This window comes from Psychrobacter sp. K31L (assembly GCF_017942195.1).
In the GTDB taxonomy this organism is placed as follows: domain Bacteria; phylum Pseudomonadota; class Gammaproteobacteria; order Pseudomonadales; family Moraxellaceae; genus Psychrobacter; species Psychrobacter glaciei.
The window spans coordinates 346,028-461,370 of sequence record NZ_JAGKSC010000001.1; the positions used below are offsets into that span (position 1 = coordinate 346,028).

A 115,343-nucleotide genomic window follows, 5' to 3' on the forward strand; every position below is an offset into this window, starting at 1 on the left:
GATATGCTCAATGATCCCCGCTCTGTCGTTTGGGACGAAGCCGAAAACCGCTTACATGCCCAAAAAGCATTGATGGAATTTTTGCTAAAAGATAAGATCAAAATCTAAGAAATATAGCGATAAGCTATTTATCAACGAGCAAAAAACAAAAAGGCAAATCACATCTACAGTGATTTGCCTTTTTGTTTTTTGCTCTCAATTCGGTACATTATGATCAAGAAATTTTAACGAGTAAGTGTGATTACCCCATCACTACCCGCTTTTAGTAAAATATCCGCTTGATTGGCGGCAAAGATACCATTACAAACCACACCAACGATATTGTTCAGCTCTTTCTCAAGCGCTATTGGATTGCTCACATCTAAGTCATACGTATCTAAAATGACATTGCCATAATCGGTGACAAAATCATCACGGTAAACAGGATCGCCGCCCAGACGAGCTAGCTGCCGCGCCACATACGAGCGTGCTTGTGGTAATACTTCGATCGGTACTGGGAACGCGCGGCCTAGTATTTCGACACTCTTACTCTCATCGACCATACATATAAATTTATTAGATGCCGCCGCGACGATTTTTTCACGCGTGAGTGCCCCGCCGCCACCTTTGATCAATTGCAAGTGCTCATTGACTTCATCAGCACCATCAATATAAACATCTAGCGTACCAGCAAAGTTCAAATCGACTATTTCAATGCCAAGTGCACGAAGCTTATCTTCAGTCACTTGTGAGCTGGCAACCGCGCCAGCAAGCTTTAACTGCGGCAATAGCTCAATCAAACAGTTGACCGTACTACCTGTGCCTACCCCAAGTATCATACCGTCTTCGATATAGCTTAGCGCTGCTTTGGCGGCGGCTTGCTTCTGTGCTTGCTGATCACTCATCATAAATCCTTGGTAAAATAAACGTATCGTTTTAAAAAAGTAAATGGCAAAAGAGGTAAAATGCGCGGCTATTATAACCGATGACTTTAATGGATGTCAGCGTATAGCCGGTTCTGATAGCAAGATATCACGTCAATCTTTTACAATCGAGATAAATGTGGCAACCAAAATACCAAGGCTAGCAGCGTGGCTAATAATACTGGCGGTGTAATAATTAGCCCGATTTTCATATACTGCCCCCAGCTTATTTTATAATCTTTTTCTGCCAATACATGCAGCCACAATAAGGTTGCCAGACTTCCAATAGGCGTAAATTTTGGACCCAAGTCATTGCCAATCACATTGGCATAAATCATCAGCTCACGAGTAGCGGCAGGTACTTGCGCGCTATCAATCGCTAATGCGCCTACGAGAGTAGATGGCATATTGTTCATGACTGAAGCCACAATAGCGGAAAGAAACCCAGTCCCTAATGTTGCTATGAGATTGCCTTGCTTCCCTAACCAAGTTAAAACATGAGCACCGTAAGCGGTTAACCCTGCATTACCCAAACCATAAACGACCAAATACATACCGATTGAAAACAACACGATTTGCCAAGGCGCTTTACGTACAATGTCAGACACAGAAATGACAGCACCTTGACCACCTTGCCACCAGCGACCTGCGATAGCCATTAGCAGTAGCGCGGCGACTCCGGTGACGAGTGAAATAGGCAATCCCAAGGACTCCGTTGCAAAATAAGCAACCAGTAATAATGCCAATAGCGGAAAAGCCGCTCTAAAAACTAACGGATCTTCGATAGCAGACATTGGCGCGCTAAGATTGGCAATGGCATAGTGTTTTGGGATTTGACGTGCATATACCACCCATAGCACTGCTAATGTCGCGATGACAGAGACGATGTTTACCGGCACCATGACCGCCGCATAACATCCAAAGCCAATATCAAAATAATTGGCGCTGACGATATTGACCAAATTAGACGTAATTAAAGGCAGGCTGGCGGTGTCAGCAATGAAGCCAGTCGCGATGATAAAAGCCAAAGCGGATGGCGGTGAGAACTTAAGCCGTAGCAAGATAGCAATGACAATCGGTGTCAGGAGTAGTGCTGCACCATCATTGGCAAAGAAGGCTGAAATAAACGCGCCCAATATCACAATCATGGGAAACAACAAGCGCCCTTGCCCCTTACCAAGTCTGGCCACATGTAGAGCCGCCCAACCAAAAAATCCTGCTTTATCTAAGATAAGCGAGATAATAATAAGCGCCACAAAGGTAAAAGTCGCATCCCAAACGATGTCCCATACCACACCGACATCGGATAACTGCACCACACCGAAAGCCAAGGCGACCAATGCACCGCCCATTGCGCTCCAACCAATGCCCAATCCTTTAGGCTGCCATATCACCAAAACCAAAGTCACGATAAAAATAATGAGTGCGAGCATGGAGCAACCTTATTTACAGCGTATTAATTGTATAGTCAGTGAAAAGCAATATCGATACATCATGCACTACTGACATCAATTTTTTGTAGCCTCTGTCTGCGCAGGCACAGCAAGCGAGAAAAATTGATATCAGCAGTGCCGTAGCGTTTTTAGGGTGTTTTGACTATATAAGAGATTAGATCGATTTTTGATTGACACGTTGCGACACTGCTTCAGCGTTTTCAACCCGTTCTGAATAGCGATCAGTCAGATAGGCTGAACGCCCACGAGTGAGCCAAGTGAACTTCACCAACTCTTCGCAGACATCCACAAGACGCAGATATAAGGGCGACTTATCCATACGATTATCGTCGTTAAATTCCAAAAAGGCCTTAGGGATAGACGATTGATTCGGGATAGTAATCATCCGCATCCAACGCCCAAGAATACGCAACTGATTGACCGTATTAAAGCTTTGGCTGCCACCGCTGACTTGCATCACGGCTAAGGTCTTACCTTGGGTCGGACGTACGCCACCCAGTGACAATGGAATCCAATCGATTTGCGCTTTCATAATACTAGTAATGCTGCCATGACGCTCTGGACTGACCCACAGCATGCCTTCTGACCACTGCGCCAGCTCGCGTAATTCTTGTACTTTAGAATGATTGCTATCAGCATCATCAGGCAACGGCAAACCCGATGGATTAAAAATCCGCACCTCGCAGCCATACCAACGCAGTAAACGGCTAGCCTCTTCAGCCGCCAGTCTAGAAAAAGAGCGCTCACGTAACGAACCATATAGCACCAGTATCTTGGGTGGATGTCGTGGGTCGTTTGGTGCAATCAAAGACTCAATATCAATAGGTTGTATATTGAGTGAATCAATATTGGGCAAGTCACTTAGATTAGACAAGTCATCTACGTCAGGTTGCCCTGTATTAACCTTAACCATGATGTAGAGCCTCTCCATCTTCTTTAGTAAAGCTACTGACTGGATTTTCTAGTAATTCAAACACTCGCTCGGATGGTCGGCATAGCGCTGCGCCCTTATTCGTGAGCACGATAGGACGGTTGATTAAAATAGGATGCGCAATCATGGCATCGATAATCTGATCATCAGATAGCTCAGGATTATCTAATCCCAACTCATCATTAATGGCTTCCTTACTTCGTAATAACTCTCTTGGGGAGATGTTCATCTTTGCCAACAGCTCTACTAAGTATTCACGGGCTGGTGGAGTTTTTAGGTATTCCACGACTTCTGGATGCTCACCAGATGCCTTCATGATGGCTAACGTATTACGAGAAGTACCGCATTTTGGATTGTGAAAAATTAAGGATGTCATAGCAATTTCACCTATTTTATCGATGTAATTTATTAAATGGGTTTGGCTTAGTATTAGGGCCTATCTTTATTGTCAGATATATCACTTTCACATCCGTTTAAACTGCTCATAAGTGATGCGCATAATTCTGGATGTCCTGCACAACAATCTTGCAATAAGAACTGCACAACAGCCTCCATATGCGACAATGAGGCGCGATAGATTATCTGCCGGCTGTGCCGTTGAGAGACCACCCACCCCGCTCGTGCCAGCACCGATAGATGCGCTGACATGGTGTTATGTGGCACTGACAATTGACGGGCTATTTCACCCGCAGGCAGACCTTCAGGCTCTTGACTAACAAGCAACCTAAAAGCCTTAAGACGAGTATCTTGAGAGAGCGCAGCAAAGCTTGCGATAGCATTAGTTATTTCCATATGTCCAATAATATAGACATATGGAAATAATTCAATGCTTTTTAATAAAATATTTATAGACAACCAACCTCATCTTTCATCAAAATTTTAAATCATGCAAAAACTGCAATTGTGTCTTGCAAGATAGTTAAAATCAGCATAGGCTAATCTATTTCGTTTTTATATTCACTTTTTTAGGAATCATTATGCTGTCACACTGGGTACGAGCCATCTTGCAAGCCACCGTTTATGACGTTGCTATTCAAACGCCACTAGAAGCGGCACCCAAGCTGACCCAACGTTTTGCTAATGATATTCGTTTTAAACGCGAAGATTTACAACCGGTCAAATCCTTTAAATTGCGCGGTGCTTATAACCGCATCAGCCAATTGAGCGATGAGCAAAAAGCACGCGGCGTCATTTGTGCTTCAGCGGGCAACCATGCACAAGGGGTTGCCTACTCTGCGCGCAAATTATCGCTTAACAACATCATTGTCATGCCGACCACCACACCCGATATCAAAGTAGATGCGGTGAGAGCACTTGGCGGGAATGTCGACTTACATGGTGATAGCTTTGACCAAGCCAACCGCTATGCGATTGATCGTGCTGAGCGTGAGGGCCTAACCTTTATTCCACCTTACGATGATGAGCTGGTCATCGCCGGACAAGGCACCATTGGACTTGAGCTGACCCAACAGTGGCGTAATATGGATTATGTCTTCGTCGCGGTTGGCGGTGGTGGTCTCATCTCAGGTGTCGCCGCATTCTTAGGAGAAGTGGCGCCGCATGTCAAAGTCATCGCCGTAGAAGCGGAACAATCAGCCTGCTTAAAAGCCGCACTCGAAGCGAATGAACGCGTGAAACTTGAGCAAGTAGGACTCTTCGTCGATGGTGTGGCCGTTGCCCAAATTGGCGAGTTGCCTTTTGAGGTAGTACGTACTCAAAAAAGCGATAACTCAGGTCCTGTGGTCGAATCTGAGGTCGTTACTTGTAGTAATGATGAAGTCTGTGCTGCTATCAAAGACATTTTTGAAGAAAACCGTAGCATCGTTGAACCCGCCGGTGCACTGTCTGTTGCTGGCATGAAAAAATACATTGAAGCTCATAATCTACAAGGTAAAAACTGCGTCGGTATTATTTGCGGCGCCAATATGAATTTTGATCGCCTGCGTTATATCGCTGAGCGTACTGAAATTGGTGAGAAAAAAGAAGCCATTTTTGCCGTAACGATTCCTGAGCAAACTGGGGCGTTCTTAAACTTCTGCCGTAGCCTACACGGACGTAATATCACTGAATTTAACTACCGTGCCGATAGCAAAAAATCCCCAGACTCGATGGAACCTGCGGCGATATTCGTCGGCATCGCCCTAAAAGAAGGGGATAAAGAACGCAAAACCATCAGCAATCAGTTGGCAGACGATGGTTATACCGCGCATGACCTAACCGATGATGATATCGCCAAATCACATATCCGTCATTTGATTGGTGGTCACGCACATGTCGAAAATGAGCAACTGTTAAAGATTGCCTTTCCTGAACGTCCCGGGGCGTTGCTTACTTTCTTAGAAAAGCTGGGCGATGATTTTAATATTACCTTGTTCCATTACCGCAATCATGGTGCTGCTGAAGGTCGTGTGTTGGTTGGTCTACAAGCCTCTGAAAGTAATTCACGTTTATTACAAGACGCCCTACTTGATATCGGCTATGACTGTACGACTATTACCGACAATATCGGCTATCAACTGTTTTTGAAATAAACAGAATAGCGATGAACCATCCTCTAGCATGGCCGTTTTTTAATGGATTAAAAAATGGCCATTACTGCATTCGTAGAGGTTGTTCGTTTGTAGAAATCATTAACTTGTAGTGATTGTAATGTAGTGGTTATAAAGTAATGTAGCGGTTATAAACAGGTACTGAGCGATGATTAAGAAAATATTAATAACCGTTATATTGCTCGTTTTAGCACTTGTGGGTTATAAGTTGCTTCAACCTAAAGACGCCATGAACACTCCTACCACTGAAGTTATGGCTGACCGTTCTGCTAATGGTGCTTTCACATCTACTGACTTCGATGATATACCACCAACCTATGTCGATTTAGAGGCAACTTCATCATCAGTTTCAGTGGTAAATCCAGTATTAGCGTCACAAACAACTGTGGCAAGCTTTTCGTGTGACGGTAGAAAACATTGCTCCCAGATGACATCCTGTGCAGAAGCGACTTACTTCTCCAACCACTGCCCCAACACAAAAATGGATGGCAACCATGATGGTATACCCTGTGAGAAACAATGGTGTAAATGATTTTATATAAAGCATAAATTGAGCGACTGCTATGCATGTTCCATCAATGGCTAAGTCGAAGCTTCCATGCTCAGCACTATTGGCGATGAAAATCTACTTTTACATATTTTAATAGCTTTCTGCTCTTTCAATTGGCAAAAAAAGCACCATTATTATCTTACTTTATTGATATCTATGAGGTTTTGATGAGTAAACACAATAAAAACCACAATCAACCCAGCCATAGCCAGCCTGATGCTGTGCGTATGCGTCTTGATAAATGGTTATGGTCAGCGCGTTTTTATCGCACCCGTACCCTTGCCAAAGAAGCCATCGAGAGCGGACGGGTACATTATGCAGGTAGTCGTGTAAAGACCAGCAAAGAGATTGCCGTTGGAGATGAATTGAGTATTCGCCAAGGCTCAGCCACTGCCATGACTGAAAAAACTGTCATTGTCGAATCGCTAACAGCGCAACGTGGTAATGCAACTGCCGCGCAAGTATTGTATTCAGAGACTGAAGAGAGCGAAGAGCGCCGTGCTTATTATGCTGAGCAGCGCAAACTTGCCAACCTTGCCCGCCCTGATAACAAACCCAATAAGAAAGAGCGCCGCGACATACAACGCTTTAAGAACAAGCAAGACTGACAGCTATAGTCAAATCTACCATAAAAGTGTGACAGCGTTAACCTTGCTTGAAGTATGACTTATACCTCTGCATTCGGTTGCCTTATACCACTTTCAAATTGAACCGACTATACTAACGTTAATAAATAATTCTATCTCTAAAAGCTGAGCTGCTTTTAGAGATAATCACTTGCGTGACCCTATTGTTTAGCTTCTACCCTTGCCATTCAAGGTATTAAGCGTTACGCTGATTACTTATTTATCTACTAGATAGCATGCTCATAAACCGCATCATCAATGCCGGTTTTTTATGGCATGTTTTTTTTGTTGTAAGAAAAGGTCATATTATGCTGATGAAAACTTGTACCCCATCGTCCGTATTATTGGTTTGTTTAGGGAATATTTGCCGGTCACCAACTGCTGAGGAAGTTTTTCGTCAGCAAGCGGCGATTGCAGGCTTATCGATCAAGGTAGATTCAGCAGGCACTGGCGACTGGCATATTGGTCATGCGCCAGATGAGCGTGCACAGCGCCATGCAAAAGCATACGGTTACAAAATCAACAAACTGGTTGCCCGCCAAGTAAGTGCTGATGACTTTCGTAATTTTGAGTTAATACTGGCAATGGACACGCAAAATTTAGCCGACCTACAAGCCATTAAAGACAGTCTATCGGATACAGATGACAATTTAGCAAAGTTGGCGTTATTCAGTGAAGAAGACCCTACTTATGGCGGCGATGACGTGCCAGACCCTTATAAAGGCGATAGCGATGCCTTTGAAGAGGTGATTGAACGGATTGAGTCAAGCGCACAGGCTTGGATCGAAAGTTGGAAGGCTTGCTAGCGATACCGTCCATATTTATGCTACTTTTATAGACTGTATCCTTTATAATAAACACCGCATCATTTTTTGTTTATTTGCCCGATAGGCTATGTTATGACCTCAGCTGTGTATCTTGAATCCCGCGACCAACATCCTGTATCAACTGAGTTACCGATTGACTTATTCAGTGCTCAGGCGGTCGATTTGTCGCATGATAATACTATGGCGTTGGCCTGTGTCGCTGACGCTGTCGTGACCTTAACAGATGAGGCGCAGCTAGACAGTTTTATGACAAGCTATGCCCATTATTCTGAGCATAAGCCATCGTTGTTCGTCTTATCTGGCGGTAGCAACGTGTTATTGCCAGCAGAGTTAAATGCGGTGGTATTGCAGCCACAGATGCGTGGTATTTATCTGACTACTCAAACTGACGATTATGTTGATATTGAAGTGATGGCGGGTGAGAACTGGCATGATTTAGTGGTTCATACTGTTGAGCAAGGCTGGTATGGATTAGAAAATCTGGCACTGATACCTGGTCTAACGGGTGCTGCACCAGTACAAAACATCGGCGCTTACGGTGTCCAACTAGAGGACTGTTTACAATACGTCCGAGCTTATCATTTGCCAACTCAAACGTGGCATCGTCTATCGCTGACAGACTGCCAGTTTGGCTATCGCGATAGTATTTTTAAGCGCACGCCTAATACATGGTTGATCAGCCGCGTTGGCTTTAGATTGCATACCGATACCAGCAGAATCCTAGCTAATTATGGCGATGTGTACACAGTGGCGCAGCGCTATGCTGAACAGCAACATCGTGAGCAACCCACTCCCGCCGACGTCATGCAAGCCATCATCGATATTCGTCAGCAAAAACTCCCTGATCCTAAGCAGCTGCCTAATTGTGGCAGTTTTTTTCAGAATCCTATTATTCCTCAAGCACAGTTTACTGCCCTACAACAGACTTATCCTGCTATCGTTGGCTACCCTATGCCCGAGGCAATGGTAAAGGTTGCCGCCGGTTGGTTGATTGAACAGGCTGGTTTAAAAGGTGGCGGTATCGCCCCTATTGTCACCCATCAGCAGCAAGCACTGGTACTGACCAATCACACCCCTTATCAAGCAACCCAAGATGATGTCGCGACAGCTCAGCGCTATATTGCTGCTACCGTATATGAAAAATTTGCCATTCAGTTATCGCGTGAGCCTGTTTGGATAAATGCAGACGGCTCCATTGGGTATGATGAGCATGTGGTCTAAGCGGCTATTATCTAAGCGATTATGGCGATACTATTTGCGATCAGCCGAACGTATGGTGAAGCTGTTTCGCATCATTAACGTCACCTTTTTGCTCGGCTCAACCTCTGTCATTTTAGTGCTCATCAGCTTATTCACCCCGCTATTTTCGCAAGCGGTCGTTTATGTATTTATGCTTTTGCCATTACCCAGCATGCCATCGGTCGCAAAGAGTTCTCCACCTACCGCTTATGTGGTGCTGGGTGGTGGTCTAACCAATGATCACAATAACCAAATTATCCTCAATAACTACAGTCTCAATCGTGCTCGTACCGCTGCCACTGCTTATCATGATTTACCCTTGCCTATTGTTCTCAGTGGTGCCGAAGCACCTTGGCTCGGTCAATGGCTCATCGAGCATGGCATCGATGGTCTGATAAGCGAAAACGCCAGTATGAATACGTGCGAAAATGCCCGCTTTACGGCTAAGCGCATTCCGCTACACCATGTTTATCTCATTACTGATGGCTACCATATGGCACGTGCCCGCAGACAATTTGCTCTAAATGGTATCAATAGCACGCCAATCGAGGCACCATTACCCGTCAGGCGTGATTGGATGAAACCAGCACAAAACCTGAGTCACTCACGGCGTGCCGTTTACGAAATCGCGGCCTACTTGCGAGATGTGATACGTCCGCAGATAGACTGTCGCCATGCGAATGACGTGACGTCCGAACAGCTATTGACACCCAGAGGTAATGCCGCAAAAACGCCTGCGCAATAACGTCAATAATTGGTTCATGCCATGGTTGGTTTCCGTGACTTATATTTTCCAATGATTCGCTACATCACCTTTGCCTCTACAAGTCATCCATTACGCTGATGACAAGTGTATTATAATGTCAGAAAATGCTATTCAAGAGGTTTGCCATGCTCAGTATATTTTTGTTAATTCCACTAAGTTTAATGCTGTTTGTGGTCGCCATCTGGGCAGTGCGTTATGCGGTCAAATCAAACCAATTTGAAGACTTAGACAATGCTTCACAACGCATTATATTAGATGATCGTCAAGAACGTCGACAAACCATGCAAGCTCACGAGCCGTCAGCACCAAGTACGCAAATTGACAGTCCCATCCCAGTGGATGATGCTGTCAATGACCAATCAGCTCATACTGATATCACGGCGATTGCGCCTGCTGATATTGATAGCACACCCAAAACATAGCTTTAAAAACATTTTACCTTTGCACGCCTTGCTGTTCATTTTTTTCTCAGTGACCAACTATAAAAGTAGGCTCACCTTTCGCCATTTTTAGGAGAAGTACCCCATGACCACAGCTTTACTCGTTGCGGCATTACTAATGGGATTTTTTGGTTCACCGCATTGTTTAGGTATGTGCGGCGGTTTGGTGACGGCTTTTGGTCTGTCTATGAAAGACGTTAGCCCCGCCAAACGCCGTGCTCTTGTAGCCACTTATCATTTAGGGCGTCTTAGCAGCTACGCGTTATTAGGTTTAGTCGCAGGTCTGATTGGTACGACAGTATTAGAGCCATTGATGCGAGGCAATAATATGCCGCGTATCTTATTAGGTCTTGTGCTGGTTTTTGTTGGTGTGACCATGCTTGGCGCGCCATTTTTGACCAAACTTGAGCGCTATGGTATGCGTTTTTGGCAGTATCTCAGTCCACTGCGTCAAAAAGTGTTTCCTTTAAACACCTTTCCACGAGCATTAGCCGCTGGTCTGTTGTGGGGATTTTTGCCTTGCGGTTTGGTTTACGGCGCTCTACTGATTGCAGTGGTTGCCCATGACCCATTAAGCGGTGCAGCATTGATGTTCATCTTTGGTCTGGGCACAGTACCAATGCTGGTTGCGACACACGAAACCGTTGGCTGGCTACGCGACAAAATTGGACGCTTTCGTCTACGCCAGATGAATGGCGCACTGATGGTAGTGTCAGGTATGGCCGTCATTGTCGTGCCCTTAGTCATGGCAAATATGCATGGTGGGCATGATATGTCCAATATGCATGGCGATCATATGCAGATGAATGATTCACAAATGATGAACATGCCCATGGATGGATCGATGAATCATGGCAGCCATTCTGCGACGACGACTGATGCAGATACCAATGCCTATCATGATATGAGTCAAATGAATCATGACATGACACCCCCTATGGATGACACCATGAATCATAGCATGCACGATATGGACAGTATGACCAGCGAAGCAGACATGCAAAATCATCATGAAGCGATGATGGAGTCTGCTGAATAAAGAATCAAAAGTCATAATCAAAAAAAAGCCCTTAACATCAATTATGACGTTAAGGGCTTTTTTATTCATACAAAGCTATAGTCGATACTAAATAAAATAGATACACGACATTATAAAATGCGTGACTGGTACAAATTTTTCTTGCTTGCTGTGTCTACGCAGACAGAGGCTACAAAAAATTTATATCAGTCACGCTGTCTCTTTTTTATATTGAACTGACTATATCAAGATAAAACCTAAGTTAGGTCAATTACTCCTGCCATTGCTCAAGCGTAAACTTGGTATCTAAGTGCTTCTCTAATGCAGGCAAGTTAAAAGCATCATCTTCGCTAACGAAGCTAATACTGATACCAGTCTGTCCAGCACGACCCGTACGACCAATGCGGTGTACGTAGTCATCTGGCTGATCAGGTAAGGTATAATTGACCACGTGGCTAATATCATCCACATGAATACCACGCCCTGCGACATCGGTGGCGACCAAGATAGAAGCATGACCATCTTTAAAACGCTGCAAGTATTTTTCGCGTTTTTGCTGAATGACATCGCCTGACAACATCACGATTTTGTGTCCTTGACGCAACTTGTGATAGAGGCGCTTCACTTGGTCTTTGCGATTGGCAAAGACAATGACTTTATCGACAGCGGCATCACTGATAATACGCTGCAAAGCTTCTAATTTTTGATCTTCTGTTAATAGATAAAAGTGTTGATCGACCAATTCACTGGTTTTATGCTCAGGCTCAATTTCGACAAATTGCGGCTCATGTAACCAACGATACGCCAAGTTCATCACATCTTGGTTGAAAGTGGCAGAGAATAATAAACTTTGGCGATCGGTGTTAGAAGGCATCCGACCGACCAAGCGCTTGATATCTGGAATAAAACCCATATCCAGCATGCGATCTGCTTCATCTAGTACCAGCACTTCTACTCGATCCAAATAGACCATACCTTTATTGGCCAGATCAATCAGGCGACCAGGTGTCGCCACCAAAATATCAACATATTGACGGTCAAGCTCGTGCTGCTGGGTTTCATAATTTGTGCCACCCATAATACAAACACTGTGTAGCGAAGTATATTTGGTCAGAGCGATACAATCGTCAAATATCTGCTGTGCAAGCTCACGGGTCGGTGCCATGATCACTGCACGTGGCTCACCTAGATAGCGCTCTTCATCATTGGTAAAAGGACGCTTGAGTAATGCTTCCATAATAGTTAATAAAAACGTTGCCGTCTTACCAGTACCAGTTTGTGCCTGTCCGATAGCATCTTGATTTGCCAAGGTGTGCGGTAATATCTGCGCTTGAATAGGGGTCAGTTCAGTAAAACCTAAATCACTTACCGCGCGTAAGGTCGGTGCAGAGAGTGGTAAATCAGTAAACGTTGTGAAGTTACTCAAAAAATCATCCTTTTGTATGAATTGCTTGTATTTTTCAATCAGTGACAAGCTTATGCTAAGCCTTAGCCTCGCTGTATATCGCTACCAATAACAATAAAAATCATGCATTGGTAAGCATAAAAAAAGCCAAACCCGATGCCTACCCTCACCCATAATGATGAATTAAAATCAACATAGGTAAGATAAGACGGGCTTGACTCAGTAGTATATCAGTAGTTTATCCAGACATTGCAACTAAACTGCGCTAATGACTGTCTCGACTACTCTTCTGTTTTTCTGACTTCTTCAGCTTGAAGGCCTTTATCACCTTCGACAACGCTGAATTCAACTTTTTCGCCATCTTTTAGAGAGCGATAACCATCACCTTGGATCGCACGAAAATGGACAAAAATATCTTCTCCGCTATCACGTTGAATGAAACCAAAGCCTTTTGAGTCATTAAACCACTTTACGATACCTTGCTCACGAGCTGACATAATTTACTTCCTAAAAAAGTCGCTTAGCCCCAAATTCCTTTGCAACATTGCATATAAACGGGGTCTAAGATTGTGAAATCAGAATTAAACCTTACTACGTTAAACACTATCGTCTGAATATATACTTAGCTGAACCCTGTAGATTGCAGTGTTTCGCCATTACCTTTTACTAATACCAAAATAGCTTTTATATTCACTATAACTTACGTTAGACAGCTTATATATAAGCTCGCGTTGATGGGATTAGAGCACTAGTAACAAATTCGTAATATAGATTGCTTAAAAAATATCATAGCACGGGTTTTTAGCAACATAAAGACTTTTAGTATGGTTTTTAAAACTTAGATTGATTTTTCATGTAATTTTTTTATAACCTTACTGGCAAGCTGTTATCATAATGAAATAAGATTGGTTTTAGCGCATCGTTTCTTAATTTTTTAACCCTACTACTGACTAATAACTGATCAATCACCCATACCATCCAATAGCGATAGAGAGCATTATGACGACCTCTTCTCAGTCAGCAGCGACATTAGAACCTGCTGGTCAATCAACAGAAATAGTATTAACCCATAAATTATTATTGGTTAATGGGGTCAATCTCAATTTACTGGGCAAGCGTGAGCCGGATATTTATGGTCATACGACGCTGGCTGATATTGAGCAGCACTTAATTGACCGTGCGGCCAATTATGGTGTTAAGCTGATTTGCATACAATCAAATCACGAAGGTAAGCTCGTTGATGATATTCAGCATCACGGATTGCTGGCAGATAGAGCGGCACAAGTAGACGCCATTATTATCAATCCTGCTGCATTCACTCACACCTCGGTTGCCCTACGCGATGCGTTATTGGCCACACAAAAACCTTTTATCGAGGTGCATCTGTCTAATGTGCACGCCCGTGAAGCCTTTCGGCAGCATTCTTATTTAAGCGATATTGCAACAGGTGTCATTTGTGGCTTAGGACATAGGGGCTATCATATGGCATTGGATTATTGGCTAACTAATATGTATGCGATAAACCTGACCGATTAATGCTTTATAGTGGATATTTATAGTAAAGTTGGTCAAGTATATTGAGCAAGTCATACAGAAAGAAAAAACTCATTCGCGCAAGACAACTTTATCTTTAGCACACGAGTCAAACAGCAATTGCTTACTCAAAATAATAAAATTATGGTTTGATAAATAAACCCCTGCATGGTGATATGAATGGCAAAATCGTCCGGAAAACGCTTTATGAAACTGGCTGGTATGACAGCCAGTATTGCTGGAAAAGCAGCTAAAAACTCATTAAGGCACCTCTCAAGTGACGAAGAAAAACGTCTGCAGGCGCGCTCAGACTTGATGCAAGATGTGGGTATTCAGATAGCCGAAACGCTTGGTGAGATGAAAGGCGCAGTGATGAAAGTGGGACAAATCGCCTCACAATATAAAGACGTGTTTCCCCCTGAAGTGGCGACTGCTTTAGAGAAGTTGCAAAAAGATGCACCGCCCATGCCTTATGCGCAAATACGGGCACAAATCGAACGTGAGCTCAAAGCCCCTGTTGATCAGCTATTTACCATGTTTGAAAAAACACCATTTGCCGCCGCTTCCATTGGACAAGTGCACAAGGCTATTTTACCTTCTGGGCAAAAAGTCGTCGTCAAAGTACAGTACCCCGACGTGGATGAAAACTGTGATAGCGATCTCAAGCAAGTCCGTATGGCACTGAAAATCGCTGGCGTTCTAAACATGAGCAAGCAATTACAAGAGCAACTCTTTAACGAGATTCGCCAAAGCTTGCACGATGAATTGGACTATGTCAAAGAAGCCCACAACCTACAAGTCTTTGGTGCTTTTCATGCTGAGGACGAAGGGCTTATTATCCCTAAAGTCGTCAATAGCCATTCCACTAGGCGAATTTTGACGTTGACGGAAGAGATGGGGGAAACGCTAACCGTCGCCGCAACGTGGAATAATGAGATTAAACAGAAAATCGCTGAGCGTCTATTTCATTTCACTGCCGGCCAACTATTTGGCTTATACCGCATGCACTGTGATCCCCACCCCGGTAACTTTGCGTTTCGTCATGACGGCAGTGTCGTGGCTTACGACTTTGGTGGCATTCGCAGCTATAGCCATAGTGAGGTTCAATTGTTTCGCCGCTTTGCGCAACATGCCGTCAAAGGCGATGTCACCGCACTCGAGCAAGATTTAATCGCTCTAGATATTCGCCGCAAAGATGATAAAAATATACCCGGTGAGTTTTATGAAAAGTGGCTGACTATTGGGATGAAGCCGCTCTCCATTGCACCTTATCAAGAAGGGGCTTTTGATTTTGGCAGCAGCCAAGTTCATCACGAAGCAATCAGCCAAATGCGCACCTCATTAAAATACTTTGGGCAATTTCAACCTTCAGCCACGACGATGATGCTGGATCGCACCGTATCAGGACAATATTGGAACTTGGTCAATTTGGGTGTCGAGATCGATCTGTCACCGCTGGTTGCTCAGTATATAACCAATTAGTTGACCTAATTAGAAAAACGAGTGTGCATTACACGTGCAATGCATGACCGCAGCGATCACAAAAAGTGGCACTGACTGCATGCCCAAATTTTCCGCAATTCGGGCAGGTGATCGGATTGAGTTGTGGGCGCATATTCCGAGCCAGCTCAGAGGTAAAAATACCCGTTGGTACCGCAATGATCGAATAACCCGTAATCATGACCATGCTCGCAATCGCTTGACCTAACGGTGTTTTAGGTGACATGTCACCGTAACCGACCGTGGTCATGGTAACGACCGCCCAATAGATAGAAAGCGGAATACTGGTAAAGCCGTTTTCGGGACCTTCTACCACATAAATAATCGAGCCAAAAATTGTTACCAATAAAACCAGTGATAAGAAAAACACGGTGATTTTTTGCTGACTGGTTCTAAGTGCCGAGGCCAAGAAGCCCGCTTGTTGCATATAGGCTTTAAGCTTGAGTACGCGAAAGATGCGCAAAATACGTAAAATACGTATGACCAATAAGTACTGTACGCCCACGAACAATAGACTTAAATAACTGGGTAAAACGGATAATAAATCTACTATTCCAAAAAAACTAAAGACGTAGCGAAAACGATTGGGTGCTGAAAACCAGCGTAAAGCATACTCAATGGTAAATAAAATGGTAAAAAACCATTCCGCATAAAAAAACAGCGTACCATATTGCAAACGCATATATAACACACTATCCAGCATCACAACACCAACACTGGTCAAAATCGCTATCAATAATACGACATCGAAAAGCTTACCCATACGGGTATCTGTGCCTTCGACAATGATATGAATGCGGTTACGCAAGTGAGTAATAGCTTCGTTATTTGGTTGCTTCATAGAATCAATAGAGTCACAAGATCAATGGTTTTAAAAAACCGAACGATTTAGGCTAGCAGGAACAAGCTAAGATTGGTCAAAATGCGCAAAAGTGGTTTATAATACGCGACAGCTTATGAGTACCAATAGCTATTATCAGGTTTGATAGACAGTTATATAGGTAGCCATAATACAAAGAATAATAGTGTAGCAAAAAAGCACTGCGAACGACATACAAATTGTTAACTTGTAAGTAAGCCAATTACCTTAGAAAAACAGGTCAATCATATAATAAAAATAGCTCGTTAAGTGTCAAAAACCATCATTTATACTCTTTTTATTCACACCATAAATACCACGTAAAAATTTAAGGATGTCATATGGCAGGCCATTCAAAATGGGCAAATATTAAACACCGTAAAGCCCGTCAAGATGCGGTAAAAGGTAAAATATTTACCAAGATTATTCGTGAAATTGTTTCTGCTGCCAAGCAAGGTGACCCCGACCCTGACAAAAACCCACGCTTGCGTGCCGTTATTGAAAAAGCATTATCGGTCAATATGACCCGCGATACGATCAACCGTGCTGTCGATCGCGGTACGGGCGGCGGTGATAACGAAAACATGGAAGAAGTCAGCTACGAAGGCTATGGCATTGGCGGTGTGGCGGTGCTGGTCGAAACCATGACTGACAACCTCAACCGTACCGTCAGCGAAGTACGCCACGCGTTTACCAAACATGAGGGTAATCTTGGCACCTCAGGCTCAGTGGCCTATCTGTTTACTAAACGCGGTGAAATCACTTTTAATGATACAAGCTTAGAAGACGAAGTGATGTTGGTCGCCCTAGATGCTGGTGCGCTTGATATCGAAAATGATGGTGACAGCTTGCTGGTCATCACCGAATGGGAAACTTTCGGTCAAGTCAAAGATGCGCTTAATGCCGCAGGTCTCATCTCTGACAATGCGGAAGTGACCATGTCACCCTCAACCACTGCTGAGATAGACAATGTGGATGATGCCGAAAAAGTTATGAAAATGATTGATATGCTAGAAGACATCGATGACGTACAAGAAGTTTATAGCAATGTGAATTTCTCTGCTGACGTCATGGCACAACTTGAGCAATAGTTTTATCCCTGAACCATTTATGTTCATTGTCCCATCCTAAAATAGACAAAAAAAAGCTGCTCTTATATAGAGCAGCTTTTTTGGTTAGAGCTTCTTTAAAATCAGCGGTTGGGGACGGTCAAACGCTGACCGCGCTGTAGCATGGTGTCGGCTTTTATTTTATTCATATCAGCCAGATCTTGCGTTGATACGCCATATTTACGAGCCAAACCAATCAAGCTATCCCCTGAACCAACCGTATAGCTGACTGTAACTTTAGGCACTTTGATGGTTTGTCCACGTTGTAGCTGAGCATTGGTCGCAAGATCATTGGTCGCCGCCAAATCTTCGACTGAAACGCCAAACTGACGCGCCAGCGCGATTAAACCATCGCCTGATTTCACTTTATAGCTCTCAGTGTCGCCCAGTTTTTTGCCATTACTACTTGCTGTACTAGCCGTAGTACTGGCAGAACTGCTGCTGCTTTGATTGCTGCTGCTAGTAGAAATAGCAGGAGCGCTACCGCTAGCAGGAATGGTAATGGTGCGACCCAATATCAAATTGGAGTTGGTTTTTAAATTATTGGCTGCTGCCAAATCACCCAAACCGATATTGTAACGTTGAGCGACACCCGTTAAGGTATCCCCTGATTTCACTTTATAACTGACCGATTTATCATTCAACTGACGATCAACCAACTCTTTAGACGCTGGGACTTTAATTGTTTGACCGCGTTGTAGACGTGCCTTAGCATCAAAACTGCTATTGACCGCAGCCAACTCTGCCGCACTGACCCCCACACTGTTCGCAATGCCAATCAAGGTATCACCTGATTTTACTTTATAGTTGGTCGTTGATACTGAAGAGCTTGCACGGCTAGTCGAACTACTGGCACTAATGCTGTTACTAGTAGAATTAAAGTCAACGCTGGCCGGTACTTTCAGTGTCTGACCCACATACAATGAATCAGTCGTACCAATGTTATTAAGGCTCGCCAAGGTTTCAGTTGAGATGTTAAATTGGCGTGCTAGAGCAATTAGCCCATCACCTGCTTTTACTTTATAGTTTTTGGTCGCAGTCGACGACTTACTTGGTTTAGTCGATGGCGCAGCAGGTGTACTTGCTGGAGCGGTCACCTTACCTGGTATCAACCACAGCTTTTGACCTCTAAGTAAGTCAGCACGGCTGCTTAGGTTGTTGTAACTTGCTAACTGTGTCACAGACAAACCAAAGCGGTTAGCCGTACCAATTAGGGTGTCGCCACCTTGTACCACATAACTCTCAGGCTGGCTTGCTGCAGTGGCGCTACTGCTGCTTAATGGCTCAATAGTTTTGGCACTATACAAGTATAACGTACTGCCAGACAATAGCTTAGCACTGGCATCTATTTGGTTCCATTCAGCGATATCACGCCAGCTAACATCAGCACGACTGGCGATATTTGATAAAGTATCGCCACGTTTTACGGTATAAGTGGTACGTGTGCCTTGTGGTTTTGGCTTACTGACTGATGTCTTTGGAAAACTCAGCTTTTTCTCTTCACCGCGTGCTTCTAAAATAGACTGCTGTGTCTGTACTGCGGAAAGATTGATATTACCATCCGCATTGATGACGTTGGTCTCAGCAGTATTGCTTCGAATTTGATTGGCAATAAAGTCGCGCTCTTCTTTGCTTAGCGGTGGCTCTTGGACGATAGTGTTGTTTTGGGTGATCTGTGCAGAAGTAGTCGGTAAACTGTTGCTGCTTTTGAGCTCTGCATTGATTTTGTTGGTTTCTGCTGTAGTCAAAGGCGGCTCAGTACGCACAGCATTGTTGCTATAGACAGAGCTGCTCGTCGGCGTGACTGATGGTGAAATATAGCTGGTCGTTTGCTGAGGCACACTGGCACTCGCCGCATAATCCGCAAGCGCACTGCCTGTAGAAGGCAATGACGTTCCGGTATAGGGCTTGCTATTGTAGCTTGGTGTCGTTGGTGCATTAGGATTCGTGTTGCTGGTAGCGATAACATTGCTACTACCGTTGCCTCTTAACGAGCTTAATTTTGCATCAGTATTGAGACTCACATCATTCGGAATGATAATACGCTGCGGGCCTGAGGAATCCACACGGGCTGATGTCAGGGCAGTATTCAGCCTTTCTAGTTCATCATAACTAACGCCTGTCACTTGTGACACTTCGGCTAAGCTAACGCCATAGTTCACTGGCACACTACGGAAATGCTGGCGGTTGGCGATAGCGGGCAGATAAACGCCATATTGCTCAGGTTTGGCCACAATTTCAGCCACTGCCAAAAAGCGCGGTACATAGTTCATGGTCTCAGTCGGTAATCTGAGTGACCAATAGTCAGTTGGTAAACCGCGAGCTGCGTTAGCATCGATTGCTTTTTGCACACGACCAGGGCCAGCATTGTAAGCGGCTAATGCCAGCTCCCAACTACCAAATTGATTATGTAGAGCTGTCAAAAAGTCATAAGCAGCGCGCGTTGATTCGATGACATCACGGCGGCCATCATAACTACTGCTTTGGTTGAGACCATAAATACGACCCGTACTCGGAATGAACTGCCATAGACCTGCGGCAGCAGCACTACTGGTACCACTTGGATCATAGGAGCTCTCAATCACGGGCAGTAACGCAAGCTCAGTGGGAATATTACGACGCTCAGCTTCTCGTACGGTATGGTATAAATAGCGACTGGCACGCGCCGTTAAGCGATTTAGATAGTCCTGTCTGCTGGTAAACCAACCCTTCTGCCCTTCGATACGCTGATTATAAACAGGCTGACCACCATTCATGCGATAGCCCGCACGTAGGCGATTCCATAAGTCCCCGTATTGTTGAATAGCAAGCTTATTGCCTTCAACCATCGTCATGTCAGTCGCTTCTAGCAAATCCGCAAGCTCATCTAAGCTTTCAGCATCCAAAAATGCCGTTGAATAATCAGCATTAGTGCTTGGGTTAGCGACTTGATTGGCAGGACGTTTGGTAACCACAGCTGAGCTGTTGGTCATGCCCTTATTTTTTACCGCTGACGTATTACTACAAGCACTGATAAGTAAAGTCGTTACCGCAAGCGTCAATGGTAAGGCAATAAATGAGCGAGAGTTTGAGAGCACAGTAGACATGGTATTGGAAGTTTCCTAACGACAAGAATTGATAAGGTAATATTGATGGCTAGTATAGTATGCAATGTTAAGCAAACACTAGCCTAATATAAAAGATAATAATCAGCCATTACTCTAGAAGTTACGACGACATGCATAAAAATTGCACGTTCGAACTGGTAGCTAATATAACTTTGAATAATTATCATCTTTTTTATAGCTCAGCGCTGAACATGCACGCTAAGCCATAACTACTGGTTATAAGTACTAACTATAAGTACTGAATTCTTAATTAATAGCCACTTGTGATACAGCGCGTAGCAGAACTGCATTGCCAGTAGACAACGTCAAAGTCACTCGCGAGGTCGTGACAAAAGACACATTGCGACCGTCTTTTACCCAGCTTTCATTGGTCGTAACATTAGCCTTGGCCTGATTACCAGTGATGACAACGTTATCTACAGAAATATCGTAGCGATAATTGGACGTGTCATTCCAACTGTTTTGCAGTAACTTTAAGTAGGCATCTTTATCTAAGCTGGTAGACTTACCTTTTCTTGATAATGAAATCAGCGCATCGTCAGAGACAAGACCGGCGACTTGATTGATGCTTTTATTATTCGCTGATGACTTCATGGCTGCTGCATAGCTTTGTACCAAATCTTCGGTCATGGTCGCGGCTTGCGCAGTGATGCTTACGGTGCTTGCCACAGCAACCACTGCTGTTGCGCCAGCACTTTTTAGCAATAGAGCCAACAGCCCTTTTCCCCATAGTCGTTTCATGATAATCCTTAACGATACCGTTTTCGTTGTTGTCGTTGGCATTAATTGACGTTTAGCATCTGTTTACTATTTAATGATAGATGGCTATAGTCAGTTCAATATAAAAAGATATGACAAATATAACGCCCCACTGGACGCTAACCTTTTATTAACGCGTTTGCTTAAAACTTTTAACAGCATACTTTGTTAGTGATTTTAGCCTATCACTCAATTCTCACAGCCATGTGACACCCTGTGTAATTATTGCGAATATCACTTTACTATGAACGCCTTACACCTTTATTGCCCTACAGCACTTATTGCTCTAAAGCACTGGCCATACATCAACTGCACTGTCATGACTCAGAAGCCCAATGTATGGCGCATCAATGACAACGCTATAACTTACTCTCTGTATTACTGTCTTCATACTGCTCATCATCACTCAACTTCATGCCCAAACGCTCTACGCGTCTGTCCATCATTTGCCGTGCTAACGCCTGCATGTCTTCAACGCGGTCTATCTCATCCACAATTTCAAGACCCAATAACGTTTCAAACACGTCTTCTAAGGTGACCAAGCCTTTTACTTCACCGTACTCACCCACGGTAATAGCGATATGAATACGATTTTTTAGCATAAGCTCCAATAAGTCAAACAACTTCATCTTTGAAAATACAAAGGTGATGTCGCGTTTAAATTGGGTCAACGGCTTATGCATAGCATGATTGACTTTCGCCAACAACATATCTGTTTTTAAGACAAAACCCGTAATGTTGTCCAAGTCGCCATCATAAATCGGCAATCGTGAAAAAGTCAGTTTAGGACGATCAACCAGCAATTCAGCCACGGTTTTGTTTTCTTCAAACGCCAACATCACCGAACGCGGCGTCATGATATCTTCGACTTTAATAGCACCAAATGCGAGTAAATTGCGAATAATTCGAGATTCTAGTGGGTCGATCTGTCCAGACTCTTCACCGATACTAGCAAGCGCAGCAAACTCACGACGGCTAAACACATTGGTCTCTTTACCACGTACCAGTAGCTTAGTCAGACGCTCCGAAAACCAAATGACTGGGTAGAGTGCAACAATTATCGTGCGCACAAAATAAGCAACTAAGCCGCTTAAACGGCGCCAATACATCGTTCCCAAGGTTTTTGGAATAATTTCAGAGAATATCAAAATAGCCAAGGTCATAATTGCCGAAAAGACACCAAACCACGTACTACCAAATACGATGGTGGCCTGTGCACCAGCGCCAATAGAGCCGAGCGTATGAGCGGCGGTATTCAAGGTCAAAATAGCTGCTAGCGACTGATCGATATTGTCAACTTTTAGCTGTTTAAGCATTTGCCCTTTTTTGGGATTGTTTTCTTGAATATCTGCAATGTATGAAGGCGTCATGCTCAGCAAAACAGATTCAGCCAGAGAGCAAATAAACGAGATGCCAATAGCGATCAGCACAAACAATATGAGCAGCAGTACACTGGCAGCAGTCGGTTCTGCTAAGCCCTCAGCCGCCCATACCGCTTGTGGCAACATAAAAGTTGTCAATACAGTTAGCAGAGACAACGACTTGAAGCCCAAGCCTAAGCGAGGGTTATGGCGCATCGTCGGGGGAGGTTCAGCAGAGACGTCTTTACGACAAGCGCGTGGACGACACAAACGAGGTATAAACATAAAAGTGGTGGACAAGTTAGGTAACCTAAACATAAAAGAGAAAAAAGGAATCGAAAAAGATAATTAGCAGACTACATCAGACAGCAAACCATCTATGATAAAAAACTGGATAGTGCTAAATGGTCAAGTAATGCTGCTGTCATACCTTCTATTAGATACAATTATAGCCTAATAGTAGAGCGCACTAAATACAGGCAATCATTGTCTTTTGATAGTAGCACTGATGATGTGAATGCACAATAAGTCGCTATTTGTTTTTAAGCGGATTGTTTTTAAGCGGATTGTTTTAATGTAACTGGGTGCTCAAAATGGATATTTTTAATAGTATTGTCTTGACCATACTGATCATATTGCATAATTCTGATGTTGTTTAGGCATAGTTTGCATGAACTTAACCCTCAGATATTCCAAGTCAGTCTCCACTCCACAACACCCTATTTTATACACCAAAGAGATTGTAGTGATAAATATTGACTGCTAGTATGCCAGTACGTTAAGAAAAACATCCTCAGCCTATGATTAACAGTTACCAAGTCTAGGATTTTTTGTTACTATGCGTTTAATTTATTATTATCTATGACTCACTGAGAGAGATTATGTTGTTATTTATCCAAGCGGCCCATGCTGCCGAAACTGCCGGTGCTGCATCACTATTTGGTCAAATCTTATTACCTGTTGCTTTTTTTGCAATTTTTTACTTCTTAGTGATCCGTCCTCAATCTAAGCGCACTAAAGAACACCGTGCTATGGTCAATGCGTTGACAGTCGGTAGTGAAATCATATTTGCTGGTGGACTAATGGGTCGTATCAAAGCATTAGAAGGCGATTATGCAGTCGTTAGCTTAAACAATAATACAGATATCAAAGTACAGCGTGCTTCTGTTATTTCAGTATTGCCAGCTGGCACTATCGAAAGCGTCTAATTATTGTCAATGGCTTTGATAATAATTAATGAATAGTTGTCATAGCTATAAAAGCAACCGCTATAAAAGTGACCGTATCTGATTTACGGTCACTTTTCGCTTTACCTTTTTACGTTTTATTATCATCGCGGATGATCGCAATGGTGCATCATGACGGCTGCTAAATAAGCACTCAACCATTGCTCTCACTAACTTCCCATCTGCTAACTTGTGGCCTGCGTCGCCAATAGTTTATCAACTTAAAGAAGTGATTATGCAATATCCCGCTTGGAAATACTTACTTATTACCGTCGTGCTAATCATTGCCGGTCTGTATGCTGCTCCTAACCTCTATCCTGATGAACCTGCGGTACAGATTACTAGTGCAGCAGCAGGTACGCAGCTGTCTGATGGTATCTTGACCCAGTCTCAAAGCTTACTCGAAGACGCTGGTTTGAATAATCATGACGGCACCTTTGAAGGCAACAGCGCGCTGGTACGTCTTGATAACCCGGTCGATCAGCTCAAAGCACAGGAAGTACTGCGTCAGAACTTGGGCGAGGACTATGTGGTCGCGCTCAACTTAGCGCAGACAACCCCGCAATGGCTACGTGATATCGGTGCTAGACCGATGAAGCTCGGTCTTGATTTACGTGGTGGTGTGCGTTTTGTGCTAGAAGTTGACATGGATAAGGCTCTCGATCAACGCCTGACCAGTGCCAGCCGTGATGTACGCCGTGACCTGCGGGCTGAACGTATTGCGATCAAAGGCATCAAAACTGAAAACCAAGGCATCGTGCTACATTTCGCCGATACAGACACACGTAATCGTGCACAAAATGTCTTGCAAGGCTCGATGAGCAATACTTTTAGTTTACAGTCTTCTATTGATGACCAAGGCCCTGCCCTGATTTTGGTATACAACGATGCAACGCTAGACGAAATCAATAGCTATGCGGTCAATCAAAACTTAACAACCCTACGCAATCGTATTGCTGAACTTGGAGTCACCGAAGCTTTGGTACAATCACAAGGCGCGAGTCGTATCGTCGTTGAATTACCTGGTGTACAAGATACCGCAGAAGCAAAACGAGTCCTTGGACGCACAGCGAACCTTGAGTTCCGTATGGTGGCTGAGGACAGTGAAAACTACACCGGTGGCATTCCTCCTGCTGGTACCGAAGCATTCCCGTTTGAGACGCTTGATGGTCCACCGGTATTGCTAGAGCGTCAATCTATCGTCACAGGTGATAAAGTCACTAATGCACAGACGGGTATTGATGAGAGCGGCTCACCTGAAGTAAGTATTACGCTGGATAGTGCTGGCGGTAAGCTGATGCAAAACGCCACACGTACTGCTGTTGGCAAGCAAATGGCCGTCCTATTCATTGAAAATAAGCAAAGAATCACTTACGAAGAAGACCCAGCGACTGGCGAAACGGTCGAAGTACGTACGCCTTATGCTGAAACCAAAGTCATCAATCGCGCCAATATCCAAGCCGTACTAGGCTCCTCTTTCCGCATTACTGGTCTTGATAGTAGTGCAGAAGCAGCAGAACTTGCACTACTCCTACGTTCAGGCGCATTAGCCGCACCGATGTACTTTGTAGAAGAACGCACCATTGGTCCTTCACTGGGTCAAGAAAATATCGATAAAGGTCTCTTCTCTACGCAAGTTGGTTACTTGTTAGTCTTTGCGTTCATGATTATTTTCTATCGTCTGTTTGGGGTCATTGCCAACGTGGCGCTAGCGATTAACGTCATTATCATCATTGCTATTATGTCAATTTTAGGCTCATCACTGACCCTGCCCGGTATTGCCGGTATCGTCTTAACCATTGGTATGGCGGTCGATGCCAACGTGCTGATTTTTGAGCGGATACGTGAAGAGCTGGCAAATGGCGTCCGGCCAAAATCTGCCATTGTGGCGGGTTTTGATCGCGCTTTTAGTAGTATCTTCGATGCCAACATCACTACCTTATTGGTCGCCTTTATCTTATTTGCGATTGGTACAGGTCCGATTAAAGGCTTTGCGATCACCTTAGCGATTGGTATTGTCAGCTCGCTATTTACCGCGATTTTGGTAACGCGTGCGCTGGTACAAATTGCTTACGGTAAACGTAAATCTATCAAACGTCTGAGCATCGGTTAGGAGAAACATATGGCGATCGATAAGAATAATCCTCTAGAACAGCAAAATAATCCAGATCGAAATGGCTCAAATGGCGATTCAAACAGTAACAGTACGCGCCGCCGTAACAAACCGCGTCGTGATGGTAAAGGTAGTAATACTAAAACCAACAATCCTACGACGGCGAAATCAGACAAAAGCAAAACACGTCGTGGCGGTCAAAATGCTCAAGAATTGACCACACAGACAAGTACACCTGTCGACCAGACTCAATTAATGAGTGATGCCGCTGAGGACGCTGCTGCACAAGCTGAAGGCGGTATCAAAGCCGTTGGTAATCAACGTATCATTCCCTTTATGAAGATAGAAAAGCCGATGGCTATTTTATCGTTACTCATGGTGATTGGTAGTATTATCGCGATTGCCGTTAATGGTCTAAATCTAGGTTTAGACTTTACCGGTGGTGTTTCAGCAGATGTACGTTATGAGCAGCCTGCTGAGCAAGTAGAAGTGGTCAAAGCCTTGGCTGATAATGGCTTTGATGATGCTGTCGTACAATATCTTGGCACACGTCAAGAGTTACTGGTACGTTTGCCACCTCAGTCTGACAATATTGACGGACTCAATGCCAGTCTTAGTGCCGCGTTAGCATTGCCTAATAACACGGTTGAAATCAGTAATGTGAATATCATTGGTAGCCAAGTAGGTAATGAAGTCTATTTGAACTCTGTTATGTCGCTGGTCTTAGCATTGGTCTGTATGCTTGGTTATGTCGCGCTACGTTTCCAGTTTAAACTGTCTCTGGGGGCCGTGCTGTCCCTTTTCCACGATGCTATCGTGACCATTGGTGTCTTTGCCCTATTTGGCTTTCCGTTTGACTTAACTGTTTTGGCGGCTATCTTAGCCTTGATTGGTTATTCCTTGAACGATACGATTGTTGTCTATGACCGTATTCGTGAAAACTTCCGCCGCGTCCGTGGTATTACACCGCGTCAAACGATTGATTTGTCATTAACAGAAACGTTACGTCGTACCATTATGACTATCTCAACTGTATTACTGGTTGTTTTAGCCATGCTATTCTTGGGCGGTGATGGTCTCTATTGGTTCTCGGTTGCGCTATTCATTGGTTTGCTGGCTGGTACTTATTCGTCAACGTATATCGCAAGCTCGATTCCACTACGTATGGGGCTATCTCGTGATGATTTCGTGGTCAAGGTTAAGCCTGAATTTGAAGAAGAAATCGTTACTTTTAATGACCCAAAAATGTTTGAACAAGACAATATTTAAAGCAACTTAGTTAAGTTAACCTTTAAATAAAAGAGTATTCAAACAAGCTTATAATCCGTTTTTCACTGTACGGAAGTGAGCTGCAAATAAAAGCACCTGACTCATAACTGATTGAGTGTTGGGTGCTTTTATCTTTATATACTGCTACAACCATAGCCATTAAGTATAAACGAGCCACCAATGCCAACTGTCACGCCATTACGCTCCATACCGCCGATTGATACTCGTTATACGCGTATTATCGCCATCGCATTACCGGTATTGTTGGCTAACTTGGCGATGCCGCTACAAAGCGTGATTGATACCGCCATTGTCGGTAATATGAATGACACTGCTAAGCTTGCGGGTATGGGGTTGGCCATACAGTTATTGTCTTTATTACTCGTCAGCTTTAACTTCTTACAGTACGCTTCATCTGGACTATCAGCTCAAGCGTTGGGACAATCAGTCAGCCATTCTGATAGTGCTAAAAACACGACGACAGAACAGTCAAGTCTGCTTGCTTCACCACTGCTGTCTATTTTGCAACGTGCTTTATTGTTAGCATTCATCATCGGCACACTATTACTGCTGGCAAAGCCATGGTTGATTGATTTTGGCTTAAGAGCCTTATCTGCCAACCCTAACAGTGGCCTTGCTGCCAAGACTTATTTGGACGTACGTTTTTGGGGCGTCATCGCTGAGCTAATGAATTTTGCATTTATCGGCTGGTTTGCAGGTCAAGGCAAGACACGTTACATGCTCTACCAACAAGGCTTTATCGCCCTGCTTAATATTATTCTCACTCTATTCTTTGTTTATGGACTGCAAATGGGGTTGGTCGGTGTGGCACTAGGTACTACTATCGCCTTTTGGTCTGGCGTGTTACTGGCCTTATGGTTGAGCCGTCAACATCTGCAGATATCTTGGACGGCGCTGTTTACAGCTGATCCTAAGCATTTTTCGAAAGAAAAAATGCTTAGGCTATTTTCGCTTAATAAAGATATCTTTATCCGCACGTTAATCTTAACGTTAAGCTTTGCTTGGATCACTCGTCTATCTGCGCAAAGTGGTGATGTAATTTTGGCTGCCAACGCTATTTTATTGCAAGTATTGAGCATTTCAGCCTTCGCCCTTGATGGCGTAGCAGTATCCGCTGAGACCTTGAGCGGTCAAGCAGCTGGAAGACGTGACTGGCCACGGTTTCGTATTATCGTCAAACGTACTGGCGTAGTCAGCTATGGGCTTGCCATCATGCTAAGTGCCCTATGGTGGCTTGCCATGCCAACTTATTTGCAGCTTATGACCAATATTGAACCGGTCTTTGCCCTTGCCTATGACTACCATCTTTATGCAGTGCTATTACCGCTGGTCGGCGTTGGTGCTTATTGGTTAGACGGCATATTCTTTGGCTTAACGGCGGGTAATGTCATTCGTAACGCCGCCCTTATATTGGCAGTGGTCTTTTTCCCACTGAGTTGGCTACTCTATCAGCAGTGGGATATGACTGGTATCTGGCTTAGCGTCTGGTGTTTGTTGCTGCTAAGACTTATTATTCTTGGCGGATTTTTATACCGTGCATATCGAACCGGTAGCTATGAAAAATTACAGCCCAATGTTTAGCATTGATTATCTAAAAATTTATTTACCTAAAAAATAGGAATTTCTTAGTCTTATCAAATAAAGACCGACCATCAATTATAAAAATACAGTCAGAAAAATCAGGATGTCATGTGACTACTCATTCAAATGAACTAAATCATCAACAAGCGGCTCACTATGATTGGACAGAAGGCTTTAAGAAGAGCCTGCCAGTCGCGATGGGCTATCTGCCTGCGGGCATCGCCTTTGGTGTGCTGGCGCAAGTTGCTGGCATCCCTGTGTGGGCAACAATTATGCTCAGTATTGTCTTGTATGCGGGCGCGGCGCAATACGCCTGTTTGCCCATGCTAAGTGCCGGTCTACCGATTGGTAATATTGCGACAAATATTGCCGCTATTAACTTGCGTCACGTATTTTATGGCATGCCATTACTACAGTATTTACCGAAACAAAAGCTTGCCAAAACATACTGCTTATTTGCCCTGACTGATGAGACTTTTTCAGTCATGACCAGTTTACCCAATGAGTCGAGACAAGCCCTGATCCTACCTATTAGTTTGTTTAATCAAAGCTGGTGGGTGCTAGCGAGTACGCTTGGTGTGATGATAGGTAGCACGCTCAGTGACTTGATACCACATTTGGATTTTGCCTTAGTATGTCTATTTGTCATTTTGGCTTATGAGCAATTTCAGAGCATCAAGCGCTATTTTCCGATCGGTATTGCCGTAATTGCTTTAGCCGTTGCCTCCTTATTTACTAGCAACTGGCTGTTATTGGTCGCGATTAGCATTTGTATGCTAATGATTTTGGCACGCGGGTTTTGGAGCAAACGCAGCGTAACAGGAGGAAGTCATGACCAGTAGTTATCTAATTTTTGCTACCTTTGCCATGGCTGCTGTCACTTTTATCACTCGCGCCCTTCCCGCCTTGATACCCAAAAATCTGCTGGATACGCCATGGTTACATCGCTTGAATGAAAGCTTGCCGTTATCCGTGATGGTACTGCTTGTTTTGACCAGCCTCTCTTACCAAGATTTATCAGCGCGCACTGGCCTGCAAAGTGCAGAGCTGCATTTACTAATGGCACAAATCGGCGCTTTACTTCTGGTATTATTGGTCTATCATTTGAGCCGTCAATTATTGGTCAGCATGGTTGTCGGCATTGCTGCGATTAATGGTTTGCTTTGGCTATTTACTCAATTGACTTAATCGCTAATAACTACTTATAGTCAGGCCAATATAAAAAAAGACAGCGTGACTGGTATAAATTTTTTGCAGCCTCTGTCTGCGTAGGCACAGCAAGCAAGAAAAATTTGTACCAGTCACGCATCATAATGTCGTGTACCCATTTTATTTAGTATCGACTATGTGTTTTATACAACAATGTGCGCTTTTACTGTCTGCAATGAATTAACGGCACACTGCCAAAAAATTTGCTACTATTTAGTTTTTATTTTTATCATCTAGGTAATAAAATTATGGCCAAGAATGCCCTACAAGCTCAACTTTTAAAAGCGGGATTGGTTGATAGCAAAAAAGCCAAAAAGATAAGTAAGCAATCTGAACATGCCAAGCGCACTGGTGATGTGTCCAATGTGGAAGCTAAAAAAGCGTTGGCAGCAGCCCAAGCGAAAAAGCTAGAGAAGGATCAAAAGCTTAATCAAGAAAAACAGCAGCTGTTAGAAGAGAAAATGCTAAAGGCCAATATCATCCAAATGATTAAGCAGCATCAGATTACCGATACACAAGGTGAGGTCAATTATCAATTCGTTGATCATGCTAAAGTCAAAAAAATCTCTATCACGCAAAAATTATACGATCAAATCGTGGCGGGTCATGTAGTCATTGCACGCTTGGAAGAAAGCTATGCCCTGCTTCCTCGCCCTTTAGCCGATCGTATAGATACAAAATTGGAAGGCTTTATGGTGGTGTCTAACGATACCTCAGACAATGCGTTAGCGGATGACGATCCTTATGCCGCCTATGTAATTCCAGATGATTTAATGTGGTAATCCTACCAATAAAGCGCTATATATATTCCCAAGATCACCTCTTACCATAAATAGCGGTTTTTCAAAGAATATCTCTTATTTTAAGCAATAAAAAAGGCTGGATTCTATCAAGAATCCAGCCTTTTTATATACAGAAATTTAAGTATTTAGAGGCTTAAAGCTCTTCTACACCCATCATATCTACGGGTGTATCAGCCACTATTTGTACGCCTTTTTTGCCAGTCTTAGCGGTATCACTGCGCTGCTCTTGCAGATGCTCAAGATAGGCTTCATTGATTTGCCCAGTAATATAGCAACCATTAAATACCGCACAGTCAAACCCTTCGACTTTGCTGTGTTTGGTGTCTTTTACCGCTTCGATCAAATCGTCTAAGTCTTGGAAAATCAAGCGATCAGCACCAATGATTTTACGCACTTCTTCAACGCTATGCCCTGAAGCAATAAGCTCGCTGCGCACTGGCATATCGATGCCATACACGTTTGGATATTTTACGGGTGGCGCTGCACTGGCAAAGAATACTTTACGTGCACCTGCATCACGCGCCATTTGGATGATTTCATGGCAAGTAGTGCCGCGAACGATTGAATCATCGACCAGTAAAACGTTTTTACCTTTAAACTCTAACGGTACAGCGCTAAGTTTTTGACGTACTGATTTTTTGCGTTGCTGCTGACCTGGCATAATAAAGGTACGACCAATATAACGGTTTTTCATAAACCCTTCACGGTACTTGATATTCATCTTGAGCGCCAGCTCCATCGCTGAAGTACGCGAAGTATCCGGAATAGGAATGACCACATCGATATCGTGATCTTCACCCCATTCTGCAAGAATTTTATCACCAAGCTTCTCACCCATACGCAGACGCGATTTATAGACTGAGATATTGTCCATGATAGAATCTGGACGAGCGAAATAGACGTATTCAAAGATACAAGGTGTATACTCTTGCTGCTCAACGCACTGATACGTATGCAGCTGATGGTCTAAATCAATAAAAATGGCTTCACCAGGTCTAACATCGCGGATGATTGTAAAACCAGAGCCAGTCAATGCAACTGATTCTGAGGCAACCATATATTCTGTGCCGCCATTGGCTGCCAAACGCTCACCAAAGATGAGCGGACGAATACCGTTTGGATCACGGAAAGCAAGCAAGCCATGACCAGTAATCAAGGCAACGACACCATAAGCGCCTTCGCAGCGGCTGTAAACTGCTTTGACCGCTTCAAAAATATCATCAGCCGTTGGATGTGTTTTGCCCAAATTCTGCATTTCATGCGCAAGTACGTTTAACAATACTTCCGAGTCTGAGTCGGTATTCAGATGACGACGGTCTTCTTTGTACAAGGCTTTAGCCAAGCTTTCAGCATTGGTTAAATTACCATTATGTGCCAGCGTAATACCATAGGGTGAGTTGACATAAAACGGCTGAGCTTCTGCACTGCTTGAGCTGCCTGCCGTCGGATAGCGCACATGACCGATACCAAATTTACCAACCAGCTTCATCATGTGGCGATTCATAAAAACGTCACGTACCATGCCGTTTTCTTTACGCAAATAAAGCCGACCATCTTGCAAAGTCACGATACCTGCCGCGTCTTGCCCACGATGCTGTAGCATTGTTAAGCCATCATAAAGAATTTGATTAACTGGCTCATGAGCTGCAACTCCAATGACTCCACACATAGTTATATCCTATTTTGAACCACACATTAGTAAAACAATAACGGCATAATCTTGACAGTGTTCTATAAAAAACAGCTATCTAACCCTTGCCGCTGACCTGATGATGTTGCTTAAGCTTAAAATATTGATGACAACTTCCTTGCTGATGTATAGTCGGCAAAGTCATCAATCATTCATAAATCGGAATTTATGAACCCTAAATGCTATCAAATAACTTTTTATCAAGGATGAATTACAAAGACTCAGTCATGATTTTTGGCATCGCATTGTTTAAAAAATAATGCTTTAAAAACACAAGCTTTAAAATGACAGTCTTTGGAATTTTAATTGGTAATATCAAAATATATGTAAGTTTGGGATGTTAGAAATGCGGGCTTTAGGAACGAATAATAAGTCTAAGGCAAGTTCTAAGCATTAAGACTGGTTGACTTGATCCCAAGCCATACCGAGCACATCTGAGACCAAAGCTTTGCCCATCGGTGCATAAGGTAGTAGTTCAGGCGCGAGCACCGAGGTTTGCCATTGCGGCATTTGTACCAATAGTGGTGCGCTAACACTAAGCACAACCAACACCATCAATACATTTTTGGCTGCCCCAAGGACACCACCTGCCATTTTGTCTACTACGCCCAAACGCAAAGTTTTTAGCACGCCTGAGAATACAAAAGCCACTAGATGCATAATCGCCAATATAACAATCACAACGATTAAAAATGCCATTGCCATTTGTAAGACGGGAGCTTGTACAACGCCTGATAACTGCGGAGCTACTGAGCCTGCCAAGCGCGTGGCAGCAATGAGAGCAATAAACCAGCCTACCAGACCTACTGCCGTCTTAATGAGTCCTACCTGAAAGCCACGCCATAAGCCAATCAAGACCACAATAGCAATCACGATGTCTAGACCACTCATATATAACGCCTCATTTTTAGTGGTTGTCTAACCTTCCATGGCGTCGTAATAGCCACCAATCGCTTGAAGGCAAGACTGTACCAGCCCAGGACCTCGATAAATCAGCCCAGTATAAAGCTGTACCATATCGGCACCTGCTTCAATCTTTTTAACCGCTTTGGCACCGCTATCAATACCACCCACACCGATCAAAGCTACTTTACCATCCAGCTGATCGGAGAATTGTTGTAAAATTTGGGTGCTAATGTGGCTCACTGGACGACCCGATAAGCCACCAGCTTGGTCACCATCTTGCAAGTCTTCGACACCGACGCGGCTCAATGTGGTATTGGTAGCTATCAAACCATCAATCTCAAAATCTAACAACTGCTGTGCAATATAATCCACTTGTAGTGGCTCTAAATCAGGAGCTACTTTCAAAACCAATGGCACATAAAAGCCATACTCTGTTGCCAATTGATTATGACGATTTTTAATCGTATCAAGTAGCTGAGTCAACGCCTCACCACTCTGCAAATCACGTAAGTTTTTGGTATTTGGTGATGAGATATTGACAGTAATATAGGAAGCGTGTGGATAAACCCGCTCTAAGCAATAGACGTAATCATCAGCGGCTTGTTCCACTGGCGTACTGGCATTTTTACCGATATTGATGCCGATATTACCTTTGTATTTGCAGCGTTTGACGTTTTCAATCAGATAATCAACGCCCTGATTATTAAAACCCATACGATTGATAATAGCATCGGCTTGCTTGATTCTAAATAGTCGTGGCTTATCATTGCCAATCTGCGGCTTTGGCGTGACCGTACCCACTTCTATAAAGCCAAAGCCAAGCTCGGCAAGTGCGTCGATATAATCGCCGTTTTTGTCCAACCCTGCGGCAAGACCAACTGGATTGTCGAATTGTAATCCCATACAGTCTGTGGGCTGCATCGACTGACCATATACCAAACCTAAAGCACGCGCTTTATGAGCTTTATCTAATAAAGATAAAGTCATCTCATGGGCGTGTTCAGGATCCATCTTAAATAAAAAAGGGCGAAGTAAGGCATAGGACATAGTAACGACAAACCCTGCTCGAAAAGCAATGATGAATGAGAAAAACGAAAGAGGTTAAGCGCAGCGATTATATCAGCTTAACAGAAATAAGACCAAAGTTTCATACAGCAAATTTCTATTCCAAAAAGTCAATAAGCGCTGCTAAACACCGTATCAAAATGATATGAGATTGCCCATATTATGGCACAGGTCGCCCATCTGTTAAGGCAATCCAACCTCGTATAATACGATAAAGGTGCCAAATAAAGGTAAGGCTCATAATAATAAAACCAACACTGACCAATAAAAATGAACCAATGGCTATATTGCTGCTATCAGCAAGCATGCTGACGCCAAAGCCACCCAAAGCAAACGTGATGATAAGAATGCCTATGATAAACCAGACGATACTGTACCAAAACGTCTTAATTTGCCAATCAAAATGCGTGGCGAGCCATGACCCATCCGCATCGTGGCGCTTAGCATAATTCATGATAATCGGCACAACCCACAATAGACCAGCCGTAAAATAACTGATCACATACAATAGGTAGGTGATGTGATTATAAGTGGTCAAAGAACGGCGTTTACTGTCACTCATGTTGCCGCTTATATTGTCGTTTATCATGTGTCTTGATCCTTAACAGGTCATATTATAATCAGACGTCTTGATTTTCACATTAGTCGGTTGACGCAGATGCTTATCCATTCAAGCTCAGAAAAACATTTTATAGAAATACTTTATAGAAAATGCCTACCACTAAAGTGTGCCACAAAACTTTAATTGTGTCGGATAGGATGTTTTTCAATGAAGTTCAATTCAAAATATGAAGCAGTAACAGTGGGTGAAAGTAATGTTAATAAAACACAGTTTACGCTGTGACTTTTCTTATGCAGAAAATCCTAATCGTATCATCGGTTCAATATAATGTGGATATAAAGAAGTCTGATTTATATAGAATTGACTACGATTTTAAGAAGTGACAGTTGCTTGCACCTCAATGGCTTTGGTGGTCACGTCCTGTTGCATCGAGAGTTGAGTAAATTGCCAACCTTGCTGCTCAAGTTTACCGAGTGCCGCACTCACAACCGCCTGACTGGCATTGGTAAAGCTCAGTTGAATTGCATCGCCAGCCGCGACTACTTGCGCATCTGTAATACCCGAAGTATTTAACAGCGCGCTGACAGTACTGGCAGGTGGCATAGCGGCTGCCCCATCTACAGTATTGACCGTATTACTATCAATATTACCCGCTTGCGCGCGCAGCCAAAAATAATCGGCAACCTGCTCTTGATACTCACTTTTGCTATCGCTTGCAGCTTGATGAACCGTATAACCGCCGTAGCCACCCACAAATAACAGCAGAAAAGCAGACAATATGGCCAATGCTAATTGATCGCGTGGCGACAATGCCTGCCAGCGTGATGATAGGACATTTTGATAACTATTCACCCGCTCTGAAAAAGTGCTTGCTTTAGGCGCGGTGGTGCTACGTTTGGCACGGCGCTGTAATCGTTTCATTCTCTAACCTTTATTGCCAATAGTTTGCGATCAAGTGACTACTATAATACTTATTATCATCAAAAATATATCAGTCATAAGAAGTTGAAATTCTCAGCGAGCTTAAGATGCTGCTACCTTATCTGCACCAACGCTTTCTGGCGTAGTACCAGTACCTTCTTCATTTATACTCACAGTAATTTGCCCACTAAACTGCCCTTGCTCATTGCTATTTACCCGTTCTAACTTGGCCGTTAATCCTTGGGTGAACAGGGTATTGGCAAATTTATCAAGGCTGTCGCGGTCAGGCGCAATCAAGGTAAAACTGAGCGCGGATGGTTGCATAACCAAAGACTGTGCCTTTAAGGAGGATTGCTTAATCAGTGGTGATATGCGTGATAGCACGGCTATATGTGGGGATGCTTGACCATTGGTACCCAGTTTTGGCGCCATTTGCGTGGTCAAATTGGTTCGGGGATTTAGACGTTCATCAGGAAACCAAGACTGATATTGATTAGTAATCGCTGTCTTTGTTGCCATCGTCGCTTGATTATATTGATAAAACTGCACCCCATCTGTCGCTATTTGCAGCACTAGGGCTGACAGCGCTACCATCATTGCCACACGTAGGTAAGGCGATAATTGCGAATCGGTTGATTTGATAAAGAAATTAAGCGCGTGACGTTCATGGCTATCAATCGGCTTTGGCGTACTGGTTAACATAGTCAATAGCAGCTGATGATCTGCGATAAGCGCGGCTGTTTGTGCCGAAAAATCGGTGGTCGTTACTGGGTTTTGCAAATCGATACTAGGATCAGATTTTGTAGCATCAAGGTCTGAAAAATTTGTATTATCAAAAGCTTCAATGCTTGGCACCACAGTCACTTCACTCAACTGCGGAAAGCGCTCAAAAATCAACGGTAAATAGCTGACCGCCATCCCTTGATATAATGATTGGCGTAGCAGCATCGTCTGGTCATCTTGATATAGAGTGATTTGCTGCCCCGCGCCTTCTTCTGGAACTGGTAACAATAAAAAATCAGGCAGTAATGCCGCGATACTCATACCGACAAGTTTGGCACTTTGCTGCCATGCCTCAATATCACCCTGCGCGAGCGCATATAAATACTGGCTATCAGCAAGGCTGGTTTGCCGTATTGCCAATTGCTCAACAGGGGTCAAGGACGTCTCTTCAAATAGATACTGCTTACCGGTATTACCCAATTGCTTCAGCTGAGCACCATTAAGCTCGGTATCCACTTGTAATACGTGGCTTGACGGAAAGTACAAACATACTGTTTTATGGCTATTGGATTTATAGCTGCTATAAATATCATGCAACTGTTGCCAGCCAGCAACTGACTGCCATTGTTGTATGTCTTCATGCCAGACAGCTAGCGGACTGTGCTGCGCTCTTAACCAAACATGTAACACCAAGTGTGTCCTTAATTATCAAAGCCGTAAAATAACAAACTTATACGTTCTGTAAGCGCCAATGACAATCTTTAAAGCATGCAAATGTTTTAAAGACTGTCATGATGGATGATATCACTAGGGCGTGTCCTCATTTTAAAAATGGTCATAAAAATGAGATAAATTGCAGTCAAATGAGGAAAATAGCGCAAATAATATCGAGATATTAATCAGCTATTTGACGATATTTGGCAAAATTTAGCCATTTTTAGCCCATTTAGATACAATCGCTTGAATTGAGGACGCGCCCTAATACCAAATAGTCGATTGAAGAGTGATATCAATACGGTTGCTCAGGTACAAAGCGATCGACCTCAGTTGCCATTCCAGACATGATAAAATCCATCTCAAACACTCGTGCTTCTGCCAAAGAAAACGACTCCGGATAATCACCGGTTAGTAAGCCGGCGAGATTGGCGACGATAGACATATGACACACCACCACGAGACACTGCGCCTCAATCTTTGCTATATCGGTCAACGCACTATGGGCATCGTCAGAAGGCGTAATGTTATCTTGTACTGTCGCTGGTATTGTAGGCGCATGCGCTTGCAGCTCTGCTAACGTTTGCTGCGCCCTATCATAAGGACTCACGATAAAACGATCGGGCTTATAATTGGTCGTGATATATTCTGCAGTTTGCGCGGCTTGCTGCTGCCCAAACTTGGTCAGCTGACGAGCGCTATCTGGACGCGTTTCATCTTCTGCTTGACCGTGACGCACTAGTATAATTTTCATAACTTTCCTTGTCTATAGCGTGCCTTTTTATCAGCTGCCTTTCTATAACCTGCTTTGCCACTGCCTGACCTTACACATTTTCAGCAATACACATTTCTAGCAATCATTTTACTTAGAGTCGCTGTCTTTATCGCTACTCTCGTTTTTAGAGGTACTATTGGCAGCTTTCATTTGCGCAGTAAGGGCAGCATTGCTATGGTCATGAGCCATCACAAACTCGACGTCACTACGAAATCCCGCTTCCATCAAATGAAGCGCCACACCTAGTGCTGCTTTATCTTCATAAATAACTGCATAAAGTGCATGGGTAATCGGCATATAAATACCGTCTTTGGTCGCTTTTTCGTGGACTTGCTGAATAGTATTAACGCCTTCAGCAGTCTGACCCAGCTTTTTGACGGCGGCATCAATACTCATGCCACGACCAAGCATATTACCGATGCGGTAGTTACGGCTTAATTCTGAGCTACAGGTTGCGTATAAGTCACCAACACCTGATAACCCTAAAAACGTCAGTGGATTGGCACCGGCTTCGACACCAAAACGACTCATCTCTGCCAGCGCGCGAGTTAATATCATGGCTTTTGTGTTCTCACCTACTTCGTAGGCAGCAGCCATACCCATCGCAATAGCATAGATGTTTTTGAGCGCCCCGCCCAGCTCAACACCGCGAATATCATCGCTGGCGAACACTCTAAAGAAAGCACTATGCAGTGCTGCTTGTACAGCATGACGTAGTGGTTCAGACTCACTCGCAATCACTGTCGCAGACGGCATATTTTTCATAATTTCTATAGCAAGATTGGGCCCTGACATAACGCCAAAATTCACTTCAGGCAACACCTCCTTGATAATATCACTCATCATGGCAAAAGTGTCTTTTTCCATGCCTTTCGTTAGCGACACAATAGACTGCCCACTGATAAAGGGCGCGATGTTTTTCAGCGTTTCACGAAAGGCCAAGCCTGGTACTGCAATAAAAATAATATCGGTATCTTTGACTGCTGACGCTAAATCATGACTGTACTTCAGACGGTCATCAAGCTTGTGACCGGGCAGGTATTTCTTGTTCATCTGCGTTTTTTGCATCGCCTTGACGGTACGCTTGTTACGAACCCACAGCGTGGTATCACAACCATTACGCGCGGCTAGGTTCGCCATCGCTGTACCAAAACTACCACCGCCCAAAAATGCCAAACGCAGCTTGGTAGGATTACTATGAATCTCTGCCATGTTTTTTGCCACCGCAGACTCTACCGCACTAGGATCTAGCTTCTTACGGCCAATACCAGATTTACTAGCTCGTCCAATGATACCCGACAACAGACTGTTTTGTTTATCAGCTGCTTTATTACTCTCATTGCTACTATTTTCATTGGTATCTTTGTTGGCATTGATATTGCTGTCATTAGCGCTTGTCATATGCATGTATCCGTATTGACTGACTTATTATTAATAATATCTTTAGTGGACAGCTACTGAGACCAGTTATCTTTAATAAGCAACCAATCTTAGCTCGGTAGCACTCAAGTATGTTTATGGCTCAAAGCGGACCAGCGGCTCGATATCAATAGCTTTGCGTGTGGGTTCGTCTTTAGGGCTGGTGCCAGTATAAACAAAAGCCGTGACATAATCATCTGCACTTACGCCGAAATATGCTTTTATAGCAGGTTCGTTACACAGTAAGCCTGTGCGCCATACTGTGCTAAAGCCCTGCGCTTTTAAAGCCAGAATAAGATTTTGAACCGCAGCGCCTGCACTTAACATTTGCTCGAAATGCGGTACTTTTTTGTGTTCTTGCATCTGAGTAACCACGGTAATCACAACTGGTGCACGCAGCGGCATCGTCTGCGTTTTTTGCACTGTTTTCTCAGAGAGCACCTCGCCCTCTTCTGTCGCCTTTGCTTTTACTGCTTCGACAAGGGCACGCCCTAAATCATGACGAGCATCGCCCGCAGTCACGATAAAACGCCATGGACGCAGTTTTTTGTGGTCAGGCGCGGTCGCGGCACACCCAATCGCTTCTTCAATCTGAGCGCGCGTTGGTGCAGGAAGATCTAAGTTACCCACGCTACGTCTTGAATTGATCCAGTGAATGAGCTCGTCGCTAGTAAATGGCGTGCTCTCAGTCGTTAGTGCTTTAATCGATATCTTTTCATTTTTCTTTACTTGATTGTCTTTTGTAGAATTAGTTTCGTCAGACTTATTCATTATTCGCCCTTATTTATTATTGATATTGACTGCTACTGTTTATATCAGCAGATTATCCCGTTATAAATATGATTAGACAATCGTAAAACCGTAAACGAAAAACCAAGCAGCCTTTACCCTCTCACTTTAAATAGTGATCATACCATCAAGCCGCATCTGCATTTTCAACACGGTGCTCCATTTTTAAATAATCTTCTGACTGCATCTCAAGCAAGCGCGAACGCGTCCGTTCAATCTCAAACGCCAGTTTTTCGCCTTGATACAGCTCAAGAATTGATTGCTCTGCTCGAATCAGTAATTTTACGCGGCGATCGTAAAACTCATCGACCAGATAAACAAAACGCCGCGTCGGATCACGCAGATCATCATCCAATGATGGTACTGAATCGACTAAGACCGTGCTAAATTGTTTCGCGAGTTCAATAAAATCAGCAGCCGAACGTGGCTCCATACATAAATGACGGAAGTCGCAAAATAAAACATCTTCAGTGCGAGCATTAATCTTAATTTGACGGCCATTGATAGTAATCGGCTCATTACTGATTTTTTGATTATTAGATAAACTGGCAAAACGGTTGGCCAACCAATGGTGGTTGGCTTTGGTCATGGGCGATTCATACAGCTCTGCTTGCTGCAACACACGCAAACGATAATCGATACCGGAGTCAATATTCATCACGGCGGTATGGTGCTCAACTTCAGCGATCGCGGGCATAAAGCGATCGCGGTGTAAACCGTCTTTATAGAGTCCTGCTGGCTCAATATTTGAGGTAGCGACCAATGTAATACCACGATTGAATAGCATGGTAAAGAGATCGCCCAAAATCATCGCATCAGAGACGTTAGAGACAAAGAACTCATCAAAGCAGATAATGACTGCTTCTTTATAAATGATGTCAGCCACTTTCTCTAGTGGATTACTTTCGCCTTGTATGGCGTTTAGTTCACGATGAACGCGCTGCATAAAATGATGGAAATGAAGGCGCATCTTGCGATCAATCGTCAAAGAATCATAAAACATGTCCATCATCCATGTCTTACCACGTCCAACACCGCCCCACATATACAGACCTTTTGGGGCAGTCGGCTTAGATTTTAAAAAACTAAAAATGCCTTTTTTTTGTTCCACGCGACTGGTGAGCTGGTGATGTAGCTCATCAAGATAGCTCATGGCCTGATATTGCTGCTCATCTCGAGTAAACTCATCGGTACTGACGGCTTGCTCGTAACGTTGCAATGGAGATAAACTCATAATACGACTCATCATTTAAAAAGGTAAATATTAGGGCGTGTTCGATCCTTCGATCATGACACTGACTATTTTTCAGGCGATTCGACATTAGAGATAGCAAGGCAATATTTCTAAGCGCCTATTTTCAACAAGGAAGCGGCATAAAAGAGTGCTGTCCCTACGGATTGATACTACCTCAGGTGGTGAAACTTATGAGGTTACTTGATCTTCAATGCTCATCAAAACTATGCTGTTGCAACAGTTTTTTTAACTCAGATAAGCGACCGTGAAAAAAATGTCCAGCGCCGTCCACGACACTGACTGCTAGACCTAAGCGTTCTGCAAATTTCTGCATATTATCAGGATCAATCACTTCATCAGCATTGCCATATATCTCAAAGGTTCTGTCAGCTGGCAAGCTTAAATCTTCGCTGTCGTTTTTTTCAACAGACGGAGCGATAAGAGCAATTTTAGTAATCTCAAAATCACTTAACCCCCAAACATGAGGGGCTTCGAGCACCTGCTCAGCCGCACGCGCAATCACGTAACCACCGAAAGAAAAGCCGCCAAGCCATAGCTTGCGCGCATTGGTTTGTTCTGCAATCCATTGTAGCACGGTCATTGCATCCACCACCTCACCTTCCGCATAATCATGCTCGCCAGTCGACTGACCGACACCGCGAAAGTTAAAACGGACCACGTGCATACCGTTATCACGCGCAAAGCGGTACATTGTAGTGACGACTTTATTGTTCATCGTGCCATCAAACAGCGGGTTGGGATGACAAAGCAGCGCCACCGTGTCGGTATTCGGATCGTTAGGATTGTCTTGTTGCCATAGCGCGTCAACTTCTAGCACGCCAGCAGGAGCAGGAATTAATGGCATAAAATTACTTAATAATTAAAAATGAATACCTCAATTATCCTAGATATGATTTTTATTTCAAGTGATTTGCTGTGTACGCCTCAGGTTTGTGGCAGGTGCACATGGTTTTATCATAAATAATAGCTTGGAACACTTAGGGCGTGTCATCAATTAGCACATGGATACATTTAGTGGTCTTAAAATCTAAATGATGACACGCACTAGTAAAATTAGGATAATTTTCTTGGCTGCAACAGCAGCATGTAATACAAGCGCAATACCGAACACAATAACTGCCTAGACACCCCAAACTGCAATAGGTTAGATTTAGTCTGTCTTTTAATAAACAAAATACTTGCCCTACTTGTCTTTAGTTTTTATGATTAATTTACAGGAAAGAGGAATAATTTATGAATACTGTTAATAAAACTGCCACCATCACTGCTACTTTGGCGACGGCTCTTATCTTAAGTGCCTGCCAGAGCACGCCTTCCTCACCAGTCATTCAACGTGCCAACTCTATTTACGAGACTACTGGGATAGCGGATAGCAAAGTAAAAGCTCAGCAAAATGCGCTTGATAGTGCCAAAAACACTTGTCGCAGCAAACAAGTGATTATCGTTGATGACAAAGTTGCTTATAATGGTATTTTAGATGAGCGCACGGGTCGTATGGTCGGACAAGCGAGTGCGGTTATTGGTTCTATCTTTGGCACTGGCTCACCCAATTTGTCACGCGATGATGATTATGAGTATAAAATCAACTTCCGATGCCAATAAAAGAACCATTATCAACTGACAAAGTTAAAGCATTCTACTAAACTTTGAAGCTAAATGAATGAGTTGATAAATACTTAAGTAGCCCTAGCTTTGCCTTGTGCTCAATAAAAATAACGGTATTTGGTGTAAAATATAATAGGGTTTGGCCAGTAAATCAGCGATGAAAATAATATATTGAGCGCTGACTTACTGGCTTTACTTTTTGTAGCTGCGCTTTTGGGGTAGACTACCCTACCTAATGTTGTACTCATTCTATTCAGTTTCTTAGTTTTTAGAATCCTTGTTTTTAGAATCCTTATTTTTAGAATCTTTGTTTTCAAAACCCTTGGTCTACTATTATGCGCAAACCCAATCTTTCAAATACCAAACCAGCAAAAGTGTTAGCGCCTGCCAAAGATTTAGCGACGCTAGAAGCCGAACTGGCTGAGCAGGAAGACCATTTGGAAGATACAGTCTTGCGTTTGAGTGACTATTTATCAGCGGTTGAGATGGTCATCAAGCAAACCTTTGACCACCGCGTATGGGTGAAGGCTGAAATTCGTAATCTGTCTAGCAAAGGCGGGCATTATTACTTTGAGTTGGCTGAAAAAGATGAGGAAGGCAAAGTAGTCGCCAGCTGCCGTGGCAACCTTTGGCGCTTTAAAGCTGCACGCGTATTGGCAAAATTTGAGCGGGCGACTGGCATGCCTCTTGAGCGCGATTTGACTGTATTACTCAAAGTCTCCGCAGGTTTCCATGCACAATATGGCTTCTCTATTACCATTGAAGACATTGACCCCAGCTATACCTTGGGGGATTTGGCACGGCAATATGCCGAAATGGTCGATCGCTTGACTGGTGAAGGCTTATTGCAGCTTAATCAACAGTTACCTGCACCCTTTGATATCGAGCACGTCCTAGTGATTGCTCCCGAAAAGGCCGCAGGTTTAGGTGATTTTCAAGCCGATGCGGATCGCTTAGCGAGTACAGGCGCTTGTCAATTTCACTACCATCACGCGACCTTTCAAGGCAATCATGCCCCAAGCGAGATTCGCCAAGCCATCGTCAGTGCTCAGCAACAATTCCAAGATACTTATCAGCATCTGCCTGACTTATTAGTGATTATTCGTGGTGGCGGCGCGGTGGGAGATTTGGCTTACCTCAATGATTACGAGCTTGCCGCACTGGTCGCTGAACAGCCTGTCCCCGTCTGGGTTGGTATTGGTCACGAGCGCGATAAAGTGATCTTAGATGAAGTGGCGCACAGCAGCTTTGACACGCCATCCAAAGTGATCGCGGCGATTAGTAGCCATTTAGCACAACTGGTCACGCAGACTTTACATTATCAAGCGCAAATCAAACAAGCCGCCCAGCGTCAACTCAATATCGCGGAGCAACAAACGGCGCGACAATTGAGCCAAATGCAGTCGCGCACCATCGGTCAATTAACTGCCCTGCAAAAAGACAGCGACTATGCGTGGCATAGTATTCAGCAGAGTGCACAGCGGCAAGTAAAGCAAGCGGCGAGACTGACAACCGAGTTACACACACAGACGCAAACCCTTGCACATCAGCAATTAGCCAGCGCCCATAACTATAGTAGCATCTATCAAAAAACCATTATGCAGAGCGCTCAGCAGCAGCTGATACAGGCACAACGTGATAGCGCCCATCTTCGTGATATCGTACTTTTGCACCGACCGTCTCGCGTGCTCAAGCAAGGCTATACGATGCTGACTGATGATAAAGACAAACAGATACTCACTAGCAGTACACAGCTTTATCCTGAGCAAACCATTCATATCGTCTTAAAAGATGGCAAGGCTAAAGCTCAGATTATTGATGTTAGTAGTGAGAGAAAAGCGACAGAAATCTCAGAGACACCAACTGAACCACACAATAATATCTAACGATTACTTATCTAGGGTCTGTTGAATATTCAAATATTAGGACTGCTGATCGCTAAAATTTCCCCAAACTAGGCGTAAACCGACGATAATGTCGAGACCTTAGCTAGGTTTGCAACAATGTTTGAGGTGATTTTAGCATCAGCCCCAAGTATACAAGCAGGGGCAAGGCTATTTTTTGCCAATACATGGCGAAATTATCTAACCTAGAATGACTAGGCATCAAAAATTTCACTGCGTATTGTCTAAAAAATAGCCATTGCCAGTTCCACATTTGAATGTTCAACAGACCCTACTTACTTTTACTTTAAAAATCAGGAAAACCCATGACGACTCCTACTCGCAAGCGCAAAAAAGCCGCTCCAAAAACCTTTAAAGCGGCTTACGATATTCTAAAAACCAATGCGGCTGAATTGCAGCAACAAGATGAGCCTGATATCGACAATTTGATGACCACGGTGGAAGAATCAATTGCTGCTTACCGCGTTTGCGAGACACGCATCAATGCCGTACAACAAGCATTGGATGCCGCTTTTGCTGAAGAGGTAAAAACTGAGGAATTAGATAATTAAATAGCTAAATGGCATCTACTCAGGTTCATCAACCTCGAAAACTTGGCGCAGATAGGCAAGATACGTATCATTATTAATCATGGTCTTGCCTGGGCTATCAGACAGTTTGGCCACAGGTTGTCCATTGCACTCCACCAATTTTAGTACGATGTTAATCGGCGTGATGCCCATATCATTGGTGAGATTGGTGCCAATGCCAAAGCTGGTTCTGATACGCTCTTTGAAGTATTGATGCAACTCCCACGCCTTTTCAAGCGTCAAACCATCACTAAAGGTTAGAATCTTTGTCTTAGGGTCTATCTTTAGTTTTTGATAATGAGCAATGGCTTTATCACCCCAGATATAAGGATCGCCGCTGTCATGGCGCAGACCGTCGAAAAGCTTGGCAAAATACAGATCAAAATCACGCAGGAATGCGTCCATGCCAACGACATCGGTCAACGCAATACCCAAATCCCCACGATATTCATGCACCCAAGATTCGAGTGCTGCTTTTTGTGAGTCACGCAAGCGTACATCTAATGCCTGAAAAGCTTGCATAAACTCATGCGCCATCGTCCCTATTGGTGTCATCCCAAGCTGCTTTGCCAAATACACGTTAGAGGTGCCGCTAACAATTTTTGGCTCAGCTTTGTGCAGGGTTTCTACCACATGCGCTTGCCAGATTTTGCTAAAGCGTCGACGTGTGCCAAAGTCTGCAACGATGAACGGTGGCTTATCTGTACTTTGTTGCTTTGCATACTGATGCAACAGCGCAACCTTGTCATCCAAGCGCCTTTGCCCCTCTTCTATCACGCTAGGGTTGGATAAGGCATTAAAATACAACTCGTTAACGATTGCCAGCACGAATACTTCAAAGAACATCGCCTGAATCATTGGCCCTTCAATATCGATCAACAAGCGCCCTTTACTGTCTGTACTGACGGTAATAAAACGGCGCTTAAGCTTAAATAACTCTAAATAATCGACAAAATCAGAACGAATAAAGCGCAACCCACGCAGATAATCCAATTCATCTTCTAAGAAGCGCAATTCACACAGCATATCTAATTGCTGCTCTAACGACTCTTTAATATCAGCCAGCGGATAGACCGCCTCACTATTATTACGACAGCGAAACCGATAGACACCGTGGGTCTGCGGGAACTGATGTAACATGGCTTGTAGCATGGTAAATTTGTACAAATCGTTATCCAATAACGAGGTAATAATAGGTGCAGAAGTGACCGTCATGTTACAACCTTAAACGCAAAAGTAAAAAATCCATATTGCTCAATAGCTAAGCGATACTGACTAAAAGATATCTTGGGGCTTCTAATAATAAATGCTCATGAGCCTTTAAAAGACCGTTCAGTATAACGATATTTGTTGTTTTTTGCAGGCGTGACTACCCCTAGCAGCAAAAATCATACGATAATCAAAAACGTCTATAAAAACTGCTGCTTAGATTGGTATAACAAAGACGTTCAGAGTGACCTCAACGTGAATAAATCCATTATTAGGCTTTAGCACGCATAAATTGAGCGACATAGTCATCGGCAGGATTGTCTCTTAATTCGCTAGGCGTGCCTGTTTGTACCAAGCGACCACCATTTAAAATACTAATACGCCGACCCACTTTGACCGCTTCATCGATATCATGAGTAATAAAGACAATGGTCTTATTGAGACGGTCTTGTAGTTCAAGCAGCTGATCCTGTAGTTGGGCGCGGATAAGCGGATCAAGTGCAGAGAACGCTTCATCCATCAGCAAAATCGGGTTATCAGTCGCTAAGGCTCGCGCCAGCCCTACGCGCTGCTGCATACCGCCCGACAGCTCATCAGGGTAGCTGTGCTCTAGATTGGGTAGCCCTACCTCATTAAGCCAATGACGCGCGACTTCATGACGTGCTTCCACGCTCATCTTGCGGACACGTAAGCCATAAGCCACATTTTGCATGACGGTCATATGCGGCATCAAGCCAAAATGCTGGAACACCATGCTGACGGTATTCTGACGATATTGCTGTAACGCCTTATCATCCAATTCTAGAATATTAATAGAGTCGCTTGAGTTGGTATTGTTTATCCCGTCTGTATTAGCGGTTACTGGTGCAGCAGCAGTCGATGAATTTTCTTTTGCTATGCCTTGTGCTTTTGATGACAGGATTTTAGAGTTAATAGTGGTGTCGACCCATATCTTGCCGCTGGTCGGATCAATTAAACGGTTGAGATGGCGGATCAAGGTCGATTTACCTGAGCCTGAGAGTCCCATGATGCAATGCAGCTCCCCCGCTTTTATCGCCAAATTAACATCATAGAGCCCGACTGAATAGCCAGTCTGCTTTTTGACAGCGACACTATCCATACCATCTGCTAGTAGTTTCAACACTGATTGTGCTTGCGACTCATTAGCATTATAAATTTTGCTGATATTCTCTAACTGGATATGATTCATAGCTTTTCTCATTATTATTTAACCGATAGGACGTTTGCCAGCTTCAATGGTCTTTTGCCGCGCGCGTTTTCCTTGACCAAAAGCTTGGCTAATACGGTCAATGATAATCGCCACAATGACAATGGCCGTACCCGCCTGTAGTCCTTGACCGATATTGAGCGTCTGAATAGATTGCAAGACGTCTTCTCCCAGACCCGGCGCACCAATCATAGACGCCAGTACGACCATGGCAAGCGACATCATCACTGCCTGATTGATCCCCGCCATAATACTGGGCAACGCTTGTGGTAACTTGATCCAAATGAGTAGCTGAAAATGGGTACTACCGAACGAGCGTCCTGCTTCGATCATTTCATGATTGACCTGCGTGATGCCCAACGTCGTCAAACGAATAAGCGGTGGCAAAGCATAAATAATCGTGGCAAATAATGCTGGCACTTTACCAATACCGAATAACATGAGCACGGGGATTAAATAGACAAAGCTTGGCATGGTTTGCATCACATCCAATATCGGCGTGACAATTTTTCGCAGCAGACTGCTACCCGACATAGCAATACCAATGGGGATACCGATCACCACCGTCACTAAAACCGAGACGATCAATAACGCTAAGGTATCGATTAAAGCGCCCCACAGTCCAAACGCACCGATTAAAAAAAGTCCTGCCCCGCAAGCAATGGCAAACCATACTTTGCGCACCCCGAACCATGCCAACACGGTCACCAGACCAATAATTAGCCATGCTGGAATTACCGTTAATAGGCGCTCAATAGGCAACAACAAATAGGTCAAAGTGACGCTACTGATACTCCGAAACACATCACCATAATCTCTAACCACAGTCGCTAAGGCTTTATTAAGAGGCGTCTCAAGGGACCATGACGGAAAGCTGGAGGTTAGTGCTAGGAAGGCGTTACTTGAGGTGGCGTCATTCAACGGTGCATTGACACTGGTATTGCCTGTGCCATCGTTCGTTAGATTAATACCTAAATTGGCAGCAAGATTTTCAGCGACTTCTTTGGGTAGCCACGCTTGCCAAACGTTTGGATTGGCACGTAAAAACTCAAGCGCCTGTTCATCACCACTACGCTTGCTTTCACTCATCTCTAAAATCGCACTATTTAGTTGGTCTGGCGTGAACTGAACTTTTTCAAAGGCACTTGCCAATTCAGGATTGTCATTGATAAAAGGTGTCGATGCAGCAATCTTGAGCGGGGAGACAGGAAAACCCGATACACAATCCAAGCTACCATCAGCCAGCAATAAGTCTTGCCAGCACTCATCCTTATGGGCAGGGAACGCTAGCGGTGCAAAATCGTATTTGGCGATGAGCCCCGTTGGCTGCCAATAGTAAAATAGTAGCGGTTTTTTTTGTTCAAATGCGGAGGCAATCTCAGCATCGAGTGCGGCACCCGTACCCGGATGAGCGTTGTTAAAAATCGCGTCCAAGCCAGTATTTTTGAGCAGTTGGGTGTTAAAAATCTCACACGCCCAGCCTGACGGACAGTTCATGAACCGTGACTTGCTAGGATCTTCTGGATCTTTAAACAACTCTGCGTACTTAGGCAAATCCTGATAACGACGCAGTCCCGGATTGTCATCCATGACATATTGCGGCACGTACCAACCTTGGGTGGCACCTCCTTGCAAGGTATCGCCAATGACCGCAACTTTGTTGTCATTGATGGCCTGCTCCATAATCGGTGAGCGCCCAATCCATTGTTCGCCGATGATTTGGATATCGTTTTGCGACAATGCGGTCTCGAGTGCAGGTCCTGCACCAGGTACTTCTTCGATCGTACAGTCGTAACCACTCTCAGCAATATATTTGAGTATCCCAGTCGTAAACTGACCACTCTCCCAAGTAAGCGCGCCAAATTTGATCGGTGATGCGCAAGCGGCTGACGCTGAGACTGAGACTGGCAGTAACAACACGCTCATACACAGTAAACTTAACGCAATCCATTGGCGCATGGGATGTCCTATATATCGTTATTAAAATGAGTTATTTCGATGTCAAAGTCAGGTATCAATATTAAGTTATGAACCACTTGGCTGATAGCAAATGTGGAATCAATGTTTATTTCTCATTAGAAATATAAACTTACCATAGCTACCGTTTAGTAATATTAAGAAATGTAGCGACATATGAGAATGATTATAAATAACTATTGGCTAGGTTCAGATTTTCTTTTATGTATAAAAAATATTATAAAGTCATCAAAAATAAATACTATAATCATCAAAATTTTGTTTTTTGGACAAAAAAACAGCACCTACTTGCGTAGATGCCATTGTTATTAAACGGACAATCTCATAGCATTTACTTCATCATAAACGCCATAGCTTTGTTAAATAAGCCGCCATAAGGTGGTAATAGGAAATTCATGCCGTTGAGCTTATTTTGTACAAAAACAGGTTTCATGTGACTTAAACGCTCAAAACCAGCTTTGCCATGGTACGCGCCAGTGCCTGAATGTCCAACCCCACCGAACGGCAAGTCGTGCTGCACCACATGCAGGATCACTTCATTAATAGCCAAGCCGCCTGATACCGTGTTGTCACGTACTTTTTCTATGTCGCTGTGACGCTCACCAAACACATAAAGCGCTAATGGACGCGGACGAGCATTGACGAAATCGATCGCATCATCGAGCGTATCATAGTGCATCAACGGCAGAATCGGTGCAAACAGCTCGTTTTGCATCACATCACTATCGGGTGCAGGCTCACTGATAATAACTGGTGGCATCAACCGCGTTTCGATATCATAGTCTGCGTCAGTTATCTTATGAATGTTTTCACTAGAGACGCCATCTAAATAACCTTTGATACGCTTAAACTGCTCACCATTGATAATGCGCGAGTAATCTGGGTTTTCGCTGATGTTTGGATAATGATTTTGCATCCACTCTTTTGCTAAGCCAATGAACGCTTCGTGATCTTTGCGCTGGATTAGGACATAGTCAGGGGCAATACAAGTTTGACCGGCATTCAGCGTTTTACCCATCATCACGCGATTGACAGCCGCCTCTAAATTGGCGCCGTCCAATACGATAACGGGTGACTTACCACCAAGCTCCAACGTGACCGGGGTCAAATTAGGCGCAGCAGCAGCCATGACCTTTTTGCCTACTTCAGTAGAGCCGGTATACAATAGATGATCGAAAGGCAGCTTACTAAAAGCGGCAGCGATCTCTACTTCGCCCAGTACAACACAAACCATATCTGGCGAAAAGTAATGAGCGATGAGATCTGCAAACACTTGCGCGAACTGCGGTGCTGACTCACTCATCTTAACCATGATTCGATTGCCTGCTGTGAGCGCATCGATGATTGGCCCGACGGCTAAGAACAATGGATAGTTCCATGGCACCATGATACCAACCACACCTAATGGCTGCGGCTGAATCTCGTTATGAGCTGGCATGTATAATGCTGAAATAGAAGCGCGACGTGTTTTCATCCATTTTTTGCCATGCTTTTTGGCATGGCTGATACCCGTAAAACTGGGAACAAGCTCCGCAAATTGGGTTTCAGACTCACTGCGATAGCCAAAATCTGCGCTGATCGCTTGAGCAAGGTTGTGTTGGTTATCGCTAAGCATCATCTCTAAGTTGTCTAATTGAGTCTCCCGTGTCGCCCAATCATTTATTGGCTGAGCACGGCTCAATGCTTGCAATCTAGAGAACTGCGCTTGCATCTCATCGATAGTAGTCATAATACTAAGCGCTTTATCGGTACTGGTATGCGCCTGATTAGTGGTGTTCTGATTATTGTCTGTCATGTATCTTCCTTGTCATAAGCGTTAGAGTCAGCACGCTATATTTGATTGATAACTCTATATTTATCTTTAAGCGCTAGTGAAAATAGCTGCACACGCGCATATCATTATAAAAACTAACAAGATTCCATTCGTTGCTGTTTAATGTAGCGCATTGAATAAGCAATGAACAGTGTCTTTGATTGACTGCTGGGTTTGTATAAAATACGTGTCGGTCATAAAGACAATAGCTGCACTAAATCATCATTTTAAGGATATATCGCCTTTTATACTCTGTTTAATTAGAGTCTCTTTAATATTTAGGCTTTATAGTAGATATCGATTAAAATTGTAGGTATCTATTAAAATTTGGGCGGCAATCACAAAAACTGCTACACTCAGCATTGTGGCGTGTTGAACTTTCGCCACCAGTCAAAATTCGCCAATACTTTACACCAGACAACAATAAGACAGTCACGCTTATGCAAAATGTCACGCAGCAGACTCACAATACCTCTCCTCACGACACCCTTCTTACAAAATCGCTGTCGGCCGCCGATTATGTCTCTACCCATGATGCTATGCTAGCGCGTACCTTGGAGCGTATCGCACTCAAAAAAGAGCAAGGCTTACGCACGCCTGATGAGCTATGGATTGTCGATCATAATGACGTTTACACGCTTGGGCAAGCAGGTAAAGAAGAACATATCTTGCAACGAACTGACACCCCGATTATAAAGACGGATCGCGGTGGACAGGTGACCTGGCATGGTCATGGACAGCTGGTTGTATACTGGTTATTTGATCTGGACAGTATAGGCTGGAGTGTACGCAATCTTGTATCGCATGCAGAGCAAGCGATCGAGGACATGGTAAATGACTGTCTACAGAACTCATCGTCATCTATCAGTGATAATATCAGCGCCCACGCTCGCCGTGATGCACCCGGTGTTTATTTATATGCTGATACTGATACTGACAATGATGCGCAAGTCCAAAATACTTCTTTGGATGACAAAATCATGCTTGGCAAAATAGCCTCATTGGGTTTTAAGATTAAGCATGGTTTTAGCTATCATGGTATTGCACTCAATATCAATTGTGATTTATCGGCTTTTAACGCCATCAATCCTTGCGGCTACGCTGGCATGCAAATGCTACGCTTGGCTGATTTTTTGACCATACAAAAAGAGCCAGAGGCGCAAACAGCTCAGCACATACATAATTCTTTGAGCTATGAGCAAGTGACCCAAAAGCTTATTGATAATATTGCCAAACGTCATGCTGGACTGATTGAGCTAAGAGCAATTGCACCCAAGTGATTTTCTGAGGCTATTTTGCATAATCTTTTTTTGCATAATATCTTGCCCGCTTAGACTTAAGCATTATGAGAAAATTCAGACCAAACTTGCTATAATTGCATACAGCACAAATCGGGCACAGTAATAATCTTACTGCTTGTCCAGCTCAATCCTTTGACTATCATTGATTATTCAAACACTTAAAACAAAAGAAAATTGGAGCATTTTATGGCAGATTTTAACAAAATTTTGGACGCCGGCGACGTAGATGGCGGCATTATCAACGTAGTAGTAGAAATCCCTGCTGGTAGCAGCCATAAAATTGAGTGGAATCGCGAATTGGCCGTATTTGAGCTTGATCGTATTGATCCACAGATTTTTGCCAAACCTTGTAACTATGGTTTTATCCCACAAACGCTAGACGAAGATGGCGATGAGCTAGATGTGTTGTTGCTTACTGAGCAGCCATTACCAACAGGTATTTTCTTAAAAGCCAAAGTAATCGGCGTCATGAAGTTCGTTGATGATGGCGAAGTGGATGACAAGATCGTTGTCGTACCTGCTGATGACCGTGACACAGGCAATGCTTACAACAGCCTAGCGGATCTACCAAAGCAGCTAATCAACCAATTAGAGTTCCATTTCAGTCACTATAAAGATCTGAAAAAGCCAGGTACAACTGTGGTTGAATCTTGGGGTGATGTTGCAGAAGCCAAAGAAGTCATCAAAGAATCTATCCAACGCTGGAAAGATCTATAAGTTATCGAAGATTGGCAGAAATGCTGATAAAGATAACTATTAAAATACCGCGGTCATTATTATGATTGCGGTATTTTTTTGCTTGAATCTTGCTGATAGAAAATGGTTATAATGAACCACCGTACGACCTATTCACACTCTCATCTTGTAATAAGGACAATCATGTTTAATCCTGATCCTAGCGCAAAACCAGTCAATACAAAGTTGCCGAAAGCGATCATCATGATGATTGAAAAAAACAATTTGGTGATGGCGATCAAAACATTGGCAGCCGATGAAAATATCAGTATGGATGAAGCAAAGAGTAGAATCGATGCTTATGAGACGGCACTAAAGGTAAAACAACAGCAGAAATTAAATACTATTGCCAATAAGCAAGGTATTCCTAATCAGGCGATCAGTTTTGATAGAGAGCAAGCAGAGGAAGAACCAGATCGTTTAATAAAAAACCGTGTGAAAACCACTCAAACAGATCAAGGGTTCAAAAGCCTACAGCGAGGTGTCGACAGCCAGTTGAATGATTTGGGCTATAAAAAACCGCTTTTACCCTATTGGGCAAAGCGGTTGCTAATCATTATCTTCATCATGACAGGATTGTTCTGGATATTATGGCAAGTATTTGGCTAAATAAAAAATATTGGATTGTCATACCTTCCATAGAATTTTGTATTAATGCATGGCAGCTGCTTAACTACTTTTCTTTATAAGCGGCACTTAGAGCAGGCCTTTATAAAGGAAGTAAAACCCTACTACGGTTAATAAAAAGGCAAAACATTTTTTTAGTAATGCTGGTGATAGTATATGCGCAACTTTCGCGCCTACTTTTGCGGTAAAAAAGCTCATAATACTAATGCCTAAAAAGGCATAAATATGGACAAAGCCAATGGTATTGGGCACATCGACTTGCTGCTGCATGCCAAAAATCATAAAGCCTAACGCACCAGCAATGGCAATCGGTAGACCACATGCTGCTGAGGTGCCAACGGCTTTTTGCATGACCACGCCATAACGCGTGAGATAAGGGACGGTTAAGCTGCCACCGCCGATACCAAAAATGGCAGAAGCGATACCGATAACTCCGCCTGCTGCTAATTGCTTAGGCTTAGACGGCAGTTCTAGATCAGCATCATCAGACTGACTAGCGACCTGCTTTTTACCACCGAAAAACATTTTATAGGCGACCCAAAGCAAAAATACGCCAACGATAAGCTGAAGATATAGCCCAGATATTTGCCCTGCTATTCCCGCGCCCAAAAAGCAACCAATCGCTAGACCTGGTGCGAGATTTTTAAAAACAGGCCACATGACGGCGCCCTTTTTATTGTGCGCCATGAGCGAGCTGATAGAGGTGACAATAATAGTTGCCAGTGACGTACCTAACGCCAAATGCATGATATTGTCAGGACTGTAGCCCATTTGGGTAAAGACGATAAATAATAGTGGTACAATGATGGTGCCACCGCCCACGCCAAATAGCCCTGCAGCAAACCCTGCTAGCGCACCAATTATTAAAAAAATGAGTATTTCCACGGGATAGTTACTTCTCGGTTAAAGGATAGTTTTATAGTCGACGCTAAATAAAATGGATACGTTATCTGACAACGTAAAACTGATACAAATTTTTCTAGCTTGCTGTGCCTACGCCGACAGAGGCTACAAAAAATTCATTCCAGTTTTACTGTATTTTCTTTATATTGAGCTGACTTTTATATTGAGCTGACTATAGTTAGATGACCATTAAATAATCAATGTCAGAAAGTCAGCTTAAGCAATTTCTATTTGACCCACTTGATGATAGGCGCGATTAAAATACACCAAACTTTCATCAGTGCCACCTTGTGATACGGCGTGCTTGATGGCAACCACACGGCACATAAAGACACTGTGCGTGCCGACTTCTTGAATATCCTCAATCTCACAATCAAAACTGACCAGCGCATCCTCTAAAACAGGCGCACCTGTCGCTAATTGTGTCCAAGCGCCCTGTTTAAATCGTTCTTCCGAACTTAATTTTGAGGCAAAGGCATTAGATATTGGCTCATGATGTGCGCCTAATACATTGACGCTTAACGTTTTGTTTTCAAGAAAGTGGGCATGTGAGCGAGAGGTCTGATTCATACAGACCAGCAAGGTAGGCGGTGTGTCTGTGACGCTACATACCGCAGATGCCGTAAACCCATGAATACCAGAGCTACCTTTTGTGGTAACCACATTAACGGCAGTCGTCAATAGCGACATGGCATCTCTAAAGTCGGTGGCTTCAATCATATCTTTACTCATCGCTGAACTCCTAAATTTGGCTATGACTTATCTCTAAATGGCATTAAGACTACTTGATGGCCTACCCACAGTATTTCAATCAAACTGAATAAACAAACTTGATTAGACCTATCCCACCTATTGATAAGTGCGAGCCAGTAACTAAGCGCTCAGCTCTTGACGAATGATTGCCGCGCCCTCGCTCAACGCTTTTAACTTGCCGCGTGCTACCTCGCGAGGCAAAGGTGCCATGCCGCAGTTGGTCGAAGGATAGAGCTTGTCTGCATCGACGAATTGTAGAACTTTGCGTAGGGTATCTGCCACTTCTTCAGGGGTTTCAATAGTATTGGTTGCCACATCGATAGCACCGACCATTACTTTTTTACCGCGTATGAGTTCAATCAAATCCATCGGCACGTGCGAGTTTTGGCACTCAAGCGAGACGATATCAATGCTTGACTGCTGCAATTTTGGAAACGCTTGCTCGTATTGACGCCACTCTGAACCCAGTGTCTTTTTCCAATCATTATTGGCCTTAATGCCATAGCCATAGCAAATATGCACCGCTGTTTCGCACTTTAGACCTTCGATAGCGCGCTCTAACGTGGCGATACCCCAGTCGTTGACGTCATCGAAGAAAACATTAAACGCAGGCTCATCAAACTGGATAATATCCACGCCAGCCGCCTCAAGCTCTCTCGCCTCTTGATTCAGAATTTTAGCAAATTCCCAAGCCAATTTTTCACGGCTTTTATAATGACCATCATACAGTGTATCAATCATCGTCATAGGCCCTGGCAGCGCCCATTTGATGGGCTGATCGGTTTGCGCCCGCAAAAATTTAGCGTCGTCTACAAACACTGGCTTTTGACGGCTCACCGCCCCAACGACTGACGGTACACTTGCCTCATAACGATCACGAATCTTAACGGTTTTACGATTCTCAAAATCGACGCCATCTAGATGCTCAATGAAGGTAGTCACAAAATGCTGACGGGTCTGCTCGCCATCACTGACGATATCAATCCCAGCATGCTGCTGTTCTTGCAATGTCAAACGTAAGGCATCTTGTTTGGCTTCAAGCAGTTGCTCGCCTTCTAATGCCCAAGGTGACCAAATTTTCTCAGGTTCAGCGAGCCAAGAAGGTTTTGGTAAGCTACCCGCTGTCGATGTCGGTAATAATAGTTTCATAATTTTTAATCTTCTATAATGTTTACTTTTTTATTTTGGCGTCCAGTGAGGTTATGCTAGGGCGTGTCCTCATTTTAAAAATGAGGATAAAAGTGAGGTAAATGGCAGTCAAACAAGGAAAATAGCGCAGATAATATCGATATATTACCTAGCTAATTGACGATGTTTGGCAAGATTTAACCACTTTTAGCCCATTTAGATCGCTATCGGTTGAATTGAGGACACGCCCTAGGCAGCTTGTTTATCATCAGCGCGTTTTTGCACCGCTTCTCTTTGCACAGTCTCGCTTGCAACATCGTAGCTTGCCGCCCACTCATCAAGGATAGCTTGATACGGTGTAATGAATTCATCTTCCGTAAACTTACCTTGTGTCACTGCCATCTGACTGCGCTCTTCGCGATCATAGACAATTTGCGTCAGTGAGTAATCTTGGTACTTCAAACTGGGTTGATACACTTGAGCGGCGGTCGAGTTGGCATTGTAAATTTCAGGTCGATAAATCTTTTGAAAAGTCTCCATGGTACTGATGGCACTGATTAGCTCAAGGTCAGTGTAATCACGCAACAAATTACCCGCGAAATAAAATGCTAAAGGCGCCACACTACCAGCAGGCATAAAATAGCGCACTGCTAAGCCCATTTTGGAAAAGTACTCATCAGTTAATGACCCCTTGTTCAAAGAGCCGCCATCTTGTCTGTATTCAGCCCCCAATACAGGATGCTGATTGCCCGTACGCTGATAGACTTTACTGCTTGACACACTCAGACAAATCACTGGTTGTTTATCAAAGTTGGCTTGGTAGGCCTCTGAGCTCAATAAATGTTGAAACAGTTTGCCATGCAAATCGCCAAACTCTTCTGGCGGCGCGGATTTTGGATGGTTTGCAAAGTGTTCTGGTAACACAATGCTAAAGTCATAATCGCGCACATAAGAGGAGAAGCTATTGCCAATCATACCGTCAATACGCTTGTTTTCCTTATGATCCACAATCGTTGTTTTTAAGGTCTCAATGACTGGGAAGGTATGACCATTGCCTTCGATATCCAAGTCGGCAGAAATAATATCAACTTCGATAGAATAACGGTCTGCGGTCGGATTATCCCAATGCGCTAGATCGTTGAAACGATTGTTTATCATGGTTAAAGTTTTGTGTAAATTCTCTTGACGACTCTCGCCACGTGCCAAATTTGCAAAATTCGTCGTCAGACGGGTGCTGTCTGCAGGTTGATAGTTTTCATCAAAACGAATGCTTGAGATGGAATATGTAAATTGTTTACTCATGATAATCCCCTACCCTAATCTCATTAACTGAGATAAAACCAAATTTCTGTATGGGATGAATCATACCTAAAACATTACATGAATAAAAACGATACTATTTAAATATAACATGAATAAAATTCATGTTGATAATTCTAGAAGCATGAAATAGATTTGGATAGCGGAGGTTTTGACGGCTTAATCAGTAAAAAGTTGAGCCTATCAAATCATTTAAATATATGAACTGCGAGTATCTAAAACGTGACTTGATGTATGTGTAGACGCGATATAAATTGACTAGAGTAAAGAAATAAATATACTGAATTTAAAGCACCATAAGCTGTAATAAAAAGCATGTGGCAACAAATAATGATTTGATCTCTCCTTAAATGATTTGATCTCTCCTTAATAGTAGGAAGTATCAACATAGAGTTGCTAAAGAATACCCCTACTTTGTCTACTATTATTTTCAAGACATTAAAAAAGGATACCGCAGCATCCTTTTTTTATTATTCAGAGCTAATAAAAGTTCTATTCTAGTGATGCTCACCAGGAAGAATTCTGGCAAAGGCACGCTGAGCAAGGTTTGGTTTTTTATCGGTAGTCAGTCCTGCACGGGTACTTGGGAAAATACGATAACCCATCGATTGAATACCAACGTTGATTGCTGGTGCTAACGAATAAGTCGCCGACGCAAATTTACCCATGTTGCTGGCAATACTGTTTGGTTTATGAACAATCGCTTTTGCGACCATCATCGCCGCTTCATCCGGCATCAGCGCAGGCATGTAACGATATAGCTTGGTTGGCTCAATCATCGGTGTGCGTACCAATGGCATAAAGATATTGGTAATCGTGACATTATCGCCTTTCACTTCAGCAGCCAAGCAGCGACTAAAGGCATCCAATGCCGATTTTGAGGCGACATAAGCGGCAAAACGCGGACTGTTTGCCAGTACGCCAATAGATGAGATGTTAACAATTTGACCGGCTTGGCGTTCAATCATCGTTGGCAAAAATCCAAGAACTATTTTAACAGCGCCAAAGTAATTGATATCCATGGTACGCTCAAAATCATGGAAACGATCAATAGATTCGTGCACCGAACGTCGAATTGAACGACCAGCGTTATTGACCAATACATCAACATGACCAAAATCAGCCAAAATTTGCTCGCTGACTTTTTCAATCTCATTCATATTGGTCAAATCACAAGGATAATAACTGGCCTTGCCGCCAAGTTCCTCAATATTTTCTTTTACTATTTTTAGCTTCTCTTCGGTACGTGCTAATAAAATGACATGAGCGCCGCATTCACTAAGCAAAAAGGCTGTACGTTCACCGATACCGCTTGAAGCACCAGTAATGATGATATGTTTGTCTTTAACCGCTTTGCTAATTGCCTTTTTTGAGGGAGTAGCCATAAAAAATCCTTTTTGTTTATTATATTCCCAATAGTGTGCAGCTCTAGAATACCAAAATTACATTGTAATTACTCGAAAAAGTACCAGTAAAATTTGATAAAAGTAATTTTGCGAACCACTAGGGTGTGTCCTCATTTTGAAAATAGTTATAAAAATGAGATAAATGGCAGCCAAACAAGGAAACTAACGTAGATAATATCGAGATATCCATCAGCTATAGTCAGTGAAAGTTAATATCGATACATCACGTACTACTGACATCGATTTTTCTTGCTTGCTGTGCCTGCGCAGACAGAGGCGACAAAAAATTGATATCAGCAATACCGACGCGTTTTTAGGATACTTTGACTATGTTTGACGATGTTTGGCAAGATTTAGCTATTTTTAACCCATTTAGGCGTTTTCGTTCAGATTGAGTACACTACCCAGTAAAAGGACTGCAAATATACCATCCCATTTTTCCCAGCTTTTTGGCTATAATTGTTTTTGCAATTTACGCATGATAAGGAGAACGCACCTTGGTAGAAATACTGGCTCAGTATATTGATTTCATTGCCAAAATCGTTGAAGTCATTGGTGTCCTTATTATGTTCTTTGGACTGCTTTATGCTTTTTATAGAGGCGTTCGTTCAACAGGTCGTTTCACCCATGACACCTATGTCGAGATCAGACAGACGGTTGGCAAGTCCATTTTGTTAGGGCTTGAAGTGCTCATTGCTGCTGACATTATGGCTACTGTCGTTACAGAGCCTACGCTGCGTAGTGTTTTGGTACTGGGGTTTATTGTGCTCATTCGAACTTTTTTAAGCTTATCTTTACAAGTAGAATTAGAAGGTCGCTTTCCTTGGCAACACTCCAAGTCTGTGCCTGAAAAAACATCAAAGACTGAGCATGCTGATAAGTTGTAATCAGTTATTCATAGCCAATAGCTATTTATGCCTTACTCGTGAGCCTGTAAAAAATCCTCGACCACACGAAACTGCCCAGCGGTGCTCTCTTCACCATACATGGCTTGACGAAAAGCATTAGAATTAGGAATGCCCGTGGTATACCAAGCAATATGCTTACGGGCGATTCGGCAGCCGGAGTATTCACCATAAAAGTCATATAGCTCTTGTAAGTGCGCCAGTACAATTTCTTTGATTTCGCCAACATTTGGTGCATCAAGACGCTCACCAGTACGCAAAAAATGCTCAATATCGCGAAATATCCACGGCTGACCTTGTGCCGCTCGTCCAATCATTACGGCATCACAACCCGTCAATTCATAAACACGCTGTGCTTTTTGCGCACTATCGATATCACCATTGGCAATGACTGGAATGCTGATGCTTTCTTTAACCTCACGTATCAGCTCATAACGCGCTTCACCCGTATACATATCCTCGCGTGTACGCCCATGAATGGCAATGGCGGCAATGCCTGCTTGCTCTGCTCGCTTTGCAACGCGCAAAATGTTTTCACGCCCATTCTCATAGCCCAATCGTGTTTTTAAGGTGACGGGCGCATCGACGGCATTTACCGCAGCATCCAGCAAACGTGCCACCAAATCTTCGTCTTGAAGCAAGGCAGAACCGGCCAGCTTGCGACAGACTTTTTTGGCGGGACAGCCCATATTGATATCAATAATCTGCGCGCCATTATCGATCTGATAGCGAGCCGCTTCTGCCAGTTTGTTTGGCTCCGCCCCCGCTATCTGTGCAGAAATAGGGGCGATCTCATTATCGAAATTGGCACGGTATAATGATTTTTTGCGTGCATAAAGCGCGGTATCAGCGATAATCATCTCACTGACGGCATGACCTGCGCCAAATGACTTACACAAACGGCGAAACGGGTTATCTGTGACTCCTGCCATTGGTGCGACTATCAGACGGTTTTCAATCATCAAGCCGCCGATATTCAATGGCTGCAATAAGGGATGATCGCTTGCAATCTGCGTTTGCGGAGTCTCAGAGACTGAAATATCTATAGACATAAATAACGGCTTACTTATTAATAAAAACAGGTCAATGAAATCAAGCCGTTATTCTAAGGGTTCATACACATATTGCAAGCGATTCACTCGAATAACTTGCATCCACAAACATCAGTCTTTAAGCGCCAAACCAACTATTTATCAAACACGCTGCCCTGCTCCAACGTAATGTCATCATCATGCTCTTGCATACGCCACGGCAAACTGTCCGGTGACACATTTAAGAAGTGCAAATATTTCTCGAACTGATCAATAATATCGTTGATGACGGACTCTGTCTCATAGCCGTACAAATCATAGGTCTGACCACCACGGCGCAGATAAACCTCAGCACGATGATGATGCTCTTGTGGCAACTCACCTGCTGTACTTTCAGTATGGTAATCCGGCGCATCATGTTCAGATAGGCGCACTTCATACCAAAACTCGACATCATCACCGCGATGCAGCTCAAGCACAGCGCGATTATTGACCGCATCATAATTGACATCAGTCGTCCAGCCTGTCTCTGCAAATTTGGCTGACACCTCTACCATTGAGGGCATAATCACCTCTTTGATATAGTTTAAAACCTTATCACGGGTTGGTTGATCAGTGATGTAATCGATACGATCACGCCATGCTGATGGCTTAAGCAGGTGCGGTGGTAGTTTGCTGTCATTACCCAAGCTCTGGTTACGATGTCCTTCGATACGTAGCGCACGCCACATGCCAAACATCGATATCAATATAATAATCGCGAAAGGTAAGGCACTAACGATAGAAGCCGTTTGGAGTGCTGTTAGGCCACCGGCAAGCAATAATGCGGCTGCAACCGCCCCTTCAGTTACTACCCAAAAAGTACGTTGCCACCATGGTGTATCACTACGACCACCTGCTGCTAACGAATCAATAACCAATGAACCCGAATCTGACGACGTCACAAAAAAGGTAATGATTAATAGTATGGTCAGTGAAGACACAAACTCAGTGAAAGGCAGGTTTTCTAGCAGTTTAAACAAGGCAATCGCTTGGTTGTTTTGTACCTCAGTAATTAACGAGGTATAACCATCTACCATAATCATGTGCAATGCGGTATCACCAAATACGGCAAACCAAAAGAAAGTGAAGAACGTTGGCACTAGCATGACACCAAGTACAAACTCACGAATGGTACGACCACGGCTAATTTTGGCAATAAACAAACCAACAAAAGGTGCCCATGCGATTGTCCAAGCAAAAATAAACAACGTCCAACTACCGATCCAATCGCTGTTTTCATACGCTTGCAAGCTAAAAGTACGCTCGACAATATTGCCCAAATAGCTGCCCGTATTTTCCATAAAAGCATTTAGAATAAAAACCGTTGGCCCTACAACAAACACAAAAATCATCAGCGCAGTCGCCAGCACCATATTCAATATAGACAGCCGCTTGACGCCTTTATCCATACCTGCCAGCACTGAGACCAGTGCAGCAGCGGTAATCAATGCAATAGCAATGACCTGTACGGTGGTATTAACTGGAATGAGGTCCGGTAACAGATAGTTGAGGCCAGCATTAATTTGCGATACTGACAACCCTAAGCTGGTGGCGATACCAAACAGTGTACCTACAATTGCAAACACATCGACAGTATGACCAATAGGACCGTAAATCTTGTCGCCAATTAAAGGATATAACGTGGAGCGCATCGACAACGGTAAACCATGACGAAAAGAGAAATACGCCAGCGATAGCCCTACCACCCCATAAATCGCCCAAATATGAAAACCCCAATGAAAATAAGCAATCTGCATCGCTTCTTTTGCCGCCTCAATAGTCTGTGGATCAGACAATGGCGGGCTGGCAAAATGCATGACTGGCTCGGCTACACCAAAGAATAATAAGGCAATGCCGTAACCTGCCGAAAACAGCATGGCAAACCATTCAAGGAATTTATATTCAGCCTCAGCATGATCAGGTCCAAGCTTGATAGTGCCATAAGATGAAAATGCCAGCGCGATAATAAACATTAAAAACAGCGCGACTGCCAACATATAAAACCAACCAAAAGTATTGGTGGTGAATGTCAAAACAGTGCTGAATAGTGCGCCCGCCGCTTCAGGATTTGCAGCAGTGCCAACCACCAATAAAATCATGATGACAGCAGCCGGTAAAAACACTGGCAGTAAGATAGTAGAGCGAGGTAATTTACTCATAGAAAGTGATATCCTCAAATTAATACAGCTTTATTTTATGAAAAGGTTATTCGTAGAAGCAATATGAAACAGATGTGCCTAACAAAATATAATTTGTATCACACTCTTTGCCTGAACCCCAGATAAGCCCTTATCTTGTAACATGACTTTAACGATTGTTACATGACTATTACCAAGCAACAAAAAAGGCCGCTTGCTAGCGACCTTTTTATCTATTTTGGGAATCTCAAAAATTCTTCGTTAAAGACATATATTATTGAGCAGCAATCACTGCCGCAAGTTGCTTGGCAATTTCCGCCAGCTTTTCATGATCTGCTTGCGTCACTGCATGGCGCCCCAGCTCATGAATGCTCGATGGAATCAGGTGCACATGATAATGGAACACCGTTTGACCTGCTTGTGATCCATTCAACTGCATCTGAATAACGCCCTCACGCTCAAACACTTGGCGCTGCGCTTGCATGACCTTTTTGGATGTCATTAGTATTGCAGCGGCATAATCAGGTTGAAGATCAGCCAAATCAACTGCTTTTTGCTTAGGGATGACCAATACATGCCCTTCTGCTTGCGGCATGATATCCATAAAAGCGAGGGTTTTATCATCTTCATAGACCTTGTGATATGGGATATCACCGTTTAGCATTTTGGCAAAAATGTTGTTATCGTCATAATCAGCTTGTTGTTTAACTTCAGTCATTATCATTCCTTTTGGTTATTTTATGATTTTGAGTAGTGAATATGCCATCTGCAACATAGTGGACGAAATGCGGGTTAAGTACAAGCAGCAGATAGAGTCAAAATACCCCAAAAACGCGACGATACTGCTGATATTAATTTTTTGTAGCCTCTGTCTGCACAGGCACAGCAAGCAAGAAAAATTAATATCAGCAGTGCGTCATGTATCGATATTACTTTTCACTGACTATAAGTGAAAAAATCAAATTTATTTTTGTACTGACAGACCATTCAAACACGCTAATTTATTGGCGAGCATCCCCTATTAAATGTTATATTAACCCCCTATTTTGCTAACGCTGGAGTTATGAATTTGACTGCCTTGCCGACTCAATTATCAGACAATACCACCACATCGCATGACACAGATGCGCCTACATCTGCAAGCGATGAACAAGTTGCTGTTGTCAGTAGCGATCAAAGTGACACTCAAAATAATAATCTCCTAAAGATAAATCCAAATACGATTGTCTTGGCAGAGGCTTTAACAGATACCACCATTAGCTGGCGGATTCATAATTGCAAAATTAGCAAAAAGACGGTCACGCAAGACTTGCCATTGCCGTTCTTATATCACTATGATAGCTTGGATGACGCTATTAAACAGACGCATCCGCTGACACCTACCTTACTTGCTCAATTTAACACACCCATGACTGCTGCTGAAGCTGCGACTCTCTTAGATATTTCTAATGATTTATTGTCCAGTCCTTGGCATGTCAAAGTGATTGGCTCGTTGGTGGTCTTTAGTGAGGCACTGCAATTAGCCGTACGTCTACATTGGACCAATACGGGCAAAGAGACGCAGCAAATATATACCAAAGATGCAGAAGACGCGATGACAGCCGCTTTTAAAGACTGGCAGTTTTTTGGTCGCGTTGATGTTCTATATAAAAACGACAAGCAAACTTTAATGAGTATCGATGAGCAAGGCAACACTGAAGAGCCACTACTGACTATTGAAGCTAGCGCTGACTATCAACAACTACTAGCCTCTCATGCATTAACTGTCATTGCCAAATTAGAAGCGGATAAAGCCGAGCTACCATGGTTTGACACGGCAATTTTAGAACGCCTTGAGTAGTGTTTTAACCACAACTCCTTTATGATTGTCTATGCATTATTTTCAGTTATTCATAGCTAATGGTATGGTAACGAATTAGTATTATTCACTAGTACTTACTCTGCATAAAAAGCACACTATCCGCATCAAAGCTGATGCTGCACACGTTAATAAATCTCGCTTATTTGTAAGGAATATCACATGGATTATCGCTCAAAAACCTCTACTGGTGGTCGTAATATGGCAGGTGCACGTGCCCTATGGCGTGCAACAGGTATGACTGATGGCGATTTTGGCAAGCCAATTATTGCCATTGCCAACTCCTTCACCCAGTTTGTACCTGGTCATGTGCATCTAAAAGACTTAGGGCAAATGGTCGCTCGCGAGATTGAGCAAGCAGGCGGCGTGGCAAAAGAGTTCAATACAATTGCTGTCGATGACGGTATTGCGATGGGTCATAGCGGTATGTTGTATTCACTGCCGAGTCGCGACTTGATTGCGGATTCTGTTGAATACATGGTCAATGCTCACTGCGCAGATGCCTTGGTATGTATCTCTAACTGCGACAAGATCACTCCGGGTATGTTGATGGCTGCCATGCGCCTTAATATACCAGTGGTATTTATTTCAGGTGGCCCAATGGAAGCGGGCAAAATTCTAGCCAGTACGGTTGGTAAAAGCCACAACACTGATGGTAGTGACAGCAGTGCCGTTCGTAAGCTTGACCTTGTCGATGCGATGATGGATGCCGCTGATGACAGCATTAGTGATGAAGATGTCGCCGCGATTGAAGCCTCAGCTTGCCCCACTTGTGGCTCGTGCTCTGGTATGTTCACTGCCAACTCGATGAACTGCTTGACCGAAGCTCTAGGCTTGGCATTACCCGGTAATGGCTCGCTATTGGCGACTCATTCACTACGTCGTGAATTATTCTTAGAAGCAGGGCGCACTATTGTGTCACTTGCCAAGCGCCGTTATGAGCAAGATGACGATTCAGTATTACCACGCTCTATCGCCAGCAAAGCCGCTTTCGAAAATGCGATGACCTTGGATATCGCCATGGGCGGCTCGACCAATACTATTTTGCATCTGTTGGCTGCTGCTAATGAAGCAGAAATCGACTTTAAAATGCATGATATTGACCGCTTAAGCCGCGGTGTGCCTTGTCTTGCAAAAGTCGCTCCTGCTTCGCAAAAATACCATATGGAAGATGTGCATCGTGCTGGCGGCGTTTTTGCCTTGTTGGCCGAGCTTGACCGTGCAGGGTTACTGAAAACTGACTTGCCGACCATCCATAGTGCGACGATGAAAGAAGCGATTGATAAGTGGGATATTATGAATCCTGACAATCTTGAGGCACGCGCACGCTATATAGCAGCACCTGGTGGCGTACGCACCACTGAAGCCTTCTCACAATCAAAAGAATGGTCAAACCTTGACGTCAACCGTGAGTCAGGCTGTATCCGCAGTGCCCAACATGCCTATTCAGCAGATGGCGGCCTTGCGGTACTGTACGGTAATATCGCTGAGCGTGGCTGTGTGGTCAAGACCGCTGGTGTCGATGACAGTATTTTAGTGTTTACCGGTCGCGCGCGACTCTTTGAGTCACAAGATGATGCCGTCGCTGCGGTATTGGCTGACGATATCGTTGCAGGCGATGTGGTCATCATTCGATACGAAGGTCCAAAAGGTGGACCTGGTATGCAAGAGATGCTCTATCCAACGACTTATCTTAAGTCTAAAGGCTTGGGTAAAGAGTGTGCGCTACTGACTGACGGTCGTTTCTCTGGTGGCACATCAGGACTCTCGATCGGTCATGCCAGCCCTGAAGCAGCTGAAGGCGGTGCAATTGGTCTGGTTGAAGAAGGCGATACTATCCATATTGACATCCCTAACCGTACTATCAATATGCAGGTAAGCGATGCAGAATTGGCCGCTCGCCGTGAAATCATGGAAGCTCGTGGCCGCGATGCATGGAAACCCGTCAGTCGTGAGCGCCATGTTTCTCCTGCCCTACGTGCTTATGCGGCCATGACCACCAGTGCCGATACTGGCGCGGTACGTGATGTGAGTCAAGTTGAGCGCTAAGCCAAAAATCTTAGTGGGCCGTTTTTAAGACATATTTATTAGCATTATCTTAAGCCTGCGCGATGCAGGCTTTTTTTTCACCAAAAAACAACGTAGCAGACGTTTCAATAACGTTTTTTTGCGGTAATAAAAAAATTTTAACGTCATGATAAGGCTTGGTGATGGCGACTCTGTTTATCATTCATACAGGTTGTTTTAGATCAAGATAATTGGGACGTATTGAACGTTATGATTGAACACTATAACTTATTTTTATTGGTCTGCGGCATCGCCTTTTTATTAGGGGCGTTGTTTCCTATTATTTTTAAGCGGACACCCATCTCCTTACCTATGCTACAGGTAAGCTTTGGCTTGCTCATGGGGTATTCGTGGACGACATTGTCATTCTTGAATCCACTTGATAATGGTTTAATCGTCGAAAAATTAACTGAAATTGTGATATTGGTTTCTTTGGTTGGTGCCGGTATTAAGATTGATACTGAGCTGTCTTGGAAACTATGGCGCCCTACCGTACGCTTGTTACTTATCACCATGCCGATTGGCATCTTTGCTATGGCAGTGTTGGGCTATTATGCCTTTGGTCTAAGTATGGGCGCGGCAATATTGCTAGGCGCTGTATTGGCACCCACCGACCCCGTATTGGCCTCTAGTATTCAAGTGGGACCTCCAAATACGGGCGGTGAAGATACGCCGCGCTTTACCTTGACCTCAGAGGCCGGATTGAATGATGGATTGGCATTTCCATTCGTTTATTTGGCCATTAAGATAGCAGAGGCTTTTAGCGAAGGTCAGCGTTTTACGGGTGAGATGCTCTGGTCGTGGTTTACTCATGATGTGCTGTGGAAAATTGGCGCAGGCTTGGTGGTGGGTATTGTTGTCGGTAAACTATTGGCAAAATTGGTGTTTTCAAAGCACAGCCACGAAACGACCATTTCTCAAGGTTATGTGGTTATCGCTCTAACACTAGTGGCATATGGGTCAGCAGAATTTATACATAGTTATGGTTTTATTGCTGTATTTGTCGCGGCTTTTGCCTTCCGGCGTTCAGAGCATAAACACAGTTATCACCACAAGCTCCATGATTTTGCAGAACAGTCAGAAGGTTTGCTCATGTCGCTAGTGCTGGTTGCTTTCGGTATGTTTCTTGGTCAAGGATTGCAGTCAGGTGTTGAGCTGACATGGCGCGTTTACATTGTTAGCTTCACTTTTTTATTGTTGATACGACCCATCGGTGGGTTTATTGCCTTGTCAGGTCTGAACCTCCCACACGCCGAAAAGTATGCCATCTCCGCATTGGGCATTCGTGGTATTGGCACGCTATATTATTTGTCTTACGCGCTCAATCAAGGTTTTTTCGGCGAGGAAGATGCGCTCAAATTATGGGTCGTCTGTTCTATTGTGATTTTGGCTTCAATTTTTATCCATGGTCTTAGCGCCACAAGACTTCTCAAAATAGCACCCAATAAATTACAATAACCTTAGGGTCTGTTTAGCGCTTTGAAAGCTTCGAATCGACTAAGCTAAGCACGGCTTCCGTTAGGGCAAACTGACGCACATCATTGAGCATCGTGGTATCAAAGTTATGAATAAAAGCAAAGGATAATTGCTGTGCAGGGTCACACCAAGCCACTGAACCGTTATACCCCATATGCCCAAATCCTTGCTGGTTTGCCTTTAGCATCTCACTGTCTACATTTTGGCAAATGCTAAATAGTCGATGATAACCCAAGCGCCAATCCATATTCGCTGGCATAACGGCATCTAGTCCTGTGACTTGCGGTGTCGATAGTTGCTCGAAAGTGGCACTATCAATAAGCGTGCATCCCTGCCATTTTCCTCCATTAGCCAACATCGCATAGATGGTGGCTAGTGCCTGCGCTGAGGCAACACCATTGGCTGCTGGAATGGCTGCCTGTAGTGTCTGGGGCTGGTAATAGTCAATAGGTTGTTTATTGGCAGGTATGAGTGCCGATTTATAATTTCTTAGATTAAGCTTGCTCGTATTGAAGTACAAACCATTAATACGAGCGGTGTCTAATATAGGTAAGTTATTTTTCTCATCATCCTGAATTGTATTTGCCGTTTCTTTATTTGCTAATGTTTGCTGCTGCCAACACCCATAACTGGGTAGATTTGCATAAGTTTGTAGCGTCTCTGGTGAGTCTGCTTTTATCGTAGGTTTATGACGCCTATTACCTAGCTGTGAGCTGTCCTCATTTGACCCAGCAAAGTTTTTGGCCAGCATCGCCACTTGATCGACTTTGCTAGCAGGCACGCCGAAATAACAACTGTCGGCGATACCCAATGGTTCAGTCAGATAATGACGCAGCGCCTCAGCCAATGACATCTCAGTGACGGCTTCTATGACGCCGCCTAATACCCAGCCATAAACTAAAGCACTGTAAGCGCTGTCATATAACTCGGCATCTTCAGGTGCAGTGACTGACATTGCGGCAATTTTGCTGAGCATCAACTGCCAATCGAGCAACGCTTCGCTGTCCGCGTCAACACTCTGAATAGAGAATAAATTGGCTTGATGCGACATAACGCTGCGTAGCGTAACAGTACTTTTATGCTGGGCAGCGAAGGCTGGCCAATAGCTGGCAATCGGCTCATCATAAGCAAGCAGCTGCTGCGAAACCAACACATGCACCAGCGTTGCCAATACGCCTTTACCGGTAGAAAAGTTAATCGCCAAGGTATCAGGCTGCCATAATATGTCCGGACGAGCCATGCCCACGCGCGCCTGAGCGATACATTTACCGTCCTGATAGACAACCACAGCACCGCCAGCGGGCGCGTCGTCAAGCTGTAAATCAGACAATAATTGCTGCATGCGTTTCTGAAACTCACCATCGATTTGCTGGTAAAGATTCTGATTGGTTTTTTTATTGTTGTCAGTCATGGTTTTCCTGCTCCATTTTTTATAATTGCTAAGTGTCAAAAAAACGCCGAAGTCTTAAAAGTCCCTCAGTGCCTTGATATTGAGCATCTATTTGCTCATAAAAAAGGCCACCTATTGGTCGCCTTTTTGTTACTCAGTGCTGCTCAATAACACTTTATCATCTTTATGTCTTAGCGCGGTACTAGCAAACGCTTATAAACTTCGTCTTCAAGCTTCGTCAAGCCATGGCTGCGACCACGCTCCATGGCAGTATCCATCTTACGACCACGAAGCCATCCTGCACGCAGAGCAATGGCGGCCCCTACTCGATTACCAGAGCCACAATGCATGGCTATTTTTTTGCCATGATGTTGGCGTAAGATATTATCAAATGCCAATATTTTAAGCTGCTTTAAGTCTGCAACGCCATTGATAGGCAGATGCTCATAATGCATGCCAGCTTGCGCGACTGCTGCTGCTTCATCAAAGCTCAACTCGTCGTCGGGCTGTAAGTTAATGACCAGCTCAACCCCAGCTTCGGCCAAAGCCGCTACTTTTTTCTCATCGAGCGCACCGCACACAATGGTGTTTGCATCAGGACGAAAGTAAGGGTCAAAAATAGTGGCGAGATCGATACCATTATCTAGAACGTTATTGTCAGTAACTGCTGGGCTATTAGGTTGATCTGCATTTATTGCTGCTGTATGTGAAGTCATAATTATAAATTTGTTCGTTAGATTGGGCTATTGAGATAAAAGCTGTTTGGGTCACTGATGGTCATTTTACCAACGGCTCATTAATGGTTATTGTGCAATTTAACGACACCAGCCAAATGCGGCTTATCATTTTTAGAGCTATATAAACCAAATTCACAAGTATCGTCTGCATTGTCAAGCTGCGCTACTGGCTCAGCGATAAGCTCTACTTCAGCGGGTAAAAAGATAGGCAATTTAAATGACACGTCAACCGTACAAGCATCAGGTAGCTCGTCCATCATGGCAAGGCACTTGGCCTTTGACCACATACCATGAGCGATCGCTTTAGGAAAGCCAAACGCGCGCGCGGATAGCGGATGCAAATGGATAAGATTAAAGTCACCTGAAACAAAAGCATAACGACGACCGATATCTTCTGGCACTTCAAAGATGCTGTGCACACCGTCTGCGTTCACTTCTGGCTTCACCGTTACTGGACGCGGGGTACTTTTTTTATCTTTGCTGCTGTCTGATTTTTTACTACGGGACAGATACGTTGACGTCCCTTCCCAAATGACTTCGTCCTCTGACTTGATCGTCGTCACGAAGTCAAACTGTTGACCTTGTGCATGGTCACGCAAGTTATCAAAGGCGACCGACATAGCGACCGTCTCACGCTCACCAATAGGACGATACTGAGTCACGCTATTATCCACGTGGACCAGACCTAGCATAGCAAACGGAAATGGCTCTTTGACCATCATGTTCATTTGCAGAGACTGTGACAGCACTGAAAAATAAGTAATGGGCACTTTACCATTATCAGAAAAACCGCAAATCTTACGATAATCGTTTAGATTGCCCTGATCAATGTGCAGGTCATCCACATAATAGGTCGCTTGCGGCAGTTGATCTTTACTGATTTTGTCACTATTACCAATAGGTAACAGGCTTTTCACAATATTGGCGTAAGTCGTATGCGCTTTTGGCAACGCATCATAATGTTTGTCTGACATAATAAATCCTAAGTGTGGCTCAAGCTGATTTTTTAATGCATATTAAAATGCTATGAAGTCGTTGATTAAGCCTATTATTGAACGATGTTTTTTATAAGTACTGGAGTTATAAGTACTGGAGCCTGTCATCAATTAGCACATTGATACATTGATACATTAATACATTGATAGCCAGTCTCATAGCTATTCTCATGAACAGTATAGGCACTTATCACTACGAAAAACAATTTGGCTTATGGTTCCTGTGTTTTTATCATAAAAAAGCCACCCTTGGGCAGCTTTATTACAATTTATCAGCAATTTTTTCGTAAGCATATGTGAGGTAAATAAAAAATAATAGGTTATGTCATATATTTACTGTAAGCAACTTTATCACCTATACCCACAAATAAACTAAGACTATGTACTCAAGGCTATGCACCCAGCAAGCTTTGACCACAAACGCGTACAATGTTGCCATTTAGACCGCCAGAAGCAGGAGATGCAAACCATGCAATGGTTTCAGCAACGTCAACTGGTAAGCCGCCTTGGCTCATTGAGTTCATACGGCGACCCGCTTCACGAATAGCAAATGGGATGGCTTCTGTCATTTGAGTTTCGATAAATCCTGGGGCAACAGCGTTGATAGTCATGCCTTTTGCATTGTCTTCTAGTTGCTTAGCAGTGGCATCAACCAAACCAATCACACCCGCTTTCGAAGTCGCGTAGTTGGTCTGACCCATGTTACCAGCGATACCTGAAATTGATGAGACGCAAACGATGCGCGCATTGTCTTTTAGGACGTCATTATCAAGTAAATAGCGGTTCAGCTTAGCGATACTACCTAAGTTGATATTGATGACCATGTCCCACTTTTTCTCATCCATTTTTGCCAAGGTCTTATCACGCGTCACGCCAGCATTATGGATAATGGAATCTAGACCGCCACGATTTTGCGCCGCTTCTGCGATTTCTTTGCCTGCATCAGCACTGGTAATGTCAACGGTCAATACAGAACCACTGATTTCGCTGGCGACTTTTTGCAAGTCAGCTTGCTGCTGCGGGACATCAAGACAGATAACATGAGCGCCTTCACGAGCCAATACACGCGCGATGGCTTCGCCAATACCGCGGCTTGCACCAGTGACTAGCATGGTCTTGCCGCCTAGAGGCTGTGTCCAATCGACATCAACGTTATCGCCTGTGCTGACACGTACCACTTGTCCCGACACATAAGCTGAGCGAGCTGACGTGAAAAAGCGCAAGGTTGAGTCTAAGTTTTGCTCTGCGCCTTCTTCAACGTAGATAAGTTGTGCGGTAACGCCGCGCTTAAACTCTTTACCAACCGACTTTACAAAGCCTTCAAGCGCACGTTGTGCCAATGCTGCTTCGATATCAGTCAAGTTTTCTGGCGTACGGCCAACGATGATTACTCGACCTGATTGTTCTACGCGGCGAGCCACCGTATGGAAAAACTCATAAACTTCTTTGAGCTGATCGGCATTGCTGATATTACTGGCATCAAAAAGCAATACTTTAAACTTATCATCGCCGCCCGTATTGGATTTAGCTTCAACACCCGCATCAGAAAGCGCATCTTTGATGTCATCACTGCTGTTTACATACACATCAGCATGTACATCTGACAAGATACGTGCAACAGAAGCACTTACACTTTTATCATCGCCATCAGCACGACCAACCAAGACGCTACCGCGTACCAAAGGCTGGCCACTATCAAAACGGTCAAGCTCCACTGGCATAGGCAAGCCTAAGTTTTTTGCAACTTTTTTACCAATAGAAGACTGAACAAAATCACCATAACGGTCTGACATAATATAATTCCTATAACGAAAGGTTAAGATAAGAGTAAATGAAAAATGAAATTTGTCTTTTATAATCACTCATACAAACACCAACAAGTATAAAGACTCATTAGCATCATAATTATTTATATTTAGTGAATGGGTACAAAACTGCCTTAACTATACACTCACATGGTAAACAAGTCCAAAAGCCAACAATGTCTATAACAATCTGTAGACAAGCCAGTATACAAGACAGTCTCTTTTTTTAGATTTAAAAATCGCCATGTTGTGCTAAAATCAGACCTATAAGTTATGGCAAATGCATTTATCGATAACAATATATTATCAAACGTGCCGTTATGCAATGCTAATAATCAATACTAGCCAGTCTACGAAAGTTATCATTCTAAGAAATATCATGGCTGCTTTTATAGCTATCAGTGGACTGAGAGATTACTGAGCTTAAATAAGTGTCACATAGTTTGCTAAAGACATACAGTAAGGCAGCAAAAACGTCTTATGATACACAGCTAGATGGCATAATAAATGATAACATTTTCTCATTGCATTAAATCATTAAGTAATACCTGCAAGCAACTTAAGCAGTACATTTTAATTAGCCACCCTTTTTAAGGGCTATTTTCTTTTTTTCTTCTGCCAATATTTTAAGGATAATATTATGAGTAATAAAAATAATCACCCTGAGAGTCCTGTTGTTGAAAGCACTGTCGTAAAGTCTACCGATAATAAATCAAGCAGTACAAAATCAGATAACACTAAGCCAGATAATGCTAAGCCAGAGAGCAACAAGAAAGAGGCGACGGCTAAGAAAACCAGCAGCACCGACACTAAAGCAAGTGCCGCTAAAGATACGAGCAGTAAAAAAGCCGCTGATGATAAAGTCGATACTCCTGCTGCCAAAAAGACCGCTACCTCTGCTAAAAAATCAAGCGCTACGAAGCTTGCTTCTGGTCTAAACCGCGTCGCAATTTTAGGTGGCAACCGTATCCCATTTGCACGCTCAAACGGCTCATATGCAGACGTCAGCAACACAGATATGCTAACCGCTGCATTGAATGGTCTGGTTGAGCGCTTTAATTTGCAAGACGAAAAAATCGGTGAAGTCGTCGCTGGTGCCGTTATGAAATTAAGCCGCGATATCAACCTAACTCGTGAAGCCACACTAAACACCGATCTGAACCCACATACCCCAACTTATGACATCTCACAAGCTTGCGGTACTGGCTTGCAAGCGACCTTTGCTTCTGCTAACAAAATCGCCCTTGGTCTTATCGATTCAGCCATTACTGGTGGCGTAGATACTACATCTGATGCCCCTATCGCAGTTGGCGATGGCCTACGTAAAGTCCTTATCAAATTGGGTGCTGCTAAAGACAACAAACAACGTCTAAAAGCATTAATGGGCTTAAATCCAAAAGACTTACTCGATGCGCCAAAAAATGGTGAGCCACGTACTGGTTTATCGATGGGTGATCATCAAGCCATCACTGCACTTGAATGGAATATCAGCCGTGAAGCACAAGATGAGCTTGCTTTTAATAGCCATCAAAACCTAGCGCGCGCTTATGATGAAGGTTTCTTTGATGACCTAATCACTCCATATAAAGGTCTAACGCGCGACAATAACTTGCGTCCGGATACCACTTTAGAAAAACTGGGTAAATTAAAGCCAGTATTTGGCAGAAAGAATGCTAACCCGACGATGACGGCTGCTAACTCTACGCCGCTAACTGATGGTGCTTCTTGTGTACTACTGGGTACGGATGAATGGGCAAAAGAGCATGGTCTGAAGCCATTGGCTTATATCGTCCATCAAGAAACAGCTGCTGTGGATTTCATCGGCAAATCTGGCACGACAGAAGGCTTATTAATGGCACCTGCATATGCCGTACCGCGTATGCTTGAGCGTGCTGGTCTAACGTTGCAGGATTTTGATTTTTACGAAATTCATGAAGCTTTTGCTTCACAAGTGTTATCAACATTAACTGCTTGGGAAGATGAGAAGTTCTGTGAAGAGCGTCTAGGTCTTGACGCGCCACTAGGCTCTATCGACCGTAGCAAGCTCAATGTGAATGGTTCATCACTTGCGGCAGGGCATCCGTTCGCTGCCACTGGTGGTCGTATCTTAGCAACGGCTGCGAAACTACTGGATCAAAAAGGCTCAGGACGTGTGCTTATCTCTATCTGCGCCGCAGGTGGTCAAGGCGTGACTTGCATCCTAGAGAAGTAAATTTCTAGCTGATGTAACTCGGCAATAAATAGCTTAGAGTTTTAAAACACCCTTTAATCAATGGATTAGAGGGTGTTTTTTTATGCCTATCTTCTCTCCATCAATAATTGTAAATTCGGTCAGAAACCGTCAGACAACACAATAATGAAACGTAGCCAACGCATAGCACTGCTAGCAGATATGATAAAGTAAGAATAATCAATAATAACCATGACATCATTTATCTGGAGCTTGATATGAGCAAAATACCCTCAGCGATTGAACCCAATTCATTGACCGCGCAAGAGCGTAATGAGCTTACCTCATCTGAGCAGGCTAATTTTATTGGTCGCATGGATAAGGAAGTCTTTGATGATGAGCTGCGCCGTAAGATGCATCAAGACTTGATTGATACCTATGACGAAGAGCTTGAGAACGAAATCGATGATTACATGCGAGACTTTCGGTTTGATGGTCGGGAAATGAGCGAGCAAGAAAGACTCGATCGCCGTATGTATTTTCAAGAGTTAGTGCGACTACAGCGAGAGCTGATCAAGTTACAAGATTGGGTGGTGGCTCGCGGTGAGCGTATTGTGGTGATATTTGAGGGTCGTGATTCTGCAGGCAAAGGTGGTGCTATCAAACGTATCACTCAGCGATTAAACCCGCGCGTCTGTAGAGTCGCTGCCCTGCCTGCACCAACGGAACGTGAGCAATCACAATGGTATTTTCAGCGTTATGTGGCGCACTTGCCAGCCGCTGGTGAGATTGTACTTTTTGATCGTAGTTGGTATAACCGTGTGGGTGTCGAGCGCGTCATGGGGTTTTGTACGGATGCGCAGTATGAAGAGTTTTTTCAGTCGGTGCCCGAATTTGAGCGCATGCTAGTACGCTCTGGTATTCGCTTGGTCAAATACTGGTTTTCGATTACTGATGATGAGCAACATTCACGCTTTATGAGCCGCATTCATGATCCTCTTAAACAGTGGAAGCTTTCAGCGATGGATCTGCAATCACGGCGGCGTTGGGAGGACTATACCAAGGCAAAAGAAACCATGTTTGAGCGTACTCATATCCCTGAAGCGCCGTGGTGGGTGGTCGAAGGCAATAATAAAAAGCGCGCGAGGCTAAATTGTGTTGCGCATCTACTGGAGCAAATTCCTTATAAAGAAGTGCCACGCGATGAGGTAGAGTTACCCGAGCGCAAGCGTGATGATGAATACTATCGTGAGCCGATTCCAGACGATATGTATGTGCCGCCGCGTTACTAAAACACACTCCTGCTTTGTTTAGCCTCACTTAGCCCAGTCACATTTTGCTTAAAAAAACACCACCTTATACATATATAAGGTGGTGTTTTTTATCTTACTATCTATCTTGAAACCCATCGTTATTTCAGTAGATAAGCGCACGGATAGACAGACACGCTACATGGTATAAGTAGACTGCAAACTGTCTATTTTACCAGCCAATAAGCGCTCGACTTCATTTTTGATTCTTTGCCCTGCGATATCAGTACCAATCTGCACCGCAAAACCTGCAGGACGACCGCTTTGAACTTTAGAACTAATCCACACCACCTTACCATTCATCGGTAAGCGCTCGCTAGAGTTGGGTAAAGTCACCGCAATAAACACCTCATCGCCCAGCTTTTGCACGCGATCAGAGGAAATAAACAAGGCACCATTATTTACAAAAGATAAATAGCTGGCGTATAACGTTTCGATATCTTCCATATGGCAGGTTAAAATCCCGCCACGCCCTGGCATTGCCATAGTCAGCTTCCTTTATAAATGAGTTTTGATGTATTTTATAAATGATAAATCATAGCTAGACCAACGCATTAATAGATCACCAAATAATAATGAACATCTTAATCTTGGTCTTAATATTCTTATTCCTGCTCTACTTAATTTCTACAGTGGATTGACTATAGATAGGCCAATTCTTGCATTAGCTTATCATAGGCGAATTTTTCTTGCACATTTTGTTGTAGGGCAATTTTGGTCTGCTGTAGGCTAGCCGCAAAGCCTTCTAAACCACTGTCAGTAGGTTGATAAGCGTCTAATGCTACTGAGAGACTGATATCTTTTTGCAGTTCGCTCAGCCCCAAGCAAACACGGCGCATATCAAGCAGCATCAGCTCAGACAGCTGGATAAACTCTATGATACTAAGCTGGGTTTGCCAATAATCGCTGGCTGCTATGCTACTTCGTTTGCCACTACGTAGTGCTTGCCATGTTGTCAGCCACAATGCACGCTTACTATACCAAGGTGCCTGCGCCAGCGCTATCGCCGCTAAAGGCGCACCATTTGCCAGTTGGATAAGTTGCTCAATTGCCGCTGTACCGACCGCTTCACGATTGACCGTAGACCCAAGCGCCTGCGTCACATATTCAACGGCAGTAGCAGGCTCAATGGTCTGAAGTGGCAGCTGTTGAACCCGACTTTTAATGGTCGGTAAAAGCTGCGCTGGCGTATCACTGATTAAGAATAAATGAACTTGTGCTTGCGGCTCTTCCAAAGTCTTAAGCAGCGCGTTGGCAGCAGCAACCGTCATTTTTTCGGCATGATCTAGCACGCAGATGCGCATCCCTTGCCCGCCTTGATAAATAAAAGGCTGCAACGCACGAATATCATCAACTTTTATTTTAAGAGCACTATTGCTAGCGGCTTTGGTAGATTTTTTGTCTTTAGCACTACTACTGGCAGTTTCTTCATTATTCGTATTTTCTACACTGACCGGCATACTGACGATAGGAAGCACTTGTAAGCTTGGATGCGTACCGGATCTGAGCCACTGGCAGCTTTCACACTCGGCGCAAGCACCAAATGGATGAGTATCACGCTGACGACACAACAACCAAGCGACCAAATGCCATACAAAAGCACGCTTGCCCATACCGTGCATCCCTGCTGCGAGCATTGCATGAGGCAAAGACTGTTGCGACGTTGACACCCGCTTGGTCAACTGCGACCACAGAGTTTTCTGCCACGGCAGTAATGGTGCAAAATAAATGCCATCTGATGTATCTAATGCACCTGTACTTTCTGTGAGGTCACTCATAAATTTTGCTCTATAGCTTTGCTTGATGACTGTACTTGACGACTATTATGCTTGATAAATGTGCTTGATAAATTAGTAGGTAGTGCGATTAGGTAGCGTAATAATGTCACTTAGCAGGAAGTGTATTTTTACTTAGGCTATTTAGAGACAGGGTTTTGAAAATCCGCCAAGCTCATGCTATTTAAACGATCCAAATCTTCTTGAGTATCGACACCTGCTGGCAGCTGGCAAGCGGCTGTGGCAATAGCAATATGACCACCATTCTCTAAAACACGTAATTGCTCTAAGCTTTCAAGTACTTCAAGCGGTGTCTGCGGCCAATGCACAAACTGCTGCAATAGGCTAACGCGATAAGCATATAATCCTAAATGGCGATAAGCGTTTTTGGGTGGCTGCTTATGGCTCTCATTAGCCAATACGACATCTCGATCGCAAGGAATCGGTGCTCGGCTGAAATATAATGCCCGTTGCAAATCATTAGCGTGCTGACTGACAACCTTTACCACAGATGGACGTATAAAAGTCTCGTGGTCATCAATAGGCTCACACAAGGTAGCCATCACGCTGTCATTGTCTGCTACCAAAAGCGCCTTTACCTGCTCTAATAATAGCGGCGGTACCAACGGTTCATCACCTTGCATATTGACCACAATATCATGCTCAGCCCAGCCTTTAATGGCAGCGACTTCAGCCAAACGGTCAGTCCCTGAAGCGTGCTCTGCGCTGGTCATCACCACATCAAAACCTGCATCCATACACACTTTTGCAATACGCTCATCATCGGTCGCAATACACATATCATCAGCGAAGTGTGCTGTCTGCGCCTTTTCGGCGACCCAAAGAATCATTGGCTTGCCATGGATATTTAACAAAGGCTTACCGGGTAATCGCGTACTCTTAAAGCGAGCAGGAACGACAATATGCGTTTTGGCGGGCGTAATGATGGGCGACATAGTTTATTCCTACAAAATCATTTAAATTCTAAGATTTACAGCTTTTCACTATTAGACATATCAATATTTAATACGGTTAATTTCTGATGTAAATTGTCATAACAACTATCCGATAACACTGCTGTTACTGGCAATATCCAGAGTCTACTTACAAGCTCTTTATGGTCATTGCTCAACGTTTGCGCCGCAGTTGCTTTTAATAGCAAAGCTCGTATTTTTACCGCATCTTTAGTGGTTATCACGACGGGGTATTCGCGATATTGCAACAAGTCAGCCAAGCTAAACTCATAGTGGTCAGGATAAGGGTGACCTACAACCTCAAAGCCAAGCGAGTGTAAAGTATCAAAAAACCGCTGCGGATAGCCAATACCGCTCACCGCATGGACTCTACTGCCCTTTTTAGGCGCATCAATATGAGCGTCAGCTAATACAGGTTGCCATAATAATTTCATGTCGTCTGCTTGCAGGTGCATAGACAGATGCTCAGCTTGTGACTGTTGCTCGGTGTTTTTACTATGAGGCGCTGCACTATTATTTGGCCCTTCATGATAAATAACAGTAGCACCTTCTAACCTCGACATGGGCTCACGTAAAAACCCAGTTGGGAGTAATTGCTTATTACCAAAGCCCCGTGCTGAATCGACCACAATCCATTCAATATCACGTTGTAGGGCATAGTGCTGTAAGCCATCATCAGCAATAATGAATTGTAAGTCAGGATGAGCATCCAATAAAGTAGTAATCGCTTGCTTACGATTGGGGCATACCGCCATGGGCGCATCTGTCATATTGACAATCAAACAAGGCTCATCCCCTACCACATTGGGTAAACTGGCGGCATCGACCAAAGCTGGCATTTGACTACTATCGCCACCGTAACCTCGACTGATAACACCTACTTTTACGCCTCGGTCTTGTAGGTAATCAACCAAGGCAATAATCAATGGCGTCTTGCCACTGCCACCCACACTGATATTACCAATCACCATCACAGGAACTGGGGCGCGGTAGCTGGATAGTAAGCCAATCTTATAAGCTTGACGACGCAGCATGGTAATGAGCCCATACAACCAGCTAATCGGCAATAATAGCCACAACCAAGCGGCTTGACGTTGCCAAGCACGCGTCACTGTCGTCTCAATGCTCACTATGATTTGCCATCCATTACCTTGATCTCATACTTTTAATCGTCAAAAATATTGCAAGTCATTTATCAAACACAGCTATTCAAAATCGCGCTCATACATTTGCGCATAATGACCTTGCAGCTGCATCAACTCGTCATGTGTCCCTAGCTCAACGATCTGACCGCCATCTAGTACAGCAATACGATCGGCTGACTCAATCGTGGTTAATCGATGCGCAATAACCAGCGTAGTACGATCTTTCATTACGTTATCAAGCGCTTGCTGAATGTAATATTCTGACTCATTATCAAGCGCACTGGTCGCCTCATCTAAGATTAGAATCGGGGCGTCTTTTAACAAAGCGCGAGCAATCGATAAGCGTTGACGTTGACCACCAGACAGTTGCAAGCCTTCAGCACCGACCTCACTTTGATAACCATTTGGCATCTTCATAATAAAATCATGAGCAAAGGCATCTTTTGCGGCACGTTCCACTTCAGCTTGGGTCTTATTAGCTAAGCTGCCATAAGCAATATTGTTCAAAACTGTGGTATTAAACAGGACTACTTGCTGATTCACCATGGCAATTTGGGCGCGCAAACTCTCTAACTCAATACTTTCAATGGGCATACCATCTAACGTAATCTGCCCTGAAGAAGCTTCTAGAGTGCGCGTCAATAAATTAACTAACGATGACTTACCTGCACCGCTTCGTCCCACGAGTGCAACCGTCTCACCTGCTTTTATATTCAATGTAAAGTCATGCAGGGCGACCGTCGAATCAGGATAAATCAAACTGATATTCTCTAACGACATCTCACCTGACAGTGCTTTGCTTATTGTACCTGTGTCTTCTTCTTCTGGCTCATCAAGTAGCGCAAAAATAGACTCACCAGCGGCAATGCCTTTTTGCAATTTTTGATTGATATCGGTGAGCGACCTGACTGGTTTGCTCAGCAAACCTGCTGCTGCAATGTATGAGATAAACTCACCAGCTGAAATATTATCTATTACCGCAGGTCTCAGTGCGAGCCACACCACAACTGACATCGCCATCGCCATTAATAGCTGTACCGCAGGCGTATTGATGCTGTTGGTAACGACAACTTTCATGCCTTGGCGCAAGTTCTTTTTTGATGTTTTATCAAAGCGTTCAGCTTCATACGCTTGCCCACCGTAATTTTTTACGACTTGATAGCCACCGATGACTTCATTAGTGATATGGCTGACGTTGCCCATCGTCTTTTGAATGCCTTTAGAGAGCTTGAGATAACGCTTGGAGGCGATGCGAATGAGCCATAGTATGGGCGGCAATACGACAAATAAAATCAAGGTCAAACGCCAATTGCTATACAGCAAAAAACCTATCAATGCCACGACAGTCAAACCATCACGCAGCAACGTCTTCATCGAGTCTGTACTCGCGGCGGTGACTTGTTCAACATCAAATATCAATTTCGATGAAATAGTCCCAGCGGGATTGGCCAAATAAAATGAGCTTGGCAAACGCAGCAGTTTATTGAACACCTCTACTCGCAACTCATAGACCAAGTTGCGCGAGACCAAAGCAGAGTAGTAATTACCCAAAAAGCTACCCACACCGCGTACAAAGAACAGTCCGATGATCAATAGGGGAAATAAGGCTTTCTTGCTTTGATCATTTTGGTTGATGGCATCAGTGATATATTGTAGTAACTTAGCAATCCAAATCTCTGTCCCCGCATTAATCGCAAAGCCCACGACCGTCAATAGCAATGCCCACCAATATGGCTTTAGGTAGCTGAGTAGACGCAGTAATGTTTTATGCTTAGGCGGACTTTCTGAAGACACTGATACTTTCTTAATAGAAGTTTTTGCAGAGTCCGGTTGATAAGCTTGGCTCATAAAAGCCTCAATTTGAGTGTCATGACATGAATGGACTGTGCTAGTAGCACAGTTTTATAGTGGTATTGATATGATAATACAGCGCTTAAACGTTCAAATAGTACAATTAAAAATCACAGCGCAAACAGGATAAAAATATTATTGTGGTAGAGGCTGACCAAGTGGTACAACAGTACTAATATTTAAGTTCAAAAACCCTAGTTTGCCAGCGATATCCATGACTCTTACCACCGATTGATGGGTGGCGTTGGCATCTGCTGCAATAACGAATAGCATATCACGATTACTGCCCGCTTCTTGCTGTAGCATACTGGTCAACTCAGCCTCATTACTACTGGCAAGCGTAATGCCATTGACTAAATAACTGCCATCTTCTTGCACGGCGACTTCGATGCTATTTTTCTGTTCGGTCAGTGCCACGCCTTCCGCTTCAGGAAGGATAATATTTAAGCGACTAAAATGATTAAACGACGTTGCCAGCAGCAAGAATACAATTAAAAATAATAGACAATCGATCATTGGCGTTAAATTGATTTCAAGCGGCTCGACGGTTGGTTTTCTAAAGCGCATATCACCCTCTTTAAATGCTTAATACTCAGTTTTTCGATGAATGACTCTTCAGATCATAATGCGTAGTACCAATGAAATTATTCATACTACGACGTCATTGCAATACCATTATCTGAGCTTAAAACACTGGTTGAATGTTCATTACCTACAGTCTCATCCGATGATGCACGATGTGCTGAGGTCTTTGAACTAGGGTTGTAAGTATTTTCAAACAGTTGATAATCATACAGCTCTTGAATCATTAGTCCTGCTTGGGTCTCAAACTGGGCATTGATATCAATGATACGGCGCTGAAAATAGCGATAGGCAACCAATGCTGGGATAGCCACAATCATACCAGCAGCAGTCGTAATCAAGGCTTGTGACACACCAGCAGCAAGCATCGTTGGATCTTGCATCGCGCCATCAGTAATCGCTAAGAACGACGAGATAATCCCCAGTACCGTCCCTAATAGTCCGAGCAACGGTGCAATCGCACCTATAGTACCGAGCATATTGATGTTTTTTTCTAATTGATGCACTTGCACACTTGCACGGTTTTGCATATGCATCGTCATCGACTCTAGTCCATACTGACGATAAAGCAGTCCTGTCGCCAGAATATCACCCAGAGCGGTCTTTTCTTTGACATTCATCAACTGGGTACGCCCAATATCGCCATTCTCACGTAAACGGGTAATGAGCTGTTCGCGTAATCTACTCGGGGCAACTTTATTAAATTGCAAGGTATGGCTACGCTCAATAATGATGACCAACGCCAATATTGAACACACCACAATCGGCGTCATCAACCATCCACCCGCCTTTACCAACTCCCACATACTGACTCTCTTTTATATTTTAAAAAATATGTTTTATAAAGATGGTTTGAACCGTTGTTATAACCTGACGGAAACTATCAAACCTGCGCTTCTATATGTTTAATCAAAGCGGCTAGCTGATCTTGGCTGTGAAAGAATATCTCGACACTGCCTTGCCCGTCTTTTTTATGCTTAAGCTTAACTTCAGCACCAAGCATGTCGGTCAGTCTTTGCGTTAGACGTTCAGCGTCACGAGACTGTGTTTTTTCCGTACGGTTGGTTTTGGGGGCGGGCTGCAAAATTGACTTAACCAGCTTTTCAGCTTCTCGCACCGTCATGCCACCATCAATGATTTTTTGCGCAATGATAGGCTGCTGCTCAGAAGACAATGCCAAAAGCGTGCGGGCATGACCCATATCTAGGGCGCTGTTTGCTAAATGGTCTTTTACTGTGTCATGTAACTGGTTCAAACGCAGTAGGTTCGATACGGTCGTACGCGCCTTGCCAACAACTTCAGCAATCATCGCATGACTCATACCAAACTCTGTATGAAAACGCTGTAATGCGGCGGCTTGGTCAATCACTGACAGGTCTTCACGCTGGATATTTTCAATCAATGCCAGTGCAATAGCCAGCTCATCTGACAATGCACGCTCAATCGCTGGTATCACGGCTTTACCTGCCATTTTTGCGGCACGCCAGCGGCGCTCACCAGCGATGATTTCGTGGGTAACGAATGCTTCGCTTTTGTCTTCGTTAGCCAGTAATGGACGGATAACGATGGGCTGCATCACGCCATGCTGTTCAATAGAGGACGCCAATTCCATCAGCGCAGTTTCACTCATGTCACGGCGCGGCTGGTATTTACCCGCTTGTAGACGCGTGACATCAATTTGTACCAAGCTAATTTGGTCTTCTGCTCCATTATTGTCTGTGCCAGCAGTACGGGATTTATTGGCAGACGTTTTACTAGCCATTCGCGCTGACCGCGTTGTACGATTACGGTTAGTCGTGCCAGATCCTGTAGCATTTGCCATCGGTTTTTCATTGGCTTTTGTGCCTACAGTTTTGGCGGGCACACTGGTGTTGAGCATATCAGTATTTGATGTTTCAGCTGTCAAAGTGTTGTCACGCGCAGCCATATCGTCTTGCAAGGCAGAGGCGGTAATTTGCTTTTCTTTTTTGATTGACCCTAACAAGGCATCCAAGCCTCGATTAGCAGCCAACCCTCTTTTCTTCGCCATGATTACCTATCCTCTAACGCTAAAATAAAAGCCAAATAATTGTGAATGCGGCTTACTCATTACTATAGCCTGCCCACTATAAAATCATTACGTTGTCAACCTTGCTGACCATACTAATGTATCGCTAGCACTCGGTTTGCTTGTATTGATATTATTTTAGATTGACTATAATAAATACGATGTTTAATACTATTTTTCTGTTTGGTCATTTTCCATTATGACCAGTTTTCGCGCTTAGACACAAAAAACTAGCGGCTTTTTTATCACTGTTTCATCACTTCAGCAGCCAGTTTTTGATAAGCACGCGCGCCTTTTGACCAGCGCTCGTAGGCGATAACTGGCAGGCCGTGCGCTGGCGCTTCTGCCAAGCGGATATTTCTTGGAATGTGCGTCTTGTACATGATATCGCCAAAGTGCGCTTCTAATTCAGCAGAGACATCGCGAGCCAGCGTGTTACGTGAATCGAATAATGTTCTGACGACGCCGCGAATATAGAGCTTCGGATTGAGCTCAGTCAAACGCTCAATCGTTTGCGACAAGTCCGCTAGGCCTTCTAGTGCGTAATACTCACACTGCATAGGAATAATAACCCCGTCAGTGGCGACCAAGGCATTAATCGTTAGCAAGTTCAAACTAGGGGCACAGTCTATAATGACATAGTCGTATGGGGGTTTATTTGCAGCGACTTGATCATTGACCAACGCTGCCATCGCTGTCTTAAAGAGCTCATGACTGTTGGTTTTACTCATCAAGGTGATATCCATACCAGCCAAATCACGATTGGCACCGATCACATCAAACCCTGCTGGACTGGCAACAATGGTATCAGACAACGAGACGCCATCCAGCAACACATCAGCGATGGTCAACTCTAATGCGTTTTTGTCCACACCAGTACCACTGGTCGCATTGCCTTGTGGGTCTAGGTCAATCAGCAGTACGTGCTTGCGCTTAGCAGCCAAGCTGGCGGTCAAATTTACCGCCGTCGTGGTTTTACCCACGCCGCCTTTTTGATTCGCAATTGCTATGATTTCCATACACTCACTCAATTTAATTAGGGTCTTTACTTACTGTATTTTACCGACTGTCTGTACTGCATATCTGTGACCGCCAGATTTTACTGGTTGCCTGTTATTAATAGTCATTTTAGCAGTCGCAATGCTTGGCGTTAAGCTTCTTATCACTATAATACAAACGATACTTACAATATAAATAACTCGCTTTGCATCCAGATTTTTTAGATATTATGCTATTTAGATACCAAGGTAAACGATGTTTCACGACTACAAGGTGCTCATAGCTTAGACATTTTTAGCAGACATTTCAATTAAATGCCGACTGTCATGCAGACGTGGCACTTTAAGCTTAATCGTCTTAATATGCCAGTCGTTATCTAGCGCTTGTAGCTCTTCATCACTTGGCGCTTTACCCTTCATCGCACATAAATAACCATTATCCGCCAGTCTTGGCTGTGCGACTTCAACAAAATCGATCAAACTGGCAAATGCTCTAGAAGTAACCACGTCATAGCTGGCCTCATGCGCTTCAATACGAGAGGCGAGAGGCTGCATATTGCTCAAGCCAAGCTCGCTACTGATTTGCTTAATAAAGCGAATCTTTTTTTGATTGCTATCAAGTGCCGTACACTGCCGCTCAGGCTGACAAATCGCAATAATAACGGCGGGCAAGCCAGCCCCTGTGCCGATATCCAGCAGCGAGCCTGACGGTAAATGCGTTATAATAGACAAACAATCAATCACATGCTTGATCAGAGCTTCTTCTGGATCGGTGATGGCGGTCAGATTATACGCTTTATTCCATAATAAAAGCTGGTCTAAGTACAATAATAACGTGCGCTGCTGCGTCTCACTTAAGGGTAGACTTAGCTCGTTTATCGCTTGTGCCAATATATTGGCCAACGCTGGCAATTGCGCACCAAGCTTAACAAAGCCCGTAGGATCAATAGAAATATTTCCCGTACGAGCAGACGATGACGTGGTTTTAGCGGAAGCTGACATACAACGAGTTATCCAGTTTTAACATGTGAACCGACTATTTTATCATGCAGCCTGCCTATTGAATAGTTGCAGATTGCGCCAATGTGAGACATCTTATACTATCTGCGCTGCTATTGAGGCGTTATTCTGCTTTGATGGCATTAAACTGACCATCCATCTGCCGCTCTTTTATTCATTATTTTCAGTGACGCATCCAATTATGATACAAAACTGCGTTTAATGACTTATTTAAAACACCGCTATATCTTGTAAGATGTCTTTAATTAATAATAAAAAATTAAGCATAAAGACAAAATTAAGCATAAAGACATTGTGTAAAAAAATAACCACTCTACCCTCTAAAAACAACCCACTTTTTTAAGACGACACACCATACGCCTATGACCGAACAAAAACATGCCCCCACGTCTAAAATATCAAATGACGCTAATAAAAAAGACACGACTAATATGGTAACACCTATTGCTGAATTGACTGACGCGCCGAAAGACGGCAAGCAAGCAACACTGGATACGCCGCACCCACTCTTTACTGAGGTTAAGCAGCGCTGCCTTGTCAGCGCTGAGCAACTAAAGCGGTATAGCGAACCAAATGAGCTGCCGACGGACACACGCACGGCACCAGATTTGGACGTTGGCTTTGGTCAGCAGCGCGCGCTAAAAGCCTTGCAGACGGCTTTAGATATCAAAGCCAGTGGCTATCATGTGTTTGCGGCTGGTGAAAATGGTTTGGGCAAGCGTACCATCATTAGTCGTTTGCTAACGCGTATAGCCGCTGATGCACCCACGCCTGACGACTGGGTCTATGTGCATAATTTTACCGATCCACGCACCCCACTAGCCTTGCGCCTACCTGCTGGTCAAGCCTCACTGTTGCAGCAGCAAGTCAATCACTTATGGCAGCAAGCAAAAAAACGACTGAGCCAACGCTTCCGTAGCGACCAGTATCAAAGCAAAATCGAGGCCATCAAAAACGACACGCATCAAAAAGAAAGTCAGGCCTACGAGGTGCTCAATGCGGAAGGTAAGCAATATGACTTGGCGTTGACGTTTCGCTCCTTTGATAACAAAGCGGTGTTTGTCCATCCAAGCAAATTGGCAGCAGAAACCGATCAAACCGCGACTCAAAGTAATAATACTGATAATAAAGATGACAAAACCTCTATTATCAGCCAAAACTCATCAGTAATAGGAGAAAGTAAGAAAACCACCACTTCTAGCAACGATGCTGCTGACGATAACGAATATGGCAATAGTGAATACGAAGCTGAGCTAAGTAACTTTGTGCAAAAGAACCATATGCAAAAACGCCTAAGTCAGCTGACCATCGCCCTAGAACAGTTAGAGGACGAAGCCAATGACGCTATAGAAGCACTGCATCGCAATATTGCACGTCGTGCCCTACAGCCTTTGTTTACCCCTATTTATGAGCAGTTTTCCAGTCATCCGCTAATCGTTGATTATCTCAAAGCCGTATTTGCCGATATGGTTACGCATGTCGAGCGCATCGTCAATGGCGATGATGAAGAGTTTGTGACGGCAGTTCTGGCGACGACTCCAAGCCGCTATGCGGTCAATGTCATTGTCAGTCACACGCCAGACAGCGGCGCCCCTGTTGTCTTTGAAGATTTGCCGACGCATCTGAACTTATTGGGTCATGTTGAGCAAATCACCCAATTAGGCACGGTGACCACCGATGTCAGTATGATTCGAGCCGGTGCATTACATCGTGCCAATGGTGGTTATCTACTGTTAGAAGCCAGTCATTTACTTGAGCATCCTTATGCATGGCAGGGTCTTAAGCGCGCACTACAATCGCGCAAAATCAAACTCTCAAGTCTTGAGCAAATGCTTACCTTAACAGGAAGCTTATCACTAGCGCCTGCACCCATTGATCTTGATATTAAGGTGATTTTACTTGGCGAAGCAGATCTGTATTATGAGCTGTTAGAGCTTGAGCCTGAGTTTGATGCGGTATTCAAAGTACGCGCTGATTTCCATGATGATGTGGTTCGCAGCAGTGAGCACGAATTGGCACTCGTCGCAAAAATGGCCGACATCATTGATTATGCCAACCTCTACCCGTTTGATCGTAGTGCACAAGCCGCCCTACTAGAGCATTTAAGCTTACAAGCAGAAGACCAAGACCGCTTAAGCTTGCACAGTGATTTATTGATTAAGCTGTTGCACGAGTCTAACCGTCATGCGCGTTTAGGCGGACAGGAAGTGGTCAGTGCAAAGCATGTGGTTCAAGCCATTGAAGATATGGACGAGCGCTCAGGATACCTGCGTGACCTCTATTGGGATGAGCTCAAAAACGGTCAGCAGCTTATCCAAACCACAGGCAGTGCCGTTGGACAAGTAAACGCCCTCACCGTGGTCAGCTATGCCGATAGTGAGTTTGGCATGCCAGCCCGCCTGACTGCGGTCATTCAACCGAATATCGGTACGGGTGAGATTCTAGATATCGAGCGCGACGTAGACTTGGGTGGTAGCTTGCACGCTAAGGGCATGCTGATTATGACCAGCTATTTGCGCGCATTATTTAGCCAACATCATGCGCTCAACTTCAGTGCTTCGCTCGCTTTTGAGCAAAGCTACGCCCATATTGATGGCGATAGTGCCACCGTCAGCGAAGGCTGTGCGCTATTGTCTGCTTTAGCAAACGTGCCGATTGATCAATCATTCGCCATTACCGGCTCTATGAACCAGCTGGGCGAAGTGCAAGCAGTCGGTGGTATCAACTCCAAAATCGCCGGATTCTTTGATGCATGCCGCGAGCAAGAGCTAACGGGTCAACAAGGCGTGGTCATTCCAATGGCCAATGTCAAACAGCTCATGCTACGCGACGATATCATTGCCGCTGTCAAAGCAGGCGAATTTCATATTTATGGCGTCCATACCCTAAGTGAAGCATTGACGTTAATGACTGGTCTACCTATCGATACCATGAACAAAAAAGATCGCTATCGTAAAGAGACATTGTTTGGTAAAGTCTTAAGCCGTCTGATGTTATGGGATGAGAACCAAGATAACAATGACGATGATATTGATGATAAGAAGTCCAAAAAGAAAGATAAAAAAAAGCAGAAAGCAAAACGTCAAAGAAAACAGGACAAGAGAAAAAAAGAGAAACGTAAAGACAAGAAAGAGGACAATGAAGTCGTGATGAATGACGACTCCAGTATCAATCAAGGCATCGATCATTAGTATGGATTAAGGCATCGATACTAATGGTGCTGAAACGCCTATTAATGTCGTATAAGCTGTTTGATATATTTGGTTCAATATAATATGGATACAAGGAAGGCGAGCGAAAGTACGACAAATAGTAGACTAAGCGAGTCTGACACCGTATCCAATTTATATAGGACTGACTATAGCGAAAGTTAGCTGTTTGAAACCACTTAATGACCTAATAGGCTAAATGATGAGACGCCCTAGACGCTACGATACTTTTCTGCGATGATAAACGGCTATTGACTCGATAAAGATATCTAAAAACTGATTCGTGACTTCATAAAGGTTATCGCTTAATGACTGTACATTCTACTGACACCGGCCTTCTCCAAGATCAAACAGACTCTATTGAGACTGCCAATACCCTAGCGGCTACGGACAATAATGTTTCAGGAAATAGCAGTGATAATCGCCACGGGGCAGCGACAACTGCACGCCAATGGCAAGTGCTATCACAGCTACAGCGCAATCGTTGGGTCGGCACAACCCACATCTACGAGCAGCTGATGATGGCGGGCTTTGACATCAGCCTACGCACTGTTCAGCGCGACTTAAATGCGCTCGCTAAACGCTTTCCCATTGAAAAAAACAATGCCAATCCGCAAGGCTGGCGTTGGTGCGATGATGCCCCATTACAAAGCTTACCGCATATGAATTTGTCGCAAGCGGTTGCCTTTAATATGGTTGAAGCCAACCTAACCCAGCTATTACCGCCTGTTATTTTAGATGAATTATTTCCGTGGTTTGACCTAGCACGGCGGCAGCTAAAAAACAGCAAAGTCACCCATTCATGGATAGACAGAGTGCGCATCGAGCCTGCCACTCAGCCACTAATAGCGCCACATATTGACTTGGATAGCAAAGACAATATCTACCATGCACTCTTTTATCAACTACAAATCAAAGCCTGTTATACCCGTAGCAATAAATCGCAAGCCGGTGAATACATCCTAAATCCCATCGCTATCATTCAACGCGGCGTCATCATCTACTTACTGGCAACTCGTACGGATGATCCAGAGACTGTCATTCGCACCTTTGCCTTGCATCGATTTGCCAGCGTCGAGATTCTTGAGAGTTCGGCGAAAACGCCCGACGAATTCCAACTAGACACCTATCTAGATGCTGGTGGCATGGGCTTTAGCCATCCATTATTTCGTGAGCTAGCCGATCATGGCAAAAATACGCCTATTGAGCTACAATTCACCAAACAAGCGGGCAAGAGCCTCACTGAAAGCAAGCTTAGCGATGATCAAACGGTCACGTTAAATGACGATGACACACTGACCATTCAAGCAACAGTGAATTTGACCTCGCAGCTGGTCTGGTGGTTGCGAGGTTTTGGCAGTGGTCTCTTAAATGCCAAGCCTGAGCTGCTGCATCAAGCCGTCTTGGATAAAACACTGGATAATCAATCGTGATGATTGAGTACAATGCTTAACTCAAACGATATGCAATTAAAATAAAGTCACTTAAAACATCAAAAGTAACAAGGAATACTATGTCGACCACTTCCCCGTCACCATTACTATCGGACAGCTTAAAAGGATTAGGGTTGGATGCGGGAACGTTATTTTTTGCGCTCAATTACGAGTTTACCAAGACTGAACCAAAAGGTATGCTAAAGCGTTTTAAAAAAAATGAAGGCGCGATTGATATTGATTTAGCTTGTGTACTATACGACGAGCATTGCACTATTAGCGACATTGTCTGGTTCAAGAAGCTGCGTGATAAAGCTGAATCAGTAAAACATCAAGGTGACAGTCTCAATGGAAAAGATCGCGGCGATCAAGCCATGTATTTGGCACCCCTTGACCAAGAACAAATCAGACTCTATTTGGATAAGATTCCAGCACATATCACCCATATTGCTATGATTGCCAACTCTTACCATGGTCATCCGTTTTCGAGAGTCAAAAAAGGCGAAATTCATCTGAGCGATGACGAGGGCAATCATTGTTTTGAAGTCAATCTAAAACAATTGCCCCGTGATTGCACCACACTTTGGGTGGCACATTTGCGCCGAGAAGTAGATGATTGGCATCTCACGCTGCAAAATTTACCGCTTCCAGCCGAAGATTTGGCCATTGCAGCGCAGCAAGTCGCCCATGAATTGGCACGCGCACTCCCTATTCCGCAAGGGATTTAATGTCAGCAACTTAGCAATCTATCCCTACAAAAAAAAGGGTGCGACGTATTAATAACGTCGCACCCTTTTTTATTTAACCGCAGTGTGTCTAAACTTTAAGCAATCGCTGCGAGCATTACTTACAATGCCTCACCGCAATGTGGACAGAAATTCTTTTGTCTTGTCTCTACCTCTCTTTCTCGACGTTCAAGCTCTTGCTCTCGCAATACTTGTAATACGATGTTTTGCGCCTGTTCCTTATCTAGCCCAAGCTCACGGCGTATTTTTTCCACCATCATCTGATTCTGTACCAAATCAAAATCGCTATCGACCAGCTGTTCACGAAAGTGCTGCTCTAGTTCTTCACGGCGTTGGTTTAGCTCGTTTGCCAAACCTGTGGCTAGAATACCTGCAGGCAAGGCTGCTAAACCCACACCCAGTATCGTAATGATTGCACCCAATATTTTACCAGCGTTGGTAATGGGTATCACATCACCATAACCCACTGTCGTCAGTGTCACCACAGCCCACCACATCGCTTTGGGTATAGATTCAAACTCTTCTGGTTGTGCATGGTTTTCTACCAGATAAATACCACTAGAGGCGGTCACAATCATGATAATTAGAATGAAGATAACGGCTTGAAATGAGCCTTTTTCTTTACTGATTACCACCAATAAAATACGCATCGACGCAAAATAGCGCGTCAATTTAAGAATACGGAAAAGCCGCAAAATACGTAAGAAGCGTAAATCAATCGTGACAAAGAAGTTCAAGAATGCAGGCACAATGGCGACCAAATCAATCAATGCAGAAGGGCTTTTTAACCACTGCCAACGTTGACGCCAAGTCGTATTGTCCGGCTTCGCTTCGGCGACGCTCCATAAGCGTAGCAAGTATTCGATAGAGAACACCACAATAGAGAAGTTTTCAAACCACGTAAAATAATTTTGGTAAGGGTAATACCACCGATCGACAGACTCCGCAATCACAGCTGCTACGTTAGTCATGATTAGAAATATCAGAAAATAATCGACATAGCGGCTAAAGAGCGTATCATGCTCATCATTTTGCAAAATATTATAAACGAAAATACGCAAGCGCCGTATATGTTGGAATTGCATGCGGTCCCTATACGGTGTAACACCGATCTTGTGATAATGAAGTAAAAGTATTAAAGCCTGACTGTCGCGCTCAACAACAGTACAAAGAGCACTCTATGTCAGTAACCAATCTTTTACTTATCCTGATTTTCAAGCATTTATTACCGTATGTTGGACAGAAGCTCTTAGAAAGAGATTTTTATTAACAGCCCTCTAAGCCAGTAATGGTGAGAATAGCCTACTTATTAACACAAGAGGTTTCACTATGAATCACGATTATGCAAAATTTAGATAATAAAGGTAGACACAAGCCAGCAACACAAGTCCTGTTATAAGAAAAGTGTACTGTAAAAATCGCTCGTCGGCGCGTAATTGTCGACTGAGATTTTGAGCAGGTAGTAGAAACAAACCACATTCTGGGCAATAAGTATCCACTTGATTTAACAGGATCATTGAACGTGCTTTCTGACAACGCAATGGCGAATTACTACAGTAACCCAGCATAATATCCCTTTACCTTGTTATTTATTATTCGTTATTCATTTGGCGCGGTTTATGTCCTGAACATAAACCTGACTACTAACTTACAACAATGAGAACTGTTTAACAAATATGTTTTTACGGACATTAAGTTTCTGTTCTAAATTGTCATTCCCTTAAAAATAGTAAGGTTTTTCAATTAAAACCTTACTAACAAAATGGTTTTAGTGTTAAAATAGCGTAACAATGTTACAGAGCAATCAACAAAGCCAACATTGTATATCAGTATTTAATGTCATCCCTCATTAAGTGCTTATCGATAATCTATTTTTGCACCAAGGAACCAAACGATGAAACTACAATCCCTAGTTTTAGTGGCTGCCGCATTTACCATGACGACTGCTTTTGCCGTACCTGCGGGTACATGGTCTGTGGCTGCTGGCGCTCATATGGTCAACCCTAAAAGTGATAACGGCACACTTGCAGATGGCACACTTTCCGTAGAAGTTGATGATGATATCCGTCCGACTATCAGCGGTGAGTACTTTTTTGCTGACAACGTCGGTGTCGAACTGCTAGCGGCGATTCCGTTCCATCACGACATCACTCTAACCGATGCTGATGGCAATAAAATTGATGCAAAAACTCAGCATCTCCCACCTACGCTATCTCTACAATATCACTTCGATGGCTATGACCTGCCGATGAACGTCAAGCCATTTGTTGGTGTGGGGATCAATTATACAACTTTCTTTAAAGAAAGAATCTATCTTGGAAATGGCAACGATTTAGAGCTTGATGATAGCGTCGGCGTAGCCGGTCATGTCGGTCTTGACATACCTTTTGCCCCGACTGAAGCCTTCCGTATCGATGCACGCTATATGGATATCAAGACAGATGCTAGCCTAAATGGCAATGACATTGGCGAAGTCGATATCAGCCCTTGGGTATATGGCGTAGCATTCGTTAAACAGTTCTAACTTATAGTCAGAGCACTTTTGAACCGCTACGGTTTTACCCGTCCTAGATGTACTCAGTGTACTATCTACGGTCGGTCGCCTTGTAGCGATTCTAAAATTCTTTGACTATAATAAAAATAGTACTAATAAAATACCACCAAAAAAACCAGTTTAATCGCTGGTTTTTTTTATGCCTAAAATTTAAGCACAAAAAAAGACCACCCATAGGCAGTCTCTTTCTTAATTGCTGATCAATTCTAGATCAGGATACGGCGCGGATCGGCCAGTAACGTGGCGATATAGCGGGTAAACACTGCGGCATCGGCCCCATTAATCACACGGTGATCATAAGACAGAGACAATGGCAACATCAAGCGCGGCTCAAAGCTTTGGGTTTTAGCATCCCAACGTGGCTGCATACTTGCCTCAGACACACCCAAGATACCCACTTGTGGCCAATTTACCAACGGCGTAAAGGCAGTGCCTCCTAGATTACCTTGGCTTGATATGGTAAAGCTTGCACCTTGTAAATCTTTGGTGCTCAGCTTCTTATCACGTGCTTTGACTGCTAGCTCGCCAATCTCAATGGCGATTTGCTTAAGACCTTTATCTTGCACATTTTTGATAACAGGGACGATAAGTCCATCATCAGTCGCCACGGCGATACCCATATTAACGCTCTTACGCAAGATAACTTGAGTATTCTCATCGCTTAAATGACTATTAAAGCGTGGATGCTGAGTCAATGCATAGGCAGTCGCTTTGACCACAAATGCTAAGATGGTGAAACCTATACCTTCCGCTTTCATGCTACCTTTTAGCTCACCGCGTAGCTTTTCTGTCTCAGTAATATCAGACAGATCAAACTGTGTGACTTGTGGCAGTAAGGTATTATAGTTAAGCTGCGGTATAGAGACTTTCTGCAGACGGCTAAGGTCTTGTGTGTCTGTCTCGCCCCAAATCTCAGTATTGCTCATATCTGGCAGTTTTGGCAGTCCTGAACTGATAGTACCACTACTTGCAGGTGCTGCTTTCTGTGTGGTCAAACTTTCTTTGACGTGAGCAAACAAGTCTTCTTTTAAGATACGTTTATTGACTGCAGAACCCGTCACTTGGCTAATATCGACACCCAGCTGCCGTGCCAGCTTACGCACTGCGGGACCGGCATAAACATCGACCAACTTCTCATTCACCTGAGTTTCGGTCAACTTGCTATCGTTCTTACTAGTCGTTGGTTCATTTTTTGCAGGCTTAGGAGCTTGTTTTGGCTCGCCAGTGGTTTTCTGCTCAGCAGCGCTATCGTCTTTATTAGCACTATTTTCGCTAACGCTGTCTTTACTAGCATTATCGTCTGACTTGGCTGGCGCTGAATCTTGTGACTCAGAAGTATCTGCATCGCTGACAATGACAATGAAATCCTGACCATTGGCAACCATATCACCGGCTTCGACCAATATCTTCTCAATCCTGCCTGCTTCTGGTGCAGGCACTTCAACCGACGCCTTATCAGATTCAATCAATAGGATTGATTGCTCAGCACTGACGATATCACCAACGCTCACCATGATTTCAGAGACTTGCGCCTCATCGACACCTAGATCAGGTAATGCATGAGTCGTGGCTTTGCCAGCGTTAGACACAGGCTTTGCACTAGACTCCGTTGCCGCAGGTTTGGCTTCAGCGGCAGATTCTGTCTCTGGTGCAACATTAGTATTTTTTTCGTCATCAGCTTTTTGATCGGCATCAGATGCGCTATCGCTACTCTCTTCTGCGCTGTCCGCTTCACTTTCAAGCTCAATCAGTACCATACCTTCACTGACTTGATCACCAACCGCAACGCTGATTTTGGTCACTTTACCAGCAGCAGAGCTAGGCACTTCGACCGAGGCTTTGTCAGATTCTAATAAAATGATATTGTCGTCTTTTTCGATGACGTCGCCAACTTCTACCATAATTTCGCTAACTTCGGCGCTATCGACACCCAAATCGGGGGCTTTAATGTCCATGATTTATCTCCTTGTCTTATGGTTATTATTCTTTGACATCGCCGTCATTGAGTAAAGTCGAATCTGCTTGATCTTCAGAACGACCCTCATTACTGATTTCGTCATCGTCTTCAGCAACGAACTCAGGCACAGGATTTGGATTGACGTTACCTGGTGCTGGCGCATCTGGAGAATGATCCGAATAAGACTGCTGTTGCCATGCAGGTGGCTGATCGACATCGATACCTAAGCTTGAAATCGCATCTTTTACCAGACGCATCTCAACTTCACCTTCATCTGCCAGACGCTTAAGCGTGGCAACGACGATGTGAGCAGCATCAACATTGAAGAAACTGCGTAGGTTTTCACGAGTGTCAGAACGGCCATAGCCATCAGTGCCCAGCGTCGTATAAGGACGATTGTCTGGCAACCAAGCACGAATCTGCTCTGAATAGTTACGCATATAGTCAGTTGCAGCAACTACGATACCTTCGTGCGGTGCCAACTGCTCAGTGACCCAAGGCACTTTTTCTTCATCCATTGGATGCAAGCGATTGTAATCATCACACTCCATACCATCACGCGTCAACTCGTTAAAGCTGGTTACACTCCAGACGTTAGAGGTAATATTAAACTCATCTTTTAGAATCTGTGCCGCTTTTTGTACTTCACGCAAAATCACGCCTGAACCCAATAGTTGAACTTGTGCTGAGCCATTGTCTTCAAGCAAGTACATACCGCGCTTGATACCTTCCTCACTACCTTCTGGCATGGCAGGTTGCTCGTAGTTTTCATTCATTAGCGTTAGGTAGTAATAAACGCGCTCGCCTTCACCATACATACGGCGCAGGCCATCATGCATCACAACTGCTAGCTCATAACCAAAGCAAGGATCATAGCTGACGCAGTTTGGTACTACGTTAAATAGAATCTGCGAATGTCCATCTTGATGCTGCAAACCTTCGCCATTAAGCGTGGTACGACCAGCTGTTGCACCCAACAAGAAACCTTGGGCTTGACAATCACCTGCCGCCCAAGCCAAATCGCCCACACGTTGGAAACCAAACATTGAGTAGTAGATATACATCGGAATCATCGGTAACGCGTTCACAGAGTAACTGGTCGCGAGCGCAATCCACGTACTCATTGCACCTGCTTCGTTGATACCCTCTTCTAACATGTGACCATCGATAGCTTCTTTATAGCCCATTAATGCTTCGCTATCTTCTGGCGTATATTTTTGACCAACTGCAGAGTAAATACCCAGTTGACGGAACATACCTTCTAAACCAAAAGTACGCGCTTCATCTGGTACGATTGGTACCACACGATCTTGGATGTCTTTGTTTTTTAGCATAGCTGACAACAGGCGTACGAATACCATCGTCGTCGACTGCTCTTTGCCATTGCTGCCTTTTAATACACGGTCAAATATAGACAATTCAGGAATATTCAATGGAATATGTCCACTGCGGCGGTTTGGTAAATGACCACCCAATGCCTCACGACGACCTTTGAGATATTTCATCTCTGCCGACCCTTCTTCAGGACGGTAAAACGGTAGAGTCTCTAGCTGCTCATCGGTAAATGGCAAGTCAAAACGATCACGGAAATAGACCAGTGCGTCTTGATCAAGCTTTTTCACCTGATGCGATTTATTGACCGCTTGGGTTTGGGCAGACAAGCCGTAACCTTTGACGGTTTTGACCAAAATAACCGTTGGCTGACCTTTGGTTTTCATGGCTTCACTAAAGGCTGCATACACCTTCACTGGATCATGACCACCACGATTTAAGCGTGCGATATCATCATCCGTCAAGGCATCTGCCATCTCTTCTAGCTCTGGGTATTTACCAAAGAATTCTTTACGAGTAAACTCAGCTGTACGGGCTTCGTATAACTGGTATTCACCATCGACCACTTCTTCCATACGATGCTTTAGCACACCCGTTTTGTCATTGGCCAGTAGACTGTCCCAGTTACCACCCCAAATAACTTTAATCACGCGCCAACCTGCGCCGCGGAACACTGACTCAAGCTCTTGAATGATTTTACCGTTACCACGGACTGGACCATCTAGACGCTGCAAGTTACAGTTGACTACCCATATCAGGTTATCCAGCTTCTCACGACCCGCAAGAGAAATCGCACCCAAGCTCTCTGGCTCGTCAGTTTCACCATCACCCAAGAACGTCCAAATTTTACGACCTTCTTTCTCTAACAAGCCACGGTTTTCCATATAACGATGCACGTGAGCATGATAGATCGACATGATAGGACCTAAGCCCATCGAAACGGTTGGGAACTGCCAGTAGTCCGGCATTAGATAAGGATGCGGATAGCTTGATAAGCCTTTACCACCGACTTCACGGCGGAAATTATCGAGCTGATCTTCCGTCAAACGACCTTCTAGAAATGAGCGAGCATAGATACCTGGAGCAGAGTGACCTTGGTAGTAGATCATATCACCACCAAAGTGGTCACTTGCGGCACGGAAAAAGTGGTTAAAGCCAGTTTCATATAGCGTGGCACTAGAAGCGAATGTCGCTAAGTGACCACCTAAGTCATCATCGTTCTTATTGGCTCGCATGACCATTGCTAAAGCGTTATAGCGAATCAAGGCACGAATTTTACGCTCCATACCCAAATCACCTGGGTACATTGGCTCATCTTCGACCGCAATACTATTAACATAGGCAGTATCTAGTCTATTAAATGGCAGTCCCTCTTGTACCGCCATGTTATATAAGGCTTTTAGCAAAAATTGCGCGCGATCCTTGTCCGCATGTTTGATGACAGACTCAAAGGCGTCCAGCCATTCTTGGGTTTCGGTGCTATCAGCATCCTTATAATAACTCATCTTTACTCATCCTTTTTTATCAGTCAGCCCTGTACCATGACAGGGTGTTGTTAAATCAACGTGTTATTTAATATAGTAATGTGCTAACGCTTTGCTAAATGACTTCCTTGTTACAGGTAGCAGGCGACAGGCCGCCGCTCCATCATGTATTGCAGTCATATAAAGCTCAGGTGACAATATAATGCAACGACCCTTTAGCATCTTGAAGAAAAAGAAGCATAACAAAATCAAAACTCGTGCTATATATCTAATTATTAAACGATAATCACTCTATATTATAGGCGTTTATTGATAGGTTGTTTATGGCTGTAAAGAAATGGCGAAATGACAAGTATTTTTTAAATAAATAACGATTAGTTATTAAGTAAATAATTAGGGTGTTTTACTCTCAAATTATAGTTATACGACTACTCATCGTATCATTTAACCTTTTATCTTCTTTAGTAAGCTTTTCGCTCTTTTTTTAGTTATATTTGATTAAATAAAATTACTAATATTTACTTTTCTTATATAGCAATCTGAAAAACGTTTTGAGGTAGTGAGATGAATAACCGCAAATATCTATTCTTAGAAAAGTATTCCAAATTGAATAGTGTCATAAGCTCTATCGCATTTGCACTACTTACCATTGGACTGGTTACAAATGATGCTTACGCTAACTTTGCGACAACTGAAAGCTCTACAGTTGCTGCTTGTCCTGCAAATCATAAAATGTACTATATCGGTGCTAATGCCCCTACCTCAACCCAAAATTTTCCTGTAGTTTCTCAAGCGTTGAGCTGGGATGCAGGAAATGCTACTAAAACCTTCACATTTACAGAAAATTCAGGCACTAAAAGTTTCGTTATTAACTTCCCTATACTTTTAGACTTAAATAATTTTTTTGCTACTCCGCCTTTTTATGGATCTCTCAATGGTATTACCACTTCAGCGATCAATCTAGATCACGACTCTCCTGCAGTTAAAACTAATCACAGCATGAATGTGAGTATAAATAGACCCGTGAGCAAAGTTGGCTACAAAATACAAGATTTAGATTCTACTAGTACTGCTGGACAAATACCTTATATAGAAGAAGTTGATGTCTCTGCTAACCAAGGACAGTTGACATTTAATACAAGTTTCCATACGAGAAATATTGCTGGTAATGTTGTAACGGCTCGCTCAGGACTCAACTGTAGTACTGGTCAATGCACCATTGATGCTTCTTGGAATTATAATTTGGCTAATACCTCTCTTAACTTAAAGCACAATAATACATTTACACAGAGAAATAGCCCTCATACTGTTGGTTATTCTGACTTCTATTTCTGTCTCGCACCACCAAAGCTGATCGTAAAAAAGGTATTGAACGGCACACGTGTCAAAACTAACGATCAGTTTGAAATTGTAGTTAGTGGCGGATCAGTAGCTACAAATAGCTTCACTACCACTGGCACAGGTTCAACAATTACCAATGGCACTAGTGCTACACTTAGCTTATCAGAGAACACCAACTACACCATTACAGAAAGAGCAATGAATGGTACAACACTTGGTGATATAGCAAATTATGACGCTACTTATGTTTGCAACAATGCAACTACGGGAAGCCCCTTTACAACTACGAATGGTACTGCAACCCTGAACGCAGAAACGATACCTACTCGTTCGTTCGCTCTATCAAACTTAAACTACGGTGACGAAATCACTTGTACAATCACCAACACACCGGCCTATACCTTTTCAGGAACCGTTTTTGATGACAATGGCGGTATTACTGCTGCAGACTCTACTAAACAGAATATTACTAGCACCTTTACTGCAAACAGTGCTTACTTTAATGGCATCTTAGATAGCAACGAGTCTGGAATATTTGACAGTGCGTTACAAATTACTTTAACAAACTGTAACGGCACTAAGGTTGTTACAAGATCAGCTAATCCACAAACAGTATCAAGTTTAGGTAAATACAATTTTACTGTTCAATCAGGTGCATTGCCAACCAGAATCTGCTTAGTGGAAACCGAGCCAACGTCATGGGTTTATAGTGTAGATACCACTGCTAATACCAGAGAAGTATCACTTACCAATGGCACCTACATATATAACAATTTAGACTTTGGTGAAGTAAAAGCCGACAACACTGCACTAGTGCTTATCAAATACCAGTATGTGCATGAGTGTAATAGCAATCTCGATTATACATCCGTCACAAACACTTCAGATCCAAGTACAGGCTTTAGTACATCTGCCCCTAGTAACACCATAATCCCAGGCAAATGCATTGCTTATAAAATCGAAGCTTATAATCGCGGGCACATTAGTTTGGTAGACATACAAATTTCTGATGTATTACAAAACGTTAAAGTGAAATCTGAGTTTCATCTCCCCAAAGCGTCAGGAGTACCTTCGGACGTATTTAAGACAACCAATCAAACAGCGCCAATAGGACAAAATGGAACTATCGTCTCTGACAAATTTACTTTAAGTAATACATCTTCGAGCACTACAACTTCAAAAACAACTTTGTATTTCAATACTAAGTATGGCACTACCTCTGGTACTTAATATTTGTTTGATTACATTTATTACCTTCTTAGCCATATAATAAAAGCCCTGTCTACCCAGACGGGGCTTTTACCGTTTATATACTTCAAAATGCCAGTTGTCGTTTTTGTGATGAATAATTGTATCAATTACGTGACAATATAAAAAAAGGAGAGAGATGCCTTCTAAAAATGAGAATTATATTAGATTGCAAGCTCCTCCATCACAACATACGACGTTTGCTATTCACTGGACGTTTGCTATCCACTGACTGGACGTTTGCTATCCACTGATAGTCATGTTCTAAGAAAGGATTTTATATGAAACGTTTTAATCTCTTACACGGTATTTTATTGGCAACCGCTGCTTCTATTTCTTTATTGAATGTCGCACATGCTGATGATGCTCTAAAAATGGAACTGACTGCTAATCAAGTCATCAAGAATGCTGATGGTAAGACAGTATACTCCCCAGTGCGTACAGCGCCAGCAGGTACTGTCATCCAATACAAAGCAACTTATACCAATACCATTAATAACGATATTAATGATCTGATGGTGACTCTACCTATCCCTGCAAATATGACATTCACAGGTGAGGCAAACCCTGCCAGCGCACAAGCCAGTATCGATGGTAAGAATTACGCTGATATGCCTCTAATGCGCAAGATCGACGGCAAGATGATCAAAGTACCCTACTCTGAATACCGTACGCTACGCTGGAACATCAAGTTACTACCTGCAAAGAAGGCGGCGGCTGTTGCCCTTAATACTGTCGTTAATAAATAATCCTTCAACCTTATCAATTTAACTTTTTGGAGATCTACCGCATGAAACCAAATTCTTTTAAATATTCAGTACTAGCTGTTGGTGTTGTGGCGGCAATGGGCATCTCTACTGGCGCTAATGCAGCTACTCCTAATACTACTGGTGGTGTTAGTGCAGGTGCTGCTGCCATCAATAACGTTGCAACCGCAAACTATAGCGTTGCTGGTATCGCTCAGCCAAATGTGACGTCCAACATCGTGACTGTCAACGTTAGCGAAACGGCTAACTTTGCATTGGTATCGACTGTTGATGATGGTAGCATTGGTGACGATACTGCTATCAATCAGACTGCTACGCCAGATGGTAAGACTACCTTTACTCATACTTTAACCAATACGGGTAACGTGACAGATACTTATACCGTCAATACCACAGGTAATGACTCACCACTAGTAACGGCTTCTCCTGACTATCCTTTAGGTACTGCGCCTGTTACGTTTACTATTGTACAAGCAAATGGTACTGCTTTAACTCCTGCTCAAGCCACCGCTTTAAATGGTCAAGCACAGACAGGTACCATAGCTAATGGTGGTACTATTAAACTACAGCCAGGTACTAGAGCTAATCTAAGCTACGAGGCAGCTACGCCCGCCGCTCGTAACGGTAATGACAAAGGCGTGGGTACATTAACAGCGACCAGTACTTTCTTTACTGCTAATCTTCCAGCAAATGCGACATTGGTGAACGAAAACCAAACTATTGTAAGATTACCTACCTTTAAAATTGCAAAAGCAGCGACGAGTACTGTCGATCTGACAGCAGCTACCCCACAGATTACTTATAGTATTGTAGTGACTAACCCGACTACTAGCTATAGTGCTGATGCGACTGATATTGTTATCAGAGATGTCCTTCCTGCAGGTCTAAGTTTGCCTAGCGGCGCAGCATCAGATGTGACCGTAACTGGTGGTGCTGGTACCGCTACGATTTCTACTGTTGGTACTCGACAAGCTATTAATGTTGCCGTAGTGAACTTAGCCGTTGGCGCAAGTCGCACGATTACTTTCACTGTCAATGTTGATAAAACTAAATATACAGCTGCTAATAGTTCAGTAACTAACAACGTAGAAGTCTACGATAAGTTCGTCGGTGCGGTTAGTCCGTTAATTGCTGCTCCTGTACTTGGTACTGACTATGACATTTTGGATAGTACAAATAACGCTATAGATGTTACTAGAGTTCCTGCTGCTGCTGATCAAGCTAATGGCGCTGGTGTAGATAGCGCTGGTGTAACTAACTTCACTAGACGAGCGGTTGTATTGGGTGCGCCATTGACTAGAGAGATTGCCCCTGCCTCAGGTACTGATGGTCAAGTCACACAGACGAATACTATTACTAACAATGGTCAAGATAATGAAGGTACCAATACTAATCCATTGACCTTCACTATTGCCGATGGTGGCTTGAATCCAGCTGTTAGACCGGTTACTGGTCCTATCAGTGTTACTTATACACCGCCTAATGGTGGAGCTCCAGTTACTATAACGCTGCAACCTACTGTTGCTGATGGTAATACGTACACTCTTAATAGCACTACATTGCCAACAGCTCAATTTCCAAATGGTATCGCACCTGGTGGCGTACTAGCGATTAACTATAAAGTGTCTTCAGGTAATGTCACTACTCCTGCAACTGCTGCTGATGCGGCGGCTGTTGGTAGCACTGAAACGACTATCGTAACTTTGACCCCAGCTGGTACTAACCCACCTGCTGCTACTTCAGTGACTGATACGACTGACGTTAGAGGCTTAACTTTAGTGAAGGCTCAATCATTAGATACGACTTGTTCAGGTACGGTTGCTGCAGGCACGTTTGTTCAAACTGCTATTGATGCAGCCCCTGATCAATGTGTTATCTATCGTATTCAGGCGACTAACACTTCTTCAGCGGCATTAGGTTTTAATCTTACTGGTGTAACGATTTCGGATTTGTTGTCTAACTTTTCAGCTGGTGCGGATTTAGTAACTAATTCACCTGCTACTTCTGCTACTACGTCATCTACTGCAGGCACAGCTATTACTTCTGCTGATGCGGTTCTTGGTAGCAACTATACTCTAGTTCCTCAGGGCGTTGGCACCTTGACCTTTAAGATCAAAATCAAAAACGCTCGTTAATTTATATTTAATATTTCAAAGTCTATAAGCTTCACAAGACGCTTATAGACTAACGCTCTAGCTTGACCTAAGTATTTTTGACAAATCAAGCTAGAGCAGCTTCACCCTATTACCAATTCACGTTCTATTGGATAAGCGACATATGACTAAATACTCAACGTCTAATCGTACTACATTGCGTACAGCGAAGGTTTCCGCGCTGTCAGTAGCAATGTTGCTTATGCAATCAAACATGGCCTTTGCTGCGCCTGATGCATTAGTACAGATAATCAATAACACCGCTCAAGCCAACTATAATGTAAGCAGTCAAACTGACGTAACGATTTCTAGCATCTCTAACCAAGTACAAGTCAAAGCTTCTGCACTTCCTGAATTTGGTATTGATCTAACGAAGCAGGCAGTACAGACAGTCATGCCCAATACTTTGGTTAATTGGGTCAATGTCCTAAGCAATACCAGCTACAGCAACCAAACGGTTGAGCTGACATTAAATATATCGCCAACTCTTTCTAATTTAAAAGTTTATCAAGATTTAAATAAAAACGGCATCGTAGATAGTACTGATAGAGAAGTTATCTTTGACAACTTGAACACTCAGATCATGCTTGGGCACAATGAAAGCATTCAGCTTATCGTACAAGCCTTGTCGGATCCTAACGGTAAAACTGATGATACTGCCGAGATTCAGATTGGTGCTATCGTTCTAGAAGATCCCTCAATAACTGCTAACGTTACTGACAAACTCGTTATCGTTGAGCCTGAGATAAAATTTACTACGCCTAAGTTTGATAAAAATAAAACCACCTCTCAAATCAATGAAAACGTCTATATTAATGCCAGCTACGCCCAATGCAACGTTCAATCTGATAAGCCAGATCAAGTGTGGATTACCATCAAATCTCCTAAGACTGGAGACAGCTATTCACTTAAAGGAATAGAGACCGGTAATAACACAGGTAAATATCAGCTGTCCGCAGCAACTCAAAATAACGCTAATGCTATTAACGACAAGCTTATCCAGACGCTGAACAACGACACACTGACTGCCAGTTTAGATGCTTGTATCGCCCCTTCGGTTGGCATTGGTGCTGATGAACTGCCGAACGAGTCTGACTTCACATTGCGTATCAGTGAACTGAGCTCACAAATTAATATCGTCGATGACAACCCAGCTTTAGTTGTAACGAAGGAAAGTGACGTAAAGAGCGCTGAGCTTGGTGATTATGTTAGCTACACGATTGATATTACAAACAGCGGCAACTCTACTGCTTATGACGTACAACTAAAAGATGCCTTACCACGTGGTTTTGACTACGTCGATGGTAGTGTGCGTGTTGGTAAAACTGCTGATACTAATATCAGTCAAACGCAAACTACTGAGTTTAAAGCTGATGGTAAATATCAGGTTTTAAGTTTAGGTAACATGGCGGTTGGCGAAAGTAAAAAAATTACTTATCGCGTATTAGTCGGTGCCTCATCTTTAGGTGGTGACGGTATCAACCGTGCGACTGCTGTTGCTAGCAACGAACAAGGTCAAGGCCTAGTTTCTAGAGAAGCGCAGTGGAAGATTGAAGTAGAGCGTGGTGTCATGAATACGGATGGCATCATCATCGGTAAGGTCTATCACGACATCAACCGTGATGGTATCCAACAAAAAGAAGATGGCGAGCTTGGCGTCGCGGGCGTGCGCATTTATATGGAAAACGGTAACTTTATCGTGACCGATCCTGAAGGTAAGTATAATTTTTATGGCGTTAGTGCCAAGACTCACGTGCTAAAAGTTGATCGCACTACCATACCTAGAGAAACCGAACTGGTTACCCAAAGCAATCGTAATACAGGTGATGCGGGTAGCCGTTTCGTTGACTTAAAATATGGCGAATTACATCGTGCCGATTTTGCTATCGTTGGTGGTATGGGCGATAGCACGGAACGCTTGAACGCAGAGCTTATTGCTCGTAGCAAATCTGTGAGCGCTAAGAATGACACCCTTGAGCAAGCCGTAAAAACTGAGCTAACCCTAGACCCTGATTACAATCGTGACTACGATGACAATGTGGAAGCCAGTGGCTGTAACGTCAATGGCGACTTAGACCTTGGTAATAATTGTGACTCTGCTATCATCAATGAAATGGTCAATCCAGCAGCCAATCGTGTCGATATGGCTGTCACCACGGTAGCGCCGCCAGTAGAAAAAGAGCTAGAAGAATACTTAAAAGAAGTGGCTAATAATGATGTCGCCTTTATCAACCTAAGCGAAGGTCAGCAGCTCAGTACTTATAAGCAAATGGTACAGGCCCAAGCGCCTTTAGGCTCTATTTTTACCCTTTATGCTAATGGTAAAGCGGTCTCAGAGCAGCAAATCGGCAAAACGGCTGAGCAAGAAAAGCAAAATGTGACTGCTTTTGATTACTATGCTGTTGACTTACAACGCGGAAACAATACCCTGCGCGGTGTTGCCACTGACGTGAATGGCAAAGTCATCTCTGAGCAAACTATCAAAGTATTGACACCTGATAGTTTGCAAGCGATCACATATCGCACTCAAGAACAGCTAGTGCCTGCTGATGGCGTGAGCGAATACCAGATAGTCATTAGTCTAAAAGATCGCGACAATCGCCCCTATATTGGTACTACTTCTCTTACGCTTGATACTAATATCGGTCGTATCAATTTGAAAGACAGCAGCAAAGATCAATCCGGTACTCAAGTTACTGTATCAGGTGGTGAGCTGTTGGTTTCAGTCATCGCCCCGAGTGTACCAGGTAAGGGTGAGCTAGTAATCGATACGGGTAGTAGCAAGCAAGTGATTCCGCTGCAGTTCACTGCTAAACTACGCCCTCTCATTGCTGTTGGTATCGTAGAAGGTGCTATTTCACTCAAAGATTTTGATGGCGGCAGTATTACTGATGCTCAAGGTGCATTTGAGCAAGAGCTTAATGATTTTGCTGGTAACGATGACTATACGGCATCTGGTCGTGCTGCGATGTTCCTCAAAGGCAAAGTACGCGGCGACTATCTGCTAACTCTCGCTTATGACAGTGATAAAAAAGGCGAACGTTTATTCCGTGATATCGATCCGGGCGAATACTATCCCGTCTATGGCGATTCATCAGCCAAAGGTTTTGACGCCCAATCTACCAGCAAGCTTTATGTGCGGGTAGATAAAGGCCGCTCATTTGCCATGTATGGTGATTTAAAAACTCAAATCGATAACGATGAAGGCATCAAGCTTGGTCAGTACAACCGTACGTTGACGGGTATAAAAGCACAGTATGAAGACAACAACACTCGTGTTACTGCCTTCATAGCCGAGACCAGCACCAGTCAGCGCGTTAATGAAACTCGTGGTTTGGGTATCTCAGGTCCTTATCCATTGGCTGAAAACTTTGACGCCGTATTAGAGAACTCAGAAACAATCGAGGTTATTACTCGCGATGCGAACAACCCAGGTTTGATCGTCAACCGTGAAACCCTTACCCGCTTTGCAGATTATGAAATTGATCCTATTAGCCGCAGCCTATTTTTAAAAGCCCCTATCGCTAGCCAAGATATTGATGGCAACCCTATTTATCTACGAGTCACTGTAGAAGTCGATGAAGGTGGTGAAAAATACTTGGTCGGCGGTATCGCTGCCAAGCAACAACTGAATGCTAAAGTGGCTATCGGTGGTAGCTATGTCAATAGTGACGATCCACTTAATAAAGAAGAGCTGGCCAGTGTCAACAGCGTTATCAAATTTAGCGATAAGCTAAAGTTGGTTGCCGAATACGCGATGAACAAAGCTGAAAACCCAAACTTTCAGCCAAGCAATCAGATTAATGCCGATCTTTTAGAAGGTAACGATGTCGAAGGCGACGCACTACGTATCGAGCTTGACTTTAATAACAAGAAAAACACCCGTGCCAAAGCTTATTATAACGACACAGACGAAGGCTTTGTCACTGGCGCCTCACCGCAGACAGCTGGTCGCACTGAATCTGGTGTTGAAGTTACTCATACATTAAACAACAAGCAAACCGCACTTAAATTTGAGGGCGTACGTACTGAAGATCATACGACCGAAGCCAATCGCGAAGGTGTAGAAGCAAGCATTGAACAGCGTCTAAGTCAGAATATCGTTGGCGAGATTGGGGTGCGCTACTACAAGCAAGATGCAACTGCCGCCTCACGTAATACCCAAGCAGCCACTGACGTGCTAGATGTCACCGATGACACAATATTCAACGATGACATCATCAATCAATCAGCACTCAATGGCGTCAGTAACGCTGACAAAGATATCGAAGGGATGACTGCCCGCGCCCGTCTGACAGCACGTTTGCCGAAGCTGAACAACTCGTTAGTGTTTGCCGAATATGAGCAAGATATTGACAATAGCGAACGTAATGCCACCTCTATCGGCGGCGAGACGCCACTGGGTAGCTTAGGTCGCTTATACGCCCGCCATGACTTAATTAATAGTTTGTCAGGTAGCTACGGTCTAGATGATTCTGATGAGCGTCAGCGTACAGTCGTGGGATTCGATGCCACTTATATGAAAGACGGTAAGGTTTACAGCGAATACCGTATGCGTGATGCGATTAGTGCGCGTGAGGCAGAAGCAGCTATCGGTCTAAAAAACAAATGGTATGTCCAAGAAGGTCTGACCTTAAGCACACTATTTGAGCGTGTCGAGTCTTTAGAAGGTGACGAAGATAGCACGGCAACCGCAGCGGGTGTCGGTGTTGAGTACCTAGCCAAAGAAAACTACAAAGCTTCAGGGCGTTTAGAAAAACGTTGGGGCGACACCAGTGACACCCTTCTCGGCAGCGCGGGCATTGCTTATCGTTATACCGATGATATTACTTTATTAGCAAAAGACATCTACTCAAAAGTAGATTATAACGATGGTCATCGCACCATCAACCGTTTCCAGCTTGGCGCTGCATATCGTGATTATGATAGCAATCAACTCGATATGCTTGCCAAGCTTGAGTATCGTCTAGATGACAACGCGACTGGTGACGATCCTTATCAAAAGGATGCGATTGTTTGGTCATGGAGCGGCAATTACCATCCGACTCGCCCATTAACGCTATCAGGTCGTTACGCGGGTAAGTATACAGAATATGATGCTGACGATATCGTAAGCGATAACACAGCTCATGCTGTCTATGCACGCGGCTTATATGACATTAGCGAGCGCTGGGATATTGGCTTACAAGCAGGTACTTATTGGAATAAGCAAGCGGATGATATGTCTTATATGCTGGGTGCTGAAGTGGGCTATAGCCCAATGACCAACCTTTGGTTATCACTCGGCTACAACTTTATGGGTTTTGAAGATGAAGACATCGCTTATGATGATAGCACTCAAGAAGGTGCTTACTTTAGACTGCGCTTCAAGTTTGATGAAGACTTATTCAAACGTGAAGACCCACGCAAAAACAAACGTCTGACCAGTAATTCTACGTTATAATCTAAATGTTACAATGTTACTTTGCTATTATTCATCGGTTAGTGACTCATAAAGTCAGTCTTAATAAGAGTAAATATCCACACTTATTACCTTAATATAAGGTCAGTATTATGTTGTACTCTGCGATTAAAGCAATAACTTACAAACAGCCTATCTATACTGCGCTCTCAGCAGTATTACTACTAGCAACTACGTCATCAGCAGTGGCAGCAGACAGCCATACTCAAGCTACCACTCTACAAGCCAATGACTATTGTGATAGTGAATTGCAAAGCGAAACGCCTGCTTATAAATATCAAAGCACGCATCAACGTGCTATGCAGTGTATGCTGACACAATTAAAAGAGTATCAGCAAAAAAGTATGAGCGCACGTCAGCAATACTTTGCTTATAAAGCGCAAGCTTGGCTGACCTATGCCATCCATCAAGACAGCATGAATAGTCGCTCAACTGCTGGGCTACAAGCAGCACAGTTTGCAGAAACCATACTACACGCGCTAAAGAATGATACGATACAAGACATTAGTCTGCATCAAGACATTCCCTCCAACTCAGCCTTGATGCGACCCGATCTGTGGGCAACCCTAAGCGCCCTAAAAGATAGTGACGGTATTACTTCAGCACCACGTGAACTGGCGTTCAGTGAGGTTTCTCTCATCTGGGCAGCGACCAATCAATGCGAGCGAGGCTGGCGCGAGTCAGGCAGCCACTTTCGCATGGCAGACCGTTGGCTAGAGCAAGCGCGTGAAGCTTATGTGAATGCCAATGATTCGCAAACCAACGTTGCTTTGCAGAATCTAATCGTCAGCTATTATGAGCAATATGCGCCTTTAGATACAAGTACTGATATTTGCCGTGGGCAGTTATTGACGCCGATCCGTTAGACCTATCCTAACCACAGCGAACAAAGACAGTAGACACAAAAAATCCGACATATGATGTCGGATTTTTTTATTTACTTAGGGCGTGTCATCAAAATGGCTAACTTGCAGAGAGACTAGCGATTCTTACGTGGTAGTTTTTCTGGTAGGTAGCAACGCAAGTAAGCAATAAATGCGGTGTTCGCTTCTTGAATATACTCATTGGTGATACTTTGATGACGGCGATAAGATAAGGTAAAGATAGCATTTACAATACTATAGGCGATCAATAGCGTGTCTTGAATGTCGTGGAAACTCGGCATTTCATAACGCTCTGACAAACGCTTATAAACCAAGTCAACGATCTGATGATCGATATCTTCACCAAAACTATCGCCTTCAAAATCAGGTGTATTGGTGTCATAAACGAGCTTGGCTTTGGTTTTATCGTTATGGAATATCGTCACACACTTATCGATAAGTGCCGTCAAATAACCCTGCCATCTGTCATAATTACCGATATCGACCGTTTCTACTATTTCTAATATTTCGATTGCATTCAAAAAGCGTAATGCTAAAAATATTGCTTCGATATTAGGGAAGAAATGATAAGCAGAGGCTCTTGGAATGCCGGCTTCTTCACATACAGCAGCCAAAGTAATATCATTAATAGCTTGTGTTTCGCTCAACTTTTTGGCACCAGCCAAAAGTTTCTGACGGCGTGCACGGCCTTGCTGACTGGTGAACTTGAATTTATTCGGTACCAGTTTTTTTGCCAGTTCCGAGTCTACCAACACATCTTCAATCTTTTCGTCTTTGTTTTCGCTCATTATAAATCTCTTAATGTTGTGCCCTATCTTTATAAATATGGTCTTCATTGGACAGTATTCATTCTAAATCTAAGAAAGACTGTTCGTTAGTTGGTAATACGGGCTAATATTACCGCTCTATACTCAATGAAGAGGCATCATAAACGCTTGTACACTATCAAGCAAGGGACATGCATGGGTTAAAAAAGAATGTATCAATTAACAACATAATAGGGTTAATCATGAAGTTTTATTTTCGCCCTTATAATACCATGATCGATGACTCTATCGGCATAATCCCACTTTAAATGGTCATTAAAATAGTCAACTCGTTCGACTTGACCAAGCGCAAACTTACTATCAGGCAAAAATTCTTCTGAAACAAACAACTGATCAATCACTTCTGGCATACCTTGATAGATATGGGTATACGCTACATCTTTCATCCAGCCATAACGCGCTTGGACACGAGCGGCATCAAACAAGGCAACATCACGCATGCTTTTGTCGTAATTCACTTCGCCAGTTTCAGTCATTAATTGCGTGGTCACACTACCCGTGACATCGTTCATATCACCGAGTAAGATTAAGGGCTCGCGAGTATGCTTTAAGCGTTCGATAATAAACATACGGATGGAGGCCGCTTCTGCTGCCCGCATACATAAGCTACGAAGTTTGGCACGAATACGAATATTGGGGTCATCCATATCTTCTAGCAAATTGCCAGCTTCATCACGTAAGAAAAAAGCGCGCTTGCTTTTAAGATGAGCCGTAATAACAGTAATCGGTTGCCCGAATGCATTGACTCGCAATACCAACGGTGGGCGATTAAAGCGTTTATAAGGACCGATATCAGGAATATCAATCACCGCCTTTGGTGCCACCTCTTCTAATAAAGTTGTCTCTAGCTGCTCAAAGCGACTAATAATTCCCACAGCAGGCGTATTTTGCGCCCCTCTACCTTGAGTATAAAGGCTCGCACTATCATTGCTTGCCAGCGGAATAACCACATGTTCAGGCTTAAATCCTAACGATACCGCTAGCGCTTCTAACGCTTCACTGTCCCATACTTCTTGTACAGCAATAATGTCGGCATGGGCTTTTTCTAGTAAATCGCTGATACCACGCAGTTTATTTTCATACGCTTTATTGCTATATGGCTCAGCATTTTCATAGTAAGTACGATTGGGATTGGCAAAATTTAGTAAATTAGCAGTGGCGATATAAAATTGTTTAT

General features: G+C 43.7%; 93 protein-coding genes (2 of these 93 running past the window's edge). 40 read left to right on the plus strand and 53 right to left on the minus strand.

Annotation, left to right across the window (positions count from 1 at the left end; genetic code table 11):
* On the plus strand, positions 1–108 hold the final stretch of the coding sequence (argF, locus tag J5X94_RS01340; protein ID WP_210539512.1) for an ornithine carbamoyltransferase. The gene continues 810 nt to the left of window position 1, outside the view; 108 of the gene's 918 nt are visible here — the last part of the coding sequence; its start codon lies off the left edge, out of view; it ends in the stop codon at positions 106–108.
* 116 nt (positions 109–224) lie between these two features.
* On the opposite strand, the gene rpiA is transcribed toward argF, so the two are convergent.
* The 5 genes from rpiA to J5X94_RS01365 form a co-directional block, all read right to left on the minus strand.
* Positions 225–884 (minus strand): ribose-5-phosphate isomerase RpiA, encoded by a 660-nt coding sequence (gene rpiA / locus J5X94_RS01345; protein WP_010198424.1) that lies wholly within the window; start codon positions 882–884, stop codon positions 225–227.
* A gap of 140 nt (positions 885–1,024) precedes the next feature.
* A complete protein-coding gene (locus J5X94_RS01350) occupies positions 1,025–2,335 on the minus strand; it encodes an arsenic transporter (RefSeq protein ID WP_210539514.1) in 1,311 nt (436 codons plus the stop codon).
* Positions 2,336–2,510: 175 nt separating this feature from the next.
* Complete coding sequence (gene arsH, locus J5X94_RS01355) at positions 2,511–3,269, minus strand: arsenical resistance protein ArsH (protein ID WP_210539516.1); 759 nt, start codon at positions 3,267–3,269, stop codon at positions 2,511–2,513.
* Positions 3,262–3,663: an arsenate reductase (glutaredoxin) gene (gene arsC, locus J5X94_RS01360; protein ID WP_210539518.1), complete on the minus strand. Its 402-nt coding sequence runs from the start codon at positions 3,661–3,663 to the stop codon at positions 3,262–3,264. The genes arsH and arsC overlap by 8 nt, the downstream gene beginning before the upstream one ends.
* Positions 3,664–3,716: 53 nt before the next feature.
* Entirely contained in the window at positions 3,717–4,079 is a 363-nt protein-coding gene (locus J5X94_RS01365; protein ID WP_189581705.1) for an ArsR/SmtB family transcription factor, read from the minus strand.
* Between the two features lie 185 nt (positions 4,080–4,264).
* On the opposite strand from J5X94_RS01365, the gene ilvA reads away from it, so the two are divergent.
* From ilvA to J5X94_RS01405, 8 genes are all read left to right on the plus strand, one after another.
* Complete coding sequence (ilvA, locus tag J5X94_RS01370) at positions 4,265–5,818, plus strand: threonine ammonia-lyase, biosynthetic (RefSeq protein ID WP_210539520.1); 1,554 nt, start codon at positions 4,265–4,267, stop codon at positions 5,816–5,818.
* Positions 5,819–5,984: 166 nt separating this feature from the next.
* Positions 5,985–6,368: an excalibur calcium-binding domain-containing protein gene (locus tag J5X94_RS14070; RefSeq protein ID WP_416346157.1), complete on the plus strand. Its 384-nt coding sequence runs from the start codon at positions 5,985–5,987 to the stop codon at positions 6,366–6,368.
* 185 nt (positions 6,369–6,553) lie between these two features.
* A complete protein-coding gene (locus tag J5X94_RS01380; protein ID WP_210539522.1) occupies positions 6,554–6,994 on the plus strand; it encodes an RNA-binding S4 domain-containing protein in 441 nt (146 codons plus the stop codon).
* Positions 6,995–7,320: 326 nt separating this feature from the next.
* The gene (locus J5X94_RS01385) at positions 7,321–7,818 is read left to right on the plus strand and encodes a low molecular weight protein-tyrosine-phosphatase (protein ID WP_210539524.1); all 498 of its coding nucleotides are present in this window, start codon (positions 7,321–7,323) and stop codon (positions 7,816–7,818) included.
* A gap of 93 nt (positions 7,819–7,911) precedes the next feature.
* Entirely contained in the window at positions 7,912–9,060 is a 1,149-nt protein-coding gene (gene murB / locus J5X94_RS01390; protein WP_228293103.1) for a UDP-N-acetylmuramate dehydrogenase, read from the plus strand.
* 34 nt (positions 9,061–9,094) lie between these two features.
* Positions 9,095–9,823: a YdcF family protein gene (locus J5X94_RS01395; RefSeq protein WP_228293104.1), complete on the plus strand. Its 729-nt coding sequence runs from the start codon at positions 9,095–9,097 to the stop codon at positions 9,821–9,823.
* A gap of 146 nt (positions 9,824–9,969) precedes the next feature.
* The gene (ccoS, locus tag J5X94_RS01400; RefSeq protein WP_210539528.1) at positions 9,970–10,266 is read left to right on the plus strand and encodes a cbb3-type cytochrome oxidase assembly protein CcoS; all 297 of its coding nucleotides are present in this window, start codon (positions 9,970–9,972) and stop codon (positions 10,264–10,266) included.
* Positions 10,267–10,369: 103 nt separating this feature from the next.
* Positions 10,370–11,323 (plus strand): sulfite exporter TauE/SafE family protein, encoded by a 954-nt coding sequence (locus tag J5X94_RS01405; protein ID WP_210539530.1) that lies wholly within the window; start codon positions 10,370–10,372, stop codon positions 11,321–11,323.
* 250 nt (positions 11,324–11,573) lie between these two features.
* Here the strand turns inward: J5X94_RS01405 and J5X94_RS01410 are convergent, their stop codons facing one another.
* Both J5X94_RS01410 and J5X94_RS01415 read right to left on the minus strand, forming a co-directional pair.
* Positions 11,574–12,728 (minus strand): DEAD/DEAH box helicase, encoded by a 1,155-nt coding sequence (locus J5X94_RS01410; protein ID WP_194618637.1) that lies wholly within the window; start codon positions 12,726–12,728, stop codon positions 11,574–11,576.
* A gap of 260 nt (positions 12,729–12,988) precedes the next feature.
* The gene (locus J5X94_RS01415; protein WP_010198374.1) at positions 12,989–13,204 is read right to left on the minus strand and encodes a cold-shock protein; all 216 of its coding nucleotides are present in this window, start codon (positions 13,202–13,204) and stop codon (positions 12,989–12,991) included.
* Between the two features lie 502 nt (positions 13,205–13,706).
* Between J5X94_RS01415 and aroQ the strand changes: the two genes are divergently transcribed.
* Positions 13,707–14,243, plus strand: a complete 537-nt coding sequence (gene aroQ / locus J5X94_RS01420) for a type II 3-dehydroquinate dehydratase (RefSeq protein ID WP_210539532.1) — start codon at positions 13,707–13,709, stop codon at positions 14,241–14,243.
* Between the two features lie 177 nt (positions 14,244–14,420).
* Positions 14,421–15,722: an ABC1 kinase family protein gene (locus J5X94_RS01425; RefSeq protein WP_010198362.1), complete on the plus strand. Its 1,302-nt coding sequence runs from the start codon at positions 14,421–14,423 to the stop codon at positions 15,720–15,722.
* Positions 15,723–15,750: 28 nt separating this feature from the next.
* Here J5X94_RS01425 and J5X94_RS01430 read toward each other — a convergent pair whose 3' ends face one another.
* Positions 15,751–16,581, minus strand: coding sequence for an ion transporter (locus J5X94_RS01430; protein WP_189581677.1), 831 nt, complete (start codon positions 16,579–16,581; stop codon positions 15,751–15,753).
* 359 nt (positions 16,582–16,940) lie between these two features.
* Here J5X94_RS01430 and J5X94_RS01435 point away from each other — a divergent pair, with 359 nt between their 5' ends.
* Positions 16,941–17,690: a YebC/PmpR family DNA-binding transcriptional regulator gene (locus J5X94_RS01435; protein ID WP_210539535.1), complete on the plus strand. Its 750-nt coding sequence runs from the start codon at positions 16,941–16,943 to the stop codon at positions 17,688–17,690.
* A gap of 101 nt (positions 17,691–17,791) precedes the next feature.
* Here the strand turns inward: J5X94_RS01435 and J5X94_RS01440 are convergent, their stop codons facing one another.
* The 3 genes from J5X94_RS01440 to J5X94_RS01450 all read right to left on the minus strand — a co-directional run bounded on the left by J5X94_RS01440 (position 17,792) and on the right by J5X94_RS01450 (position 23,220).
* A complete protein-coding gene (locus J5X94_RS01440) occupies positions 17,792–20,794 on the minus strand; it encodes a LysM peptidoglycan-binding domain-containing protein (RefSeq protein WP_210539536.1) in 3,003 nt (1,000 codons plus the stop codon).
* 267 nt (positions 20,795–21,061) lie between these two features.
* Positions 21,062–21,556 carry a hypothetical protein gene (locus J5X94_RS01445; protein WP_189581670.1) on the minus strand — a complete coding sequence of 165 codons (495 nt, stop codon included), beginning with the start codon at positions 21,554–21,556 and terminating at the stop codon, positions 21,062–21,064.
* Positions 21,557–21,933: 377 nt separating this feature from the next.
* Entirely contained in the window at positions 21,934–23,220 is a 1,287-nt protein-coding gene (locus J5X94_RS01450; protein ID WP_227676131.1) for a CNNM domain-containing protein, read from the minus strand.
* A gap of 596 nt (positions 23,221–23,816) precedes the next feature.
* Between J5X94_RS01450 and yajC the strand changes: the two genes are divergently transcribed.
* The 7 genes from yajC to J5X94_RS01485 all read left to right on the plus strand — a co-directional run bounded on the left by yajC (position 23,817) and on the right by J5X94_RS01485 (position 31,136).
* A complete protein-coding gene (gene yajC, locus J5X94_RS01455) occupies positions 23,817–24,143 on the plus strand; it encodes a preprotein translocase subunit YajC (RefSeq protein WP_189581667.1) in 327 nt (108 codons plus the stop codon).
* Between the two features lie 253 nt (positions 24,144–24,396).
* Complete coding sequence (secD, locus tag J5X94_RS01460; RefSeq protein ID WP_010198348.1) at positions 24,397–26,274, plus strand: protein translocase subunit SecD; 1,878 nt, start codon at positions 24,397–24,399, stop codon at positions 26,272–26,274.
* Positions 26,275–26,283: 9 nt separating this feature from the next.
* Positions 26,284–27,543 carry a protein translocase subunit SecF gene (gene secF, locus J5X94_RS01465; RefSeq protein WP_010198347.1) on the plus strand — a complete coding sequence of 420 codons (1,260 nt, stop codon included), beginning with the start codon at positions 26,284–26,286 and terminating at the stop codon, positions 27,541–27,543.
* Positions 27,544–27,723: 180 nt separating this feature from the next.
* Complete coding sequence (locus tag J5X94_RS01470; protein WP_210539539.1) at positions 27,724–29,145, plus strand: MATE family efflux transporter; 1,422 nt, start codon at positions 27,724–27,726, stop codon at positions 29,143–29,145.
* Positions 29,146–29,255: 110 nt separating this feature from the next.
* Positions 29,256–29,987 (plus strand): AzlC family ABC transporter permease, encoded by a 732-nt coding sequence (locus J5X94_RS01475; RefSeq protein WP_210539541.1) that lies wholly within the window; start codon positions 29,256–29,258, stop codon positions 29,985–29,987.
* Entirely contained in the window at positions 29,977–30,333 is a 357-nt protein-coding gene (locus J5X94_RS01480) for an AzlD domain-containing protein (RefSeq protein ID WP_189581652.1), read from the plus strand. Before J5X94_RS01475 ends, J5X94_RS01480 begins: the two co-directional genes overlap by 11 nt.
* Before the next feature lie 269 nt (positions 30,334–30,602).
* A complete protein-coding gene (locus tag J5X94_RS01485; RefSeq protein ID WP_210539543.1) occupies positions 30,603–31,136 on the plus strand; it encodes a DUF2058 domain-containing protein in 534 nt (177 codons plus the stop codon).
* 154 nt (positions 31,137–31,290) lie between these two features.
* Here the strand turns inward: J5X94_RS01485 and purF are convergent, their stop codons facing one another.
* From purF to J5X94_RS01540, 11 genes are all read right to left on the minus strand, one after another.
* On the minus strand, positions 31,291–32,826 hold the full coding sequence (gene purF / locus J5X94_RS01490; protein ID WP_194618648.1) for an amidophosphoribosyltransferase: 1,536 nt from the start codon (positions 32,824–32,826) through the stop codon (positions 31,291–31,293).
* A 414-nt stretch (positions 32,827–33,240) separates the two neighbouring features.
* Positions 33,241–33,738, minus strand: a complete 498-nt coding sequence (locus tag J5X94_RS01495; RefSeq protein ID WP_010198340.1) for a CvpA family protein — start codon at positions 33,736–33,738, stop codon at positions 33,241–33,243.
* Between the two features lie 27 nt (positions 33,739–33,765).
* On the minus strand, positions 33,766–34,800 hold the full coding sequence (locus tag J5X94_RS01500; RefSeq protein ID WP_010198332.1) for a quinone-dependent dihydroorotate dehydrogenase: 1,035 nt from the start codon (positions 34,798–34,800) through the stop codon (positions 33,766–33,768).
* A gap of 178 nt (positions 34,801–34,978) precedes the next feature.
* Positions 34,979–35,407, minus strand: coding sequence for a DUF4870 family protein (locus tag J5X94_RS01505; protein WP_210539545.1), 429 nt, complete (start codon positions 35,405–35,407; stop codon positions 34,979–34,981).
* Between the two features lie 345 nt (positions 35,408–35,752).
* On the minus strand, positions 35,753–36,301 hold the full coding sequence (gene gspM, locus J5X94_RS01510) for a type II secretion system protein GspM (protein WP_210539547.1): 549 nt from the start codon (positions 36,299–36,301) through the stop codon (positions 35,753–35,755).
* A 102-nt stretch (positions 36,302–36,403) separates the two neighbouring features.
* A complete protein-coding gene (gspL, locus tag J5X94_RS01515; RefSeq protein ID WP_210539549.1) occupies positions 36,404–37,714 on the minus strand; it encodes a type II secretion system protein GspL in 1,311 nt (436 codons plus the stop codon).
* Between the two features lie 319 nt (positions 37,715–38,033).
* Positions 38,034–38,492 (minus strand): phosphohistidine phosphatase SixA, encoded by a 459-nt coding sequence (sixA, locus tag J5X94_RS01520; protein WP_210539551.1) that lies wholly within the window; start codon positions 38,490–38,492, stop codon positions 38,034–38,036.
* A 108-nt stretch (positions 38,493–38,600) separates the two neighbouring features.
* On the minus strand, positions 38,601–39,914 hold the full coding sequence (locus J5X94_RS01525; RefSeq protein ID WP_210539553.1) for an NAD(P)H-dependent glycerol-3-phosphate dehydrogenase: 1,314 nt from the start codon (positions 39,912–39,914) through the stop codon (positions 38,601–38,603).
* A 114-nt stretch (positions 39,915–40,028) separates the two neighbouring features.
* Positions 40,029–40,703, minus strand: a complete 675-nt coding sequence (locus tag J5X94_RS01530) for a nitroreductase (protein WP_210539555.1) — start codon at positions 40,701–40,703, stop codon at positions 40,029–40,031.
* A gap of 145 nt (positions 40,704–40,848) precedes the next feature.
* Positions 40,849–41,955: a cell division protein ZapE gene (zapE, locus tag J5X94_RS01535; RefSeq protein WP_010198312.1), complete on the minus strand. Its 1,107-nt coding sequence runs from the start codon at positions 41,953–41,955 to the stop codon at positions 40,849–40,851.
* A 208-nt stretch (positions 41,956–42,163) separates the two neighbouring features.
* The gene (locus tag J5X94_RS01540; protein WP_189581622.1) at positions 42,164–42,820 is read right to left on the minus strand and encodes an alpha/beta hydrolase; all 657 of its coding nucleotides are present in this window, start codon (positions 42,818–42,820) and stop codon (positions 42,164–42,166) included.
* Between the two features lie 389 nt (positions 42,821–43,209).
* Here J5X94_RS01540 and J5X94_RS01545 point away from each other — a divergent pair, with 389 nt between their 5' ends.
* The 3 genes from J5X94_RS01545 (at position 43,210) to xseB (ending at position 46,036) form a co-directional block, all read left to right on the plus strand.
* The gene (locus tag J5X94_RS01545; protein ID WP_189581619.1) at positions 43,210–43,578 is read left to right on the plus strand and encodes a hypothetical protein; all 369 of its coding nucleotides are present in this window, start codon (positions 43,210–43,212) and stop codon (positions 43,576–43,578) included.
* A 338-nt stretch (positions 43,579–43,916) separates the two neighbouring features.
* Positions 43,917–45,467, plus strand: a complete 1,551-nt coding sequence (xseA, locus tag J5X94_RS01550) for an exodeoxyribonuclease VII large subunit (RefSeq protein WP_189581616.1) — start codon at positions 43,917–43,919, stop codon at positions 45,465–45,467.
* Positions 45,468–45,790: 323 nt separating this feature from the next.
* The gene (gene xseB / locus J5X94_RS01555; RefSeq protein ID WP_210539557.1) at positions 45,791–46,036 is read left to right on the plus strand and encodes an exodeoxyribonuclease VII small subunit; all 246 of its coding nucleotides are present in this window, start codon (positions 45,791–45,793) and stop codon (positions 46,034–46,036) included.
* A 15-nt stretch (positions 46,037–46,051) separates the two neighbouring features.
* Here the strand turns inward: xseB and pncB are convergent, their stop codons facing one another.
* From pncB to J5X94_RS01575, 4 genes are all read right to left on the minus strand, one after another.
* Positions 46,052–47,269, minus strand: coding sequence for a nicotinate phosphoribosyltransferase (gene pncB / locus J5X94_RS01560; protein WP_210539559.1), 1,218 nt, complete (start codon positions 47,267–47,269; stop codon positions 46,052–46,054).
* Between the two features lie 265 nt (positions 47,270–47,534).
* The gene (locus J5X94_RS01565) at positions 47,535–48,473 is read right to left on the minus strand and encodes an ATP-binding cassette domain-containing protein (RefSeq protein WP_210539561.1); all 939 of its coding nucleotides are present in this window, start codon (positions 48,471–48,473) and stop codon (positions 47,535–47,537) included.
* Positions 48,474–48,491: 18 nt separating this feature from the next.
* The gene (locus J5X94_RS01570) at positions 48,492–50,450 is read right to left on the minus strand and encodes a glycine betaine ABC transporter substrate-binding protein (protein WP_210539563.1); all 1,959 of its coding nucleotides are present in this window, start codon (positions 50,448–50,450) and stop codon (positions 48,492–48,494) included.
* 349 nt (positions 50,451–50,799) lie between these two features.
* Positions 50,800–52,263, minus strand: a complete 1,464-nt coding sequence (locus J5X94_RS01575) for a coniferyl aldehyde dehydrogenase (RefSeq protein WP_201592490.1) — start codon at positions 52,261–52,263, stop codon at positions 50,800–50,802.
* A 458-nt stretch (positions 52,264–52,721) separates the two neighbouring features.
* Between J5X94_RS01575 and lipB the strand changes: the two genes are divergently transcribed.
* The 3 genes from lipB (at position 52,722) to J5X94_RS01590 (ending at position 54,926) form a co-directional block, all read left to right on the plus strand.
* Positions 52,722–53,561 carry a lipoyl(octanoyl) transferase LipB gene (lipB, locus tag J5X94_RS01580; protein WP_210539565.1) on the plus strand — a complete coding sequence of 280 codons (840 nt, stop codon included), beginning with the start codon at positions 52,722–52,724 and terminating at the stop codon, positions 53,559–53,561.
* A gap of 207 nt (positions 53,562–53,768) precedes the next feature.
* Positions 53,769–54,299 carry an inorganic diphosphatase gene (locus J5X94_RS01585; protein WP_010198287.1) on the plus strand — a complete coding sequence of 177 codons (531 nt, stop codon included), beginning with the start codon at positions 53,769–53,771 and terminating at the stop codon, positions 54,297–54,299.
* A 162-nt stretch (positions 54,300–54,461) separates the two neighbouring features.
* A complete protein-coding gene (locus J5X94_RS01590) occupies positions 54,462–54,926 on the plus strand; it encodes a hypothetical protein (protein WP_189581596.1) in 465 nt (154 codons plus the stop codon).
* 87 nt (positions 54,927–55,013) lie between these two features.
* On the opposite strand, the gene J5X94_RS01595 is transcribed toward J5X94_RS01590, so the two are convergent.
* The 5 genes from J5X94_RS01595 to J5X94_RS01615 form a co-directional block, all read right to left on the minus strand.
* Positions 55,014–55,829, minus strand: a complete 816-nt coding sequence (locus tag J5X94_RS01595) for a sulfite exporter TauE/SafE family protein (protein WP_210539566.1) — start codon at positions 55,827–55,829, stop codon at positions 55,014–55,016.
* A gap of 234 nt (positions 55,830–56,063) precedes the next feature.
* On the minus strand, positions 56,064–56,567 hold the full coding sequence (locus J5X94_RS01600) for a flavin reductase (RefSeq protein ID WP_210540027.1): 504 nt from the start codon (positions 56,565–56,567) through the stop codon (positions 56,064–56,066).
* A gap of 153 nt (positions 56,568–56,720) precedes the next feature.
* A complete protein-coding gene (locus J5X94_RS01605) occupies positions 56,721–57,749 on the minus strand; it encodes a methionine synthase (RefSeq protein WP_189581590.1) in 1,029 nt (342 codons plus the stop codon).
* A gap of 228 nt (positions 57,750–57,977) precedes the next feature.
* Positions 57,978–59,030 (minus strand): DUF1852 domain-containing protein, encoded by a 1,053-nt coding sequence (locus tag J5X94_RS01610; protein WP_210539568.1) that lies wholly within the window; start codon positions 59,028–59,030, stop codon positions 57,978–57,980.
* A gap of 515 nt (positions 59,031–59,545) precedes the next feature.
* On the minus strand, positions 59,546–60,433 hold the full coding sequence (locus J5X94_RS01615) for an SDR family NAD(P)-dependent oxidoreductase (RefSeq protein ID WP_210539569.1): 888 nt from the start codon (positions 60,431–60,433) through the stop codon (positions 59,546–59,548).
* A 518-nt stretch (positions 60,434–60,951) separates the two neighbouring features.
* Between J5X94_RS01615 and J5X94_RS01620 the strand changes: the two genes are divergently transcribed.
* A complete protein-coding gene (locus J5X94_RS01620) occupies positions 60,952–61,341 on the plus strand; it encodes a DUF1622 domain-containing protein (RefSeq protein ID WP_210539571.1) in 390 nt (129 codons plus the stop codon).
* A gap of 32 nt (positions 61,342–61,373) precedes the next feature.
* Here J5X94_RS01620 and dusB read toward each other — a convergent pair whose 3' ends face one another.
* The 3 genes from dusB to J5X94_RS01635 form a co-directional block, all read right to left on the minus strand.
* Positions 61,374–62,411, minus strand: coding sequence for a tRNA dihydrouridine synthase DusB (dusB, locus tag J5X94_RS01625; RefSeq protein ID WP_210539573.1), 1,038 nt, complete (start codon positions 62,409–62,411; stop codon positions 61,374–61,376).
* 134 nt (positions 62,412–62,545) lie between these two features.
* The gene (locus J5X94_RS01630) at positions 62,546–64,591 is read right to left on the minus strand and encodes a BCCT family transporter (RefSeq protein WP_210539575.1); all 2,046 of its coding nucleotides are present in this window, start codon (positions 64,589–64,591) and stop codon (positions 62,546–62,548) included.
* Between the two features lie 253 nt (positions 64,592–64,844).
* The gene (locus J5X94_RS01635) at positions 64,845–65,288 is read right to left on the minus strand and encodes an HIT family protein (RefSeq protein ID WP_210539578.1); all 444 of its coding nucleotides are present in this window, start codon (positions 65,286–65,288) and stop codon (positions 64,845–64,847) included.
* A 345-nt stretch (positions 65,289–65,633) separates the two neighbouring features.
* Between J5X94_RS01635 and J5X94_RS01640 the strand changes: the two genes are divergently transcribed.
* From J5X94_RS01640 to J5X94_RS01650, 3 genes are all read left to right on the plus strand, one after another.
* On the plus strand, positions 65,634–66,410 hold the full coding sequence (locus tag J5X94_RS01640; protein WP_210539580.1) for a hypothetical protein: 777 nt from the start codon (positions 65,634–65,636) through the stop codon (positions 66,408–66,410).
* Positions 66,411–66,590: 180 nt separating this feature from the next.
* Positions 66,591–68,477: a dihydroxy-acid dehydratase gene (gene ilvD / locus J5X94_RS01645; protein ID WP_210539582.1), complete on the plus strand. Its 1,887-nt coding sequence runs from the start codon at positions 66,591–66,593 to the stop codon at positions 68,475–68,477.
* Positions 68,478–68,705: 228 nt separating this feature from the next.
* On the plus strand, positions 68,706–69,953 hold the full coding sequence (locus J5X94_RS01650; RefSeq protein WP_210539584.1) for a cation:proton antiporter: 1,248 nt from the start codon (positions 68,706–68,708) through the stop codon (positions 69,951–69,953).
* A 13-nt stretch (positions 69,954–69,966) separates the two neighbouring features.
* On the opposite strand, the gene J5X94_RS01655 is transcribed toward J5X94_RS01650, so the two are convergent.
* The 4 genes from J5X94_RS01655 to J5X94_RS01670 all read right to left on the minus strand — a co-directional run bounded on the left by J5X94_RS01655 (position 69,967) and on the right by J5X94_RS01670 (position 74,886).
* On the minus strand, positions 69,967–71,382 hold the full coding sequence (locus J5X94_RS01655; RefSeq protein ID WP_228293106.1) for a serine hydrolase domain-containing protein: 1,416 nt from the start codon (positions 71,380–71,382) through the stop codon (positions 69,967–69,969).
* Positions 71,383–71,552: 170 nt separating this feature from the next.
* On the minus strand, positions 71,553–72,077 hold the full coding sequence (locus J5X94_RS01660; RefSeq protein ID WP_210539586.1) for a beta-lactamase hydrolase domain-containing protein: 525 nt from the start codon (positions 72,075–72,077) through the stop codon (positions 71,553–71,555).
* Positions 72,078–72,157: 80 nt separating this feature from the next.
* Complete coding sequence (locus J5X94_RS01665; RefSeq protein ID WP_210539589.1) at positions 72,158–73,072, minus strand: MaoC family dehydratase; 915 nt, start codon at positions 73,070–73,072, stop codon at positions 72,158–72,160.
* A gap of 413 nt (positions 73,073–73,485) precedes the next feature.
* Complete coding sequence (locus tag J5X94_RS01670) at positions 73,486–74,886, minus strand: 3-oxoacyl-ACP reductase (RefSeq protein WP_210539591.1); 1,401 nt, start codon at positions 74,884–74,886, stop codon at positions 73,486–73,488.
* Positions 74,887–75,538: 652 nt separating this feature from the next.
* On the opposite strand from J5X94_RS01670, the gene J5X94_RS01675 reads away from it, so the two are divergent.
* Together J5X94_RS01675 and ppk2 are read left to right on the plus strand one after the other, a co-directional pair.
* The gene (locus J5X94_RS01675) at positions 75,539–77,110 is read left to right on the plus strand and encodes an acetyl-CoA C-acetyltransferase (RefSeq protein ID WP_210539593.1); all 1,572 of its coding nucleotides are present in this window, start codon (positions 75,539–75,541) and stop codon (positions 77,108–77,110) included.
* Positions 77,111–77,346: 236 nt separating this feature from the next.
* The gene (gene ppk2 / locus J5X94_RS01680; protein ID WP_228293107.1) at positions 77,347–78,360 is read left to right on the plus strand and encodes a polyphosphate kinase 2; all 1,014 of its coding nucleotides are present in this window, start codon (positions 77,347–77,349) and stop codon (positions 78,358–78,360) included.
* Between the two features lie 156 nt (positions 78,361–78,516).
* Here ppk2 and J5X94_RS01685 read toward each other — a convergent pair whose 3' ends face one another.
* The 10 genes from J5X94_RS01685 to rsmG all read right to left on the minus strand — a co-directional run bounded on the left by J5X94_RS01685 (position 78,517) and on the right by rsmG (position 88,752).
* On the minus strand, positions 78,517–78,864 hold the full coding sequence (locus J5X94_RS01685) for a PilZ domain-containing protein (protein ID WP_189581546.1): 348 nt from the start codon (positions 78,862–78,864) through the stop codon (positions 78,517–78,519).
* A 155-nt stretch (positions 78,865–79,019) separates the two neighbouring features.
* Entirely contained in the window at positions 79,020–80,156 is a 1,137-nt protein-coding gene (locus J5X94_RS01690) for a DNA polymerase III subunit delta' (RefSeq protein WP_210539595.1), read from the minus strand.
* 137 nt (positions 80,157–80,293) lie between these two features.
* Positions 80,294–81,109, minus strand: a complete 816-nt coding sequence (kdsB, locus tag J5X94_RS01695; RefSeq protein ID WP_210539598.1) for a 3-deoxy-manno-octulosonate cytidylyltransferase — start codon at positions 81,107–81,109, stop codon at positions 80,294–80,296.
* Between the two features lie 35 nt (positions 81,110–81,144).
* The gene (gene lpxK, locus J5X94_RS01700; RefSeq protein WP_210539599.1) at positions 81,145–82,257 is read right to left on the minus strand and encodes a tetraacyldisaccharide 4'-kinase; all 1,113 of its coding nucleotides are present in this window, start codon (positions 82,255–82,257) and stop codon (positions 81,145–81,147) included.
* A gap of 75 nt (positions 82,258–82,332) precedes the next feature.
* Complete coding sequence (msbA, locus tag J5X94_RS01705) at positions 82,333–84,120, minus strand: lipid A export permease/ATP-binding protein MsbA (protein ID WP_228293108.1); 1,788 nt, start codon at positions 84,118–84,120, stop codon at positions 82,333–82,335.
* Between the two features lie 138 nt (positions 84,121–84,258).
* Positions 84,259–84,690, minus strand: coding sequence for an ExbD/TolR family protein (locus tag J5X94_RS01710; protein ID WP_010198193.1), 432 nt, complete (start codon positions 84,688–84,690; stop codon positions 84,259–84,261).
* Positions 84,691–84,776: 86 nt separating this feature from the next.
* Complete coding sequence (locus J5X94_RS01715; protein ID WP_010198190.1) at positions 84,777–85,511, minus strand: MotA/TolQ/ExbB proton channel family protein; 735 nt, start codon at positions 85,509–85,511, stop codon at positions 84,777–84,779.
* 77 nt (positions 85,512–85,588) lie between these two features.
* The gene (locus tag J5X94_RS01720; RefSeq protein ID WP_210539601.1) at positions 85,589–86,734 is read right to left on the minus strand and encodes a ParB/RepB/Spo0J family partition protein; all 1,146 of its coding nucleotides are present in this window, start codon (positions 86,732–86,734) and stop codon (positions 85,589–85,591) included.
* A 263-nt stretch (positions 86,735–86,997) separates the two neighbouring features.
* Positions 86,998–87,771 (minus strand): ParA family protein, encoded by a 774-nt coding sequence (locus tag J5X94_RS01725; RefSeq protein ID WP_010198184.1) that lies wholly within the window; start codon positions 87,769–87,771, stop codon positions 86,998–87,000.
* 264 nt (positions 87,772–88,035) lie between these two features.
* The gene (gene rsmG / locus J5X94_RS01730) at positions 88,036–88,752 is read right to left on the minus strand and encodes a 16S rRNA (guanine(527)-N(7))-methyltransferase RsmG (RefSeq protein WP_210539603.1); all 717 of its coding nucleotides are present in this window, start codon (positions 88,750–88,752) and stop codon (positions 88,036–88,038) included.
* Between the two features lie 449 nt (positions 88,753–89,201).
* Between rsmG and J5X94_RS01735 the strand changes: the two genes are divergently transcribed.
* From J5X94_RS01735 to J5X94_RS01745, 3 genes are all read left to right on the plus strand, one after another.
* Positions 89,202–91,961 (plus strand): AAA family ATPase, encoded by a 2,760-nt coding sequence (locus tag J5X94_RS01735; RefSeq protein WP_416346158.1) that lies wholly within the window; start codon positions 89,202–89,204, stop codon positions 91,959–91,961.
* 326 nt (positions 91,962–92,287) lie between these two features.
* The gene (locus J5X94_RS01740; RefSeq protein WP_210539607.1) at positions 92,288–93,412 is read left to right on the plus strand and encodes a helix-turn-helix transcriptional regulator; all 1,125 of its coding nucleotides are present in this window, start codon (positions 92,288–92,290) and stop codon (positions 93,410–93,412) included.
* Between the two features lie 80 nt (positions 93,413–93,492).
* Positions 93,493–94,140 carry a TerD family protein gene (locus J5X94_RS01745; RefSeq protein WP_010198180.1) on the plus strand — a complete coding sequence of 216 codons (648 nt, stop codon included), beginning with the start codon at positions 93,493–93,495 and terminating at the stop codon, positions 94,138–94,140.
* Between the two features lie 119 nt (positions 94,141–94,259).
* Here J5X94_RS01745 and J5X94_RS01750 read toward each other — a convergent pair whose 3' ends face one another.
* On the minus strand, positions 94,260–95,243 hold the full coding sequence (locus J5X94_RS01750) for an ion transporter (protein WP_189581520.1): 984 nt from the start codon (positions 95,241–95,243) through the stop codon (positions 94,260–94,262).
* 809 nt (positions 95,244–96,052) lie between these two features.
* Between J5X94_RS01750 and J5X94_RS01755 the strand changes: the two genes are divergently transcribed.
* Positions 96,053–96,682, plus strand: coding sequence for an OmpW/AlkL family protein (locus J5X94_RS01755; RefSeq protein WP_010198177.1), 630 nt, complete (start codon positions 96,053–96,055; stop codon positions 96,680–96,682).
* A gap of 236 nt (positions 96,683–96,918) precedes the next feature.
* Here the strand turns inward: J5X94_RS01755 and J5X94_RS01760 are convergent, their stop codons facing one another.
* Both J5X94_RS01760 and aceE read right to left on the minus strand, forming a co-directional pair.
* Entirely contained in the window at positions 96,919–98,667 is a 1,749-nt protein-coding gene (locus J5X94_RS01760; RefSeq protein WP_210539609.1) for a 2-oxo acid dehydrogenase subunit E2, read from the minus strand.
* Between the two features lie 25 nt (positions 98,668–98,692).
* Positions 98,693–101,506: a pyruvate dehydrogenase (acetyl-transferring), homodimeric type gene (gene aceE / locus J5X94_RS01765; protein WP_010198169.1), complete on the minus strand. Its 2,814-nt coding sequence runs from the start codon at positions 101,504–101,506 to the stop codon at positions 98,693–98,695.
* A gap of 543 nt (positions 101,507–102,049) precedes the next feature.
* Between aceE and J5X94_RS01770 the strand changes: the two genes are divergently transcribed.
* The 5 genes from J5X94_RS01770 to J5X94_RS01790 all read left to right on the plus strand — a co-directional run bounded on the left by J5X94_RS01770 (position 102,050) and on the right by J5X94_RS01790 (position 113,321).
* Positions 102,050–104,056 (plus strand): hypothetical protein, encoded by a 2,007-nt coding sequence (locus tag J5X94_RS01770; RefSeq protein ID WP_210539611.1) that lies wholly within the window; start codon positions 102,050–102,052, stop codon positions 104,054–104,056.
* A 299-nt stretch (positions 104,057–104,355) separates the two neighbouring features.
* Positions 104,356–104,823, plus strand: a complete 468-nt coding sequence (locus J5X94_RS01775; RefSeq protein ID WP_010198167.1) for a hypothetical protein — start codon at positions 104,356–104,358, stop codon at positions 104,821–104,823.
* Between the two features lie 41 nt (positions 104,824–104,864).
* Positions 104,865–106,976 carry a beta strand repeat-containing protein gene (locus J5X94_RS01780; protein ID WP_210539613.1) on the plus strand — a complete coding sequence of 704 codons (2,112 nt, stop codon included), beginning with the start codon at positions 104,865–104,867 and terminating at the stop codon, positions 106,974–106,976.
* Positions 106,977–107,118: 142 nt separating this feature from the next.
* Positions 107,119–112,437 (plus strand): DUF11 domain-containing protein, encoded by a 5,319-nt coding sequence (locus tag J5X94_RS01785; RefSeq protein WP_210539616.1) that lies wholly within the window; start codon positions 107,119–107,121, stop codon positions 112,435–112,437.
* Positions 112,438–112,547: 110 nt separating this feature from the next.
* Positions 112,548–113,321: a hypothetical protein gene (locus J5X94_RS01790; RefSeq protein WP_210539618.1), complete on the plus strand. Its 774-nt coding sequence runs from the start codon at positions 112,548–112,550 to the stop codon at positions 113,319–113,321.
* Positions 113,322–113,434: 113 nt separating this feature from the next.
* Here J5X94_RS01790 and J5X94_RS01795 read toward each other — a convergent pair whose 3' ends face one another.
* The gene (locus J5X94_RS01795) at positions 113,435–114,127 is read right to left on the minus strand and encodes a TetR/AcrR family transcriptional regulator (RefSeq protein WP_010198157.1); all 693 of its coding nucleotides are present in this window, start codon (positions 114,125–114,127) and stop codon (positions 113,435–113,437) included.
* Positions 114,128–114,342: 215 nt separating this feature from the next.
* Positions 114,343–115,343 carry the 3' portion of an endonuclease/exonuclease/phosphatase family protein gene (locus J5X94_RS01800; RefSeq protein ID WP_210539620.1) on the minus strand. 28 nt of this gene lie beyond the right edge of the window, so only the last 1,001 of its 1,029 coding nucleotides appear in the window; its start codon lies off the right edge, out of view; it ends in the stop codon at positions 114,343–114,345.

Excerpts from the sequence above, each read along its gene's own strand:
- rpiA (WP_010198424.1), bottom strand. The coding sequence starts at position 884 with ATGAGTGATCAGCAAGCACAGAAGCAAGCCGCCGCCAAAGCAGCGCTA.
- J5X94_RS01350 (WP_210539514.1), bottom strand. The coding sequence starts at position 2,335 with ATGCTCGCACTCATTATTTTTATCGTGACTTTGGTTTTGGTGATATGG.
- arsH (WP_210539516.1), bottom strand. The coding sequence starts at position 3,269 with ATGGTTAAGGTTAATACAGGGCAACCTGACGTAGATGACTTGTCTAAT.
- arsC (WP_210539518.1), bottom strand. The coding sequence starts at position 3,663 with ATGACATCCTTAATTTTTCACAATCCAAAATGCGGTACTTCTCGTAAT.
- J5X94_RS01365 (WP_189581705.1), bottom strand. The coding sequence starts at position 4,079 with ATGGAAATAACTAATGCTATCGCAAGCTTTGCTGCGCTCTCTCAAGAT.
- ilvA (WP_210539520.1), top strand. The coding sequence starts at position 4,265 with ATGCTGTCACACTGGGTACGAGCCATCTTGCAAGCCACCGTTTATGAC.
- J5X94_RS14070 (WP_416346157.1), top strand. The coding sequence starts at position 5,985 with ATGATTAAGAAAATATTAATAACCGTTATATTGCTCGTTTTAGCACTT.
- J5X94_RS01380 (WP_210539522.1), top strand. The coding sequence starts at position 6,554 with ATGAGTAAACACAATAAAAACCACAATCAACCCAGCCATAGCCAGCCT.
- J5X94_RS01385 (WP_210539524.1), top strand. The coding sequence starts at position 7,321 with ATGCTGATGAAAACTTGTACCCCATCGTCCGTATTATTGGTTTGTTTA.
- murB (WP_228293103.1), top strand. The coding sequence starts at position 7,912 with ATGACCTCAGCTGTGTATCTTGAATCCCGCGACCAACATCCTGTATCA.
- ccoS (WP_210539528.1), top strand. The coding sequence starts at position 9,970 with ATGCTCAGTATATTTTTGTTAATTCCACTAAGTTTAATGCTGTTTGTG.
- J5X94_RS01405 (WP_210539530.1), top strand. The coding sequence starts at position 10,370 with ATGACCACAGCTTTACTCGTTGCGGCATTACTAATGGGATTTTTTGGT.
- J5X94_RS01415 (WP_010198374.1), bottom strand. The coding sequence starts at position 13,204 with ATGTCAGCTCGTGAGCAAGGTATCGTAAAGTGGTTTAATGACTCAAAA.
- aroQ (WP_210539532.1), top strand. The coding sequence starts at position 13,707 with ATGACGACCTCTTCTCAGTCAGCAGCGACATTAGAACCTGCTGGTCAA.
- J5X94_RS01425 (WP_010198362.1), top strand. The coding sequence starts at position 14,421 with ATGGCAAAATCGTCCGGAAAACGCTTTATGAAACTGGCTGGTATGACA.
- J5X94_RS01430 (WP_189581677.1), bottom strand. The coding sequence starts at position 16,581 with ATGAAGCAACCAAATAACGAAGCTATTACTCACTTGCGTAACCGCATT.
- J5X94_RS01435 (WP_210539535.1), top strand. The coding sequence starts at position 16,941 with ATGGCAGGCCATTCAAAATGGGCAAATATTAAACACCGTAAAGCCCGT.
- J5X94_RS01440 (WP_210539536.1), bottom strand. The coding sequence starts at position 20,794 with ATGTCTACTGTGCTCTCAAACTCTCGCTCATTTATTGCCTTACCATTG.
- J5X94_RS01445 (WP_189581670.1), bottom strand. The coding sequence starts at position 21,556 with ATGAAACGACTATGGGGAAAAGGGCTGTTGGCTCTATTGCTAAAAAGT.
- J5X94_RS01450 (WP_227676131.1), bottom strand. The coding sequence starts at position 23,220 with ATGTTTATACCTCGTTTGTGTCGTCCACGCGCTTGTCGTAAAGACGTC.
- yajC (WP_189581667.1), top strand. The coding sequence starts at position 23,817 with ATGTTGTTATTTATCCAAGCGGCCCATGCTGCCGAAACTGCCGGTGCT.
- secD (WP_010198348.1), top strand. The coding sequence starts at position 24,397 with ATGCAATATCCCGCTTGGAAATACTTACTTATTACCGTCGTGCTAATC.
- secF (WP_010198347.1), top strand. The coding sequence starts at position 26,284 with ATGGCGATCGATAAGAATAATCCTCTAGAACAGCAAAATAATCCAGAT.
- J5X94_RS01470 (WP_210539539.1), top strand. The coding sequence starts at position 27,724 with ATGCCAACTGTCACGCCATTACGCTCCATACCGCCGATTGATACTCGT.
- J5X94_RS01480 (WP_189581652.1), top strand. The coding sequence starts at position 29,977 with ATGACCAGTAGTTATCTAATTTTTGCTACCTTTGCCATGGCTGCTGTC.
- J5X94_RS01485 (WP_210539543.1), top strand. The coding sequence starts at position 30,603 with ATGGCCAAGAATGCCCTACAAGCTCAACTTTTAAAAGCGGGATTGGTT.
- purF (WP_194618648.1), bottom strand. The coding sequence starts at position 32,826 with ATGTGTGGAGTCATTGGAGTTGCAGCTCATGAGCCAGTTAATCAAATT.
- J5X94_RS01495 (WP_010198340.1), bottom strand. The coding sequence starts at position 33,738 with ATGAGTGGTCTAGACATCGTGATTGCTATTGTGGTCTTGATTGGCTTA.
- J5X94_RS01500 (WP_010198332.1), bottom strand. The coding sequence starts at position 34,800 with ATGTCCTATGCCTTACTTCGCCCTTTTTTATTTAAGATGGATCCTGAA.
- J5X94_RS01505 (WP_210539545.1), bottom strand. The coding sequence starts at position 35,407 with ATGATAAACGACAATATAAGCGGCAACATGAGTGACAGTAAACGCCGT.
- gspM (WP_210539547.1), bottom strand. The coding sequence starts at position 36,301 with ATGAAACGATTACAGCGCCGTGCCAAACGTAGCACCACCGCGCCTAAA.
- sixA (WP_210539551.1), bottom strand. The coding sequence starts at position 38,492 with ATGAAAATTATACTAGTGCGTCACGGTCAAGCAGAAGATGAAACGCGT.
- J5X94_RS01525 (WP_210539553.1), bottom strand. The coding sequence starts at position 39,914 with ATGACAAGCGCTAATGACAGCAATATCAATGCCAACAAAGATACCAAT.
- J5X94_RS01530 (WP_210539555.1), bottom strand. The coding sequence starts at position 40,703 with ATGAATAAGTCTGACGAAACTAATTCTACAAAAGACAATCAAGTAAAG.
- zapE (WP_010198312.1), bottom strand. The coding sequence starts at position 41,955 with ATGAGTTTATCTCCATTGCAACGTTACGAGCAAGCCGTCAGTACCGAT.
- J5X94_RS01540 (WP_189581622.1), bottom strand. The coding sequence starts at position 42,820 with ATGCCATTAATTCCTGCTCCTGCTGGCGTGCTAGAAGTTGACGCGCTA.
- J5X94_RS01545 (WP_189581619.1), top strand. The coding sequence starts at position 43,210 with ATGAATACTGTTAATAAAACTGCCACCATCACTGCTACTTTGGCGACG.
- xseA (WP_189581616.1), top strand. The coding sequence starts at position 43,917 with ATGCGCAAACCCAATCTTTCAAATACCAAACCAGCAAAAGTGTTAGCG.
- xseB (WP_210539557.1), top strand. The coding sequence starts at position 45,791 with ATGACGACTCCTACTCGCAAGCGCAAAAAAGCCGCTCCAAAAACCTTT.
- pncB (WP_210539559.1), bottom strand. The coding sequence starts at position 47,269 with ATGACGGTCACTTCTGCACCTATTATTACCTCGTTATTGGATAACGAT.
- J5X94_RS01565 (WP_210539561.1), bottom strand. The coding sequence starts at position 48,473 with ATGAATCATATCCAGTTAGAGAATATCAGCAAAATTTATAATGCTAAT.
- J5X94_RS01570 (WP_210539563.1), bottom strand. The coding sequence starts at position 50,450 with ATGCGCCAATGGATTGCGTTAAGTTTACTGTGTATGAGCGTGTTGTTA.
- J5X94_RS01575 (WP_201592490.1), bottom strand. The coding sequence starts at position 52,263 with ATGACAGACAATAATCAGAACACCACTAATCAGGCGCATACCAGTACC.
- lipB (WP_210539565.1), top strand. The coding sequence starts at position 52,722 with ATGCAAAATGTCACGCAGCAGACTCACAATACCTCTCCTCACGACACC.
- J5X94_RS01585 (WP_010198287.1), top strand. The coding sequence starts at position 53,769 with ATGGCAGATTTTAACAAAATTTTGGACGCCGGCGACGTAGATGGCGGC.
- J5X94_RS01590 (WP_189581596.1), top strand. The coding sequence starts at position 54,462 with ATGTTTAATCCTGATCCTAGCGCAAAACCAGTCAATACAAAGTTGCCG.
- J5X94_RS01600 (WP_210540027.1), bottom strand. The coding sequence starts at position 56,567 with ATGATTGAAGCCACCGACTTTAGAGATGCCATGTCGCTATTGACGACT.
- J5X94_RS01605 (WP_189581590.1), bottom strand. The coding sequence starts at position 57,749 with ATGAAACTATTATTACCGACATCGACAGCGGGTAGCTTACCAAAACCT.
- J5X94_RS01610 (WP_210539568.1), bottom strand. The coding sequence starts at position 59,030 with ATGAGTAAACAATTTACATATTCCATCTCAAGCATTCGTTTTGATGAA.
- J5X94_RS01615 (WP_210539569.1), bottom strand. The coding sequence starts at position 60,433 with ATGGCTACTCCCTCAAAAAAGGCAATTAGCAAAGCGGTTAAAGACAAA.
- dusB (WP_210539573.1), bottom strand. The coding sequence starts at position 62,411 with ATGTCTATAGATATTTCAGTCTCTGAGACTCCGCAAACGCAGATTGCA.
- J5X94_RS01630 (WP_210539575.1), bottom strand. The coding sequence starts at position 64,591 with ATGAGTAAATTACCTCGCTCTACTATCTTACTGCCAGTGTTTTTACCG.
- J5X94_RS01635 (WP_210539578.1), bottom strand. The coding sequence starts at position 65,288 with ATGACTGAAGTTAAACAACAAGCTGATTATGACGATAACAACATTTTT.
- J5X94_RS01640 (WP_210539580.1), top strand. The coding sequence starts at position 65,634 with ATGAATTTGACTGCCTTGCCGACTCAATTATCAGACAATACCACCACA.
- ilvD (WP_210539582.1), top strand. The coding sequence starts at position 66,591 with ATGGATTATCGCTCAAAAACCTCTACTGGTGGTCGTAATATGGCAGGT.
- J5X94_RS01650 (WP_210539584.1), top strand. The coding sequence starts at position 68,706 with ATGATTGAACACTATAACTTATTTTTATTGGTCTGCGGCATCGCCTTT.
- J5X94_RS01655 (WP_228293106.1), bottom strand. The coding sequence starts at position 71,382 with ATGACTGACAACAATAAAAAAACCAATCAGAATCTTTACCAGCAAATC.
- J5X94_RS01660 (WP_210539586.1), bottom strand. The coding sequence starts at position 72,077 with ATGACTTCACATACAGCAGCAATAAATGCAGATCAACCTAATAGCCCA.
- J5X94_RS01665 (WP_210539589.1), bottom strand. The coding sequence starts at position 73,072 with ATGTCAGACAAACATTATGATGCGTTGCCAAAAGCGCATACGACTTAC.
- J5X94_RS01670 (WP_210539591.1), bottom strand. The coding sequence starts at position 74,886 with ATGTCAGACCGTTATGGTGATTTTGTTCAGTCTTCTATTGGTAAAAAA.
- J5X94_RS01675 (WP_210539593.1), top strand. The coding sequence starts at position 75,539 with ATGAGTAATAAAAATAATCACCCTGAGAGTCCTGTTGTTGAAAGCACT.
- ppk2 (WP_228293107.1), top strand. The coding sequence starts at position 77,347 with ATGAGCAAAATACCCTCAGCGATTGAACCCAATTCATTGACCGCGCAA.
- J5X94_RS01685 (WP_189581546.1), bottom strand. The coding sequence starts at position 78,864 with ATGGCAATGCCAGGGCGTGGCGGGATTTTAACCTGCCATATGGAAGAT.
- J5X94_RS01690 (WP_210539595.1), bottom strand. The coding sequence starts at position 80,156 with ATGAGTGACCTCACAGAAAGTACAGGTGCATTAGATACATCAGATGGC.
- kdsB (WP_210539598.1), bottom strand. The coding sequence starts at position 81,109 with ATGTCGCCCATCATTACGCCCGCCAAAACGCATATTGTCGTTCCTGCT.
- msbA (WP_228293108.1), bottom strand. The coding sequence starts at position 84,120 with ATGAGCCAAGCTTATCAACCGGACTCTGCAAAAACTTCTATTAAGAAA.
- J5X94_RS01710 (WP_010198193.1), bottom strand. The coding sequence starts at position 84,690 with ATGCGCTTTAGAAAACCAACCGTCGAGCCGCTTGAAATCAATTTAACG.
- J5X94_RS01715 (WP_010198190.1), bottom strand. The coding sequence starts at position 85,511 with ATGTGGGAGTTGGTAAAGGCGGGTGGATGGTTGATGACGCCGATTGTG.
- J5X94_RS01720 (WP_210539601.1), bottom strand. The coding sequence starts at position 86,734 with ATGGCGAAGAAAAGAGGGTTGGCTGCTAATCGAGGCTTGGATGCCTTG.
- J5X94_RS01725 (WP_010198184.1), bottom strand. The coding sequence starts at position 87,771 with ATGGAAATCATAGCAATTGCGAATCAAAAAGGCGGCGTGGGTAAAACC.
- rsmG (WP_210539603.1), bottom strand. The coding sequence starts at position 88,752 with ATGTCAGCTTCCGCTAAAACCACGTCATCGTCTGCTCGTACGGGAAAT.
- J5X94_RS01735 (WP_416346158.1), top strand. The coding sequence starts at position 89,202 with ATGGTAACACCTATTGCTGAATTGACTGACGCGCCGAAAGACGGCAAG.
- J5X94_RS01740 (WP_210539607.1), top strand. The coding sequence starts at position 92,288 with ATGACTGTACATTCTACTGACACCGGCCTTCTCCAAGATCAAACAGAC.
- J5X94_RS01745 (WP_010198180.1), top strand. The coding sequence starts at position 93,493 with ATGTCGACCACTTCCCCGTCACCATTACTATCGGACAGCTTAAAAGGA.
- J5X94_RS01750 (WP_189581520.1), bottom strand. The coding sequence starts at position 95,243 with ATGCAATTCCAACATATACGGCGCTTGCGTATTTTCGTTTATAATATT.
- J5X94_RS01755 (WP_010198177.1), top strand. The coding sequence starts at position 96,053 with ATGAAACTACAATCCCTAGTTTTAGTGGCTGCCGCATTTACCATGACG.
- J5X94_RS01760 (WP_210539609.1), bottom strand. The coding sequence starts at position 98,667 with ATGGACATTAAAGCCCCCGATTTGGGTGTCGATAGCGCCGAAGTTAGC.
- aceE (WP_010198169.1), bottom strand. The coding sequence starts at position 101,506 with ATGAGTTATTATAAGGATGCTGATAGCACCGAAACCCAAGAATGGCTG.
- J5X94_RS01770 (WP_210539611.1), top strand. The coding sequence starts at position 102,050 with ATGAATAACCGCAAATATCTATTCTTAGAAAAGTATTCCAAATTGAAT.
- J5X94_RS01775 (WP_010198167.1), top strand. The coding sequence starts at position 104,356 with ATGAAACGTTTTAATCTCTTACACGGTATTTTATTGGCAACCGCTGCT.
- J5X94_RS01780 (WP_210539613.1), top strand. The coding sequence starts at position 104,865 with ATGAAACCAAATTCTTTTAAATATTCAGTACTAGCTGTTGGTGTTGTG.
- J5X94_RS01785 (WP_210539616.1), top strand. The coding sequence starts at position 107,119 with ATGACTAAATACTCAACGTCTAATCGTACTACATTGCGTACAGCGAAG.
- J5X94_RS01790 (WP_210539618.1), top strand. The coding sequence starts at position 112,548 with ATGTTGTACTCTGCGATTAAAGCAATAACTTACAAACAGCCTATCTAT.
- J5X94_RS01795 (WP_010198157.1), bottom strand. The coding sequence starts at position 114,127 with ATGAGCGAAAACAAAGACGAAAAGATTGAAGATGTGTTGGTAGACTCG.